The organism is Bacillus sp. J14TS2, from assembly GCF_018333015.1.
Classification (GTDB): domain Bacteria; phylum Bacillota; class Bacilli; order Bacillales; family Bacillaceae_C; genus Lederbergia.
Genome location: NZ_BORE01000002.1, coordinates 346030 through 461372 on the forward strand (window position 1 = coordinate 346030; position 115343 = coordinate 461372).

At 38.0% G+C, this 115343-nt stretch carries 108 protein-coding genes and 2 pseudogenes (1 of these 110 running past the window's edge); all 110 read right to left on the minus strand.

Going from position 1 to position 115343, the window contains the following annotated elements:
• The gene (locus KI375_RS04230; protein WP_244852262.1) for an IS3 family transposase occupies positions 1-221 on the minus strand; it reaches 1137 nt to the left of the window's first position. Within the gene, positions 1-221 belong to an annotated coding region that runs on past the window's edge; the region does not span the whole gene.
• Positions 222-674: 453 nt separating this feature from the next.
• Positions 675-2015 carry a type I glutamate--ammonia ligase gene (glnA, locus tag KI375_RS04235; protein WP_212972294.1) on the minus strand — a complete coding sequence of 447 codons (1341 nt, stop codon included), beginning with the start codon at positions 2013-2015 and terminating at the stop codon, positions 675-677.
• A gap of 132 nt (positions 2016-2147) precedes the next feature.
• Positions 2148-3380 carry a methionine gamma-lyase family protein gene (locus KI375_RS04240; RefSeq protein ID WP_374706801.1) on the minus strand — a complete coding sequence of 411 codons (1233 nt, stop codon included), beginning with the start codon at positions 3378-3380 and terminating at the stop codon, positions 2148-2150.
• A gap of 38 nt (positions 3381-3418) precedes the next feature.
• The gene (gene hflX, locus KI375_RS04245) at positions 3419-4669 is read right to left on the minus strand and encodes a GTPase HflX (protein ID WP_244852264.1); all 1251 of its coding nucleotides are present in this window, start codon (positions 4667-4669) and stop codon (positions 3419-3421) included.
• 172 nt (positions 4670-4841) lie between these two features.
• The gene (gene spoVK / locus KI375_RS04250) at positions 4842-5777 is read right to left on the minus strand and encodes a stage V sporulation protein K (protein ID WP_212972297.1); all 936 of its coding nucleotides are present in this window, start codon (positions 5775-5777) and stop codon (positions 4842-4844) included.
• A 670-nt stretch (positions 5778-6447) separates the two neighbouring features.
• Positions 6448-6675: an RNA chaperone Hfq gene (hfq, locus tag KI375_RS04255; protein ID WP_207449803.1), complete on the minus strand. Its 228-nt coding sequence runs from the start codon at positions 6673-6675 to the stop codon at positions 6448-6450.
• A 28-nt stretch (positions 6676-6703) separates the two neighbouring features.
• Entirely contained in the window at positions 6704-7672 is a 969-nt protein-coding gene (miaA, locus tag KI375_RS04260) for a tRNA (adenosine(37)-N6)-dimethylallyltransferase MiaA (protein ID WP_212972298.1), read from the minus strand.
• A 154-nt stretch (positions 7673-7826) separates the two neighbouring features.
• Positions 7827-8084, minus strand: coding sequence for a hypothetical protein (locus tag KI375_RS04265; RefSeq protein WP_212972299.1), 258 nt, complete (start codon positions 8082-8084; stop codon positions 7827-7829).
• 439 nt (positions 8085-8523) lie between these two features.
• On the minus strand, positions 8524-10371 hold the full coding sequence (mutL, locus tag KI375_RS04270) for a DNA mismatch repair endonuclease MutL (protein ID WP_212972300.1): 1848 nt from the start codon (positions 10369-10371) through the stop codon (positions 8524-8526).
• A 284-nt stretch (positions 10372-10655) separates the two neighbouring features.
• Positions 10656-13244: a DNA mismatch repair protein MutS gene (gene mutS / locus KI375_RS04275; protein ID WP_212972301.1), complete on the minus strand. Its 2589-nt coding sequence runs from the start codon at positions 13242-13244 to the stop codon at positions 10656-10658.
• 139 nt (positions 13245-13383) lie between these two features.
• The gene (cotE, locus tag KI375_RS04280) at positions 13384-13938 is read right to left on the minus strand and encodes an outer spore coat protein CotE (RefSeq protein ID WP_212972302.1); all 555 of its coding nucleotides are present in this window, start codon (positions 13936-13938) and stop codon (positions 13384-13386) included.
• Positions 13939-14237: 299 nt separating this feature from the next.
• Positions 14238-14663: a YlbF/YmcA family competence regulator gene (locus KI375_RS04285; protein ID WP_207449811.1), complete on the minus strand. Its 426-nt coding sequence runs from the start codon at positions 14661-14663 to the stop codon at positions 14238-14240.
• Positions 14664-16199: a tRNA (N6-isopentenyl adenosine(37)-C2)-methylthiotransferase MiaB gene (gene miaB / locus KI375_RS04290; protein ID WP_212972303.1), complete on the minus strand. Its 1536-nt coding sequence runs from the start codon at positions 16197-16199 to the stop codon at positions 14664-14666.
• Between the two features lie 535 nt (positions 16200-16734).
• On the minus strand, positions 16735-16995 hold the full coding sequence (spoVS, locus tag KI375_RS04295; protein ID WP_207449813.1) for a stage V sporulation protein S: 261 nt from the start codon (positions 16993-16995) through the stop codon (positions 16735-16737).
• A 139-nt stretch (positions 16996-17134) separates the two neighbouring features.
• On the minus strand, positions 17135-17935 hold the full coding sequence (locus KI375_RS04300) for a TIGR00282 family metallophosphoesterase (protein WP_212972304.1): 801 nt from the start codon (positions 17933-17935) through the stop codon (positions 17135-17137).
• A gap of 100 nt (positions 17936-18035) precedes the next feature.
• Positions 18036-19598, minus strand: a complete 1563-nt coding sequence (rny, locus tag KI375_RS04305; RefSeq protein ID WP_207449815.1) for a ribonuclease Y — start codon at positions 19596-19598, stop codon at positions 18036-18038.
• Between the two features lie 235 nt (positions 19599-19833).
• A pseudogene (locus tag KI375_RS04310) lies at positions 19834-20277 on the minus strand (recombinase RecA family protein); the annotation flags it as partial.
• 265 nt (positions 20278-20542) lie between these two features.
• Positions 20543-21166 carry a PDDEXK family nuclease gene (locus KI375_RS04315; RefSeq protein ID WP_212972305.1) on the minus strand — a complete coding sequence of 208 codons (624 nt, stop codon included), beginning with the start codon at positions 21164-21166 and terminating at the stop codon, positions 20543-20545.
• Positions 21167-21243: 77 nt separating this feature from the next.
• Positions 21244-21852 (minus strand): annotated as a pseudogene (gene recA / locus KI375_RS04320) (recombinase RecA); the annotation flags it as partial.
• A gap of 404 nt (positions 21853-22256) precedes the next feature.
• Positions 22257-23501, minus strand: coding sequence for a competence/damage-inducible protein A (locus KI375_RS04325; RefSeq protein ID WP_212972306.1), 1245 nt, complete (start codon positions 23499-23501; stop codon positions 22257-22259).
• Between the two features lie 29 nt (positions 23502-23530).
• Positions 23531-24109, minus strand: coding sequence for a CDP-diacylglycerol--glycerol-3-phosphate 3-phosphatidyltransferase (gene pgsA, locus KI375_RS04330; RefSeq protein ID WP_212972307.1), 579 nt, complete (start codon positions 24107-24109; stop codon positions 23531-23533).
• A 78-nt stretch (positions 24110-24187) separates the two neighbouring features.
• Positions 24188-25087 carry a helix-turn-helix domain-containing protein gene (locus KI375_RS04335; protein ID WP_212972308.1) on the minus strand — a complete coding sequence of 300 codons (900 nt, stop codon included), beginning with the start codon at positions 25085-25087 and terminating at the stop codon, positions 24188-24190.
• An 18-nt stretch (positions 25088-25105) separates the two neighbouring features.
• Positions 25106-25894 (minus strand): DUF3388 domain-containing protein, encoded by a 789-nt coding sequence (locus KI375_RS04340; RefSeq protein WP_207449822.1) that lies wholly within the window; start codon positions 25892-25894, stop codon positions 25106-25108.
• Between the two features lie 187 nt (positions 25895-26081).
• Positions 26082-26339, minus strand: coding sequence for a DUF3243 domain-containing protein (locus tag KI375_RS04345; RefSeq protein ID WP_212972309.1), 258 nt, complete (start codon positions 26337-26339; stop codon positions 26082-26084).
• Between the two features lie 72 nt (positions 26340-26411).
• Positions 26412-27134: an elongation factor P 5-aminopentanone reductase gene (gene ymfI / locus KI375_RS04350; protein ID WP_212972310.1), complete on the minus strand. Its 723-nt coding sequence runs from the start codon at positions 27132-27134 to the stop codon at positions 26412-26414.
• Positions 27135-27360: 226 nt separating this feature from the next.
• Complete coding sequence (yfmH, locus tag KI375_RS04355) at positions 27361-28650, minus strand: EF-P 5-aminopentanol modification-associated protein YfmH (protein ID WP_212972311.1); 1290 nt, start codon at positions 28648-28650, stop codon at positions 27361-27363.
• 4 nt (positions 28651-28654) lie between these two features.
• On the minus strand, positions 28655-29929 hold the full coding sequence (yfmF, locus tag KI375_RS04360; protein ID WP_212972312.1) for an EF-P 5-aminopentanol modification-associated protein YfmF: 1275 nt from the start codon (positions 29927-29929) through the stop codon (positions 28655-28657).
• Between the two features lie 273 nt (positions 29930-30202).
• Entirely contained in the window at positions 30203-32536 is a 2334-nt protein-coding gene (locus tag KI375_RS04365; protein ID WP_212972313.1) for an FtsK/SpoIIIE family DNA translocase, read from the minus strand.
• Between the two features lie 170 nt (positions 32537-32706).
• Positions 32707-32922, minus strand: coding sequence for a YlzJ-like family protein (locus tag KI375_RS04370; protein ID WP_212972314.1), 216 nt, complete (start codon positions 32920-32922; stop codon positions 32707-32709).
• Positions 32919-33674 carry a ClpP family protease gene (locus KI375_RS04375; protein ID WP_212972315.1) on the minus strand — a complete coding sequence of 252 codons (756 nt, stop codon included), beginning with the start codon at positions 33672-33674 and terminating at the stop codon, positions 32919-32921. Before KI375_RS04375 ends, KI375_RS04370 begins: the two co-directional genes overlap by 4 nt.
• 168 nt (positions 33675-33842) lie before the next feature.
• Positions 33843-35513 (minus strand): ribonuclease J, encoded by a 1671-nt coding sequence (locus tag KI375_RS04380; protein WP_212972316.1) that lies wholly within the window; start codon positions 35511-35513, stop codon positions 33843-33845.
• Positions 35514-35943: 430 nt separating this feature from the next.
• Positions 35944-36819 carry a 4-hydroxy-tetrahydrodipicolinate synthase gene (gene dapA / locus KI375_RS04385; protein ID WP_212972317.1) on the minus strand — a complete coding sequence of 292 codons (876 nt, stop codon included), beginning with the start codon at positions 36817-36819 and terminating at the stop codon, positions 35944-35946.
• A gap of 16 nt (positions 36820-36835) precedes the next feature.
• A complete protein-coding gene (gene dapG, locus KI375_RS04390; protein WP_212972318.1) occupies positions 36836-38071 on the minus strand; it encodes an aspartate kinase in 1236 nt (411 codons plus the stop codon).
• A 40-nt stretch (positions 38072-38111) separates the two neighbouring features.
• Positions 38112-39164, minus strand: a complete 1053-nt coding sequence (asd, locus tag KI375_RS04395; protein WP_212972319.1) for an aspartate-semialdehyde dehydrogenase — start codon at positions 39162-39164, stop codon at positions 38112-38114.
• A 502-nt stretch (positions 39165-39666) separates the two neighbouring features.
• The gene (dpaB, locus tag KI375_RS04400) at positions 39667-40254 is read right to left on the minus strand and encodes a dipicolinate synthase subunit B (protein WP_212972320.1); all 588 of its coding nucleotides are present in this window, start codon (positions 40252-40254) and stop codon (positions 39667-39669) included.
• On the minus strand, positions 40254-41153 hold the full coding sequence (gene dpaA / locus KI375_RS04405; RefSeq protein ID WP_212972321.1) for a dipicolinic acid synthetase subunit A: 900 nt from the start codon (positions 41151-41153) through the stop codon (positions 40254-40256). Before dpaA ends, dpaB begins: the two co-directional genes overlap by 1 nt.
• Positions 41154-41301: 148 nt before the next feature.
• Positions 41302-41544 carry a YlmC/YmxH family sporulation protein gene (locus KI375_RS04410; RefSeq protein WP_207449848.1) on the minus strand — a complete coding sequence of 81 codons (243 nt, stop codon included), beginning with the start codon at positions 41542-41544 and terminating at the stop codon, positions 41302-41304.
• A gap of 429 nt (positions 41545-41973) precedes the next feature.
• Positions 41974-43215 carry a M16 family metallopeptidase gene (locus KI375_RS04415; RefSeq protein WP_212972322.1) on the minus strand — a complete coding sequence of 414 codons (1242 nt, stop codon included), beginning with the start codon at positions 43213-43215 and terminating at the stop codon, positions 41974-41976.
• 34 nt (positions 43216-43249) lie between these two features.
• Positions 43250-44245, minus strand: coding sequence for a polysaccharide deacetylase family protein (locus tag KI375_RS04420; RefSeq protein ID WP_212972323.1), 996 nt, complete (start codon positions 44243-44245; stop codon positions 43250-43252).
• 460 nt (positions 44246-44705) lie between these two features.
• Positions 44706-46823: a polyribonucleotide nucleotidyltransferase gene (gene pnp, locus KI375_RS04425; protein ID WP_212972324.1), complete on the minus strand. Its 2118-nt coding sequence runs from the start codon at positions 46821-46823 to the stop codon at positions 44706-44708.
• Between the two features lie 405 nt (positions 46824-47228).
• Complete coding sequence (gene rpsO / locus KI375_RS04430; protein ID WP_207449856.1) at positions 47229-47498, minus strand: 30S ribosomal protein S15; 270 nt, start codon at positions 47496-47498, stop codon at positions 47229-47231.
• A 125-nt stretch (positions 47499-47623) separates the two neighbouring features.
• Positions 47624-48571, minus strand: coding sequence for a bifunctional riboflavin kinase/FAD synthetase (gene ribF, locus KI375_RS04435; RefSeq protein ID WP_212972325.1), 948 nt, complete (start codon positions 48569-48571; stop codon positions 47624-47626).
• A 20-nt stretch (positions 48572-48591) separates the two neighbouring features.
• Entirely contained in the window at positions 48592-49506 is a 915-nt protein-coding gene (gene truB, locus KI375_RS04440; protein WP_212972326.1) for a tRNA pseudouridine(55) synthase TruB, read from the minus strand.
• 312 nt (positions 49507-49818) lie between these two features.
• Positions 49819-50160: a 30S ribosome-binding factor RbfA gene (gene rbfA / locus KI375_RS04445; protein WP_207449862.1), complete on the minus strand. Its 342-nt coding sequence runs from the start codon at positions 50158-50160 to the stop codon at positions 49819-49821.
• Positions 50161-50284: 124 nt separating this feature from the next.
• Entirely contained in the window at positions 50285-50563 is a 279-nt protein-coding gene (locus KI375_RS04450) for a DUF503 domain-containing protein (protein WP_212972327.1), read from the minus strand.
• Positions 50560-52869 (minus strand): translation initiation factor IF-2, encoded by a 2310-nt coding sequence (gene infB / locus KI375_RS04455; RefSeq protein WP_212972328.1) that lies wholly within the window; start codon positions 52867-52869, stop codon positions 50560-50562. The genes KI375_RS04450 and infB overlap by 4 nt, the downstream gene beginning before the upstream one ends.
• Positions 52870-52884: 15 nt before the next feature.
• Positions 52885-53193, minus strand: coding sequence for a YlxQ family RNA-binding protein (locus KI375_RS04460; RefSeq protein WP_212972329.1), 309 nt, complete (start codon positions 53191-53193; stop codon positions 52885-52887).
• Positions 53190-53465 carry an RNase P modulator RnpM gene (rnpM, locus tag KI375_RS04465; protein ID WP_207449871.1) on the minus strand — a complete coding sequence of 92 codons (276 nt, stop codon included), beginning with the start codon at positions 53463-53465 and terminating at the stop codon, positions 53190-53192. The genes KI375_RS04460 and rnpM overlap by 4 nt, the downstream gene beginning before the upstream one ends.
• 12 nt (positions 53466-53477) lie before the next feature.
• Complete coding sequence (gene nusA / locus KI375_RS04470; RefSeq protein ID WP_207449873.1) at positions 53478-54605, minus strand: transcription termination factor NusA; 1128 nt, start codon at positions 54603-54605, stop codon at positions 53478-53480.
• 15 nt (positions 54606-54620) lie between these two features.
• Entirely contained in the window at positions 54621-55088 is a 468-nt protein-coding gene (gene rimP / locus KI375_RS04475) for a ribosome maturation factor RimP (RefSeq protein ID WP_212972330.1), read from the minus strand.
• Positions 55089-55645: 557 nt separating this feature from the next.
• Positions 55646-59965 (minus strand): PolC-type DNA polymerase III, encoded by a 4320-nt coding sequence (locus KI375_RS04480; protein ID WP_212972331.1) that lies wholly within the window; start codon positions 59963-59965, stop codon positions 55646-55648.
• A 248-nt stretch (positions 59966-60213) separates the two neighbouring features.
• Entirely contained in the window at positions 60214-61920 is a 1707-nt protein-coding gene (locus tag KI375_RS04485; protein WP_212972332.1) for a proline--tRNA ligase, read from the minus strand.
• Positions 61921-61944: 24 nt separating this feature from the next.
• Positions 61945-63210, minus strand: coding sequence for an RIP metalloprotease RseP (gene rseP, locus KI375_RS04490; RefSeq protein WP_212972333.1), 1266 nt, complete (start codon positions 63208-63210; stop codon positions 61945-61947).
• Between the two features lie 18 nt (positions 63211-63228).
• Positions 63229-64374, minus strand: coding sequence for a 1-deoxy-D-xylulose-5-phosphate reductoisomerase (gene dxr, locus KI375_RS04495; protein WP_212972334.1), 1146 nt, complete (start codon positions 64372-64374; stop codon positions 63229-63231).
• 314 nt (positions 64375-64688) lie between these two features.
• The gene (locus tag KI375_RS04500) at positions 64689-65483 is read right to left on the minus strand and encodes a phosphatidate cytidylyltransferase (RefSeq protein WP_212972335.1); all 795 of its coding nucleotides are present in this window, start codon (positions 65481-65483) and stop codon (positions 64689-64691) included.
• On the minus strand, positions 65480-66277 hold the full coding sequence (locus tag KI375_RS04505; protein ID WP_212972336.1) for an undecaprenyl pyrophosphate synthase: 798 nt from the start codon (positions 66275-66277) through the stop codon (positions 65480-65482). The genes KI375_RS04500 and KI375_RS04505 overlap by 4 nt, the downstream gene beginning before the upstream one ends.
• A 245-nt stretch (positions 66278-66522) precedes the next feature.
• On the minus strand, positions 66523-67080 hold the full coding sequence (frr, locus tag KI375_RS04510; RefSeq protein WP_212972337.1) for a ribosome recycling factor: 558 nt from the start codon (positions 67078-67080) through the stop codon (positions 66523-66525).
• Complete coding sequence (gene pyrH, locus KI375_RS04515; protein WP_212972338.1) at positions 67080-67805, minus strand: UMP kinase; 726 nt, start codon at positions 67803-67805, stop codon at positions 67080-67082. The genes frr and pyrH overlap by 1 nt, the downstream gene beginning before the upstream one ends.
• Positions 67806-68181: 376 nt before the next feature.
• A complete protein-coding gene (gene tsf, locus KI375_RS04520; RefSeq protein ID WP_212972339.1) occupies positions 68182-69063 on the minus strand; it encodes a translation elongation factor Ts in 882 nt (293 codons plus the stop codon).
• Positions 69064-69299: 236 nt separating this feature from the next.
• Positions 69300-70028 carry a 30S ribosomal protein S2 gene (gene rpsB, locus KI375_RS04525; protein ID WP_212972340.1) on the minus strand — a complete coding sequence of 243 codons (729 nt, stop codon included), beginning with the start codon at positions 70026-70028 and terminating at the stop codon, positions 69300-69302.
• A gap of 156 nt (positions 70029-70184) precedes the next feature.
• Positions 70185-70730, minus strand: coding sequence for a hypothetical protein (locus KI375_RS04530; protein ID WP_212972341.1), 546 nt, complete (start codon positions 70728-70730; stop codon positions 70185-70187).
• An 8-nt stretch (positions 70731-70738) separates the two neighbouring features.
• Positions 70739-71059 carry a hypothetical protein gene (locus KI375_RS04535; RefSeq protein WP_212972342.1) on the minus strand — a complete coding sequence of 107 codons (321 nt, stop codon included), beginning with the start codon at positions 71057-71059 and terminating at the stop codon, positions 70739-70741.
• Positions 71060-71071: 12 nt separating this feature from the next.
• Positions 71072-71836, minus strand: a complete 765-nt coding sequence (locus KI375_RS04540) for a FliA/WhiG family RNA polymerase sigma factor (RefSeq protein ID WP_212972343.1) — start codon at positions 71834-71836, stop codon at positions 71072-71074.
• 43 nt (positions 71837-71879) lie between these two features.
• Positions 71880-72374 (minus strand): chemotaxis protein CheD, encoded by a 495-nt coding sequence (locus KI375_RS04545; RefSeq protein WP_212972344.1) that lies wholly within the window; start codon positions 72372-72374, stop codon positions 71880-71882.
• On the minus strand, positions 72367-73011 hold the full coding sequence (locus tag KI375_RS04550; RefSeq protein WP_212972345.1) for a chemotaxis protein CheC: 645 nt from the start codon (positions 73009-73011) through the stop codon (positions 72367-72369). Before KI375_RS04550 ends, KI375_RS04545 begins: the two co-directional genes overlap by 8 nt.
• Positions 73001-73471: a chemotaxis protein CheW gene (locus tag KI375_RS04555; protein ID WP_212972346.1), complete on the minus strand. Its 471-nt coding sequence runs from the start codon at positions 73469-73471 to the stop codon at positions 73001-73003. Before KI375_RS04555 ends, KI375_RS04550 begins: the two co-directional genes overlap by 11 nt.
• Before the next feature lie 226 nt (positions 73472-73697).
• Positions 73698-75731, minus strand: coding sequence for a chemotaxis protein CheA (locus KI375_RS04560; RefSeq protein WP_212972347.1), 2034 nt, complete (start codon positions 75729-75731; stop codon positions 73698-73700).
• A gap of 12 nt (positions 75732-75743) precedes the next feature.
• Positions 75744-76334 carry a CheB methylesterase domain-containing protein gene (locus KI375_RS04565; RefSeq protein ID WP_244852267.1) on the minus strand — a complete coding sequence of 197 codons (591 nt, stop codon included), beginning with the start codon at positions 76332-76334 and terminating at the stop codon, positions 75744-75746.
• 39 nt (positions 76335-76373) lie between these two features.
• Positions 76374-77243, minus strand: a complete 870-nt coding sequence (locus KI375_RS04570; protein ID WP_212972349.1) for a MinD/ParA family protein — start codon at positions 77241-77243, stop codon at positions 76374-76376.
• Positions 77236-78378, minus strand: a complete 1143-nt coding sequence (flhF, locus tag KI375_RS04575; protein WP_212972350.1) for a flagellar biosynthesis GTPase FlhF — start codon at positions 78376-78378, stop codon at positions 77236-77238. The genes KI375_RS04570 and flhF overlap by 8 nt, the downstream gene beginning before the upstream one ends.
• Positions 78375-80411 (minus strand): flagellar biosynthesis protein FlhA, encoded by a 2037-nt coding sequence (gene flhA / locus KI375_RS04580; RefSeq protein ID WP_212972351.1) that lies wholly within the window; start codon positions 80409-80411, stop codon positions 78375-78377. The genes flhF and flhA overlap by 4 nt, the downstream gene beginning before the upstream one ends.
• 350 nt (positions 80412-80761) lie before the next feature.
• Positions 80762-81841 carry a flagellar biosynthesis protein FlhB gene (gene flhB / locus KI375_RS04585; RefSeq protein WP_374706798.1) on the minus strand — a complete coding sequence of 360 codons (1080 nt, stop codon included), beginning with the start codon at positions 81839-81841 and terminating at the stop codon, positions 80762-80764.
• Positions 81841-82620, minus strand: a complete 780-nt coding sequence (gene fliR / locus KI375_RS04590; protein ID WP_212972352.1) for a flagellar biosynthetic protein FliR — start codon at positions 82618-82620, stop codon at positions 81841-81843. The genes flhB and fliR overlap by 1 nt, the downstream gene beginning before the upstream one ends.
• Before the next feature lie 4 nt (positions 82621-82624).
• A complete protein-coding gene (fliQ, locus tag KI375_RS04595) occupies positions 82625-82894 on the minus strand; it encodes a flagellar biosynthesis protein FliQ (protein WP_158323418.1) in 270 nt (89 codons plus the stop codon).
• 120 nt (positions 82895-83014) lie between these two features.
• Complete coding sequence (gene fliP, locus KI375_RS04600) at positions 83015-83683, minus strand: flagellar type III secretion system pore protein FliP (RefSeq protein ID WP_212972353.1); 669 nt, start codon at positions 83681-83683, stop codon at positions 83015-83017.
• Positions 83676-84362, minus strand: a complete 687-nt coding sequence (locus KI375_RS04605) for a flagellar biosynthetic protein FliO (protein WP_212972354.1) — start codon at positions 84360-84362, stop codon at positions 83676-83678. The genes fliP and KI375_RS04605 overlap by 8 nt, the downstream gene beginning before the upstream one ends.
• A gap of 5 nt (positions 84363-84367) precedes the next feature.
• Positions 84368-84730: a response regulator gene (locus KI375_RS04610; protein ID WP_207452924.1), complete on the minus strand. Its 363-nt coding sequence runs from the start codon at positions 84728-84730 to the stop codon at positions 84368-84370.
• Positions 84731-84749: 19 nt separating this feature from the next.
• Positions 84750-85928: a flagellar motor switch phosphatase FliY gene (fliY, locus tag KI375_RS04615; protein WP_212972355.1), complete on the minus strand. Its 1179-nt coding sequence runs from the start codon at positions 85926-85928 to the stop codon at positions 84750-84752.
• Complete coding sequence (gene fliM, locus KI375_RS04620) at positions 85918-86919, minus strand: flagellar motor switch protein FliM (protein WP_212972356.1); 1002 nt, start codon at positions 86917-86919, stop codon at positions 85918-85920. The genes fliY and fliM overlap by 11 nt, the downstream gene beginning before the upstream one ends.
• A 173-nt stretch (positions 86920-87092) precedes the next feature.
• Positions 87093-87518, minus strand: a complete 426-nt coding sequence (gene fliL, locus KI375_RS04625) for a flagellar basal body-associated protein FliL (protein ID WP_207452927.1) — start codon at positions 87516-87518, stop codon at positions 87093-87095.
• A gap of 1 nt (position 87519) precedes the next feature.
• Entirely contained in the window at positions 87520-87729 is a 210-nt protein-coding gene (locus tag KI375_RS04630) for a flagellar FlbD family protein (RefSeq protein ID WP_212972357.1), read from the minus strand.
• A 41-nt stretch (positions 87730-87770) separates the two neighbouring features.
• Positions 87771-89141 carry a flagellar hook-basal body complex protein gene (locus KI375_RS04635; protein WP_212972358.1) on the minus strand — a complete coding sequence of 457 codons (1371 nt, stop codon included), beginning with the start codon at positions 89139-89141 and terminating at the stop codon, positions 87771-87773.
• 79 nt (positions 89142-89220) lie between these two features.
• Positions 89221-89844, minus strand: coding sequence for a flagellar hook assembly protein FlgD (gene flgD, locus KI375_RS04640; protein WP_212972359.1), 624 nt, complete (start codon positions 89842-89844; stop codon positions 89221-89223).
• Positions 89845-89851: 7 nt separating this feature from the next.
• Positions 89852-91105 (minus strand): flagellar hook-length control protein FliK, encoded by a 1254-nt coding sequence (locus tag KI375_RS04645; protein ID WP_212972360.1) that lies wholly within the window; start codon positions 91103-91105, stop codon positions 89852-89854.
• 172 nt (positions 91106-91277) lie between these two features.
• Positions 91278-91862 carry a MotE family protein gene (locus KI375_RS04650; protein ID WP_212972361.1) on the minus strand — a complete coding sequence of 195 codons (585 nt, stop codon included), beginning with the start codon at positions 91860-91862 and terminating at the stop codon, positions 91278-91280.
• 20 nt (positions 91863-91882) lie between these two features.
• A complete protein-coding gene (gene fliJ, locus KI375_RS04655) occupies positions 91883-92329 on the minus strand; it encodes a flagellar export protein FliJ (protein WP_212972362.1) in 447 nt (148 codons plus the stop codon).
• Positions 92326-93651 carry a flagellar protein export ATPase FliI gene (gene fliI, locus KI375_RS04660; protein ID WP_212972363.1) on the minus strand — a complete coding sequence of 442 codons (1326 nt, stop codon included), beginning with the start codon at positions 93649-93651 and terminating at the stop codon, positions 92326-92328. Before fliI ends, fliJ begins: the two co-directional genes overlap by 4 nt.
• Complete coding sequence (gene fliH / locus KI375_RS04665; RefSeq protein WP_212972364.1) at positions 93648-94418, minus strand: flagellar assembly protein FliH; 771 nt, start codon at positions 94416-94418, stop codon at positions 93648-93650. The genes fliI and fliH overlap by 4 nt, the downstream gene beginning before the upstream one ends.
• Positions 94411-95418: a flagellar motor switch protein FliG gene (gene fliG, locus KI375_RS04670; protein ID WP_207452936.1), complete on the minus strand. Its 1008-nt coding sequence runs from the start codon at positions 95416-95418 to the stop codon at positions 94411-94413. Before fliG ends, fliH begins: the two co-directional genes overlap by 8 nt.
• A gap of 12 nt (positions 95419-95430) precedes the next feature.
• Positions 95431-97026, minus strand: a complete 1596-nt coding sequence (gene fliF / locus KI375_RS04675; RefSeq protein WP_212972365.1) for a flagellar basal-body MS-ring/collar protein FliF — start codon at positions 97024-97026, stop codon at positions 95431-95433.
• 317 nt (positions 97027-97343) lie between these two features.
• On the minus strand, positions 97344-97586 hold the full coding sequence (gene fliE, locus KI375_RS04680; protein WP_483861594.1) for a flagellar hook-basal body complex protein FliE: 243 nt from the start codon (positions 97584-97586) through the stop codon (positions 97344-97346).
• A gap of 78 nt (positions 97587-97664) precedes the next feature.
• Entirely contained in the window at positions 97665-98117 is a 453-nt protein-coding gene (flgC, locus tag KI375_RS04685) for a flagellar basal body rod protein FlgC (protein ID WP_207452938.1), read from the minus strand.
• Position 98118: 1 nt separating this feature from the next.
• Positions 98119-98502 (minus strand): flagellar basal body rod protein FlgB, encoded by a 384-nt coding sequence (gene flgB / locus KI375_RS04690; RefSeq protein ID WP_207452939.1) that lies wholly within the window; start codon positions 98500-98502, stop codon positions 98119-98121.
• 711 nt (positions 98503-99213) lie between these two features.
• Positions 99214-99993 (minus strand): GTP-sensing pleiotropic transcriptional regulator CodY, encoded by a 780-nt coding sequence (gene codY / locus KI375_RS04695; protein WP_212972366.1) that lies wholly within the window; start codon positions 99991-99993, stop codon positions 99214-99216.
• A 121-nt stretch (positions 99994-100114) separates the two neighbouring features.
• Complete coding sequence (gene hslU / locus KI375_RS04700) at positions 100115-101518, minus strand: ATP-dependent protease ATPase subunit HslU (protein ID WP_212972436.1); 1404 nt, start codon at positions 101516-101518, stop codon at positions 100115-100117.
• 40 nt (positions 101519-101558) lie between these two features.
• Positions 101559-102101: an ATP-dependent protease subunit HslV gene (hslV, locus tag KI375_RS04705; RefSeq protein ID WP_207452941.1), complete on the minus strand. Its 543-nt coding sequence runs from the start codon at positions 102099-102101 to the stop codon at positions 101559-101561.
• Positions 102102-102122: 21 nt separating this feature from the next.
• The gene (gene xerC / locus KI375_RS04710; RefSeq protein ID WP_212972367.1) at positions 102123-103025 is read right to left on the minus strand and encodes a tyrosine recombinase XerC; all 903 of its coding nucleotides are present in this window, start codon (positions 103023-103025) and stop codon (positions 102123-102125) included.
• Positions 103026-103393: 368 nt separating this feature from the next.
• Positions 103394-105469 (minus strand): type I DNA topoisomerase, encoded by a 2076-nt coding sequence (topA, locus tag KI375_RS04715; RefSeq protein ID WP_212972368.1) that lies wholly within the window; start codon positions 105467-105469, stop codon positions 103394-103396.
• A 365-nt stretch (positions 105470-105834) separates the two neighbouring features.
• A complete protein-coding gene (dprA, locus tag KI375_RS04720; RefSeq protein WP_244852269.1) occupies positions 105835-106569 on the minus strand; it encodes a DNA-processing protein DprA in 735 nt (244 codons plus the stop codon).
• A gap of 224 nt (positions 106570-106793) precedes the next feature.
• Positions 106794-107696 carry a succinate--CoA ligase subunit alpha gene (sucD, locus tag KI375_RS04725; protein WP_207452945.1) on the minus strand — a complete coding sequence of 301 codons (903 nt, stop codon included), beginning with the start codon at positions 107694-107696 and terminating at the stop codon, positions 106794-106796.
• A gap of 68 nt (positions 107697-107764) precedes the next feature.
• A complete protein-coding gene (gene sucC / locus KI375_RS04730) occupies positions 107765-108925 on the minus strand; it encodes an ADP-forming succinate--CoA ligase subunit beta (protein ID WP_212972370.1) in 1161 nt (386 codons plus the stop codon).
• A 220-nt stretch (positions 108926-109145) separates the two neighbouring features.
• Positions 109146-109433, minus strand: coding sequence for an EscU/YscU/HrcU family type III secretion system export apparatus switch protein (locus tag KI375_RS04735; protein ID WP_207452947.1), 288 nt, complete (start codon positions 109431-109433; stop codon positions 109146-109148).
• Positions 109430-110722 (minus strand): hypothetical protein, encoded by a 1293-nt coding sequence (locus tag KI375_RS04740; RefSeq protein WP_212972371.1) that lies wholly within the window; start codon positions 110720-110722, stop codon positions 109430-109432. The genes KI375_RS04735 and KI375_RS04740 overlap by 4 nt, the downstream gene beginning before the upstream one ends.
• A 6-nt stretch (positions 110723-110728) precedes the next feature.
• Positions 110729-111508, minus strand: coding sequence for a ribonuclease HII (locus KI375_RS04745; RefSeq protein ID WP_212972437.1), 780 nt, complete (start codon positions 111506-111508; stop codon positions 110729-110731).
• A gap of 11 nt (positions 111509-111519) precedes the next feature.
• Complete coding sequence (gene ylqF, locus KI375_RS04750; protein WP_212972372.1) at positions 111520-112377, minus strand: ribosome biogenesis GTPase YlqF; 858 nt, start codon at positions 112375-112377, stop codon at positions 111520-111522.
• 17 nt (positions 112378-112394) lie between these two features.
• On the minus strand, positions 112395-112952 hold the full coding sequence (gene lepB / locus KI375_RS04755; RefSeq protein WP_212972373.1) for a signal peptidase I: 558 nt from the start codon (positions 112950-112952) through the stop codon (positions 112395-112397).
• 151 nt (positions 112953-113103) lie between these two features.
• A complete protein-coding gene (gene rplS, locus KI375_RS04760) occupies positions 113104-113448 on the minus strand; it encodes a 50S ribosomal protein L19 (RefSeq protein WP_212972374.1) in 345 nt (114 codons plus the stop codon).
• A 295-nt stretch (positions 113449-113743) separates the two neighbouring features.
• On the minus strand, positions 113744-114421 hold the full coding sequence (gene trmD / locus KI375_RS04765) for a tRNA (guanosine(37)-N1)-methyltransferase TrmD (protein ID WP_212972375.1): 678 nt from the start codon (positions 114419-114421) through the stop codon (positions 113744-113746).
• A complete protein-coding gene (gene rimM / locus KI375_RS04770) occupies positions 114418-114939 on the minus strand; it encodes a ribosome maturation factor RimM (RefSeq protein WP_212972376.1) in 522 nt (173 codons plus the stop codon). Before rimM ends, trmD begins: the two co-directional genes overlap by 4 nt.
• 4 nt (positions 114940-114943) lie before the next feature.
• Positions 114944-115336 (minus strand): YlqD family protein, encoded by a 393-nt coding sequence (locus tag KI375_RS04775; RefSeq protein WP_212972377.1) that lies wholly within the window; start codon positions 115334-115336, stop codon positions 114944-114946.
• Positions 115337-115343 lie beyond the last annotated feature (7 nt).

The following is a 115343-nucleotide window of genomic DNA, read 5'->3' on the forward strand; positions in this document are numbered from 1 at the left end:
GTTTCGTTCATGAATTGAATTACCCTTAGTTTAAAGGCTGCCGGATAATTTGTATAGGGAAAATCAAACGCTTGGTCTCCATGATGCCGAAATAACAATACCCAATAACGGATTGCCGATTCGTCAATGCCGGATTGCTTTGCCAGGTCACGATAACTAATGATTTCATTTTCATACCGTTGGGCTACTAGTAGCTTAAACTCATTACTATACTTGGACATTTTCAAGACCTCCTAATGTTGGATGGAGTGTCCAACATTAGGGGAGCAGCCCAGGAGTGAACGAGGAGGCTCAGCGCACGCCCCCCGGAAAGCGTCCGCCTGCAACGGAAATCAACGGTGTATAGTCTCTCACATTGTATTTACAGGCTTTATTACAATTTATATTGAACAGAATGGTTTTACAAAAGGAATTATGAAATTGATTGATTCAATTAGTAATCGAGGAGTTAAAAATCTCACAAAGAAACCGTCAAAGCCAGCTGGCCTTAACGGTTTACTTCTAGCTCCAGCCCAACGACTAGCAAACTTTCAGCTGCTGTTTGCGTAAGTCAACGTCCTGTCTAGCTACAGACGACAGGGGCTTGAACCCTGAACTATAAAGGGGAAAAGCCCCTTCCTAGGTTCAGGAACATTTGCTTGCCGCCGATAGGCGGGCGCCTTGCGTTTTTCTTTTTAATATTGCTTCAAATACTGTTCTCTCTCCCATGGATGGACTTGAGTTCGGAACATATCCCATTCGATCTCTTTTGCTTCGATGAAATTTTCATAAATGTGACTGCCTAAGCCAGCTTTTATGATTTCATTCTGTTTTAGTTGATCCAAGGCCTCTGATAAATTAGCTGGTAAATCAACGACCCCTTCTTCTCTTCTTTCTTTTTTATTCATGACATAAATGTTTTTATCTACAGCATGAGGTGGTGTTAATTTGGCCTCAATGCCACTTAAACCAGCTTTAAGAAGAACAGCCATGGCTAGATATGGATTCGCACTTGGGTCTACGCTTCTTACCTCAATTCGCGTGCTAAGACCACGAGAGGAAGGGATGCGAACAAGCGGACTCCTATTTTGCGCTGACCAAGCAATATAGCAAGGTGCTTCAAACCCAGGGACTAAGCGTTTATAAGAATTGATCGTTGGATTCGTAATCGCCGTAAAGCCTGGTGCATGTTTAATAATTCCTGCCAAGAAATGATAGGCTGTTTCACTCATTTCTAGTTCCCCATTTTTATTATAAAAAACATTTTCCCCATCATTAAATAATGATAAATTAAAATGCATTCCCGATCCTGCAACCCCATAAAGTGGCTTTGGCATGAAAGTCGCGTGAAGTCCATGCTTTCTTGCCATTGTTTTGACAACCAGTTTAAAAGTTTGAATTTGGTCACAAGCAGTGACAGCATCAGCATACTTAAAATCAATTTCATGCTGCCCAGGTGCTTCTTCATGATGAGAGGCCTCAATTTCAAACCCTAATTCTTCTAATTCTAACACGATGTCGCGGCGACAATTCTCACCAAGATCAGTAGGTGCTAAATCAAAATAACCGCCATGGTCATTTAATTCTAGTGTTGGCTCCCCATTGTCATCTAATTTAAATAGGAAAAATTCAGGCTCAGGTCCTAAATTGAAATTAGTAAATCCATACTGTTCCATTTCTTTTAATACTCTTTTTAAATTACTTCGTGGATCCCCGGCAAAAGGCTCCAGATTGGAATTGTACACATCACAAATTAATCGAGCAACTTTGCCTTTACTTGCAGACCATGGGAATACAACCCAAGTATCTAAGTCGGGATATAAATACATATCTGACTCCTCAATTCTGACAAACCCTTCAATCGAGGAACCGTCGAACATCATTTTATTATCCAACGCCTTCTCCAATTGAGTAATTGGAATTTCAACATTTTTTACCGTGCCGAGAATATCCGTAAATTGCAACCTTACAAATGTAACATTTTGTTCTTTTGCTAACCGCGCAATGTCTTCTTTGGTATATCTACATCTACCCATATTAATCTAAATATCCTCCCGTAATTTCAAAGTTGCATATTCCTATTCTCTTATTTACTTATATGCACCTAAGATTTTATAAAATTTCCCCTAAAAAATAAAGGATAAATTTATCTACCTATTTATATTCACTTATCTTATATCGATTAAACCTTTTTCTAGTAAACAATTTAACGCTTTTGTTACAGCTATTTTTACATGGGCATATGTTAATCCCCCTTGAATATACGCTGTGTAAGGGGGCCTAATAGGGCCATCAGCAGATAGCTCGATACTTGCCCCTTGAATAAAGGTCCCAGCAGCCATGATCACTTCATGCTCATAACCAGGCATTGAACTTGGGTAAGGTGTTACAAAGGAATCGACAGGAGAGGCCGCCTGGATTTCTTGACAAAATGCGATCATCATTTCTTTATGATTAAATTGGACAGATTGGATTAAATCTGTTCGCTCGGCATTCCATTTCGGTGATGTTTGTAGGCCAACTTTTTCCAGTAGAGCTGATGTAAAAACAGCTCCCTTTAACGCTTGACCTGTAATATGAGGAGCCAAAAAGAAACCCTGATACATTTCAAGTAAACTATAGAGAGAAGCCCCTGCTTCTAGTCCAATGCCCGGTGAGGTCATTCGATAAGCACACATCTCAACAAATTGTGTCTTTCCCACTATATAACCGCCCGTTTTTACAATGCCGCCTCCGGGATTCTTGATTAAGGAACCTGCCATTAAATCTGCCCCAATATGACAAGGCTCTAATTCTTCAACAAATTCACCATAACAATTATCCACAAATACAATCAAGTCTGATTTTATTTCTTTTACAAACTCAATCATCGCCTTCATTTCCGATATGGTAAATGAAGGTCGATCACCATATCCTTTAGAACGCTGAATGCCAATCATCTTTGTATTTGGTTTAATCGCGTTTTGTATCGCCTCATAATCAGCAGAACCATCTTCACATAAATCTACACAATTATAGCTAATATTATATTCTTTTAACGAGCCATTGTCATGCCCTCTTAAACCAACTACCTCTTCCAGGGTATCATACGGCTTTCCAGTTATATATAATAATTCATCACCTGGTCTGAGCATCGCAAATAGCGAAATAGAAATAGCATGTGTTCCAGAAATAATCTGCGGACGAACCAATCCCGCTTCTCCGCCAAACACATCAGCATACACAGCTTCTAACACTTCTCGCCCCATATCACCATACCCGTATCCAGTAGAAGGAGTAAAATGTATTTCGCTGACCCGATGTTTCTGAAAGCTTTCCAACACTCGTTGTTGGTTTACCTCAATCACCTGATCAATTTTTCTATGGATTGGTAAAATTTGTTCTTCAATATTTTCAATCATCTGCTTCAGTACTACATTCATTCTCTTTCTAACTCCCTTTAATCTCCGTATAATTCCAACGCCGCCTTAACGGGATGATCTTCCAGCACATATCCTTTACATTTATAGGATTGTTCCTCTTCTAAAAACTTAAATTCTCGTAATATGGTGTCGTTTTTCAAAACGGACAAAAGTCTTCCTTCATTTGATGGAACGATGACTTGATAATAATCCATATTTTCGGTGGCCATTTTTTCAATGATTTGTTTTAATTTTTGACGGTCGCTATCATTCAAAGCACTCATAATTAAATGCTCACCTGTTTGAGGGACAAACTCTTGGGTAATTTGATCCGATTTATTATAAACGGTTAATTGGGGCAAATGATCCATTTCTAACTCTTTTAATAAATGTTGGACAGTATGCTCATGATTTTCATAATCAGGGTTTGAACTGTCTACTACATGAAGTAAAAGATCAGCATCTCGCACTTCCTCCAAGGTTGAACGAAACGCAGCAATTAACGTTGTGGGAAGATCTTGGATAAATCCCACTGTGTCCGTAAGGATTGCGCTATATCCACTAGGCAGGACCAATTTTCTTGTTAAGGGATCAAGGGTTGCAAATAATTGATTTTCTTCAAATGCCTGTGCAGTGGATAATCTATTGAATAACGTGGATTTTCCAGCATTTGTATAGCCAACAAGGGCAATTTGAAAGGCTCGATTACGTCGTCTTCTCTCACGATAACGTTCACGATGATGAACGACAACTTGTAATTGCTTTTTTATCTCATCAATTCTACGACGAATATGCCGTCTGTCTGACTCTAGCTTTGTTTCACCTGGTCCTCTTGTTCCAATCCCGCCACCTAAGCGTGAGAGAAGAACACCCTGTCCAGCTAATCTTGGTAAAAGATATTGAAGTTGGGCAAGCTCAACTTGTAATTTCCCTTCTTTCGATCGGGCTCGTTGTGCAAAGATATCCAATATTAATTGGGGACGATCTAGCACTTTTGCCATAAGTTTTTCTTGGAGATTTCGTTGCTGACTTGGAGAAAGCTCATCATTAAAAATAATTAAATCTGGTTCAAGTTCTTCCTCTAAATGCTGCAGTTCTTCCAATTTTCCCTTTCCAATATAAGTAGAAGGATGGATTTTTTCCTGTTTCTGAGTCAATGAAGCAATGGTATTCCCCCGCGCAGTCGAAACTAGTGACTCAAGCTCAGACATGGAGTAGTGAAAATGTAAATTGGAATCAATCGTCTGGCTTCCAACGATAATAACCTTCTCTTTATCGGGTATCTGCAAATGTTTCCCTCTTTTCCTCATATGCCATATTTTTATCATAACAAAAAGCGATTTTAAAGACGAATTTAGCGTTTTCCAAATAACGTCTTATTAGTGTATGTATACTTGTACATAACAAATTTCTAAACTGTCTTATAGCCAAGTGCTGGCCATAAGGACAGTATTTTCAACCCTATTTAGAGAAATTAAAATCTTCGCTCATCAAGGTTGCTAATCTATTTTTATCTAAATGTGATTCACTTAAAAGTCGCATCGCTTGTGAGCGAATTGCTTTTTCGATTTGGTTGCGAACATAACGCCCATTTGAAAAATGCTCCCCCTTTATGCCTTTCACATAAAGCAAGTGGTCCTTCAATTTTGCCTCTGCTTCTTTGCTTAAAATATATTCCTTCTCTCCCACCATCCGACGCCCGATATCCATTAATTCATTAGCCGTATAGTCTGGAAAATGAAAAACGAGCGGAAAGCGAGAATGGAGGCCAGGATTCAAACTAAGAAAATAATCCATTTCTTGGGAGTATCCCGCTAAAATAAGAATAAATTCATTTTGCTTATCTTCCATATGCTTCACTAATGTATCAATCGCTTCTTTTCCGAAATCTTTTTCTCCGCCACGTCCTAATGAATAAGCTTCATCAATAAATAAAACTCCTCCTGTTGCTTTCTTGATTAAATCACGTGTTTTTTGAGCAGTATGACCAATATATTCTCCCACTAAATCGGCTCTTTCAGCTTCAATCAGATGTCCCTTAGGCAAAATATCCATTTTTTGAAATAGCTTTCCGATCAATCGGGCAACAGTTGTTTTCCCTGTACCTGGATTACCTTTAAACATCATGTGCAAAACTTGCTGCCCGGGTTTTAATCCTGCTTCTTCTCGTCTTTTATTTATATAGATCCAGGCATATACTTCTTTCATCATTTTTTTTATTTGTGTCATTCCAACAAGGGTATTCATTTCTTTTTCAATCTCTTTCAGGATCGCATGTTCTTGTGATAAAGGTTTTGGTGATATGCTCTTTTGCAAATCAGGTTTCTTTTCTCTATTATTCACATTCAGCATAATACTGATCTGTCCATTATTTTTCATTCTAATCGGTTCACTCATCCTCATCACCTCACATTAAAAACAGTATACGCCCAAAGCTGCAATTTTGTGCCCAGTTCAGTCAAGAAAAGCGCAAGGCGCCCGCCTATCGGCGACAAGCAAATGTTCTGAGACAAAGAAAGGCGTTCTTTGCCTTTCATTGGCTCAGGTTATTTGACCTCGAGCCGATGGCGCCTGGAGCTAGACACCAACCACAAGGTAAGCAGTTATCCACAAGCCAAGAATTTTATAGTTTCCTTAACAAGAACAAAAGCGCAAGCGCCTTGATGTAAGAACATCGGCTAAGTTCGTGACGTCCCGGCGGCAGACTCAAACAGAGATGTCCTAGCACCTTCGTCTGCACTAGTTATCCTGCAAGGGTAAGGACATCCTGTGAGCTTCTCGGGGCTAAGAGCTGGGGCTATATCCAGCATTAGCTAAAATTTATAAGTTTTTATCTTTTTAAAAAGGATTATTTCAGTATATTCAACCTTAATCGCAGCCATTACTGTGGAAAACGGGAAATGCTAAAATACGTACGAATGAATTCTTATGTGTGTGAGATATTCAGTACACTTGACCTACTAAGTGAGAACTTTACTGGTCGATAATGCAGGATAAAAAGAAAGCCGTTTATAACAGAATCCTTATTTTATAAGGAACCTATTGCAAACAGCTTTCTTTAAACAGTTTATTCTTCTAATTTAATTTGAATATTACGTTGGGGTGAAAAAGTTGAGATAGCATGTTTAAACACCAATTGTTGCTTTCCTTCTGATTCAAATAGTACTGTAAAATTATCAAATCCCTTAACATTTCCGCGAAGTTGAAATCCATTTAGTAGAAATAAAGTAACTGGGATTGCTTCCTTTCGAAGTTGATTCAAAAATTGATCTTGAATATTGACTGATGATTTCATTAAATGGCCTCCTAATTTATCTCTATATTTAATTATTCGATTTTAATTCAAGCTTTCCTGCTATAAAATCGATAATTTCGGCTATTTTTTTCCAGTCTTCCCTTTGATCTGTTAAATCAAACCATTCTGCCTCCATTTTATTTCTAAACCATGTTAATTGACGCTTAGCGTAATGACGGGAATTCTTTTTAAGTAAAGTAAGAGCTTCTTCATAAGAAGTTCTTTTTTCAAGATAATCAGCGATTTCTTTATAGCCGATTGCCTTCATGGATTGGTGTTCACGATGAAGGCCATTGTTCATCAGATCGCTTACCTCTTGAACAAGTCCTTCCTCCATCATTATATCAACTCTGTGATCAATTCGTTGATATAATGTTTCTCTATCCATTGTTAATCCAATTACTACATCTTGATATAAAGGAATATTTTGTTGCTTTTTTTGGAATTCAGTCATTGTTTTTCCTGTACAATGAAAGATTTCCAACGCTCTTATGACGCGGCGATGATTATTTGGATGGATTTTGTCTGCAGCATCAGGGTCAACAGCTTCTAACTGATTATATAAATTCATTGCTTCTCCTGACTGAACTTTTTCCTCCATCCTCTCCCTAAAGGATGGATCAGCAGGTGCATCGGAAAATTGATAGTCATATAAGACGGATTGAATATATAGTCCCGTTCCTCCAACAAGAATAGGTAAATGCCCTCTACTCTGTACCTCTTTAATTTTTTCTCTGACAACTTTTTGATATTCTGCTACCGAAAATGTCTCTCGTGGATCTTTAAAACTTAAAAGATGATGAGGCACTCCTTGCATTTCGCTAGGTTTAATTTTTGCTGTTCCAATATCCATCCCTTTATAAATTTGCATTGAATCGCCACTAATAATTTCCCCATTAAATCTTTTAGCAATTTGTAGACTTAATTCTGTTTTCCCTACAGCGGTTGGTCCAATGACGGAAACAACCTTTTCCTTCTGTCTGCTTGACAATTTCATTCACTGCTTTCTCAAAACATCATTTTTTAAATAATACCATATCTTGCTAACGGGCTTATAGTATTATGGTCATTTCTGTTTTTAAGTTTACATAATAATATTATGATACACTATAAAATAAAACCATCTGGAGGTATAGTCCAGATGGTTTTATTTAAAACGAAATTATAATGCCAATCGCAGTCGCTATTACAAGCACTGTTAAGCCGATATAAATCCATGTTAATGATTTTATATTTGTTTTTAATGACTTTGTCTCATATTCATGAGATCTAGCAATCTCTTCTTTGAGTGAATCGCCTTCTACTTCGTATTGTTTTTGCTTGGTACTTACTTCTTTGCCAACTAATAAAGTACCAACGAGAGCAATTATGAATACAACAATAACAGCAATAATCAGGAATGTATACACTTTTATCATTACTCCTATCTGTTAACCTGAATGTTATTTCTATTGTATCGTACTCTATATTTTTAATCCGTGTAACATTTGACAATTATCTTACAGTGCGTGTTCAAGAAGGAGGATAAAAAGACCAAGTCGGCTAAAGGCGCTGACGTCCTGTCAGCAACACCGACACTAGTACATCCTGTACGTCGAAAGTTCGAGGCGACATAGTTTCGAGCAGTGGACTTGTACAGGATGTACTGACTTCCGTGTTGCCCACAGGACGTGGGCGGTTTTAACGGAAGATCCTTATCACATCACCTGATACATGAGCAGCGGAAAAACAAGCCAACGAGCTTCCACACGAAGTGGGACTTCGACGTTCGACACAGGACATGTCGGTACTTAGTCGAAGATCTTGTATCTCGCAGTGTCATTTTTACCGGACTTTTTGAACATCCTCTTACATAATTCTTTTAAACATTTTTTCTATTTCGTACGTTGAAAAATGAACGATAATCGGCCTGCCATGTGGGCATGTGAAAGGATCTTCGGTGTGACGCAATTCCTGAAGTAAAGCTTGAATTTCATCTTGTCTTAAAAAACGATTTGCTTTTATTGATCCTTTACAACTCATCATAATCGCTGCTTCCTCTAATAAGGTCTTAATATTCATCTTTTTCATCGCAAGAAGTTGCTCAATGAGATCCTCAATCGTTTCTTTTTCATAGCCCTTCGGAAACCAGTTCGGGTGCGAGCGAACAATAAAACTATTCGTCCCAAAATCTTCTAAAAAAATCCCGACTGTTTCTAGTTCATTCTTATATTCTTCTATTTTAATATATTCATCTGTCGAAAATTCCAATGTTAAAGGAACGAGCATTTCTTGGAGTTCATTAGTCACTTCTCCCACCTTTTCACGGAAATACTCATATTTTATACGCTCTTGGGCTGCGTGTTGATCGATCATATAAAAACCTCGATCATTTTGCGCTAAAATATAGGTACCATGCAATTGGCCAATCGCATATAAAGGTGGGATTCGATCAGATGCTACCTCTCTTTTCTTTTCAATATTCGGATCCATTATTGTAACAGCTTCTTTAGCGACAAAGCCTGTCGGCTGTTCTTCAATCTCCGGCTTATATTCGTTTGCTGTTTCATCTGGCACTAATGTATCCGTATGTGGGATAGGCGGCTCGCTTATCGAATGCTCCTCACTCTTTGAAAATAGTGGTTTAGCTGGTTTATTTTCTTCAAGATACAGATAAGTTTGCTCCGATTTCTGTTCACTTCTTTTTGCTATATTTCCTTCTGGAATTAACTCTTGTTGTTGGAATGCTTGCTTGATCGTGGTTGAAATTAACTGTTCAAGCTCAGCTTCTTTACTAAGGCGAACAGTCATTTTAGCCGGGTGAACATTGACATCTACTAATATCGGATCCATCTCTATAGATAATAAAACAATAGGATGACGATTGATTGGTAATAAAGTATGGTATCCATTCATAATCGCATTCACTAACGAATAATTCTTGATAAACCGGCCATTGACCATCGTTGAAATATAATTTCGAGAGGCCCGCGTGATTTCTGGTAATGCTATCCAACCACTCAGTGTAAAATCAAGCGATTGTGCTGTAATTGGAATCATTTTTCTGGCGATATTCATTCCATAAATAGCCGCTAACACTTGCCGAATATCACCATTTCCATTTGTTCTTAATAACTCTCTATCATTATGGCGAAGTCGGAAGGAAATTTCCGGATGAGCAAGGGCTAAGCGATTGACAATATCAGAAATATGACCAATTTCCGTATGAATGGACTTCATATATTTTAAACGAGCAGGTGTGTTAAAAAACAATCCAGAAACCGTTAGCTCTGTCCCAACACGAGCGGATGACTTTTCTTGACGAAGTAATTTCCCCGCCTCTAAACAGACTTTTGTACCAGGTTTTCCGGCTTTAGCCGAGGTTAGTTCAACCATGGAAACTGAAGCGATACTTGGGAGAGCCTCTCCCCTAAATCCTAATGTGCGAATTCGAAACAGATCATTTTCATCTTTAATCTTACTTGTGGCATGTCGTTTAAATGCTCTTAGGACATCTTCTTCATCAATGCCTTCACCATTATCTAAAACCCGAATTTTCCCCAGGCCTGCTTCTTCCACATCAATTTCAATGATCGTACTACGGGCATCAATCGCATTTTCTATCAATTCTTTTACAACAGAGGCAGGACGTTCTACTACCTCTCCTGCAGCAATTTTATTCGAAAGGTAATCATCTAATTCAATAATTTCAGACACCATGATTCCCACCTTTCATTCTTTATAATTAAGTGTATGTTCAAAAAGGCGATAAAAAGGCACAAGTCGGATGTCAATCGCAAACGTCCGACACTACTACATCCTGTAGGTCAGAAAGTTTAAGTCGGACTTTCGCATATTGTGCTGACTTCGACATAGGACGTATCGGAAGTTAGTCAAATATCCTCAGTGTCATTTTTATCGGAGGCCTGCAAGACGCAGGTCACAAAGGCGTTGCGACAGAATGTCGCGAATTTAGCCTTTGATCCTTATTTTTGAACTTCCTATTTAACTTGTTTTTTAAGCTCATAGAGTAAATTCATCGCTTGCATCGGGTTTAATTCTAAAATATCGATGTTGCGGATTTTCTCTAACACTTTGTGATCTGAAGTACGAGTTTGATTTGGTTTTGGTGGTTCAAACAATGTGAGCTGTTCTTGAACTTTGTCATTTTCTTCATCCATTGATACGGCTGTTTCAAGCCGGGAATCTCTAGCTGATTTTTCCAATTCAGCTAATACTTCATTCGCTCGTTTAATAAGGCTTGCCGGAAGTTCCGCTAATTCTGCAACATGAATACCATAGCTTTTATCCGCTGCCCCTTTCTTTACTTTATGAAGAAAAACAAGTTTTCCTTGTTGCTCAATGGCACTAACATGTACATTACTTAATTTGGCTAACGCTTCTTCCAAGACCGTTAATTCATGATAATGGGTTGAAAAAAGTGTTTTAGCTCCGATGTTTTCATGGATATATTCAATAATTGCTTGTGCCAAAGCCATTCCATCATAGGTAGACGTTCCACGTCCTATTTCATCGAACAGGATTAAACTATCATTTGTCGCATGCATGAGAGCATTTTTCGCTTCAAGCATCTCAACCATAAACGTACTTTGTCCTGAGATTAAGTCATCCGCCGCTCCAATCCGCGTAAATATCTGATCAAAGATTGGTAACTCAACGGATTTAGCTGGAACAAAACAACCAATTTGAGCCATTAGAGCAATCAAGGCAACTTGTCGCATATATGTACTCTTACCCGACATATTCGGCCCTGTGATTAAAAACATCTCATTCTGCTCATTCATATAACAATCATTTGGTACATAATGATTGGAATCCATCACCTTCTCAACAACTGGATGTCGTCCTTCTTCTATAGCAATGTTTCGATTTGAGTTGAAAAGGGGACGTGTATAATGGCGCTTTTCACTGAGTGTTGCAAAACATTGAAAAACATCTAACATACTAACGATTTTGGCTGTTTGTTGAATCCTTTTTATATAAGATTGTACCGTTTCCCTTATGTTTAGAAATAATTCGTATTCTAAATCGACACTTTTTTCCTCTGCTTGGAGAATAAGTGCTTCTTTTTCTTTTAATTCAGGCGTTATATATCTCTCTGAATTGGCTAATGTTTGTTTCCGTTCATAGCGTGAATCTTCAAGGAGATGGGTATTCGCTCGTGTCACTTCAATATAATAACCGAATACTCGATTAAACCCTACTTTTAAAGATTTTATTCCTGTTTTTTCTCTTTCTTCTTTTTCTAACTGAGCAAGCCATTGTTTTCCATTTCGGCTGGCATCTCGATACTTGTCCAGTTCTTGATGGAAACCGTCTTTAATAAGTCCTCCCTCTTTAATTGTTAACGGGGGTTGATCAATAATCGCATTTTCTAACAAGGTGACTAAATCTTCACATGGATCTAACTGATTTGCTAAATCCTCCGCCCACTCTTGCTCTAACTGTTCCGTTAACTGTTTGATAGCTGGGATTTGCATTAAAGACTTTTTCAATTGAATAAAATCGCGGGCATTTGCATTTCCAAAGGCAACGCGACCAGATAGACGCTCTAAATCATACACGCCGGTTAATTTATCTCGCAGGTCTTCTCTTTCAAAATAATGTTCCAATAGTGTTTCAACCATATCAAGCCGTTGTTTAATCTTCATTTCGTTAATAAGAGGACGATCCATCCATTGTCGCAATAGACGACCGCCCATAGCTGTGACCGTTTCATCTAATAGCCATAATAATGTGCCTTTATTATTATTTCCACGGATTGACTCTGAGATTTCGAGATTCCGTTTTGAAAAATAATCAATTTTCATATATTGATTTAATTCATATTCAGTAAATGCCTGTAAATGGTGGAGACTTCTTTTTTGTGATCTTTTTAGATAGTGTAATAGTCGGTGCGCAACCATTTTTAATGGTTGATGATGAAGCTGATTCACTAATTCATGAAATTCTTCAGTCTCTGTTCCTTGATCTTCAAAAGAAATAACCACATGACAGCGTGTCTGTATGAAGGAAATCTCTTCTTGATCAAAATTCGGATCAACTACGATTTCTTTCGCCCCAATTGAAGCTATTTCATGCGATAATCGTTCTAAGGAATCCTCCAATAATAAGGCTTTGCATTCTCCTGTTGACAAATCTGTATAGGCAAGCGCATATTTTCCAGACTGATCACAATGAATCGACGCAATGTAGTTATTTTCCTTATCATTTAACCCTTTCTCATCCATAACAGTACCAGGGGTAATTAATTGAATCACTTCACGTCGTACAACACCTTTTGCTTGCTTCGGATCTTCTGTTTGCTCACAAATGGCTACTTTATAGCCTTTATCAATTAATTGTTCTATATAACCTGTAGCAGCATGATATGGAACCCCACACATCGGTATTTTTTCTTCTGCTCCGCCATCTCTACTTGTTAATGTGATTTCTAAAACCTGAGACGCTTTTAACGCATCTTCAAAAAACATTTCATAAAAATCTCCTAAACGAAAAAACAAAAAGGCATCTTGATATTCAGCCTTTATTTTTAAATACTGTTGTATCATCGGAGTATATTGAGCCATTATGTACCGATTTCCTTTCTTCTTAAAACTATGTACAAACAAGTATAACATACCAAGGTTTATTCAATCACTAATGGAAATTTTCAATTCATCAAAGAATATTTACCCAAAAAAGAAAAACCGGAAAATTTTTCCCGGTTTACTCTTTTCCTTCATCAGCTGTGAGAAAATCCGTGTTGATGTCTTCCAGTTCACTATCAGATAATTCTTCATGCAAATCATAGTCATCATCATCTGAGCATTTGTCATAATGAACTTCAACACAAACTTTCGTTTCACCAATGACATCGACTTGAAATTCCCGTTCGGTTGTGACGAGAATTTTATTGCCTTTTTTAGAAATAACCGCTTCGACGCAATTAGGCTGTTGTAAAACATTTGCTAAAACTTGTCGGTCATCCATGCAATCAGGATCTTTGTAATGCAACTTGAGTATATCTCTGTATTCTACCCTTTCAGTTGCAACAGATGTCTTTGTATTATCATGATGGGAATACCAAACATTCATATCAAAAGAGCCGCTTACTTCGACTTCTTTTTTGCCGACTTTCCGTGCTTCATATTTATGATTGATAATCCAACAGCCTAAAATGCTCGAAGGATGATGCGGTGGGCTAATCGTATAATTGGCTTTCGTAAATTTACGCCCTTTCGCAACTACTGCTTTTGTTATAATTTCTCTGTAATCTGCCATTCGAGCGAACCTCCTCATTCATTTTCCCTTCATCATATGCATTTACCTAGATGATTGTGCTCATTTCCTAGAACCAAAACTTTTTGTGCCTGTGATATTGTATGTTGGGAAGGAAGAATGTTGAGGAAAACGCGGAGAAATCTCCAAAAAGTAAAAGAGGCAAGGACATAAGTATTTCCACCAAAGAAAACCGAACTACTAGGGTGCATATATCCCCGCTGCAGAAAATGCATTGTTCGTCTTTGGTTTTTAACACTTAATTATGTTCCTGCCTCTTTTAGACCGTTCTATTTTACAGATTAACAGCTTGATGGACTATTCTTTATTTTAGATCCAGTTTCCCCTGTCAGTAAATCACCCTCAGTGGAAAGTAGAATTTCATCTGTCACTTTATTCGATATTGCGGATGATACCATCTGCAATAAATCATTTACATCTGTTTGCGATTGCTTAAATTCTTGAACAATCGGAATTTCATCTAATTCGGCTTCTAATTTCTCCAATTTCTCTTCCACTAAATGAAGGGCTTTTTCTTTACCATAATGTTGAAAGTTAACAGCCTGTTTTTGGAGACTTTTGATCCCAGCTATCATTTCACGGACTTTTTGATTCTCATTTATTTGTGCTTCCGCTCGCTTAAAGAAATCAACCTCTTCTGTGTTTGCAATCATTGTTGCTAATTCATGTGCTCGAATTAAAATATCATCTTTTGTATATTTTTCCACTTAAATCACCTCAATCGATTCCTTTACATCAACCATTTCTCCGTTTAAGGACCATGTTTTAGCATCAGTAATTTTCACTTGAACCAGATTTCCAATTGCTGATTTTGGTCCTTTAAAATTCACTAACTTACTTTTCCTTGTGTAACCAGAAAGAATCTCTGGGTTATTTTTACTTTCCCCTTCAACTAATACTTCAACAATTTGTCCTTTATGAGCTTCCATTGCTTTTCTTGAAAAGTCATTTACTAAAGCATTTAAGCGTTGAAGTCGCTCTTTCTTTACTTCCATTGAAACATTGTCTTTCATTTTTGCTGCTGGAGTACCTTCTCTTGCTGAATAGATAAATGTGTAGGCTGTTTCAAAGCCGACTTCACGATAAAGTGACATGGTTTCTTCGAATTGCTCATCCGTTTCATTTGGAAACCCGACAATAATATCAGTTGAGAGAGAAACATCTGGTATGGCTTGCTTGATCTTTCTAACAAGCTCTAAAAATTGCTCTCTTGTGTACTTACGTCCCATAATTTTTAGCATTGCACTTGAGCCTGATTGAACAGGTAAATGAATATGCTCAACAAGATTTCCCTGATTAGCTAGCACTTCAATTAAATGATCATCAAAATCACGAGGATGACTTGTTGTGAAACGAACACGGGGGATATCGACTTTTCTCAAATCGTCCATTAAATCACCAAAGCGATAATCGATATCTTCAAAATCCTTCCCGTACGCATTTACGTTTTGGCCAAGCACAGTAATTTCCTGATACCCATGTGCCGCTAGTTGACGTACTTCTTGGATAATATCCTCTGGTCTCCTACTTCTCTCTTTACCCCTTGTATAAGGAACGATACAGTAGGTGCAGAATTTATCACAGCCATACATGATATTTACCCAAGCTTTTATTTTACCTGCCCTAACTTTAGGAAGATTTTCAATAACATCTCCTTCTTTAGACCAAACTTCAACAACCATTTCCTTCGACATATATGCCTCATTTAAAATTTCAGGAAGACGGTGGATGTTATGCGTTCCAAAGATCATATCCACAAAGGGATGTTTTTCTAATATTCGATTGACGACAGATTCTTGCTGGGCCATACAACCACATACACCTAATAGAAGATCTGGTTTCTCCATTTTTAAATGTTTTAAATGTCCTAATTCACCAAACACTTTGTTTTCAGCATTTTCTCTGATTGCACAAGTATTCATTAAAATCACATCAGCATCTTCTACGGTCTCAGTTACTTGATAACCGAGATTCATAAAGATTCCTGCCATGACTTCTGTATCATGTTCATTCATTTGACAACCATAAGTTCGGATATAAAATTTACGACCATTTCCCATTCCTTTAAAACGTTCATCTATATCAAAATCATCATGATACTTTATTTCTTCTTTTCCTCTTCTGCGAGCATCTTTTAAAGATGGTGGCATATAGACTGTTTGAAAATACTTGCTATAATCTTTTTCTTCACTACTTTTTGGACTTTGAACTTGCTGACTTTCTAAACGCTGTTTCTCGTTCATGAAAATCCCCTTTCTAACTTTATGTAAAAAATACTCATAAAACTTACATTTATTCTAATAGCGTGTTCAAAAAGGATCAAAGAGTTCGAGGCGACGTAGTTTCGATTGCGGACTTGTACAGGATGTACTGACTTCCGTGTTATCCACAAGACGTGGATGGTTTTAACGGAAGAGCTTTTTCTGGCACAAAAACAAGCCAACGAACTTCCACAGGACGTATCGTTACTTAGTAGGAGATCCATCATCCTGAAGTATAATTTTTATCGGACTTTTTGAACATCCCCTACTAGTATATAGTCTTTTATTTTCGAATACAACATTAGCCTATTTCAAATCAATTTTGAAAATAAAAAAGATCCGCAGGCTAGATCGCAAACGAATCTTTTTATTCCATACAAACATCCGTAAATCTTCACTACAGCCCATAAATTTGAATAGGAATAGCGAACACTAACGAGTCCCACTGCCCAGCAATGGGGATGAAAACCTCCCACTGCTGGCAGTCTCACTTTATCTGTAAAAAATGAATGTTGTATTATCTCGGTTCTACTATTAACTTAATCGCTGTTCTTTCTTCTCCGTCAATCAGGATATCCGTAAATGCGGGTATACAAATTAAATCGACACCTCCAGGGGCGACAAAACCTCTTGCAATTGCTACTGCCTTCACTGCCTGATTTATTGCCCCGGCTCCAATCGCTTGGATTTCCGCTCCTCCTCTTTCCCTGAGAACGCCAGCTAGCGCACCCGCTACGGAATTAGGACTGGATTTAGCTGAAACTTTTAATATTTCCATTTCTTGTTCCTCCTTGTCATTTCCCCATACAATTGTACAAATCAAAGGTCGCAGTAACCCTTTATCACTGTTACTATATTCAGGGAATTTACGAACTATTCCAGATTGTCCAAAAGAGAGAACAAGAGAATGAAGAAAATTATTCATCTAAAAATGGATGGTCGTCATTAATAAGAATAGGACGGAGCTTTAAAGCTTTTCCAGTCTCTTGATTGAGACTAACTACACAAGCGCTTAACTGAGTTCGTCCATTCTTAGGCACTTCAAACCTTACCGGTAAAGCAGTACGAAATTTTTGTAAAACTGCCGCTTTTTCCATCCCAAGGATACCATCATAGGGTCCTGTCATGCCCACATCTGTTAAATAGGCTGTTCCATTAGGCAAAATGCGTTGGTCAGCGGTTTGCACATGGGTATGGGTACCAATTACAGCTGTCACCTTTCCATCGAGAAACCAGCCCATTGCTTGTTTTTCACTGGTTGTCTCAGCATGGAAATCAACAAAGATGATATTTGTGCGTTTTTTAGCGATATTAATTAATTCTTCCGCTTTGTCAAATGGACAATCGAGCGGAGTCATAAATGTTCTTCCTTGAAGATTGATAATGGCTACTTCAATTGAATTAATTTTAACAAACACCAGTCCTTTTCCAGGTGTCTTATCTGGGAAATTTGCTGGTCTCACTAAATATTTTGCGCTGTCAATAAACTCAAATATATTCTTATTGTCCCAGGCATGATTCCCTAAAGTAACAGCATTTGCTCCTGCCTCAAGAAACTGTTTATAAATTTGCTCTGTAATCCCTCGTCCACCTGCGGCATTTTCGCCATTAATAATGGTTACATGGGGACGATATTTCCTTTTCAACTTTGATAAATAGTCTTGAATCATCGCTCTTCCAAGTGAGCCAACGACATCACCAATAAATAGAATTTCCATACAAATCCCTTTCTTCTTTAAACATGTATAACATGTTCCAGTTTATCACAGTATAAATTATACGCATAAGAAAAGCGGAGTGATCACACCCCGCTTTGTTTCATTTCGCATATTCGACTGCTCGTGTTTCTCGAATGACAGTTACTTTAATATGCCCTGGATAATCGAGATCATGTTCAATTCGCTTCCGGATATCACGTGCTAGTTTATGTGACTCTAGATCATTGATTTGTTCGGGTTTCACAATAATGCGAACTTCTCTTCCGGCTTGTATGGCATATGACTTTTCAACACCATCATAAGACTCGGAAATTTCTTCTAACTTCTCCAAACGACGAATATAATTTTCGAGAGTCTCACTTCTAGCCCCAGGTCTAGCGGCTGATAAAGCATCTGCTGCTGCGACTAATACGGAAATTGTCGAAGTTGGTTCTGTATCCCCATGATGGGATGCAATACTATTGATCACAACTGGATGTTCTTTATACTTTGTAGCCAACTCAACACCAATTTCCACATGGCTACCTTCCACCTCATGGTCAATTGCTTTTCCAATGTCATGCAATAATCCTGCCCGACGAGCAAGGGTTACGTCTTCTCCTAATTCTGCTGCAAGCAATCCTGATAGAAAAGCAACCTCTATTGAATGCTTAAGAACATTTTGTCCATAACTAGTGCGGTATTTCAAACGTCCAAGTATTTTGATTAGATCAGGATGCAAACCGTGAACACTGACCTCAAATGTTGTCTGTTCACCGATTTCACGAATATGCTCATCTACTTCACGTCTAGCCTTGTCCACCATTTCTTCAATTCGCGCTGGGTGAATTCGTCCATCCTGAACTAGTTTTTCAAGTGCTATTCGCGCAATTTCTCGTCTAATCGGGTCAAACCCTGATAAAATTACGGCTTCAGGTGTATCATCGATAATTAAATCAATACCGGTCAATGTCTCAAGAGTCCTGATATTTCGGCCTTCTCTACCAATAATTCGCCCTTTCATTTCATCATTTGGTAGATTAACAACAGAAACAGTTGTTTCAGCCACATGTTCAGCTGAACAACGTTGAATGGCAAGTGAAAGAATATTTTTAGCTTTTTTATCAGCCTCTTCTTTTGCTTGCATTTCGCTCTCCTTGATCATAACAGCCGTCTCATGAGCCAATTCTTTTTCTACATCTGACAAAATAATGTTTTTGGCTTCTTCACGAGTTAAGCCTGAAATCCGTTCTATTTCAGCCTCTTGTTTACGGACCAATTCATCCACTTTGCTTTCCATCTCTTCAATATGTTGTTGTCTTTCATTAAGAGACTCCTCTTTCCTTTCAAGCGTATTTTCCCGCTTATCAAGAGTTTCGTCTTTTCGGTCGAGGTTCTCCTCCTTTTGCAATAATCGTTTTTCTTGTTTTTGCAATTCGGTTCTTCTATCTCGAAGTTCAAGTTCCGCTTCGGTACGAAGACGGTGATTTTCATCCTTCGCTTCTAACAAGGCTTCCTTCTTTAATGCTTCCGCATCTCGCTTAGCATCTACTAAAATCTGCTCAGCAGAACTTTTAGCACCTGTTATTTTAGCCTCTGTAATCAATTTAAAAATGAAATAGCCAACAACTAAACCGACGATAAGGGCAAGCAAAATGGAGATGATGATAATAGGTGTATCCATACTTTCACCTCCTCTTGCTATTAAATTAAAATAATTTTTTTCATGTCGGCTGGTACATTGCTACATAGGTTTCAATATACTGAGCCAAGCTCAAATTCATGCATGCGAAAAAAATGTAAAATATACATGTTAATTTTATAGTTGTGACGTTTTAATGTCAAGTAATGTTCAGCTCTATATAGAAGAAAAAAACAAAGTCACTCATGTTATGGACTTTGTTTTCTCCCTTTTAAACTTATTCTTCTAAAAGACTAAACTCGTTCTGTTCTTCTTCCTCTACTTCTGGAGGGGGTGTTTTTTCCTCATCCAATTGATGATGGTCACGAACTTTATGCATGATTTCAGTTCTCAATTCTGCATTTTCTTTCAGGAATTGTTTGGCATTTTCGCGACCTTGCCCAAGTCTCTCATCATTATAAGAATACCAAGATCCACTTTTTTGGACGATATCGAGCTCTGAACCCATATCGATAATTTCACCTTCACGAGAAATCCCTTCTCCATACATGATATCTACTTCGGCGGTCCGGAATGGAGGAGCAACTTTATTTTTCACAACTTTTACTTTCGTTCTATTTCCGACAATGTCTTGTCCTTGCTTTAGTTGTTCTGCACGGCGAACTTCCAGACGAACGGATGAATAGAATTTAAGTGCTCTACCACCTGGAGTTGTTTCTGGCATAATCTATAGATTTACCATTTCTATAGTGTGGACTATCTCTTCATCTCTATGTTAGAGAGCCTTGCACTTCCGACAGTAGCCTATCCTCTGACGTACCCTACTCAGTTAACCAATCGGTCCTTTTCGGTAGTCTCTACACCTTCCTTACTAAGTTGGTAAGGCTTGGCACGGTATTACCCAATAATGGGGGGCTTCACCGTTAGCAGTTTTAGCAACTACACCCCTAGGCAATAGGGTTCACAAGGTTTTTTTCATGCTATCACTAACATGGGAAACCCAGAGTAAACTGCTTTATTCTATTTATTACTTTTTTCGGCTGTAGTAATTCTTTTTCTTCAATGACCAAATAATTAATAGAGTGTGCTTCAAAATAGGTTTTTTTGCGTTTATCTCTTTCGATAATTTTTCGCTTGGAATGTGACCATTCTCCATGAACGTCTATACAATATTTTCTCCCAAGGTAAAAATCTACCGACCATCTTCCAAAACGCTTTTGTTTTAAAAATGCTAGATCAAGGATAAGAAGAATTTCTTCAACTTGTTTTTCAATCAGGGTATCATAGTTTTTCCTTCTTGAATTTACTCCAAGTTCTTTTCTTCTTTTTGCAACACAAGCTTCTGACACTTTATACTTATAAGCTATCTCCACATGAGAAAGATAAGGGTTTTTTAATTCTTCTTCCACTTCTTTCGTCTTGGGTAAATAAATCTTCCAATGTCTTTCTCTTGGAATACCAAGTAATTTGATAATTTCCCCAACCCGTCTTTCATCAAGATTTATAGCCCCACCAATCTCTTTGAGCTTTTTCTCCGAGTGTCTCTTAATATAGTCTACTTGCCACGAATCTACATTTTTAAAAAGTCTATTTCCTATTTTTACAGCCACGGAACTTTTCTCTCCCATCAATTTTCAATGGTCATTTGTTTCACAACAGCTTTGAAAGTCTAGGCAGTTTGAAGTTGATTTCCGAACATGACTCCTACTTTTTCACGGATTTGGTTAATAAAAATAGCAATTGTATTTGATTTATTAATCGCACCTGATAATTTTCTAAGTGCCTGAGACATTAATCGGGCTTGAAGACCTACGTGAGCATCTCCCATTTCTCCTTCAATCTCAGCCTTTGGAACTAATGCAGCTACCGAATCAATGACGATCACTTCAATAGCTCCACTTCTAACGAGAGCCTCTGCAATTTCTAAGCCCTGTTCACCTGTATCAGGTTGTGAGAGAAGTAATTCATCAATATTTACACCCAATTTTTCGGCATACACAGGGTCAAGGGCATGCTCAGCATCTATAAATGCCGCTTGACCACCGTTTGCTTGTACTTCAGCAATCGCATGGAGCGCAACGGTCGTTTTACCGGAACTCTCAGGACCATAAATTTCTATTACCCGTCCTCTTGGATATCCTCCAACTCCTAGCGCAATATCAAGAGCAAGAGAGCCACTCGATATAGTAGAAATTTTTCGGTTTGTTTGTTCTCCTAGTTTCATAACCGAACCTTTTCCAAATTGTTTCTCGATCTGTTTTAATGCCAAGTCTAATGCTTTTTGGCGATCACTCATAAAATATCCTCCCTATATTTATATTCTCTTAAATAAATTTGCTATATTATTTAAAGCTAACTCTAGTATAAAGCTTTTCATCTGATTTGCCAAGTAAAAAACGAACATTTATTCGTCAATTTTAAAGAAAAGAAGAGCCTGAAAAAGTATTTTTCAATAGGGGAAAACCCCCTTTTTCTCCTATTTTCTAGCGCAAAACAATATTTTTACAAATATAAAAAGCGCCCACGCGCTTTTTATTTTTTATGATGGTCTTGGTCCAGCGCCTAGCCCCTCGAGGTCAACAGGATGTTGTCAGAAAGGCGTTGCGACGTACAGGAAGTACTAGTGTAGACGAAGTGAGTCTGCCGTCAGGACGGCGCGAATTTAGCCTTTCTTCTTACATCAAGGCGCTTCCGCATTTCTTATAAAGACTCTTCCAATTCCTTTAACAGATAATAACAGCCATATCTAACTGTCCTTTTTTGATTTCCAATTCTTGAACCAGAGAGATTTAATAGATAGGTTTTAGTGGGACGATCATCAAAAGAAATCCCTATCCATACTGTACCTGCTGGATGCCCTTCTAAAGAATCAGGCCCTGCTACTCCTGTAAAGCTTATTCCAATATTAGTACCTAAGATGGTACGAATATTTTCCGCTAATTCAATCGCACATTGTTCACTTACGACCCCATGCTTTTCAATCGTTTCAGCTTTTACTTGGCATAGCTTTATTTTAGACTGGTTAGAGTAACAAACTACTCCTCCAATTAACATTGTGCTTACACCTGTCACACCGGTCATTTCAGATTGAAACATGCCACCTGTTAAACTTTCTGCTGCTGCAATCGTTAAATCTTTTTTATCTAAAATGGTAAGTAATTCTTTCATGATCGTCGTTTGATCATATCCATAAAAGAATTGTCCCACTCTAGCATTAATTTTCTTTTCCATCTGCTCAATCATTTGCAGCGCTTTTTCCTCGGATTGACCACGTGCAGTTATACGAATTGTGACTTCATTATCGCCCGCAAGCGGAGCAATGGTTGGATTGGTCTGCGCATCAATAAGATCTTCAATCTCGGTCTCTAATTGTGATTCGCCAATGCCAAAATAACGCAATACTCTTGATTCAATTCGTTCACGTGATTCTAATTGATCTATAATAGCGGGTGCCCCATATTTTCTGAGCATTGGTTGCATTTCATGCGGTGGGCCAGGTAATAACATATAAAGATGTTGAGCTTTTTTCACAAACATTCCTGGAGCCATTCCATGTTCGTTAGGCAGTACAGCAGCTCCCTCAAGGACGAGCGCTTGCTTTTTATTGTTCTCAGACATTTCTCTACCTGTTTTTTTAAAGTAAGAAAGGATATTTTCCATCGCCATAGGATCTGCAACAAGCTGCTTTCCAGTATGATTGGCAATTACTTCTTTCGTTAAATCGTCTTTAGTTGGTCCTAATCCACCTGTAAAAATAATAAGATCGGCTCTTTCTTCAGCTATCGAAATGGCGTTTTCTAATCTTTTCGGATTATCTCCAACGACAGTATGATAGTAGACATGAACTCCCAGCTCTGCTAGTTCACGTGAGATAAACTGTGCATTCGAATTCACAATTTGCCCTAATAAAAGTTCTGTTCCTACTCCAATAATCTCAGCATTCATTCAGCAAAATCCTTCCTACATCATAATCATTATTTTGATTGTAAAAGAGCTGTTCTATTTTTGTGAAAATATTCATATCCAGACCATATTGTAAAGAACATCGAAATCCATAAAGCGATTAAAGCAAAAGGAAATCCGATTGCTTCAAAAAAGATATTATTAAGAAGTAAAGCTGAAATAGCAATAATTTGCGTCCACATTTTTATTTTTCCCAGCATTTTCGCTGCAACGACCTCACCTGAACCAGCTAATACAAGTCGCAGCCCTGTAACCGCAAATTCCCGACTAATAATAATAATGACGATCCAAGAAGGAGCAAGTTGCATCTCAGCCAAAATAATAAGTGCTGCAGACACCAGCAGTTTATCGGCAAGCGGATCTAAAAACTTACCCAAGGTTGTCACCAAATCGTATTTTCGGGCAAAATAACCATCCACCCAATCTGTTACGGCTGCAATAATAAAAATCAATGCACCGATCAGATGGGCCATTTCAATTTCTGTCCCAGGAAGCTGTACAACCCCCCAAGGAAATGGGACAAGCATAAAAACCATAAAAATTGGAATCAGAAAGATTCTAGAAATCGTAATTTTATTTGGTAAATTCATGAACAAAGTTCCTCCCAATCAAAAGCTTAATTCATATTAAGCTCGGTAAAAATAACCGCCGACAAGCGGCGGGAAAAGTTATGATTCTTTATTGAATTTTATAACAATATTTTGGACGGTCGCATCGCTTTCCAATTCTAGTTTCTCATCATTTATATAAATTTCAGTCTCCGCTGCTCTTCCCGTCCGGATGTATGCCTCCGACTCATCTGAGAAATCATATGTTTCGCTTTCCCCATTGGCTATTTTTTTAGATGCAAACTGTTTTTCGCCATTATTCGTCACTTCAATCCACGCTTCTCCAGAATCCGTTGCTTTCACCATCACTTCATACTTATCAGCATTGGTAACCTCATAAGTTGTTGTGCTTCCAGACACTCCTTCCATCGTGATTTTTTGTTCTTCCTCTTCTTCACTTTCCTCTGATTGCTTATCCGTATCCTCTGAATCATCTTGCTCATCCGAACCTGACTGATCTCCCTCATCATCATCTTCACTGGAATCGGGTGGAGAGACATCATCTGATTCGGTAATATTAACCCCTGCATTTTGATTATCTACTGGATCTTTATCATTAGAAATAAGAAAATTAGTTACCAAATACCAAATTAAAACCACAATGGCGATAAAGAAAATGGCCATTAGAATTTTAGGAAAAAACTCCATAATCTTTGACGTTTTACGTGAGACTGAATCCCTCGATTGTACGCGTGTTAAGTTTTCAGGTACATTATCATCATAAGCGACTGGGATCTCATTTTTATATTCATCAAACAGCACCTCAGGCTCAAGATCAACCGCCTCAGCATATTGCTTAATAAATGCTCGGGTATAAAACTTCCCAGGCATCACTTTAAAATTCCCTTCTTCAATCGCAGACAAATACCGTTTCTGTATTCTTGTAATAGCTTGCAGTTCATCCAATGTGAGACTTTTTTCTTCTCGCGCCATTCGCAGTCTGTTACCTAAATCTGACAATGCCAACACCTGCCTATCCTAGAAATCAAATCCAAACTCAGGTTCACTAAAAAGACTGTTTTTCGCTACTACTTCGTATGTAATTTTTTCTTCATGTGTATTTCTAAGCTCAATAATATAATCAAAATCTTCAATCGAATACTCAGAATGCTGTACAAAAATATCAGGATGTTCGATTACTTTAACAGCAGGGAGGCACATAATTTCTCGGACAAGCTGCAAATGTCTTTCATCTGCCCGCTTTCTAGAAACAATCCCATCGATAATAAAGATATTATCGGCATCGTATTCATCCTTGATTAATTCTTTACGTATCGTCTGTTTTAATAAAGTAGATGAAACAAAAAGCCACTTTTTATTTGCACAAACACTCGAGGCTACCACTGATTCTGTTTTTCCTACCCGTGGCATTCCTCTAATCCCAATTAGTTTATGTCCATCTTGTTTAAATAATTCAGCCATAAAATCAACAAGGAGACCCAATTCATCCCGAACAAAGCGAAAAGTCTTTTTATCATCCATATCTCTTTGAATATAACGACCATGCCTAACAGCTAGACGATCACGAAGCTTTGGTTCTCTCATCTTCGTCACTTTAATTGTATCAACTGTATCTAAAATTGATTCTAATCGTTTTATTTGCACTTCATTACTAGCACGTATTAAAAGGCCGCGTCTTCCACTATCTACCCCATTAATGCTAACGATATTAATCGAGAGCATCCCTAATAAAGAAGAGATATCTCCTAATAGACCAGGTCGATCAATTGCAATTTCATATTCAAAGTACCATTCTTTCCGATCCACTTCGACCCACTCCTCAGTCAAACTAAGTTCGTAAAGATATCTAGTATATATAATAGCGGATTATCATGTAATTTGAAAGAGAAACATATTGTGAATTAAATGAAAAAAGACTGCGCCTAGAGAGATTTCATTTCCTTTTTTCGGAAAATAAACCTCTTTAGAACGCAGTCAATTTGTTGTTCACCTTTTATTTAGAGCTGTTATTTTCTACAAGCTTTACCATTACACTAGCAATAGCATCCTGTTCTTCCTCTGAAGCCACAGACCAAAGATCAGATAAAACTCTTTGTTGTTCATTTTTTGGGTCGACATGATTGGCTAAATAATCTCCGACATGATGGGCCATTTTATCAATAACTTTCCCGGTCATACCTTGTTCTTGTGCACCATCAAGCTGATCACCCAAAAAGTTTTTCCATTGATCCCAATTATTAAGAACTGACATAGCATATCCTCCTTTAATTGAACAGCTTCACATTTATTATGTACAAGTGAAAATCACATTATTCTATGGAGATCACGTATACCATCCGCCATTTACTGCTAAAACCTGTCCAGTTATATAGGAGGCTCTTTCCGATAATAAGAAAGAAACGGCGCCAGAAATATCCTTAGGTTCAGCTATATATCCAAGCGGAATAGCGGATTCAAGTTCTTCTAATTCTTGTGCATCAAATTGTGCTAACATATTGGTTTTGACCGCTCCGGGAGCTACACAATTAATACGCAGACTAGAACTCGCTGTTTCTTTGCTTAACGATTTAACGAACGCGATTTGTGCCCCTTTAACGGTCGAGTATAGAACTTCACAAGCTGCTCCTGTTTGTCCCCATATGGAACTAATAAGTACAATTCGAGCAGATTGCCGCTGCCTTAAACTTGGTAATAAAGATTGAACCAGCATCATTGGACTTTTTATATGAAGCTGTAACATTTTGTCCATTTCCATTTCAGCTAAATCAGAAAAAAGACCGTACGGAGCACTGCCAGAGGAGTAAATCAAAGCATCAATCTGAAAAATATGGTCAATAAGATGGTTCGTTCCTTCTCTTGTTGATAAATCGGCACAAATTGGAATACATTCTATTCCATATGGGCTTAACTGATGAATTAATTGAAATAGAATTTCTTTATTTTTATGATAATGTAAATAAAGATTCCAACCTTCACTAGCAAGTTCCTCTGCTATCGCTGAACCAATCCCGCCACTCGCACCAGTGATTAAAGCATATTTCTTCATTCTACTTCCCCTCACATTTTTTAAATAAAAATGCCCGGCACCAATTCGTCCGGGCAAAAACAAAAGCGCAAGGCGCCCGCCTATCGGCGACAAGCAAATGTTCTGAGCCAATGAAAGGTGTTCTTTGCCTTTCATTGGCTCAGGTTATTTCGTGGAACACCGGCCAAGACCGCCACGTCCTGTAGCAACGCCGATGGCTCCTGGAGCTGGATGTAAAAATCCACACTTATTGTTTTGGCACAACCTGGCAAACCGTCATCCGGTTTTCCTCAATCAAATCCTTCGCGGCTGTTAAAACATCTTGAATCGTCAATGTCTCAAGTACGGGCACAACGTCGAATAAATTCATTTCATTAAAAATAAATCTTGTGAATTGATTCGCAATGTACTCTTGTGAATTTAATGAGCGAAGAAATCGGCCAATTCGTTTTTTCTTCGTTCTTTCTAACGCTTCTTCAGTAATATATTTCCCTGTTTTTGCCTCTAATAAAATGCTATTTATCTTATTTGCGAGCTCTTCAGGTTTTTTTGTATTTCCTCCAATCACCGCAAAACCATAGCTCTGTTCTTGTGAATATTCATATTGAAAAGTATCATCAATTAATTCGCTTGTATATAATTCTTCATACAAATCAGAGCTTTTGCTAAACAATATATCCATAAAAAGGGATAAGGATAATTCATTCCTTAACATTTCTTCACCAGATTGACCAATTTTTGTTGCTTTTACTCCGACAAAGCATTTAGGTGTCTGTACATTCATTTCTAGTACTTGCATTTTTTGCGCGACCGTTTCTGGTTCTTCTTCAAAAATCCGCTCAATTTCTGGTGCTGCTTGGTATTGCTTTGCCGCTTGATCGTCGCGGATGAATGTCATGATGTCTGTTGGATCAAGTGGTCCCGTAATGAATAACATCATATTACTCGGATGATAAAAAGTCTCATAACAGTTATAGAGCAACTCAGCCGTGATCGGCGCAATCGATTCAATCGTGCCAGCAATATCTATTTTCACAGGATGATGATGGTACATATTCTCAATTGTTCCGAAATACGCCCTCCAATCAGGATTATCATCATACATCATAATTTCTTGGCCAATAATCCCTTTTTCCTTTTCGACCGTCTTTTCAGTGAAATATGGTTTTTGTACCATATCTAATAATGTCTTTAAATTAAGTTTGACATGATCTGTACTAGAAAATAAGTAGGCAGTTCGATCAAAGGATGTAAAGGCATTGGCTGATGCCCCTTGTTTACTAAATGTTTGAAAAGTGTCTCCGTCCTCCTTCTCAAACATCTTATGCTCGAGAAAATGAGCGATCCCATCGGGAACACGTTTAAATTCACTTTGATTCAGCGGTTTGAAATGATCATCAATGGAACCATATTTTGTCGTGAATGTCACATAGGTTTTATTAAATCCAGGCTTAGGCAGTATATAAACATCCAAGCCATTCTCCAATTTTTCATGGTACAATGTCTCATTTATTTGAGTAAATTCAACTTTATTCATTTTTTTACTCACCTTCCGTTCCAGCCAAAAAGTAAATGGTATCCATTTCAATCTTCTTGGCAATTTCAATGATTTCTTCTTTCGAAACAGCTTGGATTCTTTCAAGCCAATTTGCTAACGTAATCTTTTCATCTCCAACATAATTATTATAAAGAACTTCTATAAAACCTTTAGCTGAATCAAGTGTTTCTAAAAGTTCATTTCTAATAACCGCCTTTGTTTGATCAATTTCATTTTCTGTAAATTCTCCTAATCGCATCAAGTCCAGCTGCTCCTTAATGATGGAAACGGCTTTATCATAATTTTGGTTTTCAATTCCGGACATGATCATTAATAAACCTTTATGACTTTCAATTCGACTTGCAGCATAATAAGCAAGGCTTTCTTTTTCTCGCACATTAATAAATAGCTTAGAGTGAGCAAATCCACCAAAAATACCATTAAACATCTGTAAAGCATAGTATTCTTGATCTCCAAGCAGAATGTTTGTGCGGCAGCCTATATTTAATTTACCTTGATTTAAGTCCTGATGTTCTTTAACAACTGTTAGTTCATCGACTTCCTTTGTAGCCGGTCTATTTTTTTGTTTCATAACCCGATCAGAAAGGGACAAAACTGAAAATAGATTCTGGACTTCAGATACCTCAATATCGCCAATAATATATAAATCAATTTGATCCTCATTAAAAGCTCGCTGATAGTATTCGTAAAGGCTTTCCCCGGTGATTGCATCGATTTCATCAAGCTCACCAGTTGGTTGAATTGCATAAGGCTCATTTTTACACATTTCTTCTACCAAGCGGACTGTTGCATAACGCATTTTATCATCGTAAAGAGAATGAATCCTTTCTTTCAATCCTCTTTTTTCCTTCTTCATTGTTTTTTCATCGAATCGATCATTCGCGACATTAGGATGAAGTAACACTTCAGTTAAAAAATCAACGCCTTTATGCAAAAGAGGATTTTTATCTTGCAAATACTTCTCATTGGCGATCTCTAATGTAAAACTAATGATATTTTCTTCTCCTTTTTTACTCGTATCTGCATAAAAGGATGCCCCATAAAGTTCATCCAAATAGGAGCGTAACGCACCAGAAGTAGCATATTTCTTTGTACTGCTTTGCATGACTAATGGTAATAACGCTCTTAACGTCGCTGTTTCTTTTTGAAGAGGGGCCTTCATTTTCCAAACAATCGTATTTGTTTTATATTTCTCTGTCTGTATCATATGTAGAGTAAAACCATTCATTTTTACAATATGTTCTTTTTCAAATTCCATTGCTAAACCTCCATTTATAGATAATTAACTTTACATAATATTTTTATGGTAAAATACATCAAAGAACTAGAATGCTGCACTCTATTTTATGTTATTGAACATGAAATATGCGAATAAGCAGCTAATCCGGCAGATGATTTTTTGTCTAATAATAGGCAGTAGAGCAAAAGACTCGTAAAATGCGAGTCCATCGTTGTTGCGACAGAGCGTCGCAACAACCGATGGACTGCTAAATAGCCTTTTCGTATCTAGACGACATCGCCTTTCACTTTTCTAAGAGGAATGCTCTTCCATATTGCCTTTAGGAATTAGCACTGTCCGTGGTTTACTCCCCTCATAAGGACCTACAATTCCTCGCATCTCCATTTCATCGATTAATCTTGCCGCCCTCGTATAACCAATTCTAAATCGGCGTTGAAGCATAGATACAGAGGCTGTTTGCATGTCCGCTATTAATTGCACCGCTTCCTCATAAAGATCATCTGCTACATCTTCGACAATTTCAGGGGTGTCATCTGGGATCATTTCTTCTTGATATTGAGCCTTTTGTTGTCCGATCACATATTCAACCACTTCTTCAACTTCTTGATCTGACAAAAAGGCTCCTTGAATTCTCACTGGTTTGCTAGCTCCTACTGGTAAGAACAGCATATCTCCTCGCCCTAATAATTTCTCCGCTCCTCCTGAATCTAGAATGGTACGGGAATCTGTTGCCGATGATACTGCAAATGCAATTCTAGACGGAATATTAGCTTTTATCACACCTGTAATGACATCAACGGATGGTCTTTGAGTCGCAATAATAAGATGGATTCCAGCAGCCCTAGCCATTTGCGCAAGTCTAGTGATCGCATCTTCTACATCATTCGATGCTACCATCATTAAATCTGCTAATTCATCGACAATAACAACGATATAAGGTAATAATGGTTGTTTTTCATCATTTTCCGCATTTGCTTTGACGATATAGTCATTATAGCCACCGATATTTCTTGTCCCTGTGTGTGAAAATAGCTCATACCTTCTTTCCATCTCATTTACCACTTTCATAAGTGCCTGGGCTGCTTTTTTAGGATCCGTTACCACAGGAGCGAGTAAATGAGGGACACCATTATAAACATTTAACTCAACCATTTTCGGGTCAATCATCATCATTTTCACTTCATGAGGTTTCGCCCTCATTAAAATACTTGTAATAATGCCATTAATACAAACACTCTTCCCGCTTCCAGTAGCACCAGCAACAAGCATATGAGGCATTTTATTTAATTCGGCCACTACCGCTTGTCCTGTAATATCTCGTCCTAAACCAATTTGCAGTTTCGCTTCTGGCCGCTCATTCTCTTTGGATTCCAATACCTCACGGAGAGATACCATTGCAACTTCTGAGTTAGGAACTTCAATCCCAATCGCTGATTTTCCAGGAATAGGGGCTTCCATCCGAATATCCTTAGCAGCTAAAGCTAGGGCAATATCATCACTAAGACTAACAATTCGGCTTACTTTTACACCGGACTCAGGATGAACTTCATATTTCGTTACAGCTGGACCAAGATGAACCTGTGCTACTCTTGCTTTTACCCCGAAGCTTTGAAACGTTTTTTCTAGCTTTGATGCATTGGCATGAATTAGTTGATATTCATTGGTTTGATCTGTTGCTTTTGGTCTTCTTAACAGCTGAATAGATGGAAGTTGATAATCCATATTTTCAAGCTCTGTAAAAGCCATTGGCGGGACTACTTCTTCATCTGCTATCCCTTCGGTTTCTTCTTCAGTCTGCTCTTCCTCTAACGGATCTATTTCCTGATATGCCCGTTCCGTAAAACTTGAGATAATTGGTTCTGGATTACCATCAAGTTCATCATGTGCTTGGACCATTACACTTTCTTTTTGGTCTACCTTTGTAATATTCTCTTCGTTCTTATTCAAATCCTCCATTTGTTTTTCTTCTTTCTTCTTTCTCTGCTCTTCCCTCCATTCTTTCACATCTAATTTAAATTGTTCCCACTGTTTTTTGGTAAACTCTACTAATTTTTGCCCGATCTTAGCAACGACTTCACCGATTGATTTCCCCGTAATTAACATAAGACCGATAATCATAAGGAAGAAGCTTAAAATTTTTGTTCCTAAAGATCCAAACACAAAGTATGTAACAGAAGTTACTATAGCTCCAAGCATTCCCCCGCCAAATTCCTTAGTTGAAGTATTTCCTTTTACGATCTGAAAAAAATCATGAAATGTATTGGCAATCACACTAACTCCTTGAATTTTTCCACTCTCAATTTTTAAATCAAAGAATTTAATGTGCGATAAAAGTAAAAAGCAGGCAATGATAATATACATACCAAAGAGACGATAGTTAATAAGGGGAGGTCTTTCCCTCTTAATAATCATATAACCTGCAATCCCAATAATTCCTAGCGGCCCTACAATATGCCATTCTCCAAATAGAAAATAAAAGGGGTAATTCATAGGAAAAAGCTTGTCACCTGTTACGATAATAATCAAACTTAATGCAAGCAATATAATTCCTGTAATTTCAAACTTTAAAATCTCTTGCATCTTTTTTTTCGAGCGTTTCCGGTTTTTACGTTTATTTTTTGCCATACCATCACCTTGCCCAATATAATAAAAATAGTCTGTTGATCAATTCACTGCAGTATTAGCGACTCCATTTACAATGTGTATATTATACCATATTTGGATAATCTCCCCTATTTTTAAAGGGATGAAAAAGAGGAGCTTCCAAACAACGTTTTGGACAGCTCCTACGACAATCAATTATCATAAAGTGAAATGAGGGCACCAGGGTACAAATCATTTCTTAAATAATCATCAGGATTACTACTCATTATACGCACTACTTTGTACATCTTATCATCCTGCTCTACGAGTAATGGAATGCCATTTCTTGTTATCATTTGTTGATCTGCGAACTCTTGCTCTGATCCTTGAAAAATAAGTTCCAGTGGGACAATTGTATGAATAATCATTGGATCAAATCTCCATCAGGTGCGGTATTTTGTTTAGATGTTATAAGTTCGCGAAGCTTTTGAATAGCATTCCCAATCCCTCCAACATCATCAATTAAACCTGTTTGAACAGCATCTTCCCCGATTACATTTGTTCCAATATCTCTTGTAAGATTCCCTTTTGCAAACATTAAATCTTTGAACACGTCTTCTGAAATCTCGGAATGCTTTGTGACGAATTTAACGACGCGTTCTTGCATTTTATCCATATATTCAAATGATTGAGGCACACCAATAACAAGTCCGGTTAAACGAATGGGATGAATGGTCATTGTTGCACTTTCTGCAATATACGAGTAGTCACATGAAACAGCAATAGGCACTCCGATTGAATGCCCCCCGCCTAATACAATCGAAACAGTTGGTTTCGAAATCGTCGCAATCATTTCTGAGATTGCAAGTCCTGCCTCTACATCGCCACCTACTGTATTTAAAACAACAAGCAGCCCTTCGATTTTCGGATTTTGTTCAATGGCGACTAATTGCGGAATGATGTGTTCATATTTTGTCGTTTTATTTTGCGGTGGCAACTGCATATGCCCCTCAATTTGACCAATAATCGTTAAACAATGGATGTTACTGTCTTGAGACAATTCAGGGACTTTTGTTTGTCCTAGTTGCTGAATCTTCTCAATAACTCCTTCTTCCTTTTCCTCATTTTGACGATTTGGCTCTTGTTCAGATTGTGCATTGGCTCTATAGGATTGGCTCATAATATCCTCCCTTACTCGAACAATTAATATCTATAGTATAAACGGAGAAGATTTTTTCATTCAGAGAGAAAAGGGAAGAAAAACAATTGTCAAAAAAAAAGCCACCCCTATTTTTCAGGAGTAGCTTTCGTTCTCTTATATTACTAGACGGGCGTTTGCGCTTTTGTTCTATACCTCCATAATAATTGGGAGGATCATTGGTCTACGTTTCGTGTGTTCGTAGAGAAAATGGTTTAAGCGGTCTCTAATGTCTTGTTTGAAGCTCGCCCAATCAAATGTATTTTCTGCAATGGCTTCTTCCGCAATTCCTCGGACGATTTTTGAAGCTTCATCAAGCAATTTTTCAGATTCACGTACGTATACAAAGCCTCTTGAGATAATTTCCGGGCCTGATGCTATTTTCTTATTTTTCTTATTAACGGTAACGACAATGATAAAAATACCATCCTGGGACAATAGTTTTCGATCCCGCAATACAATATTTCCGACATCCCCTACGCCAATTCCATCAATTAAGACATTCCCTGATTGAACGCGTTTACCTGCAGACATTTTCCCGTTTTTATATTCAATTACATCCCCTTTTCCAGGGATGAAAATGTGATCTTTCGGTATAGCGACCTCTTCAGCCAATTTGGCATGGGAATATAGCATTCGATATTCACCCTGAATAGGAATAAAATATTTCGGCTTCATTAAATTCAGCATCAGCTTTAAGTCTTCTTGACTTCCATGCCCGGAAACATAGCTCTTTCGATTCGATGAGCCTACCGTTGCTCCGGCCCGACTTAGCATATCAATTGTTTTAAACATACTAGTCTCAAGTGCCGGTGATGGAGTAGCTGTAATGAGCACTGTGTCGCCCTTTTTTACATTAATTTTCTTATGGTTTTGTCGTGCCATTTTTTGTAATGCTTCAATAGGTTCACCCATGACACCAGTAAAAATAATCGCCACTTCATGATCTTTGAATTTCTCTATATCTTGAATAGGGATAATATTTTCAGGATTTTTCACCGAAATATACCCCATTTTTAATGCAAGTTCAAAACTTTTTTCTATACTTTTTCCAACTACTGCGACTTTACGATTGTTTTCAAATGCCGCGTCAAGGGCTTGCTGAATTCTAATAAAATTTGATGCGAAGCAAGCTACTATCACTCTTCCTTTAGCTCCATGGAAAGCATCGGAAATTTCTCTACCTGTAACCGATTCTGAAATAGCAAATCCAGGTCGCTCAGCTTCTGTACTATCCGATAATAGACATAAGACACCTGATTCTCCAATATTTGCCATTTTCCCCATTTCCGAACGATATAATTCAGTGGCTGCTTGATCAAATTTAAAATCCCCTGTATGAACGATTTTTCCTTCAGAGGTATGAATGCAAACTCCAAGGGAGTCCGGAATACTGTGAGTTGTATGGAAGAAAGTAACGTTCACACCATCAAATCTTAAGCGAGAGCTTGATTTGATCGTATGAAAATAGCCTTCTGTTTTCACATTTTGTTCTTTCATTTTTTCTTTTGCTAACGCAATCGTTAATTTTGCTCCATAAACGGGAACTTTTAATTTCTGAAAAACATATGGTAATGCCCCGATCGCATCTTCATGACCATGTGTTAAAAATATCGCCTTAATCCGTTCCTTCTGTTCAACAAGCCATGTAATATCAGGTATGACAATATCGATCCCTAACATTTCATTTTCAGGGAACATAAGACCGGCATCAATAATAAAGATGTCTGCATCTATTTCGATGGCATACATATTTTTGCCGACCTCTCCTACTCCCCCCAATGGTATGACTTTGATGACTTCATTTTTTGTTTTTACCAAAATCTTTTCCTCCTACCATTTATTTCCGATCTTCATCAGTAGCTTCATTATACTTGAATGTCCATAGCCTGTACAACCTTATTGATTTTTTGAAATAGGATATCGCAAACACTTGTCCATTTTTTAAGATGCGAAGGCGAATGAATAAAGTCGGATTTATATTGGTAATGTTTTTTATTCTAGCTTCGACTATAGTACGGTATTTAATCCTTTTCATCATAGCAAAGGACTGTCTCCAAGAGTTTAGCCCTTTGCTGAAGAACACTTTATAGATTAGAGACAATTCTCTATCCTACATATAAGAAGGGCTAAATTCTATTATGGAAACAGTCCTCGATTTTACTATGTTGAAATTTATAACATTCTAGCTTGTAAATAAATAGTAGATAATGTCATTGTTTGCCGATAGGACGTCTTATACTATTATTGATTATTTAATCGTTAGTAATAATTCATTTAATGAAACGCGCTCATCACCTGTTAAGGGAACAAGTGGAAGGCGAACTGACCCGACATCAAATCCTAGTAATTGTAGAGCGGTTTTAACCGGAACAGGACTTGGGGCTGCAAATAATCCTCGCATGATTGGTAAGAGGTCTCTATGAAGCTGAGCTGCCTCGGCAACTTCTCCTCGTTCATACGATTGAATCATCTGTTGCATCTCTGAACCAATGACATGACTGGCAACCGAGACAACTCCACAGCCGCCAATGGACATAACTGGTAAGGTTAAACTATCATCTCCGCTATATAAAAGAAAATCTTCTTTTGTTTTAGCAATAATCTGAGCCATCGCCTCAAGATTACCACTCGCTTCTTTCGCAGCAATAACATTATCAATTTTTGCTAATTCAATAATTGTATCAGGCTCAATATTCACAACAGATCGCCCTGGAATATTGTAGATCATGATCGGCAAATGAGTAGAACGGGCAATGGTTGAAAAATGCTCATATAGCCCTCTTTGATTGGTTTTATTATAATATGGAGCCACTAGCATAATCGCGTCAACGCCGATTTCTTCTGCCTTTTTTGTTAACTCTATAGAAGCATACGTATTATTACTACCTGTTCCAGCAATGACAGGAACTCTCCCATCAACCGTTTTTACTATATATTCGAATAAGGCCAATTTTTCCTCTGTTGTTAGTGTCGGCGATTCGCCAGTAGTACCAGCAACTAAAAGAGAATCACTACCATGGTTAAGCAAATGTTCAATTAACATCGACGTTTTTGGAAAGTCGATGTTCCCTTTGCTGTCAAAGGGGGTGACCATCGCTGTTGACACTCGGCCGAAATGAACCATAAAAACACCTCTATCCTTATTGTTCGTATTTCACTTCTTCATTTTGTAGTTCAAATGCATCGTGTAAAGCATTTACTGCATTAACTAAATCATTCCCATTTACGAGCACCCAAATTGTGGTATGACTATCTGCTGATTGCAGGATTCCGATTTCCTCTTCCGATAATGCAGCAACGATCTTCGCTGTTACACCAGGAACACCTGTAATTCCCGCCCCAACAACCGAGACCTTCGCACAATTGTCTTCAACAGTAGGGATATATCCGATTTTTTCTAATGCAGCCACAGCCTTTTGTAATACAGTAGAAGGAACGGTATATATGACATTATTAGGAGAAATATTAATAAAATCTATACTGATCCCTTCATTCGCCATTGCTTTAAACACATCAGATTGAAGATTATATTCACCGTCATTTGCTCTCACCTTTATCTGAGAAACATTTGGGACATAGGCAATTCCCGTTACAAGTCGTTCTTTCACATCGTATTGTTGAGCCTGAGCACTTAAAGATGTTACAAGTGTTCCGGGTGTATCTGTGTAGGTTGACTTGATTCTAATCGGAATTTTCGCGTGCATAGCAATTTCTACAGCCCTAGGATGAATTACCTTTGCTCCCTCATAGGCCATATTGGATACTTCATTATACGTAACTGATGAGAGGGAACGTGCTTTTTTAACTAATCTAGGATCAGCTGTCATCATTCCATCGACATCTGTATAAATGTCAATCCATTCAGCGTTTAAGGCCGCGCCTAAAGCTGCCGCAGATGTATCGCTGCCTCCCCTTCCAATCGTTGTCACGTCTCCTTCTTTCGTTGCTCCTTGGAAACCAGCAACAACAACTACATCCATTGTCTCTAAATGGTTTAAAAGCCTTTTACAATCCATTTTATTAATTTTTGCGTTTGTATGATCATTTGTTGTGATGAAACCTGCTTGAGCCCCAGTCAAAGCTGTGGCTTTCAAACCTTTCTCTAGTAATTCATTCGTAAACACAACACTTGAGATTGTTTCACCGCATGAAAGCAATAGATCTTGCTCCCTTTGGTTCAAAAAGGTTGTAGAACCACCTACGAGTGATAATAATGTATCGGTCGCATATGGCGCTCCGCTTCTCCCCATGGCGGAAACAACGACGACTACCTTATACCCTTGTTTAATGGCATTCTGAACATGTTTATGAGCATATTGTCTTGTCTCATTATTTTGAACAGATGTTCCGCCAAATTTTTGGATGATTATTTTCATGATGACACCTCTATATGAAGTCCTCTATATTGAACAATTCCTACTTCGTTACTAGCCCTAATTTAATTAGACTTTCTGCAATTTGGATTGTATTTAAAGCTGCACCCTTTAACAAATTATCTGAGACAATCCACATATGAAAACCAGATTTTTCATCAAGGTCTCGTCTGATTCTTCCTACGAAGACATCATCTTTCCCAACAGCCGCTGCAGGCATTGGGTAAATTTGCTCTTCTGGTTGATCTTGGAGTGTGATGCCAGGTGCTTTTGAAAGAACTTCCCATAAATCCTCTACCCTAAGATCTTCCCTATCTAATTCAACATATACAGATTCAGAATGACTTGTTTCAATTGGCAGGCGCACACAAGTGGCTGCTACTTTCAGCTCTGGCATTTCCATAATTTTCTTCGTTTCATTGATCATTTTCATTTCTTCAAATGTGAAACCATTATCTGTAAATACATCGATTTGCGGGATAGCATTAAAAGCAATTTGGTAATGCTTTTCTCCACTAGCCACTGGTAAAACAGAAGGCTGATATTCTTGATTTTTTAGAATCGCATCCGTCTCTTCGTTTAATTCTTGAATCGCTTCAGCTCCTGCACCTGAAACAGCTTGATAAGTTGAAACAATTACTTTCTTTAGTCCAAATGCTTTTTGAATTGGCTCTAGAGTCGCTACCATCTGAATCGTAGAACAATTTGGGTTCGCAATAATTCCTTTATGATCTCGAAGTTTATCTTCGTTCACCTCTGGAACCACAAGCGGAACCTCAGGATCCATACGAAAGGCGCTTGTATTATCCACTACAATTGCTCCACGTTGTACAGCTTCCGAAGCAAATTTCTGGGATATACTGCCACCAGCACTAAATAAAGCAATATCAACACCTTCAAAAGACTCTGGAACGGCCTCTTGAACAGTAATTGTCTCTTCTTTAAATTTCAATTTTGTACCAGCTGAACGAGCTGAAGACAATAAGGTTAATTGAGATATAGGAAAATTTCTTTTTTCTAATGTTTGAATAATCTGCTTGCCAACTGCCCCGGTAGCCCCCATTACAGCAATATGAAAGCCTTGTTTCTTTACCATCTGAATTCCCCTTCCACTCCAACAAACTATAAGACGATGTTCAAAAAGATCAAAGGCTAAATTCGCAACATCCTGTGGGTAATACGGAAGTCAGTACATCCTGTACAAGTCCGCTGCTCGAAAACGGCGTCGCCCCGAACTTTCGACGTACAGGATGTACTAGTGTCGGTGTTGCTGACAGGACGTCAGCGCCTTTAGCCGACTTGGTCCTTTTTATCCTTCTTTTTGAACTCACACTATAAATATCGTTGTTTTATATTCATTAATATTAATATATTATCATATTTAATGCAGTGAACGATAATTTTTTGATAAAAAGCTGTCGAATATCGAAGTACAAGTAAAACATACGTGGGAATAAAGGCTCCGCTATCATAAACTAGGCTTATTTTATTTTTGCTTTTACGATCAACTTTTCACTAAAATTAATTCTTTGAATAATACAAGATTATTTTCTAACAATTTGCCAACCACCATTATATGGAGGTTGACAAATTTCACATTATCGATATTCTTGAACAACTGGTTGTAGTTGGTTTCCCTCTAATGCAGCCATAATTGTTTCAGGAAGCAACTCCATTTTTGATACCATGGAAGTGGGTTTGTTGATGGGATCATCTTGCCCAAAAGGGACAAAATAGATATTTTTAGCTGAGATTAGTCGCATTAAGTTGACTCCATTTAGCCCTAATGCATCATTCGTCGATATCCCTAATACAACTGGATGGCGATTTCTTAAAGTTGCTTTTGCTGCCATTAATACTGGGGAATCAGTCAAGGCATTTGCAAATTTACTCATTGAATTTCCTGTCAATGGAGAAATAACCATGCAATCCAGTGGTTCTTTTGGTCCTAACGGCTCCGCTGCTACCATTGAGTCAATGACTTTCCTACCTGTAATTTCTTCTACTTTTGCTACCCAATCGGCTCCATTCCCGAATTTTGTATTCGTATTTTGGACAGTAAAAGTAACGACTGGTACAACTTCAGCACCGAAATCCACCAACTTTTCTATTTGGGGAACAACTTGATCATACGTACAATGAGATCCTGTGATCCCGAAGCCAATTCGTTTATTTTGCAAATCCATTATTCATTCTCCTCTCTAATCTGAAAATCCTCTGATAATAATTGGGCAAGAATATTGGCTAAAATTTGTCCAGCCGTTTTAGGTGCAACAATGCCTGGCAAGCTTGGAGCTAACAGAGCTTTTACACCACGTTTTTCCGCATAACGAAAATCCGTTCCACCAGGTTTTGAAGCTAGATCAATGATTAATGTGTTAGTTGGCATACCTGCAATGATTCCAGCTGTTAAAACTGGATGAGGAATGGTATTAATACAAATATCTAAATCCTTTACCTCAGCTTTCAAAGTATCTAAATGAAAGGGCTTCATCCCCATTTCAGTGATTCTAGCTAAATGAGCAAGATCTCTAGCCCCAACTTTTACTTTTGCTCCTAATAGCGAAAACGTCCGAGCTACACTCATTCCAACTCTTCCAAACCCTAATACTGAAACGGAAGATTGATGTATTGTTATATCAGTATTTTGAATCGCCATCATAATCGTCCCCTCAACTGTCGGAATCGAATTATAAATAGCCACATCATCACGTTTAAATAATTGAATAAGTTCTCGATTCGCATTATTCGTGATTTTATCGAGATATGCATTGCTAATACCGGAGTAAATTTTACAATGGGATGGTGTTGCTCGAAGTATTTTTTCTGTTAAAGTAATTTTTTCATTGGAGAATATTGTATCTACTTCACCTGCTAAATTTGTACCTGGCACTGGCAAAATGAGGGCATCAATTTTAGAAAAATCAACATCATTGATTTTTTCTTTTACTGCTCCAGAAAAGGCCTGCGCCAATTGTTCAAATCCAATTAAATATAATTTAGCATCTAGTTCTGTTAATTTTTTAACAATTTCTAGCTGCCTCGCATCACCACCTAAAACAGCGATTTGCATTTCTGTCAACATCAATGGTGTTCACCTTCTTTACACATCATAAATAACACTGCAAGATTATTGTATGTATGCGCCCTTTTGCTGTGCTTGATTACCAATAAATAAAAAAGAAGAGGAGGGACCCTCTTCTTTTGATCATGCATTCCATTTTTCAACATTGTTATGACTTACTTTCTGGTACTTCCAAAATAATCATATCTGTACCAATAGTTCGGATATAGTGCCAAGGCACTTTTATTTCATTACCTGTTTTTTTCCCCATCCATTTACTTGTCGGAATAATTAAGCCATTAATTTCACCTGTCCTTGGATCAATTTCTAGGTCTGTTTGTCCGAGAACTCCTAATCTTTTCGCTTTTCGATAATCAACAATTTCTTTCCCACCAAGTTCACTAAGTCGCATCCAGTTTCTCCCCTTTTTTGCATTCCTTATATCATATATAGTGCGTATCCATTCATTTTAGAAGCAAAATTCCCTTATTGACTGATAAGGGAATTTTGCTTCTTGCATAAAGTTCGACGCTATTCTTGACCTATATCCTGTAGGCCTGAGATAAAGAGAGAAAGATGGCTGATGAGGTGCGACAAGCAAATAAGCCTGAAACGAAGAAGGGTGAATTCCCCCTCAACGGTTCAGGCTTATTTTGCGGGGCATCGGTTAAAGGTTCGACGTCCTGTCGAAACACCGATAGACTCGCCCGCTGCGTGTCTATAGCTAGACAATACAGTGAAGCATGAGCTGATGATTAACTTACGCAAGCACAAAAACCCTAAATGGTAGTGTATCCCTCACTTACGCTTCTCCACACTCTCTTAGGGGTATTACTACCCGTTAATGCGAGCTAACTTTTGAACTTGGTTGATGAGGGCTGATAAGAGCAGAAGTGAAATGATCCGTAAAAATTTCACTTGTTAGCTGATAAACAGAGTCCACTGTCACACGATCTATATCCCTGATAATATCATCTAATGAGCGGTGCTTTTTTAATAACAATTCGTTTTTCCCAATTCTGCCCATTCGACTATTGGTACTTTCTAAGCTAAGCATTAAGTTTCCTTTTAACTGCTCTTTACTATTTTGCAATTCTTTTTGTGAAATACCATTATTTTTAAAGTGTGCCAGAGTAGAGAATATTGTATCTTGAAGTTCATCTAATTGGTTCGCAGCGGTCCCTCCATAGATCACCAACATCCCTGTATCTTTATAGGAAGAGTGATAGGAGAAGACTGAATAGGCTAACCCTCTTTCTTCACGAACTTCCTGAAACAGACGTGAGGACATTCCACCACCAAAAATAATATTCATGACAATTAGATCATAAATTCTTTCTGAACCAATCGGCAACCCTTCATATCCTAGACAAAGGTGTGCTTGTTCAGTCTCTTTCTGTTTTATCACCTGTTCTGCATAAAACGCTGGTTTGTCATTTAAAAACTTATTTTTTCCTCTTTCAAATGCCCCGAAAAGTTTTTCAATCTGATAAATAAAATTCTCATCCGTATTCCCCGCTACCGAAATAACAATGTTTTCTGGTCTATACATATCGTAAATATATTGACGTAGCATATCACCTGTAAATGTATTTAATGTTTCCTCCGATCCTAAAATCGGAAAACCTAGTGGATGTTGGTGATAAGCGGCTTTACTTAACATATCATGGACAATATCATCTGGAGTATCTTCATACATTTTAATTTCTTCTAACACAACATTTTTTTCTTTCTTTAATTCTCCTTCATCAAAAGTCGAATGAAAAAACATATCAGCAAGCACATCCAACGCATATGTTGCGTGGTTATCTAATACTTTCGCATAAATACAAGTATATTCTTTTGCTGTAAAGGCATTTACCTGACCTCCAATGGAGTCAAAGGCTTCCGCTATTTCCCTTGCAGTTCTTGTTTTTGTTCCTTTAAAAAACATATGTTCTAAAAAGTGAGAAATTCCATTATTTTTTTCATTTTCATCACGGGAACCCACACCAATCCAAATACCAATTGTAACAGAACGCACTGTAGGAATTGATTCAAGTACAACTCTTACTCCATTTTGGCATGTATGTTTCTTCATCATTTACAATTCCTCCTATTCTAGGTGCAAAAACGACTTATTGGTCTTGAGTTTCCTCCTGCTTTAAATCTTGCTTATCCAGTTTAATGATTCTCTCTTCATCCATTAATTTTGTAACGGTGCCAATTTTTAAATCTTGAGCATGTATTTCCGAAATTAATGTATCTAACGATTTGGCAGTAGCGTCAGTTGGATGCATAAGAATCATGGCGCCAGGATGAACATTTGACATGACTCTTTGAACTAAGACCTGAGGAGAGGGTTTTCTCCAATCAATCGTGTCAACCGTCCACATTATCGTTTTTAACCCTTGTGCATCGGCGATTTTTACTGTTTCATCACGATAGGCTCCACTTGGTGGTCCAAACCATGTTGGGGTAATCTTAGTAGTTGCTTCAATAATCTCATTTGTCTGTGATAGCTCTTGTTTCATTTGTGTTGCACTAATATGTGCCATATTCGGATGGCTATAAGAATGATTTCCTATTTCATGACCACTGTCCGCAATCATCTTTGCTAATTCGGGGTTTTCTTTTACCCAACGGCCCTCTAAAAAAAATGTAGCATAAGTCTTATGTTCTTTTAAAGTTTCAAGAATGGAAGGGATATACTCATTTCCCCAAGCAACATTGATCAAAAAACTTACCATAGGCTTATCTGGATGCCCTCGATAGATAGGAGCAGGCGATAAATCCGTTAAATGAACTTTCGGCTTAACTTGAATAAAGACTAATTTACGTTCATCAAACACTTTATTCTTTTTCATTTTTTGATAAGAAGCTTTTTCATCAACCCGAATGCCATTATACCCAGGCATGGCTTTCCATACTCGATCGATTTTCGCATCTTGGGAATCCGCCTGATAATTTTGCGCTGCTTCTATAATTTGGTTATATAGTTCATCTTGCCCTTTGCTTGCGGGTACATACCCATTTTTCAATTGTCCTAAATACTGTTTTGTATATGGATTAAAAATGGCAGATATTGATAGAATAGCAATCAGTGTAAAGGCTATCAAGTTTTTTGCACTCAATCAGTTCTACCTCCTTCATCATAAAATATGAAAAAGGCGGACAAGTTAGAACTAAACAAAAAAAGCGCAAGGGGCCCGCCTATCGGCGACAAGCAAATGTTCTGAGACAAAGAAAGGCGTTCTTTGCCTTTCATTGGCTCAGGTTATTTGACCTCGAGCCGATGGCGCCTGGAGCTAGACACCAACCGCAAGGTAAACAGTTATCCACAAGCTGCAATTTTATAAATTCCTAAACCATAAGAAAAGCGCAAGGCGCCGGCAAATGTTCTGAGACAAAGAAAGGCTTTCATTAGCTTAAGTTATTTCGTGGAACATCGGCTAAGGACACTACTTCCTATGAGCCTCTCGGGGATAGGCGCGCTAGGAAAAACGCCAGGCTTTTGACCAGTTGCTAGGTATAAGACAGCTATAAACACAGTTGTAAAAATACTCATAAAAAAAACGGGGAATCTCCCCGTTTTTATTCATCCGTTTTCTGATTTTCTTTTTGGTCTTTTAAAACCACTTTCCTGGATGCATTTGCTCGTCCGTGATTATCAATTTCAATCACTTTTACAAGGATTTCATCTCCAATGGAAACAACATCCTCCACTTTATTAACTCTTTGCTCATCTAATTGTGAAATATGGACAAGTGCATCTTTCCCAGGGAACAGTTCAACAAACGCACCAAATTTTTCAATTCGTTTTACTTTTCCCAAATACATTTGTCCTGCTTCAACTTCTCGGACAAGATCTTCAATGATTTTCTTTGCTTTTGCGTTCATTGCTTGATCAGCAGAAGAGATAAATACTCTACCATCTTGCTCTATATCAATTTTCACACCGGTTTCTTCAATAATTTTGTTAATTTGCTTACCGCTAGGTCCAATAACATCCCTAATTTTATCAGGATTAATATCCATTGTTAAAATCTTAGGCGCATATGTTGATAATTGTTCATTCGGTGTAGAAATCGTAGATAGCATCGAATTAAGAATATGCATACGGCCTTCTTTTGCTTGTTGTAATGCTTCTTCAAGAATTTCCCTAGAAAGTCCATCTATCTTAATATCCATTTGAAGAGCTGTAACACCCTTGTCTGTACCAGCCACTTTAAAGTCCATATCTCCAAGATGGTCTTCCATTCCCTGGATATCTGTTAAGATCGTGTAATGATCTCCAGACTTCACAAGCCCCATAGCAATCCCTGCAACTGGCGCTTTAATCGGAACACCAGCAGCCATCATTGCTAATGTACTTGCACAAATACTAGCCTGCGAAGTAGACCCATTTGATTCAAGCACCTCTGAAACAAGTCGAATAGTGTATGGAAAATCTGTTTCGTTTGGAATAACAGGTTCTAAAGCTCGTTCACCTAAGGCCCCATGACCAATTTCTCGTCGACCAGGTGCCCGAATAGGTCCAGTTTCCCCTACACTGAAATGCGGAAAATTATAATGATGCATAAACCGTTTTGATTCTTCAATTCCTAATCCGTCTAAAATTTGGGCTTCTCCCAGTGAACCCAAGGTACAAATACTTAAAGCCTGGGTTTGTCCACGAGTAAACAAACCGGAACCATGAGTTCGCGGCAGGATATCAATTTCTGACGCCAAAGGTCGAATTTCATGTGGTTTCCGACCATCGGGCCGAATTTTCTCAACGGTAATTAAACGGCGAACTTCTTCTTTCACAAGATCATCTAAAACGCGTTTCACCTGTTTAATTGTTTCTTCATTGGCTTCTTTTTCTTCATAATGAGATATAACTTGGTCTTTTACCTTCTGAATGGCCATTTCACGTGCATGTTTCTCCTCAACCTGAATCGCTTCAATAAGGGATTTTTCACACATTCCGCGAACCTCGGTATTCAATTCAGAATCTACTTCATACAAAGCAATTTCTCTTTTTTCTTTCCCGATTTTCCTTACAATTTCTTCCTGAAATTGAATTAATTTTTTAATTTCTTCATGCCCAAACATGATCGCTTCAAGCATCGTTTCCTCAGGGACTTCTAAAGCACCCGCTTCCACCATATTGATAGCATCTTTCGTACCAGCCACACTTAAATTAATATCGCTTTTTCCCATTTGTTCCACAGTAGGATTCACAATAAACTGTCCGTCAACTCTACCAACCACTACTCCAGCAATTGGTCCTTCGAACGGAATATCGGAAATACTAAGAGCAAGTGATGATCCGAACATCGCTGCCATTTCTGATGAACAATCTTGATCGACACTCATAACTAAATTAATAACTTGTACTTCATTGCGAAAACCGTTCGCAAAAAGTGGACGAATCGGTCGGTCAATCAATCGACTTGCAAGTATGGCCTTTTCACTAGGTCTACCTTCACGCTTAGGAAAGCCCCCAGGAATTTTCCCCACTGCATACAGTCTTTCTTCATAATTTACAGTTAAAGGGAAAAAATCAACGGCTTTTGCTTCCTTTGATGCAGTCGACGTACTTAAAACAGCTGTATCACCGTAGCGAATGAATGCAGAGCCGCTTGCCTGTTTAGCTAATTGTCCTATTTCGACAGTTAGAGTTCGGCCAGCCCAGTCCATACTAAAAATTTCTTTCTTCTGTTCCATGCAATAATTTCCTCTCTTTCAGTTTGCAATTTAGTCGCCTGTTATTATTTTGGACAACTGTAGTAAATAAGTGAATGTAACTTGTTGGAATCTGGATAGCTAGCTGAACCACTGAACATTAGACATAAATATGAAAAGGTTGAAAGAGGCTGTGGCATAACTAAAATGCTAAGCCCCAAAGATGATCAATACATTACAGAAGCAGGGTATATGCACCATAGTAGTTCGGCTTTTTCTTTTTGACCCCACTTAAAAACGTCTTAACTTCATATTCATGTCCAATGTTCAGTTCTGCCATGCTCTGCATGACAGTCCTTCTATAAATTGCCTCAGACAGCATATCACAGAATTTTCCATCATTACCTAACAAAAAAGCGGGAAATCTCCCGCTTTCTTCTCTCTTTATTATCTACGCAATCCAAGTCTGTTAATTAGTTCACGATAGCGCTGCACATCTTTATTACGAAGATAAGTTAAAAGATTGCGGCGACGGCCAACCATTTTCATCAATCCGCGTCTTGAATGATGATCTTTTTTGTGCACGCGAAGATGATCGTTCAATTTGTTAATGTCTTCTGTTAAAACAGCAATTTGAACTTCTGGAGAACCAGTATCAGTATCATGAATTTTAAAATCATTAATGATTTCATTTTTACGTTCTTGAGAAATCGCCAATGGATTCACCTCCTAATTTTTGCAAATCCCCTATTACCGAGCAATCGTTGGTGAGTCGAGTTGCCAAGCAAAGGTTCTTGATACTGTACTAGAATACAACTTTATCAGCAAAAAATCAAGTTTCTTTATTTAGAGGAAGAAAAATATTCTCTTGTTACATCTGTATCTTTTTTTATCTGTGCAATCAGCTGCTCAGTTCCAGCAAATTTTTGTTCATCTCTAATTTTTTTATGCCATTCTATTGTAACGGTCTCACCGTAAATTTCCTGGTTAAAATCGAGTATATAAACTTCTAGTGATAATTGTTTTCCTTCTGGATTATGAAATGTCGGGTTATATCCTACACTGCACACTCCCTGTTCCCAATTACCATCCACGAATACCTTGACAATATATATGCCTATTTGAGGTAGGAAGTATTCGCGATCCGTACTTATATTCGCAGTTGGAAAACCAATCGTCCTTCCTCGTTTTTTCCCATGAATAACAGTACCTTTAATTGTAAAATAACGACCAAGTAATTGATTAGCTTGAACGATTTCTCCATTCTGAATCGACTGTCGAATAGAGGTAGAACTAATTTTTTGATTATTTACTTCTAGCTTAGGTACAATGGTAACATCAAAACTGCCTTCTGAATGTACAGGCAAAGTCTCCATATTTCCTTTCCCAAATTTTCCATATGTAAAATCAAAGCCAGCAACAGCATGTTTTACATTTAATTGGACCAAATAATTTTCAACAAATTCCTCTGGTAATAACTGAGAAAATTCTTTTGTAAAATGGACGATAAATAAATAGTCGACATTTAAATCTTCCATTAATTTAATCTTATCTTCCACAGGTGTGATGTATTGGACCGCCTCTTGGCCTTTCCCAAGCACAACAGATGGATGCGGATCAAATGTCATGACTGCAGACTGTTGATTATGAAGAGAAGCGATCTCATTTGCTTGATGGATTACTTTTTGATGACCTAAATGAACGCCATCAAAAAAGCCTAAGGCCATAACCAATGGAGGAAAGTCGCTATTAGTATAAGAATGTGGATGATCAAGCTGTATTACTTTCAAGATTTTTCCTTCTTTCTATTTCAAAGTTTAACGTTACGGATGACTTTAACCGGCTTAATTAGATTAGGCTTATTGGGATGGAGATCATAAATGGCATAGGCTAAATGCTGATAGCTCATTATTGCTGGGCTTTGAGGCCAATTTTCTGGTATGGGAAGCACAGCCCCATTAAGCACACGCTCAAGCAATAATTCATCCATCTCAATCATCGGTATATGAGAGAGGGCTTTTTCTAAAGGAAAAAGAAAAGCGGCGATAGAACGATTCTCTTTCACCAATTTCTCAAGCTCCTCTAAAGGTATACATTCATTACGTGTAAAGGAAGCGGAAGCTGTTCTTGTTAAATCTGACATATATGCAGGGTATCCTAATTTCTCTCCTATCATAACAGCAAGTGTTCGAATATACGTTCCTTTGCTACAATGAACACGGAAGGAAAAGCTCACTTCGCCTTCTTTCCATTTTATTTCATCATCCAACAGACACAAATCGTAAATATGTATCTTCCTTTTTGGCCTTTCAACAGGAATACCAGCCCTAGCATATTCATATAATTTCTTTCCATTTACTTTAACTGCTGAATACATGGGAGGTGTTTGTTCAATGGTACCTGTTAACTCTTGAAGTACATGGTTAATTTGCTGAATTGTAATTGAACTCTCTACTTTTTTCTCTTCTACGGTTTCTCCCTCAGCATCTTCCGTTGTAGTAGATCTTCCAATAGTCACTTCCCCTTCGTAGACTTTACCAGCATTCGTTATGTATTCAGCTATTTTAGTGCCTTTACCTAAACAAATAGGCAGAACACCCTCTACCTCCGGATCTAATGTCCCTGTATGACCAACTTTCTTCATTTTTAATAATTTCCTTATTTTAAAAACACAATCATGAGATGTCAACCCTTTTGGTTTCCATAATGGGATGATTCCGTCCAATCTCTTCACTCCCTTTTAGAGATTGTTCAAAAAGTCCGGTAAAAATGACACTGTGAGAAAATGATCTTCAACTAAATACCGACATGTCCTATGGACAATGCAAAAGTCAGTACATCCTTGTAAAGAGTCCGCTTCGAACTTTCGCTGACAGGGCGTGAGTGCCTTTAACCACTTGGTCTTTTTTATCTTCCTTTTTGAACACACAATTTCACATAAAAATAGACTGTCTCAAAATGAAAGTAGACTGTTCTATTGCCATAGCAATTTCTAGAAGAGTCTTACATTTCATGAGACAGCCATCAGCAAAAGCTGCTATTCATCTTTCAATTCTTTAAGAATGGATTCAATTTTGTTTCCATAGCCAATGGATTCATCAAATTCAAATGTAATTTCGGGAGTTTTACGCAAGCGTATTCGCTTCCCTATTTCAGACCTTATAAATCCTTTTGCTTTTGAAAGGCCTTTAAGGGTAGCCTCCATTTGATCTTCATCTCCTAAAACAGAAATAAAGATGGTAGCTTGCTGTAAATCACCCGTTACCTGTACATCTGTTACAGTAACGAATCCCACCCGAGGGTCTTTAAGTTTTCTACCAATGATCTCGCCGAGTTCTTTTTTCATTTGTTCTCCAACTCGATTGGCACGAACATTCATTTTTAACACCTCGCCTTATACTAACATACTCATAAAAGCTAAAAACAACCGTGTCGGCTGCTTTTTGCCAAGAAGTGAAAAGCGAGCCTTATCAGTTTGTTTGGCCTTTTCCGGTTTCACCCAGTTATAGCCACTCATATTCCGTTTTTACTCTTTCCCACTCAGGAAAGGTATCTAGAAATTTTATTGCCCGCTCTAATTCACGCTCAGCAGCTTGATGTGAATTAGAGACAGTCACTAGGGAGATGTTTGACAGCTGCCAGACATCTTGATGGCCAGTTTCTGCTGCAGAAAGATTGAATTTTTGTCGTACCCTCGTTAAAGTTCGTTGCAAAACAGCTCTCTTATCTTTTAGGGAGTGTGCATCATGAATTCTAAATTCCAGTTCGACAAAACCAATCAAGCTCGTTCAATTTCCTTCATGACAAAGGCTTCAATGACATCCTCTTCTTTAACATCATTGAAATTCTTAATGGTAATTCCACATTCATACCCTTGGCTTACTTCCTTTACATCGTCTTTGAAGCGTTTCAAATCATCGATTTCCCCTTCATAGATGACGATGCCATTTCTAATGATACGCACACTACTATCTCGTGTGATTTTTCCATCTGTTACATAAGAACCAGCAATTGTCCCAATTTTAGATACTTTGAAAGTTTGGCGGATCTCTGCTTGGCCAATGACTTCTTCTTTAAATTCAGGATCCAGCATTCCTTTCATCGCTGATTCAATTTCTTCAATCGCTTTATAAATCACTCTGTGCAAACGTACGTCTACTTTCTCAGAATCAGCAGCACGTTTGGCATTCACATCAGGGCGTACATTAAAGCCAATTACAATAGCATTGGAAGCTGCTGCTAAGGTAATGTCGGATTCGTTTATTGCACCCACAGCTGTGTGGATGATTTTAACATTAACTCCTGCAACTTCTATTTGTCTAAGAGCAGCGGCAAGAGCTTCTACAGAACCTTGAACATCGGCCTTCACAATGACATTCAAATCCTTCATTTCCCCTTGCTTCATCTGATCAAATAATGTGTCCAAGCTTACGCGCGAACTTTCGCCTCTTGAAGCAAGTAAAGCTTGCTGAGCTCTTGTTTCTCCAATTTGACGCGCCGTCTTTTCATCTTCAAACACTACAAAGCGGTCCCCGGCTTGTGGGACATCATTTAAACCTGTGATTTCAACCGGTGTCGAAGGAGAGGCTTTCTTCACTCTTCTACCAATATCATTCACCATAGCGCGAACACGGCCAAATGTATCGCCTGCCACAATAGGATCCCCTACATTTAACGTTCCATTCTGCACTAAAAGTGTGGCAACAGACCCTCGGCCTTTATCAAGTTGCGCTTCAATCACGGTACCTATTGCTTTACGGCTCGGATTGGCTTTTAATTCTTCTACTTCACTGACTAACAGAATCATTTCTAATAGATTATCTATTCCTTCTCCCTTTAAAGCAGAAATGGGAACAAAGATTGTGTCTCCTCCCCAATCTTCCGGTACAAGAGCATGTTCTGTTAATTCTTGCATCACCCGATCTGGATTTGCTGATGGCTTATCCATCTTGTTCACTGCAACAATGATTGGTACCTCTGCCGCTTTTGCATGGTTAATCGCTTCAATCGTTTGTGGCATAACTCCATCATCTGCTGCAACAACAAGAATCGTAATATCCGTTATTTTTGCACCTCTTGCTCTCATTGTTGTAAAAGCAGCGTGTCCAGGCGTATCGAGGAATGTAATCTTTTTGCCATTTTCTTCAATTTGATAAGCACCAATATGCTGAGTAATTCCCCCAGCTTCCCCAGCCGTAACCTTCGTATGACGTAAGGAGTCTAAAAGCGTTGTTTTTCCGTGGTCAACATGCCCCATGATGGTGACAACAGCAGGTCGTTCTTGCAATTTCTCAGTTTCATCATCAGTAAAATAGACTTCAAGATCTGTTGTATCCACAAGTATTTCTTCTTCTACATTTACCCCATACTCACTGCAAATTAATTCGATGGCATCCCGATCCAATTCTTGATTGATCGTTGCCATAACTCCAAGTAAGAAGAGTTTCTTAATAATTTCAGATGGCTCTCTATGCAGCTTTTTAGCTAATTCTCCAACAGATAAGGACTCCGTGAAAACAATCTTTTCAGGCAGCTCCTTTTGTTTCTTTGGTGCTGGTTGTGGAACTGGTGTGTTCGCTTTATTTCTATGGTTGTTTCTGTTCTGATTGCCTTTTCTATTTTTGTTAAAACCTTTATTTCCACTTTTTGAAGCTGTTTGCGGTCCTTTATTATTCATATGTGGTTTATTTTGCTCCATTTTCTGTTTTTTACCTGCCTGTTGTTGACCAGAAGATTGGTTAACAGGCTGGTTTGATTTGTTTTGCTGATTATTGTTCTTTGTTTGTGGATTTTTTTCATCGCGCTTTTGAAATGGCGGCTTTTGTTGGCCACTTTGCTGGCGATTTTTCTGGTTTGATTGCGCTGGCCTGTTCTGTTCATTCTTTTTTGGAAAGTTCTTTTTTGCATTCGCTTTATCTGGCGTTTTTTCGTTCTTTTGATAAGCAGCATCGAGACGACTGACCGTTTCCGGCTCAATCATCGACATATGGTTTCCTACTTCGACATTCATTTCTTTCAATTTATTAATAATTTCTTTACTTGTCTTATTTTGCTTTTTTGCATATTCATAAACTCGTACCTTACTCATCGGTTCACCCCCGTTTTATTGATCGAGCATTGAAATAAGTTTCTTTGCGAAACCCTCTTCCAGGACAGCCACAACCACTCTTTCATCCTTTCCTATAGAGTGGCCGAGTTTTTCTCTGGATTCTACAAAGCGGAAAGGAACATGGTAAAAAGTACATTTATCCTGTATTTTTTTTGAAGTATTCTTGGATGCATCATTCGAAATTAAAATCAATTTTGCCTTTTGTAATTTAATTTCCTTTAGCACCAATTCTTCCCCTGAAATTATTTTTCTAGCTCGATTCGCCAAACCAAGCAGGCTCATCCAAGGGTCCTGCTTTCTCATTTTGACTCATCTTTCTGGACTAAAGTAAGTAATTCATCATAAAGTGAGTCCTCCACTTTAGCATTCAATTGATTTGCAAACACATTATGCTTTTTCGCGTTTACGATTGCTTCCTGACTTAAAGAAACATAAGCTCCCCTTCCAGGTTTTTTACCAGTTGGGTCGATCGAAACTTCTCCTTCTTTGGAACGAACAATTCGGATCATTTCTTTCTTAGGCTTCATTTCTCCAGTTGCTAGACATTTTCTTAATGGCACTTTTTTTCGGGCCATTTTTTCTCCCCCCTATTCGATTTCATCCTCACTTAAATCGAATGTGCTCTCTGAGGTATCCTCTTCTTCGAAGAACAGATCATCATTTAGTGGATAGATCCCGGCATCGCGAGCATCTGTTTCACTTTTGATATCAATTTTCCAACCTGTTAGTTTAGCTGCAAGTCTCGCATTCTGTCCTCTTTTTCCAATCGCAAGAGAAAGCTGGTAGTCCGGTACAATGACCGTTGTTGCTTTATCCTCTTCATCTATTATCACTTCTAAAACTTTAGAAGGACTCAAGGCATTGGCAACGAAAACCTTCGGATCAGTAGACCATTCCACTATATCTATTTTTTCCCCTTTTAGTTCATCTACTATTGCTTGAACTCTCGTACCTTTGGGGCCAACGCATGAACCTACAGGGTCTACCTCAGGATATTCAGTGCTAACTGAAATTTTCGAACGATCCCCAGCTTCACGCGCCACAGATCTTAACTCTACAGTACCATCATAGATTTCTGGAACTTCAATTTCAAAAAGTCTTTTCAATAGACCTGGATGAGTACGGGAAACATAGATTTGTGGACCTTTTGTTGTTTTTTCTACTTTTGTGATGTAAACCTTAATTCGATCATGCGGTTTATAGACTTCATTCGGCATTTGTTCACTTTGTGGTAAAATAGCCTCTATTTTACCTAGACTGACATAGATAAATTTGGAATCATAGCGTTGAACAATTCCTGTCATAATATCATCTTCACGATCGATAAACTCAGAATAAATAATGCCTCGTTCTGCTTCACGGACCCGTTGAGTGACAACTTGCTTAGCGGTTTGGGCAGCAATACGTCCAAAATCCTTTGGTGTGACTTCCAATTCAACAACGTCTTCAATTTCATAGGCAGGATTAATTTTCTTAGCTTCGTCGATAGAAATTTCTAGTCTTGAATCAAAGACTTCTTCAACAACATCTTTTCTAGCGAAAACTCGCATGGTTCCCGATCCTAAATTCAGATCAACACGAACATTTTGCGCTTGATTGAAATTTCTTTTATATGCTGATACGAGTGCAGCCTCAATAGCTTCGATCAAGACCTCTCTGCTGATTCCCTTTTCCTTTTCTAAAATAATGAGAGCATCCAATAATTCCGAGCTCATTAAATGTCATCCCCTTTAAAATTCTACAGCTAATCTTGCTTTCGATACTTTATTTAATGGCAGTTCAATCTTTTTCATTCGTGTCTTTTCTTTCATTTCAAGTGTAAGGATCTCATTGTCAAAGGCAGCTAGACGGCCTTCAAAGGATTTTTCTCCATCAATCGGTTCATACGTATTTACTTGTATCATTTTACCGATTGCCTGCATATAATCTTTCTCTTTTTTCAACGGACGTTCTGCTCCAGGTGAAGATACTTCTAAAAAATAATTATGAGGAATTGGATCAATCTCATCTAGTTGTTCGCTTAGTCGCTCACTAACAAGACCGCATTCTTCAATATCAACACCATTTTCTTTGTCAATAAATAGGCGTAGAAACCAGTTTTTTCCTTCTTTTACATATTCAACATCAACTAATTCTAGTCCCATATCATCAAGAATCGGCTTTGCGAGCTTTTCAACGAGGTCTGTAACTTTGCTCATAATTACCTCCAGAATTTCAAAGTTATAATCAATTTTGTTATGACAATACGAAAGAGTGGGGGGCGCCCACTCTTTTTAACAGAGAGTTATTCATAGTATATCCATAAAAAATATACCACAATCAAAGCCTAGTTGCAAACAGAAAAGCGTAAGCGCCTTGCTCAGCCCCGACAAGCAAATGTTCTGAGACAAGAAAAGTCCGGTTTTGACTTTTATTGGCTCAGGTTATTTGACCTCGAGGGGCTAGGCGCTGGAGCTGGACAACAGAAAAGCGTAAGCGCCTGTTTAGTGACGTACAAACTTTCATGGTAAGGATGAACAGCTAAAAACGCGCCGTCCTGGCGGCAGACTCAAACGCGACGTCCTGTCGCTTCGTCTGCACTAGTACATCCTGTACGTCGCAACACTGTTCTGACCTACATCCTGTAGCCCTGAGATAATGGAAACACCATGAGCTTGAAAAGCGAATGGATGTTGACTTACGCAAGCAGAAACCGAAAGTTTGCTAGTCAACAACCAAAAATCCCAAGCTCCGCTCTTAACAACATCTTGTAGCTCTAAAATAGAGAAAGCTGGTTCTGGTCAGGGAGCCCCTGCAGTATACCTTGTTGATCCAAGTACTCAATAATTGTTTTGGATACTTTCCCACGTTTTTGTAAATCCTCTTTTGAAAGAAAATCTCCTTCCTTGCGAGCCTGGACAATATTTAAGGCCGCATTTGTCCCAAGTCCAGGAACAGCATTAAAAGGGGGAATTAAAGCATCTTCATCAATGATAAAATCAGTTGCACTAGAACGATAGAGATCAACCTGTTTAAATTTAAATCCTCTTTCACACATTTCTAGTGCAAGTTCTAATACAGTTAAAACACTTTTTTCCTTTGGAGCTGCATCTAACCCTTTAGCATTTATTTCTTGTATTCGAGTACGAATCGCATGAGAGCCGCGATTCATTGCAATGAGATCGAAATCCTCTGCCCTAACAGTGAAATAGGCTGCATAATAATAGAGAGGATGATGAACTTTAAAATAAGCAATTCTTACAGCCATTAATACATATGCAGCTGCGTGGGCTTTAGGGAACATATATTTAATCTTCTTACATGAATCAATATACCAATCAGGTACATTGTTTTTTTTCATTTCTTCTTCCCATTCTGGAGGTAAACCTTTCCCCTTACGTACAGATTCCATAATTTTAAACGCTAAAGAAGAATCTAACCCCTGATAAATTAAATATACCATAATATCATCCCGACAGCCGATTACCTCTGGTAGCGTACATGTTTTATTATGGATTAATTCCTGTGCGTTTCCGAGCCATACATCCGTTCCATGGGATAGCCCTGAAATTTGTACTAGTTCTGAAAAAGTGGTTGGCTTCGTATCCTCTAACATTTGTCTAACAAAGCGTGTTCCAAATTCCGGGATACCTAGGGTACCTGTTTTACACATGATCTGCTCTTCCGTCACACCGAGGGATTCCGTACCGGTAAATAGTTTCATCACTTCAGAATCATCTGTAGGAATGGTTTTTGGATCAATTCCACTCAGATCTTGTAGCATCCTGATAACGGTTGGATCATCATGACCGAGTATATCTAATTTTAATAAATTGCTATCGATCGAGTGGAAATCATAATGAGTTGTCCGCCATTCCGAGCCGCTATCATCTGCTGGAAACTGGATAGGAGTGAAATCATAAATCTCCATATCATCAGGGACAACAATAATTCCGCCTGGATGCTGTCCTGTCGTTCGTTTAACACCTGTACACCCTTGAACAAGTCGGTCTACTTCTGCCCCTCTTTGCTGAAGATTATTGTCTTGAGCATAGCCTTTTACATATCCATAGGCAGTTTTTTCTGCAACGGTTCCGATTGTTCCTGCTCTGTAGACATAATCTTCTCCAAAAAGAACCTTCGTATAATTATGCGCCTGTGGCTGATATTCTCCCGAAAAGTTCAAGTCAATATCCGGAACCTTGTCCCCTTTAAAACCAAGGAATGTTTCAAAAGGTATATCGTGTCCATCTTTTTGATAAGGCGTACCACATTTTTCACACTCTTTATCAGGTAAATCAAATCCTGATCCGACTGATCCATCGTCAAAAAATATGGAGTGTTTACATTCGGGACATACGTAATGCGGCGGCAATGGATTTACCTCTGTAATTTCTGTCATTGTTGCCACTAATGATGATCCAACTGATCCTCTTGAACCAACTAGATATCCATCATCCAATGATTTTTTAACTAATTTATGGGAGATTAGATAGATAACAGCGAATCCATGCCCAATGATACTTTTTAATTCTTTTTCCAGTCTCGCTTCAATAATTTCTGGTAACTCGTCTCCATAAATGCTCTTCGCCCGACCATAGCTCATGGAACGAATTTCTTCTTCTGCCCCTTCAATCTTCGGGGTATACAAGTCATCCTTAATTGGTTTAACTGACTCAAGTGAATCGACAATTGCGTTAGAATTCTCTACCACAATTTTACGCGCTTTATCTTTACCGAGAAAAGAAAATTCAGCCAACATTTCATCTGTTGTTCGAAAATGAACAGATGGAAGGCGATGGCGATTTAATGGATTCGCCCCACCTTGAGAATTAATTAAAATTTGCCGATTGATTTTATTTTCTTCATGCAAATAATGCACATTTCCTGTTGCTACTACAGGAATATCCATTTTTTCGCCCATGTCAATAATATTGGTAATAATGTCTTCAAGATCCTTTTGATCTCTTACAAGCTCCATCTCTATTAGAGGCGCATACACAGACTTAGGATGAATTTCAAAATAATCATAAAAGCTTGCTACTTTTTCCGCCTCTTGGCGTCCTTTTTGCATCATGGCTTCAAAGACTTCTCCCTTGTCACAACCTGAACCAATCAATAAGCCTTCTCGATATTTTTCTAGAAGCGATCTAGGAATACGGGGAACTCGAAAGAAGTACTGAAGATGTGAAATAGAAACCAATTTATATAGATTTTTTAATCCAATATCATTTTTAACTAAAATCGTACAATGATTAGGACGAGCACGTTTATAGGCTTCTCCTTCTCCCAGATAGTCATTGAATTGATCATGATATTCAATTCCTTTTTCAGATGCATCCTTCAACATTTTTAAAAATAGGTAGCCCGTTGCCTCAGCATCATAGATAGCACGGTGATGCTGCGTGAGATCAATATCGAACTTTTTCGCCAATGTATTTAATCGATGGTTTTTCATTTGCGGGTACAGTAATCTCGCCAGCTCCAATGTGTCGATCACCGGATTCGTCGATTTCCCAAGTTCGTATTTTTGATAACCTGTATTTAGGAAGCCCATATCAAATGATGCATTATGAGCGACATAAATAGCATTGCCCGTCCATTGATGGAATCGATGTAAAACAGCGTCGATGTCAGGTGCGTTTTGGACCATCTCATCAGTGATTCCTGTCAAATCAATAGTCGTAGTTGAAAGTGGATGATGAGGATTAGCAAAGCTTTCGAAAGTATCAATAATCTCTCCTCCACGTATCTTAACAGCGGCTAATTCAATAATTGTGTCATATATAGCAGAAAGGCCCGTTGTTTCTACATCAAAAACAACAAACTCTGAATCTTCTAATTTCAGATGTGTACTATTATAGGCAATCGGTACGCCGTCATCGACAAGATTGGCCTCCAAACCATAAATAATTTTTACATCATTTTTTTTGCCAGCATTATAAGCTTCTGGAAAGGATTGAACAACAGCATGATCTGTTACCGCGATCGCTTTGTGTCCCCATTTTTTAGCCTGAGCCACATAATTAGACATAGATGTGAGACCATCCATTTGACTCATGGTCGTGTGAAGATGAAGCTCAACTCTTTTTTCTTTAGCTTGATCAAAGCGTTCTTTCGGCTTGACTTCATTTATATCATTCGCAATCATGACTAGATCACGCACAAATGTATCATTCTGGATGCTGCCTCGCGCTTTTACCCACTTACCCTTTGTGACCTGTTGCAGCGTTTCTGCATCCTCTTTATCCCTAGAAAACATTTTAACAAGAATGGAATCCGTATAATCTGTTATTTTAAAGGTTAGAAGAGTACGGCCACTACGGAGCTCCCTTGTTTGTGCATCAAAAATATAGCCTTCTACAGTGATTCTTCTTTCTTCATCTACTATATTTTTCAAACTTACGATCTCTTCTGTTGGATTAATCGAAATTCCAATCGTAAGAGGACCACTTGGCGTTCCTTTCTTACCTTCTTTTTCAGTTTCTTGTTTCTGCATCTCAATCATTGCTTGTTTGGCTTTTTCTGCATCCTCTTTTTGCTTTGCTTCAAGAAATTTTTGATAATCATCATTCGTGTCTTCCTGAGCCATTACTTGTCCATCCAATTGCAAAGGAGGAAAACCATATTGTATGAAAATGTCCTGAATAAGTTGGCTGTATTTTCGCTTTAAGGTTTGTATCTCTGTATCATTTCGAGCAGTAATGGACAGGACATTCCCGCTTACTTGAGGAATTTGATTGTTTAATAAGGACAACAGGACTGGGGATATACCATCCAGTTCTTTGATGCAATGTGTCCAATATGCTTGCACCAACTCCTCCGTAATTGTGGAATCTGCGGTTGAAACCTCAAAACGAATAGATGCAATATGTTGAAAAGCTTGCTGAAGTTTTTCGGCGAATTGAATAAACAAATTATAAGGAAGCACTTTTTCAAATTGAAAAGAAAAATGCCACACCTTTTGTGTGCGATCTACAACTAATTTCGTAATTTCAGCATGCTGAAAAAAGGGGACGCTCGCATCGGCAGTTAGTCCAATTTGTTGTAATAGTACTTGAAACCTTTCTCTTCTAGAGGCGGGATCATTTGCCATTTTTCTCTCACCCATCCTTTTATATTGCCTGTTCAAAAAGTCGATAAAAAAGACTAAGTCGGTGACTATGCTGACTTCGATGTTCGACACAGGACGTGTCGGTACCTAGTTGAAGATCATTATCTTGATGCGTCATTTTTGTTGAGCTTTTTGAACAACCTTTTATAATGTTATTTTAACAGACTAAGGCACCCTTTTAGGGAAGTTCAAAAGTTCTTTTTGAACACGCACCATAAGGGTACCTTGAGTTATTCCCCGCTTTTTAATAATTGTGCAATTGTTGCTAGGAGTTCCGCTTTATGAATCTCCAACACTTCACCCGAATGTCTTAATTTGACTTCTAAAATACCCTCTGCAGCCTTTTTACCAATTGTTACTCTTATAGGGAGCCCCATTAAATCAGCATCTTTAAATTTAACGCCAGGCCGTTCTAGACGATCATCGAATAACACTTCGTAGTCTTGCTGGAGCTCTTGATATAAGCTTTCGGCAAGCTCCTTTTGGTCTTCATTCTTCATATTGATTGGAATTAAATGAACCTGATAAGGGGCAATATTTATTGGCCATTTCAAGCCATTTTCATCATTGTATTGTTCAGTAATAGCGGAAAGAGTACGAGAAACACCAATCCCATAACAACCCATGATGATGCTTTGCGACTTCCCATTCTCATCTAAATATTTTGCTTCAAGTGCATCACTATACTTTGTCCCTAATTTAAAAATATGCCCTACCTCAATTCCTTGGGCGAAGCGGATTGTGCCGTTCCCATCTGGTGAAGGATCTCCCTCTTTTATGAAACGTAGATCTGCATATTCCTCTACCTTAAAATCTCTTTCAGGTACAACTCCTGTAAAATGATATCCTTCTTCATTCGCTCCACAAACAGCATTTACCATTGATTGAATGGCAAGATCTGCATAAATTTTAATTTCTGAAGGTAACTGAACCGGTCCAATCGAGCCAACTGAACACCCTAAAAGTTGTTCAATCTCCACATGCTCTGCCAATTCTACAGTATCAGCTTGTAATATATTCTTCAGTTTAATGTCATTGATTTCATGATCTCCTCGCACTAAAATCAACATAAACTTTCCATCAACATTAAAAACAAGTGATTTTATGCATTTCTCTGCATTAACTTCCAGAAAAGAAGAAATATCTTCAATTGTTTTTTGATTTGGTGTTTCGATCTTAGTTAAAGCTTGTTTGGGCTCAGATGATTTTTCATAGGTTCGTTTTACCTCTGCCATTTCAATATTCGCAGCATAGGAGGAGGAATCAGAATAAGCGATCGTATCTTCACCAATCTCAGATAAAACCATAAATTCTTGTGTATCTTTTCCACCAATTGCGCCTGAATCGGCTAGGACAGCGCGAAAATCCAGACCACATCTAGTGAATATATTGTGATAAGCTTGATAGATTTTATCATATACTTCATCAAGGCTTTCTTGATTCGCATGGAAGGAATAGGCATCCTTCATAATAAATTCTCGTCCACGTAATAGGCCAAATCTTGGACGTTTCTCATCACGAAATTTTGTTTGAATTTGGTATAAAGTAAGCGGAAGACGTTTATAGGATTTCAACTCATCCTTAACAATAGACGTAATCACTTCCTCATGGGTAGGTCCTAATGCGAATTCACGTCCATGTCTGTCCGTTATTCGCATTAATTCTGCTCCATATCCTTCCCAGCGTCCAGATTCCTGCCATAATTCAGCTGGTTGCAATGTAGGCATTAATATTTCCGCTGCTCCTGCATTTTCCAATTCTTCTCTAATAATCGTTTCGATTTTATTTAACACGCGTTTTGCAAGTGGCATATACGTATATACGCCACTTGCCGTTTGTCTAATAAACCCTGCACGAAGAAGGAGCTGATGGCTTTTTACTTCTGCATCAGCAGGAACTTCACGAAGCGTAGGGATTAATGTCATACTTTGTCTCATATTGGCACCCCGACTTTAATTATATTAATGAATGAAAAATCTTTGAATATCATTCCATGTGACAACGATCATTAACAGCATCAGCAATGCAAAGCCGATAAAATGAACAACACCTTCCATTTGACGATCAACTGGTTTTCCTCTTAATGCTTCCACTCCAAAAAACAGAAGTCGTCCACCATCAAGGGCAGGAATAGGCAACAGATTCATAATACCTAAATTAATGCTGAGTAGACCGGTCCAACGAAGAAGATTTAATAACCCTGTTTTCACAACAGTTTCAGTCGTTTTATAAATCCCAACTGGTCCAGAGAGCATATCAATGGAAAAATTCCCAGTCACTAGTTGTCCTAGCAACTTAAAGATTTCAATTGTCATAAGATACGTTTCTTGAAAACCGCTTAAAGCAATTTTGCTAAACGATTTATCTAATTCTGCTTGTACTCCTATTAAACCGATCGCTTCACTTTCTTCCATCTCTTGCTTTTCAGGAACAACTGGAATTTCCAAAGTTTGTTGATCTCTTTCAATCGTAAAGACTAATTCTTCATTTGGATGTGCACGCACAATGGTTGTCATATCGGTAAACGTCTTAACCTCGGAACCGTCAATACTTAAGACGGTATCACCTTCCTGAAATCCCGCTTCCTTTGCCGGACTATCTGGTAAGATCGTTCCAAAAACGGCTTCTTTTACAGGTACTCCCTGGATCATTGATATGATTGTGAACACAACAACCGCTAAAATAAAATTAAAAAGCGGGCCTGCGAAAATCGTCATCGCTCTTTGACTAAGCTTTTTAGAAGCAAATTGCCGGTTCCATGGAGCGATTTGAGTCTCTGTTTGATTCTCGACTATGACTGCTTCCCGAGAAAGTTGGAATGTTTGTAGTACATCATCTTCCATATCCTCGTAGCCACTAATAAACAATTGATGTTCTAAATCGGCTTTCTCCACTTCTATGGTGCGAGCATTTGGAAAGCGATCACGACCATTGAGAATAATTTTCGTGACAATCCCATTTTCATCAAGCAGGAGGCCGATCCGATGACCTGGTTTAATTTCTGCTATTTCTGGGTCTTCGCCAGCCATTCTGACATACCCACCAATAGGAAGTAAACGGATTGTATAAATGGTCTCATTTTTTTTATAGGAAAAGACTTTCGGCCCAAAGCCGATGGCAAATTCTCTCACCAAAATCCCTGATCTTTTTGCGAAAATAAAATGCCCGAACTCATGAAAAAATACAAGAGCTCCGAAAATGATAATAAATGAAATAATCGTGTTCAACCGGCATAACCACCTTTTTTATAAAGAGAGTGAATGAACATAATTTCTAGTTTCGGAATCTACTTCCCGAATGGTTGCTAAATCAGGATGCTTAATATTCTGGTGATGTGTGAGTGCTTTTTCAATTAGGTTTTCAATCATTAAAAAGGAAATTTTTCCATTTAGAAACTGGTTCACTGCTACTTCATTAGCTGCATTTAGAACGGTTGGCATTGAACCACCTAGTTTTCCCGCCTCATAGGCAAACCGTAAGCATGGGAACCGATCTGTATCCATTTCTTCAAATTGAAGTTTCCCTATTTTTACAAGATCAAGTGGCTCTCCAGACTGGAAAGGTAATCGTTCCGGATAGCTAAGTGCATATTGAATCGGAACTCTCATGTCTGGACTCCCTAATTGTGCAATCACACTACTATCATGATACTCCACCATTGAGTGAATAATACTTTCTCTATGTAAAACGACATTAATTTGCTCATAAGCAATTCCGAACAACCAATAAGCTTCAATAACTTCTAATCCTTTATTCATCATTGTAGCAGAATCAATGGTTATTTTCGATCCCATCGACCAATTAGGGTGGGCAAGTGCCTGTTGAAGTGTCACCTTTTCAAGCTCTTTTCTCGTAAGATCTCTGAAGCTTCCCCCTGAAGCAGTAAGAATCAAGCGTGACACATTTCTCGTTTTTTCCCCATTTAAGCATTGAAAAATCGCCGAATGTTCACTATCAACTGGAAGAATGGAGACTTGCTTCCGCTTTGCTGCCTCCATAACTATATGACCAGCCGTTACAAGAGTTTCCTTATTCGCTAGCGCAATCGTTTTTCCCGCTTCAATTGCCATTAAGGTCGGCTCCAAACCAACACTTCCCATGACAGCATTTAAAACAATTTGCACTTTATGATGAACAGCTGCTTCAATAAGCCCCTCGTTCCCATATGCAAATGAAACACGAGGAAATTCACTTTGCAAGAGCTCACAATCTGCTTGCTCTTGTACAGAAACAAATTGTGGTGCAAATTCCACAATGATTTTTCTAGTTAATTCTATATTTTTCCCTGTGGTCATCGCCACTAATTTATATTGCTCTGGATTTTTTCGTATAATATCAAGGGCTTGTGTACCAATGGAACCTGTAGCTCCTAATAAACTGATTAACTTCATCATTTTCTCTCCTTATAGGGGGTGTTCATAAAGTTCGGTAAAAAGGGCAGTGCCAGATAAATGATCTTCAACTGAGTAGCTACATGACCTATATATTTACACGGAAGTCAGTACATTCTACAAGTCCGCTCAAATCACTACGATGAGGATTCGGGAAAGCTTTCCTCATGCCCGCTCGCACTTTCGACACTAGTGTCGATCGGTTATGATTGATGTCAACGTAGTCGCCAGCTTGGTCCTTTTAACCTTCCTTTGAACATCTCTTATACATAAAACACGCCAATCTGAAGTTTACATTCCTAGGTAAACTCCGATTAGGGGAGCTTTGTTAATAAAAAATAAAGTAGTGGTAATACAAATAACCAACTATCACATCGATCTAACATCCCACCATGTCCCGGGAAAATCCTGCCTGAATCTTTCACTGCAAAATGACGTTTCAAAGCTGATTCAGCTAGATCACCTAGTTGTCCAAATATTGATAAGACGACTGTAATCATTAATAACTTAACAGTAGGCACGGGAATATTTGTAAAAATAGCAAAGATCAGCGCAACGATAAGGGCTGAAAGAATTCCTCCAATAAAGCCACCTATGGTTTTATTAGGGCTGATTTCAGGCCAGAGTTTGCGTTTTCCAAAGTATTTTCCTACAAAATAGGCTCCAGAATCTGTCATCCAGACGACAAGTAAAGCAAAAAACAATAGAATTAGTCCTTCTTCTCGAATCTGGACCATATAATAAAAACCAATTCCGATATAAAATATCGATAAAAAAGTAAAGCCGGCTTGATCAAAATGAAACTTGTTTTTTACGATAACAGTATAAGATAGTAAAATTAAAACGAAAACATATGAAAGCTCCATTTTTGACAAATTAAAAATAGATAGTGTTTCATACAGCTCCGGAGGCAAAAGAAAAACCCATAAAAACAAAGTCGCCAAGCCGCCATGAACTGAAAAAATAGATAGTTTCCTCATTTGTAATAGTTCATAAAGAGCGATGGTTGCCATCACATAAGTTAATAATAAAAATGGTATGCCGCCAACTATAACCATCGGTAAAAAAATGGCTATAAGTATAGCAGCGGTAATGATTCGTTGCTTCATCTCTTGGACTCCTCTTCATTTAATCCACCATATCGTCTTGTTCGCTGTTGAAAGGCTTCAACGGCTTCGATAAGCTGTATCTCAGAAAAATCCGGCCATAATACATCGGTAAACCATAATTCAGTATAGGCGATTTGCCAAAGCATAAAATTACTTAATCGCAGCTCTCCACTAGTTCGTATTAATAAATCCGGATCAGATAGGGATTGAGTCATTAAATAACGTGAAAAACATGAGTCAGTTATGTCATCCAGTGCTAATTTATCCTGTTTTACATCATTCGCTAAATTTTTGACAGCATCAATGATCTCAGCTCTTCCACCATAGTTTAATGCAAAATGTAAATTCAATCCTGTATTTCCCGCTGTTCTCTTTATGGCATCATCTACCGCTCGTTTTGTTTTTTCAGGGAGCTGACTTCTATCTCCCATCATTGTAACTCTCACATTCTCTTCAATTAATTCCGGTAAAAAACTGCCTAAAAATTCCTCTGGCAGTCCCATTAAATAATCGACCTCGAATTTTGGCCGTTTCCAATTTTCAGTTGAAAATGCATATAAAGTTAAAGTATTGATATTTAGTTGATTCGCCAGCTTCGTAATTTTTCTGACCGTTCTCATCCCCTCATGATGGCCAGCAACACGAGGTAATGCTCGTTTTTTCGCCCATCTCCCATTACCATCCATAATAATTGCTACATGTCTTGGAATGGGTTGGTCTAAAATTCGCGTTACCCTCTCGTTCATTGTGGTTTGTTTTTCGGGGGTATTCCATAATTTTATTTTTTTAAACATGAAAGGGTCCTCCATCAGCGTTGCATCCTATTTGACCTTAATCCATATCTTACCATAGGACGGAAGGCGTATCACACACTTTCTAATTATTTATGCAATAACCATGGATTCTATTATAAAGAAAAAAATACTTTTTGGATAGTCACTCATGTAAGAAGTACAAAAACATTGGAGCAGAATATAAAGTTCTTTACAGTTTAAAAAAGCTCCCAATATAGATAAATTGGGAGCTAGTCATGTAAATGTCACACTTCAAGAACCTCTTGTTCTTTTTCCTTTGTAGTTGTTTCAATTTGGCTAATATGCTCATCAGTTAGGTTCTGAATATCCTCTGTGTAACTGCGAAGCTCATCCTCAGTAATATCTCCTGATTTTTCCAGTTTCTTGAGATCTTCATTCGCATCACGTCTAATATTTCGTACCACTACTTTAGCATTTTCAGCTTCTTTTTTTACGACCTTGACTAGCTCTTTTCTTCGCTCTTCTGTAAGTTGCGGAATGGTTAGTCTGATTAAAGAACCATCATTAGCTGGATTTAAACCAAGATCTGATTTTAAAATAGCTTTTTCAATATCACCGATAATCGTCTTATCATATGGTTGAACAACCAACATTCTTGCTTCTGGCACAGAAATAGATGCCATTTGATTAATTGGTGTTGGTGCACCATAATAATCTACCGATATTTTATCTAAAAGTGAGGCATTGGCACGTCCAGCCCGTATACTTGAAAGCTCTCTTTTATAAGCTTGAAGCGATTTTTCCATTTTGTCTTTAGTACTCGAAATAACTTGTTTTGCCATTATTCCTTCCCCCTAACTAAAGTTCCAATTTGTTCTCCCATGACAGCTCTCTTCACATTTCCGTTCTCTGTAAAAGAGAAAACGATAAGTGGAATATCATTATCCATACATAAAGATGAAGCGGTGGAATCCATTACACCCAAACCTTCTTTTAAGACGTCTAAATAGGAAAGCTGCTCATATTTCTGTGCATCTTTATCAAGCTTAGGATCAGCATTGTATACGCCATCCACGTTATTTTTCGCCATTAGAATAACTTCAGCTTCTATCTCAGCTGCCCTCAAGGCTGCAGTCGTATCTGTAGTGAAATAAGGATTTCCAGTACCAGCTGCAAAAATAACCACTCGTTTTTTTTCAAGATGGCGAATTGCTCTTCTTCTAATATACGGCTCTGCTACTTGACGCATATCGATAGATGTTTGTACACGTGTTTCAATTCCCATCTGTTCAAGGCTGTCTTGCAGGGCTAATGAATTCATTACGGTTGCCAACATCCCCATGTAATCGGCGTTAGCCCGATCCATACCCATTTCACTGCCTACTTTCCCACGCCAAATATTTCCAGCGCCCACAACAACAGCCACTTCAACACCTAGTTCAGCGACCTCTTTAATTTGACCGGCAATTGACTTAATGACGGACGGATTAATTCCAAACCCTTCTGTCCCCGCCAAAGCCTCGCCACTGAGTTTAAGAACCACTCTCTTGTATTTTGGCTTGTCCATATGAACCTCCATTGTCATCTCTTATGTATCTTTTTAAGAAAAGCGCAAGGCGCCCGCCTATCGGCGACAAGCAAATGTTCCTGAACCTAGAAAGGTGCATTTCCCCTTTCTAGGTTCAGGGTTATTTGACCTCGAGCCGATGGCGCCTGGAGCTGGACAACAACTGCCCAACCTTAAGGTAATCTTAGGAAAAACTATATACTTTCTTATCTTTTTCAAAAATAGGGAACACAATGTGTTCCCTATTTTGAAAAGCGCAAACACCCATTTAGCGATATCAAAGCTATAAGATTACAACGTCCATCGTCTGCGCTCAAAAAGCTTGTGTTCACTAAGTGTTGAGTGCTAGCGTTGATCCAGTTGTTTTTTGTGCAAATTATTTTTTGATTTGGCTCATAACTTCTTCAGCGAAGTTTTCTTGACGTTTTTCAAGACCTTCACCGACTTCATAACGTACGAAATCTTGGACAGTTGCTCCTTTGGACTCTACAAATTTACGGACTTTTTGATCAGGATCTTTTACAAAAGATTGGTCAAGAAGGCAAATTTGTTCAAAGAATTTTCCTAGACGACCTTCAACCATTTTTTCAACGATTTTTTCAGGTTTTCCTTCATTTAAAGCTTGTTGTGTCAAAACTTGGCGTTCACTGTCCACTTCTTCTGCTGAAACTTGATCACGAGAAATGTATTTAGGATTGATCGCCGCAATATGCATTGCTACATCTTTTGCTACCTCTTGATCAGTTGTTCCTTCAAGAACAGTTAACACACCAATTCTTCCACCCATGTGCAAATATTCACCAAATGCACCTTGATCAGATTTTGTTTTCACCGCAAAACGGCGTAGCGTAATCTTTTCACCAATTTTTGCAATTGCGCCGTTAATATATTCACTCATCACTTGGCCGTTTGTCATTTTTTGTTGAAGAGCTGTTTCAACAGAATCAGCGTTATTTTCAAGCAAATGCTGAGCAAGTTCTTTAACAAGAGCTTGGAAAGTTTCGTTTTTAGCAACAAAGTCTGTTTCAGCATTCACTTCAAGAATCACTGCTTTATTTCCTTCACTTAAAATGAAAGTTGTGCCTTCAGCTGCAATACGATCCGCTTTTTTAGCAGCGGAAGCAATCCCTTTTTCGCGAAGAAAATTAATTGCTTCTTCCATATTTCCATCGGTTTCAGTTAAAGCCTTTTTACAGTCTAACATCCCTGCGCCTGTTTTTTCACGCAGTTCCTTTACCATTTGTGCATTAATTGCCATATTATAAGTCCTCCCTATCCTGCTTTCAATTTTAAGTATTAAGAGGATGTTCAAAAAGTCGGGTAAAAATGACACTGCTAGTACAGGACGTCAGCGTCTTTAGCCGACTTGATCCTTTTTATCCTTCTTTTTGAACATGTGCTCTAAAGAAATCCTATTTGATAAAAAAGGTGATAAGTGTTTACCACTTCATCACCTTTTTTTGTCACGATTATGAATTGGCCTGTCTCACAGCATTAAACGTTAGCTGTATCTGTTGCTTCCTCTGCTTCTTCCTCTTCAACCTCTTTTTGGGCTTCAAGCAAAGCATCAGCCATTTTAGAAGTTAATAGTTTAACGGCACGGATTGCGTCGTCATTCGCTGGGATCACATAATCAATTTCATCTGGATCACAGTTTGTATCAACAATACCAACGATTGGAATATTTAGTTTGCGTGCTTCAGCAACAGCAATTCTTTCCTTACGTGGGTCAATAATGAAGAGAGCATCTGGAAGAACTTTCATATCTTTAATTCCACCTAAGAAACGTACAAGTCGATCATATTCTTTATTTAACATAACAACTTCTTTTTTAGGTAGAACTTCAAAGGTTCCATCTTCTTCCATCTTTTCAATCGCTTTTAAACGCTCAATTCTTGATTGAATGGTTTCAAAGTTCGTTAGAGTTCCGCCAAGCCAACGATGGTTTACATAATAATGTCCAGCACGTTCTGCTTCGTCTTTGACAGATTCTTGAGCTTGTTTTTTAGTTCCTACGAAAAGAACTTTTCCATTGTTTTCGGCAAGCTCTCTCATAAAGCTATAAGCTGCCTCAACCTTCTTAACTGTTTTTTGAAGGTCAATAATATAAATACCGTTACGCTCCGTAAAAATATACTTCTTCATTTTTGGGTTCCAACGGCGTGTTTGGTGTCCAAAGTGAACACCAGCTTCTAATAATTGTTTCATTGAAATGACTGACATTTCTACTTCCTCCTCGGTTTTTATCCTCCGTTCTGGTCATATCTTGCACAAACTGTTCATAGCTTGAGCTACAGACAGCACCTTGCCACAAAATCACAGAACGTGTGTATTAACACCATCAATGAATATAGCATAAACCAAACGTCATATCAAGTATTAAGAATGCATATTTTTAAATTTCAGGGCAAGACTGACTTCAGTTTTTCCTTTGTTTAATCGTTGAGCTATTTCCTCAATAGTTAATCCCTCTGACTGAAGAGATTGAACTTGATCAGCAAATAGACGGGTGTCGGACAAAATATCCAACTCCCCTTCACTCTCTTTCATTCCTGTTTGCTCAACAGCATTTACATGATATGCTTTTTCTGCTTGCATTCTCGTATAGTTCTTTGCCTTCACACTAGGTTGTTGTTCCTCAAGTTGATGTTCGCTCTTGACAGTTCCCTCACTGTTCATTTCATGCGAGTCTTCGGCCTTGTTTTGTTGTGATGTGTGGAAATTAGCTGCTTTCGACATAAACAGTTGATTTTCTTCCTTCATTTCTACTAAAAAGCTCGTCAGAAATTCTTCTGTTTCTGCTTGCATTTTTTGCTGAGCCTTTTCTATTTCCATTAACCGATTTTGTCGCATGTACAATAATACAACAGCAAAAATTAAAATTGCGTTTAAAATGAACAATAGGAAGATTAATGCGCTTGTCAATTATATCCCTACCCACTATAATCTATTCTTTTTCCTTTATACGGATGTTGCTCATTTACTGGCTTGTTCTCCACTGTTTTCTCTTTTTTATTTTGATTAGAGTGACGCTCTTTTTGATCCTTAGCAGAAGGATCTTCTTTTTTTAAGCGAACCTCATCATTCTCATCCAATTGATTGACTCGCTGTCGCTCTTGTTCAATCTTGTCCTTTGTTTCTTCCTTAGCTTGTTCAGTCATAGCTTGCCCTCTTTGTTGCAATTGTTCTGCTATTTTCCCTGCTTCCGTTGTTCTCGGGAGTGCCACCTGCAATTCAATTAATTTTAAACTCATGGATTTCCCCCATTATCGTTTTTTTAACAGAATTACTTTCAACTTCGCCAAGGTTTTTGAATGAATTTGCGATATTCTCGAGGTTGACAGTTGCATCACCTCGCCAATCTCCGTAAATGTAAGTTCTTCCTTATAAAACAAGCTTAACACTAGCTGTTCTTTTTCCGTTAAATCCGTAATCGCTTCTCCCAGTTCACTAAGCCACTCTTTTTTTATAAGTTGCTCTTCAGGTCCCACCGATTCCTGATCTCTAATTGAATGAACCGATTGATCCCCGTCCTCATTCGTAGCTATTTTTTCATCCATAGAAAGTACACTGGAAAAAACATGCTCATTTAAGACACGGCATACCTCGTCTTCCGTATAGCCACAGTTTTTAGCAATCTCACTTACAGATGGTTTGCGCATCAGATGCTGTTCCAACTCATTTGTAGTCGCTTCAATCTTTTTTACTTTTTCCCGTGTGCTTCTTGGAAGCCAATCCTCTTTTCTTAATCCATCAATCACAGCACCTCTAATCCTAAAGGATGCATATGTATCGAATTTTAAATCTCGTGAAATATCAAACTTATGCAGGGCATCTAATAATCCCGTCATCCCTAAACTTCTTAATTCTTCTCTACTCACATTTTTGGGAAGTCCAACGGAAATACGCTGAACATGATATGAAACTAAGGGCATATATTTCTCAATCAACTGATTTCCTGCATCTGCATCCCGAGAATGAATCCATAAATCCCAACATATTTGCTCATCAAGCAGTGGTGAGTGCGACATCCTATCTTCTCCTCACATGTATAAGCTTTTTTTATACTGATATCTATATCTCGAGGGCTTCATGATAAGCCTTTCTAATATATAAAATAGATGATTCTGGAACAAATTCAATCGTTCTTCCACTATTCCCACCTGTATCTTCTCCGACAACAGGGATATTCAAATCTTTCAACTCTCGCTTCACTGCTTCCACATTTCTCGGTCCAATTCTCATCTGCTCCGTTTGTTTTTCAAAATTAAACATTTGAGCGCCACCAGCAATTTTAGCTTTTAATTGATGACGGATTGCTCCTATTGCCAATAAATCCACCACTAATTTCTTAATAGAAGTATCAGCAAACTTGGCCTCATTTAATGGTTGACGTCCTTTAGCAAGTGATGATTCTGGCAGCATAATATGGGCGAGCCCAGCTATTTGTGATTGCTGATCATAGATCACAACACCCACACAAGAACCAAGCCCCGCCGTTCTAATTGTATGTGGTGCCTTCACTATATTCATATCAGCTATTCCGACACGAACTACTGTATCAATCATCAATTCTAACCCCAAGCTTTTGAAAGATTGTTGCAAAAGAGCTTGGATCTGGCAGTAGAAAAAAATGTCCCTTCACACTCTTTGAATCATCACTTGTCTCCTCATCATTTAAAGCTGTATCAATTACAATTACATAGTCCTGTGATTGAGATAGCTCGATCAAACCATAACTAATAACAGCACCCGCCATATCGATGCTAATAGAAGGAACAGAGGCGTGTAATCGTAATCCTGTAAAATCAGATAGGGACGTTAAATAGGAGCCTGTGAGAATATTCCCTAACTCTTGCATTGCTGATAAAGCCATTTCTGAATAGGGCGGCTGTGATAAAGAGAAAGTATTGTCTTGTGTTACCTTCTGTACCAACCTTGTTGCTTGTTCGAGAGGTAAAATAAAAAACATACTCCCAGAAGCATCTCCCTCAACCCTTAGAAATACTGCTGTGACAACAGTATCATGGCCACCAGCTAGCTCTAGCATTTGATCAAATGTGATAATCCGTGCTGTCGGTACTTTCATTTCAATATTTTTCCCTGTTAAAACCGATAACGCAGTAGCAGCATTTCCAGCACCGATATTCCCAATCTCTTTCAAAATATCAAGGTGAAATGGCGTGATTTCTGTTTCAAACTCCATTGTTTATTTTCCTTAATTCAGGCGGTTTAATCGTTAATTCTAAATCAAGAAGAATGAATAGCCGATGATCTATATTGGCCACTCCGGAAATATATTCTTCTGCAATCGAACCAGCTACATTAGGACATGGTTCAATTGCTTCGATAGGAATATCTAAGACATCATTTGCTTCATCTACGATCATGCCTACTGTAATCTCATCCCATGTGACAATGATAATTCGTGTACTATCTAGATGATCGGAATCCCCTATTCCAAACCGTTGTTTTAAATCAATAATTGGAATAATGATTCCTCGTAAATTTATGACACCTTTTATAAATGCAGGCATATTGGGGACTCTTGTGATATGGAGCATTTTTTCTATTGCTGTTACATATTCTGCCGAAAGACAGTATTCTTTCTGATTCAGTTTAAAGACGATCACTTTTTGCTTAGAATCAATCACTGCTTCACTCATCATCGTTCACTCCCTTTTTTCACTTTATCTCGAATTAACTGGCAGTATGACCACCATCAAGAATTCGAGGAAAACAAAATTATAAGTGGGGATCAACTGCCAGTAAACCCCCGATTCGTTCAGGCCTTGTGACGTACAGAATGTACTAGGGCAGACGAAGCGACAAGACGTCGCGGCCTTACCTTTGAGCTTTCCTAGTCATTGTAAAAAGACACTGAATGAAGTTTTATTTTATCAAGGCGTTACAATCGATGATTAAGGCTACCTGCCCGTCACCTAAAATCGTTGCACCTGAAACCGCAAAAACCTCTGCTAAATAATTTCCTAAAGATTTCAGAACAATTTCTTGCTGGCCAATGAAAGATTCAACAGCTAAAGCAGCCATTTTTTCACCTTTCCGTACAATGACAATCGATACAAATTCAGATTCACTAGGAGTGCTATTCTCTACATGGAAAACATCCTGTAAGGAAAGTAACGGCACAACACTTCCTCGGAAATCAATAACAGGCTGATTATGGGCAGTCATAATCTCAGACTTTTTGATAATTGCTGTTTCAATAATCGATGAAAGTGGAACAGCATATTTTTCTGCTCCTACCTCTACAAGTAAAGCTGAAATAATCGATAATGTTAAAGGTAATTGGATGGAAAATTTTGAGCCCTTCCCTTCGGAAGATTCAATCGAGATCGAACCTCCCAATGACTGGATAGTCGACTTGACGACATCTAAACCAACTCCTCGACCTGATACATCTGAAATCGTCTCAGCTGTAGAGAAGCCTGGAGCCATAATTAATTCAAAAGCCGCTTCATCTGATAACAAATCTGCTTCATTTTGCGAAACAATGCCTTTCGATATCGCTTTATCAATCACCTTATGTCTATTAATTCCTGCTCCATCGTCAGTAATTTCAATGAAAACATGATTACCACTATGATAGGCTTTTAGATTAATTGTTCCACTTTCTGCCTTTCCATTTGCTCTTCGAACATCAGGACTTTCAATACCATGGTCAATAGCATTTCTTAATAAATGGACAATCGGATCACCGATCTCGTCAATAACAGTACGGTCCAATTCAGTTTCAGCACCAACAATATGTAACTCCAACTGTTTATTTAAATCTTTTGCCAATTGTCTAACCATTTTAGGAAAACGATTAAAGACGGTTTCAACAGGTACCATGCGCATGTTCAGAATAATATTCTGTAAATCACTAGAAATTCTTGACATTCTCTCAACCGTTTCATGAAGATCTGGATGGTTAATATCTTGAGAGATTTGTTCTAGTCTACCTTTATCAATCACAAGCTCCTCAAATAGATTCATCAAAATATCGAGGCGATCAATATTGACTCTAATTGTCTTAGATGGTTTCTTTCCTTTTCTTTCTTTTGCATTCTTTGCTACTGAATTCTCGTTTTCACCTGATTCTACCGTTTCTTGCTTTACGTTTGTTGATGGATTCTTTTCCCGCTGAATCTGAGTTAAATCAACAGCCTGGACTTGGACAGATTCAATCTCAGATATTTTCATAATCTTATTGACTAGTTCATCTTCTGACTCTTTCGTAATGATCGTTGTGATGAATTGCGATTCAAATTGTTCTTCCTCTAGTTGCTCAACAGACGGCAATGATTTAATGACATCCCCCGATTTTTCTAAAACCTCAAACACCATGAAAACACGAGCCATTTTTAATAAGCAATCCGGCATTAAATTCACTTTGATTTCGAAACACTCATGCCCTTGTTCGCGTGACTGCTCAATCACCGTCTTTTCGTATTGATCATATTTGAGCTGATAATCAGGAGAAGTTTTCTCATCAGTAACCGTAGTAGCTATCTCTTGAATGGCTTTATCTTGCTCTGGGTTTAAGCCTTTTTCTAATAATTGTAATTTGGCTATTACTTCCGTGACATCTTTCTTCCCGTCACCCCCAGACTCAATTGAATCGACCATTGTCTCTAAATCATCGACTGCAAGAAAAACAACATCTAATAAAACAGAAGTGACGTCAATTTGTTCATTGCGAATACCATCAAGAACATTTTCCATTATATGAGTAAGATTAGCCAAATCGCTATAGCCCATTGTGGCTGACATTCCCTTTAATGTATGAGCAGCTCGGAATATCTCATTTACAACTTCTAAATCTTTCGGATTGTTCTCTAATGTTAAAAGATTTTGGTTTAACACCTGTAAATGTTCTTTACTTTCATCGATAAAAACTTCCAAATAATGATTCACATCCATACGCCCACATCCTTATTCTATTAGTTTCATAATATTCATAGCAATATCATCCAATTTGGAAACGGAATCGACTAATCCCGTTTCAATTGCTGCTCGCGGCATTCCGTATACGATGCAACTTTCCGAGGATTCGACCATTACGATGGTTTGGCCATTCTCCTTTAAGTGTATAATCCCTTTTTTTCCATCTGAGCCCATCCCAGTCATAATGACAGCAATCTTTTTGTGCGTTTTTAATTGACTTACTGATTGAAATAGCACATCAACCGATGGGCGATGTCCATTAACAGGCTCAGTCTCAGCAATCTTTATTCTTACTTCTCGCCCTTGTGATATAAGCAACATATGTTTCCCGCCTGGCGCAATATAAGCCGTCCCTTTTTGCAAAATTTCTCCATCTTCAGCTTCCTTTACCTCAATTTCGGAAAGGTTATTTAAGCGATTAGCTAAAGACTTTGTAAAATTGGGTGGCATATGTTGAACAATTAAAACAGGAACTTGCAAAGTTCTCGGCAATGCTGATAAAACAGCCTGTAATGCTCTTGGTCCTCCAGTGGATGTTCCTATACAGACGATCGTGTGATATTGGTCTTCTGAAAGCATTCCCTTTGTCTCCTCAATATTTTTGCGCAACATCCTCTACTAATCTTTTTGAGAAAATAATTTGCGTAATTTCCCAATAAAGGAACTTGGCATATGCGGTTGGGTTATCGGCTTGTTTTGATCGTTCAAGTAGCGATCAAGGATTAGATCTAATTTAATGGATATAGACGACCTTGGAAATTTAGTAGAAAAAGCTACCTGGCTGATGACTGCTTTTCGAACATGTGAATCTTCTGGTAAGACACCTAGTAGGTTCACTTCTTTATGAAGAAATTTACGGGAAGTTTTCTGTAATCGCTCTAGTGTTTCTCTTCCCTGTCTTTCATTGTCTGCACGGTTACAAATTAGAAAAAATTCACTTTCTGATCCTTCCATGCAAATAAACTTCATCATCGAATAGGCATCCGTCATGGCTGTTGGTTCAGGTGTTGAAATTACAAAGATATCCTCAGCTGCAAGTAGAATTTTCAATGTTGCTGTAGTTGCTCCCGCTGCCATATCAAAAATAATATAGTCATATTGCAGTTGTAAGTCCTTTAATCCTGTCAATAGTTTGTTTATCATAGCTGCAGTTAATTCAATCGTTTCATTTAACCCATTCCCAGCAGAAATATAAGAAATCCCTGCTGGCATTCGATAAATAATATTTTCGATTGCCAAATCTTTATGCAAAAAGTCAAATAAGGTATAAGCGGGAGCATGACCAAGGATAATATTGACGTTTCCCATTCCAAGATCCAGATCAAATAAAAGAACTTTATAGCCCCGCTCATTTAACTGTGTCGCTACATTAATGGAAATATTTGATTTACCAACACCGCCTTTTCCACTCACCACGGCTAGTGTCCTTGCTTGATTATCCATATTGTTTTCAATCATTCTTCTCAATTCTTGGGCTTGATCATTCATTGTTTTCATTCCCAACCAAGTAATGAGCAATGCTTTCTGGCGTTGCTTTTATAATGTCATCGGGGACATCTTGTCCAGTCGTAATATATGAAACACCAGTCTGATAATGACTGATCATATTGTATATAACTCCATATGAATTGGTTTCATCCGCTTTTGTAAAAATAAATTGATTAAATTCCATTTCAAGAAAATTATCTGCTATCTTGTGCATATCTTTTTCCTTCATAGAAATGGATAATACAAGATAAGTAAAGATATTTCTTTCAATCCCAAATATCTTGTTTAATTCTTCTATATAGCGTTTTTCGCGATAATTTCGTCCAGCTGTATCAATAAAAATAAGATCATAATCTGAATATTTATCAATGGCCGCTATAAAATTCTTTTCCTCATAAATTACTTCTAAGGGAACCTGAAGAAGCTCAGCATATGTTTTTAGTTGTTCAATAGCCGCTATCCGGTACGTATCCATCGTCATAAAAGCGACCTTCTTTTTTTCCTTCAGAACTGCATTTGCTGCTAGTTTCGCAATTGTCGTTGTTTTCCCTACTCCTGTTGGACCAACAAAATTAATGATTTTCACGTGCTCGGGAATCCCCTCAAATGAAATATCCTGCAAGTCCTGCAAAATTGCTTGAAAGCACCAATCTTCAATATCAGATTCAGTTGGTTTTTCACGATGTATTCTCCATCTTTCTAGCAACTGATCCCCAAGTTTTTTTATAAGTCTGTGCTCTAGATCAACAGCCAGTAATTTCAATAAACATGACTGGATTTCTTCTGGATAATGATTTAACGGTATTGAACTCGTCTGTTTTAAATGTGAAAGTTCTTTTTTTACATCAGCAAGCTGCTTACTGACATTTTGTTGCTCATTGTTTTGTTTTGTCTGAATAGGAGACGATAGCGACTCTTTCGTCCTTCTCTCTCTATTTATTTTAGTAGAAGCGACCGCGAGCGGCTTATCATCAATGGCAGCCACAACTTCGATCATTTTCTTGCGAAACAGCCCCATAAAGCCACCTTTATAGACAATTTTGGAATTTAAAATCACCGCATGATCGCCTAATTCTAGCTTTACCTTCTTCATAACCTCTGGCATTGTCGCAGCTCTTATTTTTTTCATATTCATCCGATGCTCACCACCCCACTACTTTGTACTTCGACATCTGCCTCTAACTCGTTATAGGATAAGACAGGGACATTGGGAAAATATCGCTCTGTTAATTGTCTGAAATACATTCTAACTGCTGGTGAACAGAGAAGTATCGGTGTTTGCTGTCTTAATGATTGCTGTTCAATTTGATTCGCTGTTGATTCAAGAATAGCTTGAGAATCGGTTGGTTCTATGGACAAATAATTGCCATGCTCTGTTTGTTGGACACTGTCTGCAATTATCTTTTCAATCTTTGCTGAAACGGTAATAACATGCAAAGTTTCATTTTCATTAACATATTGCTTTGTAATTTGTCTAGCTAATGCCTGTCGGACGTATTCCGCTAAAAGATCTGGATCAGACGTCATCTTAGCGTAATCAGCTAAAGCCTCAAAGATAATCGTCATATTACGAATCGAAACATTTTCTTTTAAAAGTTTCGCTAATACCTTCTGCACCTCACCAATTGTTAAAGGATTCGGTGTCACTTCTTCAACAAGAATCGGATATGTTTCTTGTAAATGATCAATTAACTGTTTTGTTTCTTGTCTGCCTAATAATTCATAAGCATTTGCCTTTAATACTTCGGTAATATGTGTGGATACGACAGATGGTGGATCAACCACGGTATAGCCCAATATTTCAGCTTGCTCCTTTACTTCCTCTGTTATCCATTTTGCTGGCAATCCAAAAGACGGTTCAATCGTATCAATTCCTTCAAGAGTATCCTCACCACCTGGACTCATAGCCAAGTAATGATCTAGCAGTAATTCTCCTTTTGCCATTTCATTGCCTTTAATCTTAATCCTGTAGGCATTTGGTTCTAATTGAATATTATCGCGAATCCGCACAACAGGAATGACAATCCCTAACTCCAAAGCAAGCTGCCTACGAATCATCACTACTCGATCAAGCAGGTCTCCCCCTTGATTCACATCAGCTAGTGGGATTAATCCATAACCAAATTCAAATTCAATGGCATCAACATGAAGTAAATTCACTACACTCTCAGGACTTTTTAAATCCTCTGCTTCTGCCTCTTCAGTTTGCTGATCAAGTAAATCCGCTTCAGAAATGGCTGGTGCACGAGAGATCATCATACCGCCAATGGCTAAAGTAGCTGCTATAGGGATCGTTAATAGATTATTAATGGTTGTAAATAATCCTAATAAGAAAATCGTTACAGCGGCTATATATAGCATCTTGGAATCTGAGAAAAGCTGCTTCATAATGTCACTGCCTAAATTTCCTTCAGATGCAGCCCTTGTCACAACAATTCCCGTTGCAGTGGAAATAAGTAATGCTGGAATTTGGCTCACAATTCCATCGCCTACAGTAAGCATGGAGTACTTTACAGCTGCTTCTCCGATAGGTAAGCCCTGTTGAACCATCCCGATGATAATACCAAACAATAAATTAATGAAAACAATGATAATACCGGCAATGGCATCTCCTTTAACAAACTTACTTGCCCCATCCATAGCTCCGTAAAAGTCCGATTCTCTTGAGACCTTCTCTCGGCGATCTCGTGCCTCATGTTCTGAAATCACTCCAGCATTCAAGTCAGCATCAATACTCATTTGCTTTCCTGGCATCGCGTCTAGGGTAAACCTCGCTGCAACTTCTGAAACTCGTTCTGCGCCTTTTGTAATGACAATAAATTGAATAACAATTAAAATGGCGAAAACAACAAGACCAACAAGAATATTACCTCCAGTTACAAATGTTCCAAATGTCTCAACAACCCCGCCGGCATCCCCTTTTGACAATATCGACCTTGTTGTCGAGACATTGAGACCTAGACGGAACAAAGTAAGTAATAATAATAACGACGGAAATATAGAAAATTGCAAAGCTTCATTCATATTCATCGAAGTAAGTAATACTAGGAGTGCAAGAGAAATATTGGTGATAATCAATAAACTTAATAACCATGGCGGAAATGGAATAACCAACATGGCCACAATTAAAATCACACTAGATAATACAGCTATATCTTTAAACTTCATAACATTTCTCTCCCTATATTGAAAAGCGCAAGCGCCGGGTTAGCGGCGTACAAACTTTCATAGTAAAGATGAACAGCTAAAACGCGCCGTCCTGGCGCAACGCTGTTCTACCCTACATCCTGTAGGCCTGAGATAAAGGAAACACGATGAACCCGAAGGGTGAATCGATGTTGACTTTATCGTAGGAAGAAACCGAAAGTTTGCTAGGCGCTAGGCGCTGGAGCTAGATCCAGCATTAACCGAAATATATACTTATCTTATATTGAAAAGCGCAAGTGCCCGCCTAAAGGATGAACGGCTAAGGGCGCGCCGTCCTGGCGCAACGCCGTTCTCACCAACGTCCTGTTGACCTAAACCTTGTTCTGAATTCGATATACATAAGCTAGAACTTCCGCAACTGCTTTAAAAAATTCATCAGGTATTTTATCTCCAATATCAAGTTGATCATATAACGAGCGAGCTAACGGTCGATTCTCGACCATGATGATCTTGTTTTCTTTAGCGATTAATTTAATTTTTTGCGCTAAAAAATCGGCGCCCTTCGCAATGACTACTGGAGCATCTGCTTCCTTTTCATCATATTTTAATGCAATGGCATAATGGGTTGGATTTGTAATAATCACATCTGCCTTCGGTACTTCTTGCATCATGCGCGACATTGCCATTTCCCGTTGTTTTTGCTTTATTTTTGATTTAATTAATGGGTCACCTTCAGAATTCTTAAACTCGTCTTTTATGTCCTGTTTAGACATCCGAATATTTTTCTCAAAATCATATTTTTGATATAACCAATCAAAAATAGAAAGAAACAATAAAGAGATCGATGCGGCTATTCCCATTTGAATCGTTAACTTTCCCACTGTTTTTAAAGCAGCTCCAACCGATTGTTGAGAGAGCTGTAAAACATCCTCAATATGAAGATATAAAATAAAAAAAGTTACTCCACCAACAAAGCCGATTTTTAAAATTGATTTTAATAACTCAACGATCGCCCTAATGGAAAAAATTCGTTTAAATCCTTTAATAGGATCTAATTTTTCTAGTTTTGGTTGAATGGATTCAGTCGAAAACATAAAACCAACCTGCATTAAATTAGAAGCGACACCTGCGACTAAAGCAAGTAGAAAAACAGGGCCTAATAATAAAGCTACTTCTTTTAAGACAGCCAACATAATCGCATGGATATTTTCTTCCGTTAAATCCATTAGCATGAATTCATTAAAGGAGTGGCGGAAAGTCTGGAGTGCAATTTCTCCCATATTCGATGAATAAAATTGCAAAAACATAAAGACAGCTAACAATCCGATCGCTGTATTGACATCCTGACTTTTAGCTGATTGACCTTTTTTTCGCGTATCTAGCCGTTTTTTCGGTGTTGCTTTTTCCGTTTTTTCACCGGCAAAAAATTGAAGATCCAATTTAAGATGCATCAGCCAGTGCCTCCCATATAGCTCATCACATCTCTTAATACAACGAGCATTTCCTCAAACAGATTGTGTACAGCGGCGAATAATAAGGCCATAACGATAAAGATCACAATAAAACTTACAGCTATTTTGATCGGAAACCCGACAACAAATATATTTAATTGCGGCACCGTTCTTGCCACAATGCCAAGGGCAACATCAACTAAAAATAATGATGCAACGATAGGAATCGCCATTTGAAAAGCAATCATAAACATCATTCCAAAAGATTTCATCACGTATAAAATAAAACCTTCTTCTCCAAAAGCCACCACAAATTGATCGATAGGTATAAAATGATAGCTATTAAAAATACCATCTATAATTAAATGATGTCCATTTACCGCTAAGAGAAAAAGCAGAGAGAAAGTATATAAATATTGACCCATTAAAGGACTTTGCGCCCCTGTTTGAGGGTCAATCACATTCGCAATTGCGAACCCCATCTGAAAATCGATAAATCCCCCAGCAATTTGAATAGCGGATAGCATCATATAAGCAATAAATCCTAATAATAGCCCGATAACAGCTTCTTTTAAAATTAATAGTAAGTATGTGCCATCGATTGGAATTGGTGACACATCTAAGGTGTAGTAGATCATCACAGCTAAAATAAATGAAAAGCCTATTTTGAAGATTGTTGGGATCGTTCTATATGAAAACAATGGAACAGACACAAAAAAAGCAGATATTCTCATAAAAACAAGCAATACGATTGAAAATTGTGGAATTATTGTATCCATTGTATCATCCTATAAATCTAGTTAAGTTCTGAAATATATCTGCTGTATAAGATAATAATTTACTTATCATCCACGGTCCCAAAACAACTACTCCTACTAAAACAGCAATGATTTTCGGAATAAAAGCTAATGTTTGTTCTTGAATTTGCGTGGTTGCTTGAAATATACTGACCGCTAGCCCCACCGCTAGCGCAATCAATAACAGCGGGCCCGCTACTATCAAGATCGTATACACGCCATTTTTGGCTAAGGCAATGACGGCTTCTGCGCTCACTATGATCACTCCAAATACTTTAAATTTGTTATTTTGTTATAAAGGCATATTCAAAAAACAAGTTGGTGACTACACTGACGCCCTGTCAACCGGACTTTTTGAACACCCTCTAAAAATGGTTTAGCCAAAACTTTGTAATAAAGACTGAACGACTAAATACCAACCATCCACTAACACAAACAATAAAATTTTAAAAGGCAGTGAAATCATAACAGGTGGAAGCATCATCATCCCCATCGACATTAAAATACTCGCTACAACCATATCAATCACTAAAAATGGGATAAAAATCATAAAGCCAATTTGAAAAGCAGTTTTCATTTCGCTAAGTGCAAATGCTGGTACCATAGCAGTCAATGGAATATCTTCAATTGTTTCCGGCTGCTCTGCTTGAGAATAGTTTAAAAACAGTTGCAAATCTTTCTGTCTTGTGTGCTTACTCATAAATTCCTTAAATGGTACAGCTGCCCGTTCATAAGCCTCTTCTAAGTTAATTTCATCATTAAATAAAGGTGTTAAGGCCTGGTCATTTATCTCATGTAAAGTAGGAGCCATCACAAAAAACGTCAAAAATAAGGCAAGTCCTACTAAAACTTGGTTGGGCGGCATTTGCTGTGTTGCAAGCGATGTTCTGACAAATGACAAAACGATAATGATTCTCGTAAAAGAGGTCATCAAGATCAGTATCGCAGGCGCTATAGATAAAACGGTAAGCAATAAAAATAGCTTAACGGAAGTGGAAACAGCATCAGATGAACTACTATTAAAAAACTCCATGAATTCATTCATCTTGCGAATCCTTCCTTTCAAACTGTTCCATTGCTTTTTGCCGCTGTTTCTTAACCAAATTCAACTCATCTTTGAGTTGTTCCTGGAAAGAAGAAGGAGGTGTTCGCCCATCTCCCTCAGGCTTCTGTTTAACTGGCTTTTTGACGAATAACTTTGAGATTAGATCCGTCGGTTCTAACTTTTGCTCAAGTTGTTTATTATGTTGATGCAGAAACTCATTCATTTCCTTCTCATCTGTAATTTCCTGCAATAATTGAATATCTTCCCCCACACCGAGAATGAGAATTCGCCTTCCCACTTTCACAAGCTGAACAGATCGATTTCCTCCTAGTGTAGTTCCTCCGATACTTTGGATAAGTTTATTTTGTTGATAAGATTGGCTCTTCTTTTGAATAAATTTCAATAGAAAGTATAGGATAGCTAAAACCAAAACAAGAGAAGCCAACATTTTTAATACATCCAGAAAATTTATTCCTACTTTTTCTGTTGATTGATTTTCTTCAGTTTTTCTATCAGTTTGATTTGATGTATTTTCTTCTTGACATTCATCTTTATTTTCGCCAAAACAATCTGCAACACTCCCATCAAACGATGCGGCGTCTGCATGACTATTGACATATATATTTCCTATTAAAATAATCCCAAAAAAGATCAATAGCCATTTTTTATTTCGTTTCATTTTCATTATCCCAACGTTTTTTGAATGGCCTCAATCACGCGATCTGCTTGGAACGGTTTAACAATAAAATCCTTCGCTCCAGCTTGAATCGCGTCAATCACCATGGCCTGTTGCCCCATTGCTGAACACATAATAATTTTCGCTGCAGGATCTGCTGCTTTTATCTGTTTAAGAGCTGTTACACCATCTACTTCTGGCATCGTAATATCCATGGTCACAAGATCAGGCTTTAGTTCATTGTACTTCTCAATCGCTTGTTGCCCATCAGAAGCCTCTCCCACTACTTCAAATCCATTTTTCACTAGAATATCTTTAATCATCATCCGCATAAAAGCTGCATCATCTACAATTAAAATTCTTTTTCCCATATTATTCCCCTCCAAATAACTAATTCAGTTTCTTTAATCGATCTGACTGACTGACAATATCTGTTACCCGCACACCAAAGTTTTCATCAATGACAACCACTTCTCCTTTGGCAATAAGGCGACTATTTACTAAAATATCAACAGGTTCCCCAGCAAGCTTGTCCAATTCAATCACAGAACCAGCACCTAACTCTAGAATGTCTTTCACCGAGCGATTGGTTCTGCCCAGCTCTACCGTAACTTGTAGTGGAATATCTAAGAGCATATCTAAATTTTTCGTTTCATAACTAGGTGTTTCCATTTCATTGAAGTCTGCAAATGTCGCCGGTTGGACATTGGGCTGTACGTGAGAATGACTTGCATATAAAGTTTCTTTTGTGTCTAGAGCCTGGTTACTATGATCTGACTCCGTATCCGTATGTTTTGAATTATTTTCAACAACCTCTGAATTATTTGTAGTCAATTGTTGCGGGTCGTCATTTTGCAGTTTTTGATCTGCTTCTTCGCCTCCTGCTAAAAGATCCCTGACAAGATTACGAGCAAATTCAATCGGTAAAACTTGCATGATTTCCGAATCAATTAATGTCCCTATTTTCAATTGAAAAGCTACCTTTACAAGTAGATTATTCTGCGGAATATTGGACGTTCCTTCTCCTTCAGAAATATTCATTAAATCAACTGTTGGAGGAGAAATATCTACACGCTTATTAAAAACCGATGACATAGAGGTAGCTGCTGAACCCATCATTTGGTTCATCGCTTCCTGAATGGCACTCAAATGAATCTCATCCATTTCTTCAGATGGATTTGTGCCATCTCCCCCAAGCATCAAATCAGCAATAATCGTTGCATCACTTTGCTTTATGACCAAAATGTTGACTCCGGAAAATCCTTCTGTATATTTGACTCGAATAGCAGCACAAGGATGCGGAAATTCCTCTTCTAATTTAGCATGATCAATGATCGAAACGGATGGCGTTGTAATCTCTACTTTTTGATTAAGTAATGTAGATAATGCCGTAGCTGAACTCCCAAAAGATATATTTCCTAATTCACCAATGGCATCTCTCTGTACTTCATCTAAATAATCTTCTACAGAATGTACGACATCCTCTGTTTTTGTTGGTTCTTCAGAAGTTGACTGACCACCATTCAATAAGGCATCGATCTCCTCCTGTGAAAGCATATCACCACTCATATTCTTGATCTCCCTCCTTCATTGTTTCTAAGATTTGGATGGCAACTTTTTTATTTCTTTTTCCAGGTTGACCGATGAATTTCGGTTTCCCTCCCGTTTTTATTAGAAGAGGGGTATCAATTCTATTATTTAGCTCAATGACATCTCCACGGTCTAATGAAAGAAAATCTTCAATCATAATAGTTGCTGAGCCAAGTTCTGCTGAAACAGATATAATTGAATCTTTCACCTTTCTTTCAAGTAATAATGCCTCTTCCGGTTTCGTTACTTTCTTTTCACTCGCCATCCAATAATGAGCTGAGAGCTTCGGAATAATGGGTTCAAGCATGACATGGGGAATACAAATATTAATCATCCCACTTGTTTCACCAACGTTTGCGTTCATAGAAATCACCACAACTGTTTCATTCGGTGATACAACCTGTAAAAATTGTGGATTTACTTCCACGTCTGATAATATTGGGTCGATTTCCACCATACCTGACCAAGCCTCTTGTAGTTGATCTAATGAGCGTTCAAATAAATTAGTCATCAGCTTCATTTCAATCTCGGTAAGATTATCAATCTTATTAAAGCCATTCCCTTTTCCACCCAACACACGATCAATCATGGAATAAGCAATTACCGGGTGAATTTCCATAATCATTCTACCGTCTAATGGAGGAATCTCAATTACATTCATCACCGTCATATTGGGGACTGATCGAATATATTCTTCGTAAGGTATTTGGTCAGCCGATGCAACTGAAATATCAACGAACGTTCGTAATTGAGCTGAAAAATATGTTGTGAGTAAACGAGCAAAATTTTCATAGATTCTCGTCACGCTTCTAACCTGATCTTTTGAAAAGCGCAATGCCCGTTTAAAATCATAGTTCTTTACCCTTTGTTTCTCTTCTTCTTTTTTAAAATCATCCGCAGTCATTTCTCCAGTGGAAATGGCCGATAATAGAGCATCTATTTCGCCTTGGGATAATATTTCATCAGACATAACGACACCTCCGTTCCTGATATAGAAATTGACTTATGTCCAGTTTAGCTCAGTGCCACAAATTGGTTGTTTATGTTTTTCATATGTATCCATAATGACCAATTTGTATAAGGGTCTACAGGAATACGAGTCAGTAGCCATTCACCTGTGACCAATGGCCTTTGCTTTACTTATTAAGAGATGATGTAGGAGGTGATGTACACTTTTACTACTTTCCCTTGCTGCATTAAATCATTAATTTGTTTTCTAAAAGCTTCACTAAATTCTTGCTTTTCTTCCTTACCCTCTAGGTCTGATTCATCCATTTCAGAAAGTTCATCAATTAATAAATTCTGTACTTGGAAATCCCGTTTAACAAATTCTTCTTTCGCTTTCTTACTATCCGTTTGGACCTTCAGTGATAACTTAATATATTTACCGCTAGCTAGATTGGTTGTGATTTCTGGTACATCGACCGAAACCTTTAATATTTCATCAATGGTTGGCTCTTTATTTGAATCTTTATGGTCCATTTTCATGATGATAATGAGCGCCAAAGCAGCAAGCAGTAAAATGGCCATTAATAGTACAATCATTGTTGATGCCAATTTTTTATTCATTTTATTCATCCTTCCATCCTGGTTGGCCCATTAAATGGATAGATTGATAAAAATCAATCATTTTTTCTTTTACTTGGTCCTCCGACTCGGCAACAATATACTTTTGACCATTTGTTAAAGTAATTGTTGTATCTGGAAATGCCTCAAGCTTCTCAATATAAAGGGCATTTAAGTGAAACTTTTTTCCATTTAGTTTAGTAATCTCAATCACTTGTTGGTTGGGCTAATCGTCAAGCCCCTATCCTCCTTGTATTAACGTTTTAGATTGACAAGTTCTTGTAAGATTTCATCAGAGGTTGTGATAATTCTAGTGTTTGCTTGAAAGCCACGCTGTGCGACAATCATTTCCGTAAATTCTTCAGAAAGATCCACATTAGACATTTCTAAAGACCCGGAGACCAATTTTCCAGCACCAACATCAGCGGGAGCCAAATAGGTTGCTTCTCCTGTATTAGCTGAGCTAACGTATAAATTTTCGCCAACCTTTTCCAAGCCACCTGGATTTGCAAAGCGAGCAAGGGCAATAGAAGCGTGAGTTGTATATAATTCTCCCTCTTTTTCAAGCCCTAATTTGTCTGCTTGAATATAATCAATTGCATCCATTGTAGCTGTCACACCATCAGATGTAATGCCGGTGAGTGATGACATATTGTTACCATTTGTCAACGCTGTTTTAGCTGCATTGACAATCGCATCTTCATTTGCCTGACTAGGCTCTCCTTTATATGTTTGGTATGCATTGTATACTTCTTCAGCAGCCTGGCGTAAATCCGCAAAACTATTAATCGCATTCTGTGCACTCTCAACCGCGGCTGCAGCCTTTTGCGCAGCGTCATTAGCTGCTGCAATGGCTTTGGGATCCCCAGATTCATTTGCGTCAGTCTGCAATGATGCTGCTTCAATTTCTAGGAGACTAGCCTCTTTTTCAGCTTGAATCGTTAACTCTTCCAATTCATTGGTCAGCTTATCTAATAGGTCTACATATTTTTGTGATGAAGGGTTTTCCACTAAATTTTTAGCAGCAGCGGCCACCTTGCCGGCAATTTCTTGTGCCTTTTCTGCTGTGGTCATACCTGTCTTTTTAATAAAACTAATCCTTCCATCTTCGGAAATACTTAGACTTTCAACCTCATCTACATTGCCGCCGTTCATATGAACAGGCTCTAGGTTCCCATTTTCTGCATTTAAGGCCATGACATAATGCCCTGCTCCTGTAATAAGATAACCATCTGTATTCAAATATAAGTTACCAGCTCTTGTATAATAAGTGGATGTCGGGAAGAATGTATCACCAGCAGGTGTCCCTTCTGCTACAACAAAATAGCCATCCCCTTGAATACCGAGATCAAGCACTCTCCCAGTCGATTGCATGGAGCCTTGAGTATCGATTGTATCAATCGCAGCAAGCTGGGACCCTAATCCAACCTGTACAGGATTTTTCCCACCTTTATCCTGGGCTGGTCCACTTGCTCCTGACACGGTTTGGTTCACCATGTCCTTAAAGGTGACACGACCTTTTTTAAACCCATATGTATTCACATTTGCTATATTATTTCCAATCACATCTAATTTTGTTTGAAAGTTCTTCATCCCGCTAATACCTGAATACATTGAACGGATCATAATTCATTTTCCCCTTTCGTATTATGCCACTTCAATCATCAAGCGGCATGTGGCTTCTTTAAAAGCACTCGGAATTCTATTAATTTTGGATTTTAATTAGTTGATTTAGTTTAACTTGCTGATCGTCGTTCATCTGAAGAAATAGTTGTCCTTCTTTTTGGATAATCGATTGGACTATATCCTCAAATTCAATCCCCTCTTCTTCCCATGTAATCGTCTTTCCAATCAAGCTACTTGCTTGAACTAATGGGGATTCTTCGGATGGTTGATTGACTTGAGAAATATTTGCTGGAAATAACTCCGTACCATCCTCCAAAATGAATTTAACAGTTTCTCCCACAAATTGAACCGATGCGACAATTCCTTTTCCTTCTGTTACAGCCGCTTCATCTTCATCTGTCACATTATGCCAACTTACCTCTTTCCCAACAAAGTGACTATATTCAATTAAGCTTGATTGGATTTCTAATTGCACAAGCTTTTCGATGGAGTTACTCATATTCGTCATTTGTTCTAAAGAAGAAAATGTTGCCATCTGTGAGATAAATTCATTATCTTCCATCGGATTCATCGGATCTTGGTTCTGTAATTGAGCCATTAACAACTTTAAAAAATCATCTTTTCCCAATCGATCATTCTCTGTTTTTACTTCTGCATTCTGTGTCGGTGAATAAAATAAAGTAGGATCTAATGAGGTTGTCAATTTCTCATTACACCTCCTTTTCGAATAGAATATGATTCATTGTTTCCTGAAAATTCGACTCACCATCCGCTTGTTTATTATCCTCTTGAAATGCTTGTCGATTTTCTCGCCCTTGCTCATTTTGACCATGTTGATGATTCGTATATTTCAATTGACTAGAATCCCCATACGAGACTTCTATGCGCTCAACCTGGATATTCTGTTGTGAAAAAGCCTGCCTTAAACTGTGCATCTGAACATCCAACATTTCCTTTGCCGTCGAAGAAGAAGCTAGAAACCTCGCTGTCATAATTCCATCCTTTTGAAGCAATTCTACTCTTAATGATCCCAATTCTTCTGGATAAAGCCTGATCGTCAGTCTAGCTGTATGTGCAGTTTGATTGAAGTTTGAGCGTCCCATTATATTGCTTAACTCTCTTACAAAATTTCGAAAAGCAGGCTGTTGTTCAAGCGGCTTTTGCAAATTCAATTGATCTGTCACCATGCGTACGAAACGATCTTGACTTCCTGCTAGTTCCTGTGACAAAGATGAATCCAAATTCTGTTCAACCGTATTTGCCATATTGATTTGATTCTTTGTAAAATGACTGCCTTGTCTAGTAAAAAAAGGTGATTGCTCAGTTGGTTCATTCGTTTTAGTAAAAGCTTTAGGGATTGCCTCTTTAAAAAACTCTAACTTTGACAATTGCTCGATTTTTTCTTTTAACGTTTGTGATAAATCAGCTAACTCGATCAGCTGTCCCATTTCTTCTGCTGGGACAGGCAATTGTTTTGCTAATGATTGCAGACTTTTTTCCATTTTGAGTAAAGTGAAAATTGGTTCTTGGGGAAACACGTCCCAATCTGTTGGCTTCAAATCATGTAGAGCTTGAAAAATTTGTTTGCTCATTGCCACTATCGTATTTTGTTGATCTTCAGAAAGCTGAAAATCGAGATTCTCTTTTAACCAACCTGCTATTTGCGAAAAAGAGGTCTCCCATTCCGGAAATTGTTCCATTATAATAAAGTCTAAATCAAGATCATCGATTTTTTCATCCTCACTCGACACTTTCAAATGAGTAACTTCTTCCGTCATCCATTCCAGTAGTTTTTCAAGTGGGGATTTTGCTTCTTCCGATTGCTTTAAAGAGTTTTCTTTCAATGCGGATTGATTTTCTTTGAGCAAACTCCCCAACAGCATTGTAAAATCTGTATCTGATTCAGTTTCTACCAGCGAAGAGCCTAACATTGTAGGACTCATTTCAACCATATTAATTTTCATGATTCTCACCTCCCTTTCCATTTAAGAGATTTTCAAAAAGTCTCGTAAAAATGTCACTGCAGGATAAAGGGTCTTTGACTAAGTGCCAATATGTTCTGTATCGAACGTTAGCAATTGACATCAACATCTTTAATCGACTTGGTCCTTTTTATCCTTCTTTTTGAACACATGTCTAGTTAGCATTAATAGATAATTGCTCTGTATACTTGGCCGCTTTATCAGCCGGCATATTTTCCAAAATCTTCGCTAAAGATTCTGTTGGCAAATTGGTAAGGATCTTAACTGCCTCATCATTATTCATTTCTAGCACAATTGGAGCAGCTTTCTTTGGAGACATGGATGCATAGGTTGAAACAACATCCTTGAAGGCCCGTTTATTTTGCTCTTGTTGTTCTTTTAATTCATCTATCGTCTCTTCTAATCTCTTTTGCTCAATTTTATAACGTTCTTGCTCAGCATCTTTATCTTCTATCTTTTTCTGGAGCTGTTCGATTTCCGCATTCTTATTTTGAATTTCAGCATCCAATTGAATCATTTTTTCTTTGTATTCATCGATATTTTCTTTATCTTCTTGAACGGCTACTTGTGAAATAAAAGGGATTTTCTCTCCAAGTTCCTTTGCATGTTGAAAAACATTTATCCCTGCAATAGAAGCGATGATGAGCCCCGAAAATAGTGCAAACAAAAGCAGAATCAATCCCCAATAAATAAAGCGTCGAAAAAAGGGTGTTTTTTTTTCAACCGGCTGTTTTTTCAAGGCCTTTCCCACTTTCTCACCTAACTTCCTCCTCGAAAAAAGTACTGCCTTGAGGAAAATTCATCGAGTTGTAAATTTTCTGTTTGATTAAGTACTTCCCTATAGGCTTGATAACTTTTCTCTTTTAATTTTTCATACTTTTTCACTTCAATATTACTTTCCTTCAGTTTTTCTTCATGCCAATTCATCGTGTTCCGTGCATGGATCACAAGCCCTTGGGCGTGTTCAATCGACTTCTCTAAATTGGCAATAAAATGTTGGTAATGCCTGATTTTATCAACAGCCAACCCATTTGCTAGTTCTTTTGATTGAAACTGTTCAAGGTCTTCTTTTTTCTTTAGCAAATCATAAAGATGCTCTGCTGCTGCAGTAAACTTTTTTACAGATTCTTGATAGATATGTAACGATTCTTCCTTCTCTCGCTCTCTTAAGGTTAAGATTTTTTGGAATTTATATTGAAAACTCAATTTTCATCACCTGTTCCTACTAATTGGATCAGCTCATTCATACTTTGTTCCATCGAAATTTTCTCGTCTGTCCTCTGCTTTAAAAAGGACAAAATACGCGGATAAAATTCAATTGCTTGATCAATTTCTTTTGAAGAACCTCGTTTATAGGCACCAATATTAATAAGGTCTTCAGAATTTAAATAGGTGCTAAGCATCTCACGCAATTTTTCTGCGCTGCTTTGGTGTTTTTGAGAAACGAGTTCATTCATAAGTCTACTTACGCTTTTAAGGATATTGATAGCAGGGAATTGACCTTTATTCGCAAGCGCCCGATCAAGAACAATATGGCCATCCAGGATTCCCCTTACGGCATCAGCTATCGGTTCATTCATGTCATCACCATCTACCAATACGGTATAAAAAGCAGTGATCGAACCATATTCATTCGTCCCTGTCCGCTCAAGCAATTGTGGGAGGATCGAAAAGACAGAGGGCGTATACCCCTTAGTTGCTGGCGGTTCACCAACTGCCAACCCAACTTCTCGTTGCCCCATTGCTACCCGAGTGACAGAGTCCATCATAAACATTACATCTTGCCCCTTATCACGAAAATATTCCGCAATCGCTGTTGCCGTAAAAGCTCCCTTTATTCTCATTAAAGCAGGCATATCAGAAGTAGCCGCTATAATAATTGATTTCCTTAACCCTTCTGGTCCTAAATCCCTTTCGATGAATTCCCTAACTTCTCTACCCCGCTCACCAATCAACGCTATGACGTTAATATCTGCCTTTGTATTTCGCGCAATCATACCGAGTAAAGTACTTTTCCCAACACCACTACCAGCAAAAATACCAAGTCTTTGTCCTTTTCCCACAGTTAATAAGCTATCGATCGACCGAACCCCTACCTCTAATTGTTCTGAAATGGGGGGTCTGCTTAAAGGATTAGGCGGCGCTTTGTCTGTATTCGTTGACGTCATTCCCTTGGGAATCTCAAATCCATCCATTGGTCTTCCTAGAGAATCTACGACTCTGCCAATTAACTCAGGTCCAACTTTTATTTGTAATGGCTTTGCAGAAGCTTCCACTAAACTACCGGGAGCAATCTCTCGAATATCTGTATAAGGCATTAGAATAATATGCTGTTCTTTAAAACCAACCACTTCAGCCATAATTTTTCTTTTAGTCGTCCCGTTTCCTACATGGATATAACAAACGTCCCCAATGGAACTTTCTGGACCTTGGGACTCAATCATAAGACCTACAACTTTGCTCACTTTTCCGTAGCGTTTATACGTATTAATCGTTTTGATCATCGGCAATAACTCTTTCGCCATCATGACTCTTCACCTATCAAGATTTCTAGTAACTTTTCCTTTAATTCAACAAGTTGACTTGAAATGTTTGCATCAACCCTGCCGTGCTCTGATTCGATTTGACATGCGTATTCCTCCAAATCTACATCTGGATAAATAAAACAATCCACATCTTTTGGAAAAATAGTTTCAAGTTCTTGTTTTTCTGATATGAGTAATTCATATTGTGATGGATGTACATGAATTTGAATTTCTTTACTATTTCGAACCTCTTTCAGAGCCGTTTGAACAAGTGGTATAAAACGTTCAGGTTCCACCTCAAAAGTACTACGCATAATTCTTTCAGCAACAGCAATTGCTAAGTCCAAAATAACGACTTCCGAACTATGAACATACTGCTCATATTCTACTTTGGATTGGTCGGTAATATGTTTTGCCTGTTCAATTTTTAAAGTATATTCGTCCAATCCTTGTTGCCTACCCTCATTTGCTCCAATTTGGAAGCCTTCTTCATAAGCCTTCTGAACCAAATCTTTTTTCTCCAGCTCCCATTGACTCTGTTGTTGCTTTATATCCTCTAATAATAAATTTGCTTGTTCTTTAGCCTGGTGAATCAGAGTTTCGGCTGTAAGTTTGGCTTCAGAAATGATACGTTGCTCTTCATGATCAAGATATTGTCTATCGATTGAGCTAGTCTGGTTCTGCTGATCCAGCTTTATTGATTTAATCTGTATCATTTTTGGAGTTTCGTTTTGGTCTGTACCCAAATGACTTTTAAAAAGCCTAGACAATAATATCATCTCCTCCACCACGAGCGACGATTATTTCACCAGAATCCTCTAATCTACGAATAATACCAACAATTTTCGATTGTGATTCTTCTACATCACGCAACCGAACAGGTCCCATAAATTCCATTTCTTCTTTAATCGTTTCAACCATTCTAGTAGACATATTGCGATAAATGATTTCTTTCACTTCTTCACTAGAAATCTTCAATGCCAATAATAAATCTTCATTCTCACACTCACGTATAACCCGTTGGATGGAGCGATTATCAAGTGTGACGATATCTTCAAAAACAAACATCCGTTTTTTGATTTCTTCCGCCAAATCAGGATCTTCAACAGATAAGGCATCCAGTATTGTTTTTTCAGTGGATCGATCTACCCCATTTAATACATCTACTACAGCTTCTATCCCGCCAGTTTGTGTATAATCCTGCGTAACCGTTGTTGACAATTTTCTTTCGAGAATCGATTCTACCTCACTAATCACTTCAGGTGAGGTTCGATCCATAACAGCAATCCGTTTTGCTATATCCATCTGTACATTTTGTGGAAGTTCAGAAAGTATTTGTCCTGCTTTTTCTGGATCCAAATAAGATAAGATCAGCGCAATTGTTTGTGGATGTTCGTTTTGAATAAAATTTAATATTTGAGCAGCATCGGCTTTGCGGGCAAAATCAAATGGTCGCACCTGCAAGGAAGAAGTCAGCCGATTGATGATAGCAAGAGCCTGTTCTTCGCCTAGCGCTTTCTCTAAAACCGTTTTGGCATACCCAATTCCACCCTGCGAGATATAATCTTGCGCGATGGCAATTTGGTGGAATTCATCTAGAACGCCCTCTTTAGCTTCCGCCTCAACTTTTCTTACATTTGATATTTCCAAGGTAAGTTTCTCAATTTCTTCTTCAGATAAATGTTTATATACCGATGAAGCAACATCTGGTCCCATAGAAATTAGGAGTATTGCTGCTTTTTGTTTGCCTGATAAACTTTTTTTAGACAATCTATAACCCTCCTAATCCTCAGCCAGCCATGTTCGCAAAAGCTTTGCAAATTCATCAGGTTTTTCCTTAGCTAATTTTTCTAATTGTTTTCTTCTCATTGAACCTTCAGACGCTATTTCTTCTGGAATATCTGGTATTTCAACTTGAGGTTCCGGCGATTCCTCTAACCATTCCTCTTCTTCCTCTATTTCTTCATCTTTCTTACGAGATCTTAGTAAAAATACAAGTAAAATTGCAATGATGACTAATAACAAACCACCAGCCACATAGACCCACCACGGAATCGTATTTCCAGGCTCTTCCATTTCAACTTTTCCATTAAATGGTTGTACTGATACATTGATCTTACTTGCAATTTCATCATCTGAAAGATCAGTTCCAGCATCTTTATCAATGGAGGTTTTCACGATTGTTGACAGCAACTCTTGAATATCCTGTCTACGATCTTCAGGAAATGTGTTGACCTTTTGCGGATCTGGAGGTTCAACCATGACTTGGATCCCAAGGTCGCGAACCTTATAGGGGCTTTCAACGATTTCTTTACGAATTCGATTAATTTCGTTATTAATGGTTTCTTCTGTTTTTTCATAGTCCCCATTACCGCCTGCACCTTCTAAGTATTCAGTCCCACCTGCATCCTCGGCATCACCTGTTGGCGGAACTCCACCGGCTTGCTCGCCATTTCCTGTATATGCTTCTGTTATTTTGTGAGCACTAATCGCTATACCTTCCATATTTTCTTCATCAACGGGTGCAACTAAATTTTCTTCGCGGTTTTCCTGAGTAAAGTCAATATCAGCAGTGACAGATGTGACAACTTTATCAAAGCCCATCAGAGTTCCTAACATGTTTTGTACTTGTCTTTGAATATCACGTTCAACCTGTTTTTTTACTTGCATTTGTTGCGTCACACCATTTTCAGCATATTGATCTTGATTTAAGTCAAAATATTCAAGATACTGATTGCGGATTACGACGTTTTCTACAGGTAAATTTGGGATCGTTTTGGATACGAGGTGATAAAGTGATTTAATCTGTTTCTCATTAAATTCATAACCCGGTACTGTTTGTAAAACAATAGATGCAGAAGCTTCTTCAGTAGAATCATTGAGAAATACTCCTTTATTTGGTAAATTAATCATGACCTTCGCTTGATCAATTCCCTCAATAGTTTTCATAAGCTCTGCTAATTCTGTTTGCATCGCACTAAGTTTTAAAACATTAAACTCATTATCTGTCATACCAAAACCAGCATTTTCACCAAAGAACGAATAATCTATTTGTCCAGATTTAGGTATTCCCTCTGAAGCTAGCTCGACCATAAGTGATTCAGCCTGATCTTCTGGCACTTTAATCGTAGAGCCACCATTAACGATTTCTGACTTAATTCCCTTTTCGTCAAGACTCTCTTTAATGGATCCAGTTTCATTCGGAGTCAAGTTTGTATACAATGGAACGAAAGTCGTTTTTGTTGAAAAATAAATGATGATAAAAATAATAAATAGAAATGCAAGAAGAGATCCACTGATCATAAATCGTTGTGTTTTTGTTCTATTAATCCAATATTCTTTTAAACGATCAAATTGCTTGTTTACTGTCTCTTTCATTTATAAGCCCCTTACTAAATCCTGCAAAATGATTATCTTATTTAGAAAAGCGCAAGCGCCTTGCTATAGGAAGAAAGATATATTTCCCACAATCCTGACAGCAGACTCAAACCGTGACATCCTATCGCTTCGTCTGCACTAGTACATCCTGCACTTTGCAGCGCCTTTCTGACCAACATTCTGTTGCCCTTCGACAAGCAAATATTCTGAGCCAAAGTGAAAGGAGCTTTTTTACCTTTCATTGTCTCAGATTATGTATGAAGCATAACATTAACAAAAGCACGCCTTACGAAAATGAGATTTCATTGAGCCTCTAATCAGACCTGCATTCTCATCATCTCTTGGTAAGCTTCAACCGCTTTATTTCTAATTTCCAAAGCTGTTTGCATTGTAATAGATGCTTTCTGTGCTGTAATCATTACATCATGTAATTCTATATTCTGCCCGTTTACTAGTTTTTGGGTCGCTTCAGCAGATTGAAGTTGGGCATTATTTACCTCGTCCATCGCATTTTTGAGATAAGTTCCAAAATCGTTACCTGTCCCTTGAGACAATGACAGATTTTGACTATGTTCAGGCAGTGTTAAACCTTTTACTACATTAGTATTAATCAACACTGTAAGATTCCTCCTTACGAATTACTTGCCAATTTGCAAAGCTTTTAAATACATCGATTTACTAGCATCAAACACCGTCACATTCGCTTCATAGGAGCGTGTAGCACTAATCAAGTCAACCATTTCCTTTAATGGATCAACATTTGGAAGCTGCACATAACCATCTTGATTGGCATCAGGGTGATCAGGATTATATTCTAGGCGATAAGGAGCATCATCCTCTATAATTCTGGTTGCTTTTACGCCGTTTAGTTGTTGATTCTGTTGCCCTACTGCATTATTCAAATAAGAACTAAATGATGAAGTTTGCGGCTGCATCACAACCATTTTTCGTGTATAAGGTCTCCATTCACCGTTTATGTATTGGCCACGTGTTGTATCGATATTTGCCATATTAGAAGAAATTGTATCCATTCTCAGGCGCTGGGTAGTAAGCGCTGAAGATGTTATGCCCATATTTTGAAATACTGTCATATTACTTCCCTCCCCTTAGAACATTTGTCAGCATGGAAAAGTTCCCATTTAATCTTTCAATAAGAGTTTGGTAGTATAGTTGGTTTTCGGCCATATCGGCCATTTCTTGATCAAGATCAACATTATTCCCATTACTATGATATTGATAATTCCGTTTTGTGTAGATAGATGGCGTCTGCTTCGCTTGATCAAACGGAAGATGACGAGAGTTTGTACGTCTTAGTTCCAGTTTTGTATTTTCTAAAACATCCCCGAAACTCACATTTTTCGACTTATAGTTTGGAACATCTGCGTTGGCAATATTGTTAGCTATTACTTTTTGCTTAAGAGCCGAATGGCCTAAACCTCTTTCTAACGAGGTAATAGTGCTGGAAAATAATTCCATTACTGTCACCACTTTCTAAATTAATCTATATTTCGACATGTTTCTATTTCTTATTGTATTACTATTGTCATACCGCGTCCATATCTGTTTAGATAATTATATGTCTTTTTTTAAAATTTAATGACAAAATAGTACTTACGACTTATAAAAATTAGAATACTTTGTCGGCACACGGAATACACATATTAATCAACATTCTTTTAAGGTTAAAAAAGGCCTACTGGGTGTGTCAAATATACATGAGTTTAGTAATAAAAATGACAAACAAAACAAGAAGCTGCCATTTCCAGAAATGGCAGCTTCTTGTCAATTCTTATATTAGTTTGTGCGCTTTTGTTTTATCCTAGGCGCCATCGGCTCTATGGCCCCGATGAAAGGCAAAGAACGCCTTTCTTTGTCTCAGAACATTTGCTTGTCGCCGATAGGCGGGCGCCTTGCGCTTTTGTTCTTGTTAAGGAAACTATAAAATTCTTGGCTTGTGGATAAGTTGTTTTTGAGTTTTGTCATCTAGCTCCAGCGCCCAGCGACTAGCAAACTTTCAGCTTCTTCCTACGATAAGTCAACATCGGCTCATGCTTCGCCGTGTATCCTTTATCTCAGGCCTACAGGATGTAGGTCAGAACAGCGTTGCACCAGGACGGCGCGTTTTTAGCTGTTCATCCTTACTATGAAAGTTTGTACGTCGCTAAACGGGCGCTTGCGCTTTTGTTCTTAATTGGATTTGAGTTGTTCAAGTTCTTTTAGGAACTTCGAATTCAATACTTTGATATATGTTCCTTTCATTCCTAAAGATCTTGATTCAATTACTCCGGCACTTTCAAGTTTTCTCAAAGCATTAACGATGACAGAGCGAGTAATCCCCACACGATCTGCGATCTTAGAAGCAACTAAGAGACCCTCGTTTCCATTCAGTTCTTCAAAGATATGTTCAATTGCTTCTAATTCACTATACGATAATGAACCAATCGCCATTTGGACAACCGCTTTACTTCTTGCCTCTTCTTCGATCTCTTCCGCTTTTTCGCGAAGAATCTCCATTCCTACAACTGTAGCACCATACTCAGCCAATAATAGATCGTCATCATTAAATTCAGTCTCTAAGCGAGCAAGAATTAATGTGCCAAGACGCTCTCCACCACCAATAATTGGGACAATCGTCGTAAGGCCTTCCGCAAACAAATCTTTATTTTCAACAGGAAAGGCTGTGTAATCACTGCTCATTCCAAGATTAGATGACGTTTCGGAAACGCGAAGTAAGTTATTTGTATACTCTTCCGGAAACTGACGATCTGCAAGTATTTTTTTCATTCTATCGTTTTCAATTTGCATATTAATAGCAAAACCGAGCAATTTTCCCCTTCTGCTTAATACAAAAATATTTGCTTGAATCACGTCACTTAAAGTTTCAGACATCTCTTTAAAATTTACTGGTTTCCCTGCAGCCTTTTGGAGCATTGCGTTAATTGTTCTTGTTTTTGATAATAAATCCATTGTTTGTTCCTCCTAATTACGATCCATATTCTAAATTTTTCTTCGTTGTAATATTGTGTTTTATATAAATGTTAAGCTATTTACAAAAATAAAGAGATGCTCATTTGAAGTAAAACATTACTTAAAGTATAAATTGGCTCAGATCTTTGTTTTGTGAAATAGCAGCTAACTTATCATCTACATAATTTTTCGTGATTTTTACCTTATCTAACGTTACTTCAGGTGCTTCAAAAGAAAGATCTTCCAAAAGTTTTTCTAAGATCGTTTGTAATCTCCTAGCACCGATGTTATCCGTTTCCTGATTTACGTTAAAGGCAATTTCAGCTAGTCGGTATACAGCATCGTCTGTAAATTCAATTTGTATACCTTCTGTTTCCAATAAAGCAATATATTGTTTGACAATGGCATTGTCTGGCTCTGTAAGTATACTAACAAAGTCTTGTATCGATAATTTCTCTAGTTCAACTCTAATCGGAAATCTCCCTTGTAATTCCGGGATAAGATCCGATGGTTTGGAGATATGAAAGGCTCCAGCTCCAATAAACAGGATATGATCTGTCTTGATAGGACCGTATTTCGTGACAATCGTTGATCCTTCCACAATCGGGAGAATATCCCTTTGCACTCCTTCTCTAGAGACATCTGCAGATGCTGAACCACTGTTTTTACTAGCGACTTTGTCTATTTCATCAATAAAAATGATCCCCGTTTGTTCAGCTCGATAAATGGCCGTCTGTGTGACATCATCCATATCAATTAATTTTTGAGCTTCATCATTTGTTAAAATAATTCTTGCTTCTCTGACTGGAAGCTTCCGCTTTTTCTTTTTCTTAGGCATTAGGTTTCCAAGTGCATCTTGCATAGACATCCCCATTTGTTCCATTCCCGATCCTTGCAGCATGTCAAACATGGATGGTTGTTGTTCTTCCACTTCTACTTGAACAAGATAATCTTCTAATTCACCTAATGCTAATTTTTTAGCAATAGCATCCCGTTTTTCTTTTGTACTCATTTCTTCCTGTGTATCCGTTGTTTCATCTGTTTCATCACTTTGATTGCCAAAAATCATTTCAAATGGATTTTTAAAATTCTCTGTCTTCTTTTTACTTGGCACAAGTAACTCGACAAGGCGTTGATTTGCTAATTTTTCCGCTTGGCCCTTTACTTCATTCATTTTTTCTTCTTTCACAACACGAATGGAGGTTTCCATTAGATCCCGAATCATAGATTCCACATCACGGCCAACATAACCGACTTCCGTAAATTTTGTTGCCTCTACCTTTATGAAAGGAGCCCCAACTAATTTCGCCAATCTTCGTGCAATTTCCGTCTTCCCAACACCTGTAGGTCCAATCATCAAAATATTTTTAGGGATAATCTCATCTTTCATATCATCATTTAATTTTTCACGACGAAATCGATTACGAAGTGCTACGGCTACAGCCCTTTTGGCCTCTTTTTGTCCAATAATATATTGATCGAGCTTTTCAACAATCTGACGTGGAGTCATGTTTAAGCCTTTCATTTCTGTTTCCAAACAATCTCCTCCTTCATAGCCACCATCATTATAACTCTTCGACAATAATATTTCGATTTGTATAAACACAAATGTCTGCTGCAATTTCTAAAGACGCACGTGCAATTTCTTTAGCCGATAAAGCTTCCGAAGCATAGTTCTTAAGGGCGCGACCAGCTGATAAAGCATAATTCCCACCAGAACCTATAGCTAAGATACCGTCATCCGGCTCAATCACTTCTCCAGTCCCAGAAACAAGTAATAAATTATGCTTATCCATAACAATCAGCATTGCTTCAAGCTTTCTTAATACTTTATCACTGCGCCATTCTTTAGCTAATTCCACAGCTGCTCTTTGTAGATTTCCGTTATACTCTTGTAGTTTACTCTCGAATTTTTCAAACAATGTAAAAGCGTCTGCAACTGAACCTGCAAAACCAGCTACAACACGATCATTAAAGAGCTTTCGTACTTTTTTCGCTGTATGTTTCATTACAACAGCATTTCCAAAGGTAACCTGCCCATCACCGGCCATAGCACATTCTCCGTTATGTTGAACAGCAAATATAGTTGTTGCATGAAATTCTCCCATTTTCTGGGCCTCCTTCACTCATTATGCTCGAGGATGATGATTCATATATGTTTTTCTTAAATGATCTTTGGTTACATGTGTATAAACTTGAGTCGTAGCCAATTGGGAATGTCCAAGTAATTCTTGAACCGTTCGCATATCTGCGCCATTATTAAGTAAGTGTGTAGCAAAGGTATGACGAAGCATATGGGGGTGAATTTTCCTAGTCATCGATGCTGTTTCGATTATTTTGGATAAAATATATCTTACACCTCTTGATGTAAGTGGTCCCCCACGGGAATTGATAAATAAAAATGGATGTTCATCTTTGCTATTCATTAATTGATTTCTTACATTATGAATATAATTCTGTAAGGCTTCAGAAGCAAAATGACCAAAAGGAATATATCGTTCCTTTCCTCCTTTTCCTCTTACCAAGACTGTTTCCATATCAAAGTCAATATCTTTCAATCGAATACCTGTACATTCACTAACTCTTATTCCTGTAGCATATAACAATTCAAGAAGGGCTATATTTCTTTTCCCCAGGAGGGTTGTTTGATCGCACGCTTTAAAAAGCAAAGAAATCTCTTCTTCATAGAAAAAGCTAGGAATCCTTTTCTTTGCTTTAGGCTGTACAACATATGTGAAAGGATTCTCTGTTATAAGCTTTTCTCGCATCAAAAACTTATAGAAGCTTCTTAAACAAGAGATTTTTCTTGCTGCCGACGATCTAGCTAGTTTCCTTTGATAAAGTTCTGTTACATATAAACGTGCATCCGAATATTCTACTTCCTGAACGGAATCAATTCCTTGTGATTTCATGAACAAAAAGAATTGCTCCAAATCCTTTTTATAAAATTCAATTGTGTAGGAAGAATAATTTTTTTCAATTTGCAAGTATTCAATAAAAGAAAAAAACAACTCGTCTAAAGTTTCTTTCATCCCCTCACCTCATAAGGCTATTAAATAGTATCATAATTTATTTGCCATAGCAATAAATGTTACATATTTTTCACAAAGTTTTGAATTATTGTATTCAAAAGCCACTCGAGCGATTTACTCTTATTTATTTTACCTCATTCATGCTCATATTAAAAATTTAGCGACTTAAAAAACTATTCCGGTTGATGGCTGGAATAGCTTTTACATACTTATAAATTGCTTACAATCAATAATGCAGGGCAGGACGTGTTCATTCTTTTTGTCCAGCTCCAGCGCCTAGCCCCTCGAGGTCAAATTACCCTTAACCTTGGAAGGGAAAAGCACCCTCCCTAGGTTAGTCGGGGCTGAACAGGCGCCTTCGCTTTTCTTTATTGCACGGGTTTTTCTTTGTAGTCGCAATCTTTACATTGTACTTGAATGCCTTTTTTGATTTTCTTTTCTACGAGTACGCCATTGCATTTTGGGCAGGGACGCGCTAAAGGTTTATCCCAGGAAACAAAGTCGCATTTTGGATAACGGTCACAGCCATAGAACAAACGTTTTTTCTTGCTTTTTCTTTCAATTATATTTCCTTCTTTACATTTAGGGCACTGGACACCGATTTGTTTAACAATTGGTTTCGTGTTTCGACAGTCGGGAAAATTACTACATGCCATAAACTTGCCATAACGGCCCATTTTAATAACCATTGGATTCCCACATTTTTCACAATCTTCTCCTGCGGGTTCATCCTTTACTTCTATTTCTTCCATTTCTTCTTCTGCTTTTTCAAGATCCTTTTCAAAGTCTTGATAAAATTCATCTATAATCGCAACCCATTTTACTTTTCCTTCTTCGATTTCGTCCAACTCGGATTCCATTTTCGCTGTAAAAGCAACATTAATGATTTCCGGGAAAAATTCCATCATAAGTTCATGGACCAGTTCACCTAATTCAGTGGGTACAAATCTTTTATTATCTAGTGCTACATATCCACGTCTTTGGATGGTATCTAAAGTTGGCGCATAAGTGGAAGGACGACCAATCCCTAGTTCTTCCATCGTTTTTACAAGTCTTGCCTCGGTATAGCGGGGAGGTGGTTGTGTAAAATGTTGCTTAGGCAACAATTTTTCCGCCATCACTTTATCTCCCTCTTGAAGATCTGGAAGCATATTTTCTTTTTCTTCTTGCTGATCATCCGTACCTTCCACATATACTTTCATAAATCCAGGAAACTTCACCTTTGAGCCATTCGCGCGAAATATTACAGAACCGTTCAACATATTAACCGTCATCGTATCCATAATCGCCGATGCCATTTGACTAGCAACAAATCTTTCCCAAATTAACTTATATAGACGCAATTGATCTCTGGATAAATAAGTCTTTACTGAGCTTGGCTGTCTATTAACACTTGTTGGACGAACAGCTTCGTGAGCATCTTGGGTATTTCCTTTCTTGGCAGTTTTGGATTGTCCTGCCTTGTTGAATTCCTTACCATATTGAGTCGTAATATACTCAGTTGCTTCCTTCTGCGCAACTTCAGAAATTCTCGTCGAGTCTGTCCTCATATAAGTAATTAATCCAACGGTTCCTTCTTTCCCAATTTCAATTCCTTCATAGAGTTGTTGAGCAAGCATCATTGTCTTTTTCGCTCTAAAGTTTAATTTCCGAGCTGCTTCCTGTTGTAAAGAAGAAGTAGTAAAAGGTAATGCTGGATGCCTTTTCCTTTCTTTTTTCACCACAGAATCGACTAGAAATTCTTTTCCCTTTAACAATTTCATAATGTCATCTACATCTTCTTTGGAACTTAATTTCTTTTTCTTGCCATTCAGGCCAAAATAATCTGCTTGAAAAGCCTTTTTCCCTTTTTTAAAATCGCCAGTAATCGACCAGTATTCTTCTGGAGTAAATTGCTTTATTTCATTTTCCCGATCAATTATAATTCTTACCGCTACAGATTGTACTCTCCCAGCACTTAATCCCTTTTTGACCTTTTTCCAAAGAAGAGGACTTATATTGTAGCCTACCAATCTGTCTAAAATTCGTCTTGCCTGTTGAGAGTCGACGAGATCCATATTAATGGCTCTTGGATGCTTAAAGGAGTCCTTGATGGCATCCTTGGTAATTTCATTAAAAACAACTCGGCAATCTGATTGAATATCGACCCCTAAACTATTTGCTAAATGCCAAGCAATTGCCTCCCCTTCACGATCCGGGTCAGCCGCTAAATAAACTTTTTTTGCCTTTTTCGCAGCTGTTTTTAATTCTTTTAAGATCGGTCCTTTCCCTCTTATGGTGATATATTTAGGTTGAAATTGATTTTCAACATCGATTCCCGTCTGACTTTTCGGCAAATCGATTACATGTCCCATAGAGGCTTTTACTTTATATTTTTTTCCTAAATATCGTTCAATGGTTTTCGCCTTTGCTGGCGATTCCACTATCACTAGATAATCAGACATAAAAAAATCCTCCCTAAAGCTCTAATAACCATAAACATCTTTTTTTATCCTAGTGCAAGTGTCTGTATGACCATCCCTCAAAACGTTGAAGTCTGAGTGAAGGGAAACGGACACTAACATCTCAATAAATCTCGCTAATCATCAGTGAAGGATGAAGCTCCCACTGATGGCAGTCTCATTTTATTTTGCTTCATCGTTAGGTATATTTGTTAACACGTTAAATCAGAGTAAATACTATATGGCTCCCTACAATTTGTCAATCATAAGCACGTAGGCACTATGTTACATGGCACTTCTCTTTAATTAGAAAAAAGATTTCTCTAAATGAGAAGTTTTTTTATTTATAACTTGTTTGTGAAAGAAAGTCAATTTTTGAAATATAATTCTTCAAAAATATCTTCACTTGAACTAACGAGCTTAGCACCTTGTTGAATAAGATGATTGGTGCCTTCGGATAGCTTATGATGAATCGGTCCAGGAAATGCAAAAACCTCTCTTCCTGCATCTAACGCCATGTCAGCGGTAATTAATGAACCACTTCGTTTTTTAGCTTGAATAACCAGTGTTCCGGCAGACAAACCAGCAATAATTCGATTTCTCATTGGAAAATGCCATTTTTCAGGTTTTCTTATAGGTGGGTATTCCGAGAGGATTAGATGTTCTTTTGTCATGAAATCTGCAAGTTTTCTATTTTCACGAGGATATACATGAAAAAGCCCGCCACCTAAGACACCAATTGTCTTGCCTCCATATTCAATTGCTTGTTTATGGGCGATCGTATCCGCCCCCTTAGCCAATCCGCTAACAATCGTCAATTTCTCACGTATTAAATCTGGCATCACGGTTCGAAGAGAATTTTCAGCAAAATGATCTGAATCACGAGCTCCAACAATGGCGAATAATCTCCTTTGCATCAAATTAAGGTTTCCTTGAGAAAATAACACCAATGGTGGATCGTGAATCTCTTTTAATAGGGAAGGATAATCAGCATCCATAATGGTCATAAAATGAATATTCCGAGATTGATAGAGTCGAAATAATTGATCAGGATTAATTGAATGAAACTCTTTTAAAAAAGGTTGTAGCTTTTGATTATTCAAACGGAAAATTTGTTGGAGTCTCGCTGGAGACATTGTATAAAGATGGGTTAAGGATGGGTCTAATTGAAGGAGTTTTCTAATGGAGTGATTACTTAGGAAGTTAGAATGGACTAAGTGAAATAATTTGTCTCTAAATATTTTAACCAACCCTTTCTATTTATTATCATACATAGATAGCCCCTCGTCTTAGCGAAAAGGGGCTATCTACACAAATTTCATTGATATTAATGTGTTTTACATTTCTCGTATAGACCTTTGTTCTTAAGTTCTTTAATCATGGTTTCACCAATAACAGAAGGTGTTTCTGCTACTTCTATCCCACAATCATTCATCACGCGGATTTTCTCATCAGCTGTTCCTTTTCCGCCAGAAATGATGGCCCCTGCATGTCCCATTCTTTTTCCTGGAGGTGCTGTACGTCCACCAATAAATCCGACGACTGGCTTTTTCATATTTTCTTTGATCCAATGAGCAGCTTCTTCTTCCGCAGTCCCGCCAATTTCACCAATCATAATAACTGCTTCTGTTTCAGGATCTTCATTAAAAGCTTTTAAAGTATCGATGAAATTTGTGCCATTCACCGGGTCGCCACCAATACCAACAGCTGTTGATTGACCGACACCTTCTTGTGATAATTGATGAACCGCTTCATATGTTAGAGTTCCTGATCGGGAAACAACGCCTACATGACCTTTTTTATGAATGTATCCAGGCATAATGCCGATTTTACATTCATCTGGAGTAATAACTCCCGGGCAGTTCGGCCCAACTAATCTTGTTTTCTTTCCTTCCATATAACGGACAACTTTGACCATATCTAATACTGGAATATGTTCAGTAATACAGATGACGAGATCCATTTCGGCGTCAACGGCTTCTAAGATCGCATCCGCTGCAAAAGGAGCTGGAACATAAATGACAGACGCATTGGCCCCAGTCTCATTTACTGCATCTTCTACCGTATTGAAAACAGGAACTCCCTCTACCTCGGTTCCACCTTTACCTGGAGTAACGCCACCAACAATTTTGGTTCCGTATTCAAGCATTTGTTTTGTATGGAATTGTGCTGTAGAACCAGTGATTCCTTGCACAATGACTTTTGTATTTTTATCAACAAAAACACTCATGATTTTCCCTGCCTTTCCTATTTCGAATGGTGCGCATCAACTTATTTAAATGTTTTCATAAATCGAGATTAACCAACTAGTTCAACGATTTTTTGTGCTCCATCAGCCATTGAATCAGCTGCAACAATTTCAATCCCTGATTCATTCAAAATTTTCTTTCCTAACTCAACATTTGTTCCTTCTAATCGAACAACAAGTGGAACCTCAAGCCCTACTTCCTTAGCAGCTTGTATAACACCCGTAGCAATGACATCACATTTCATAATTCCACCGAAAATATTAACAAAAATTCCTTTTACATGTTGATCCGAAAGAATAATTTTGAAAGCCTCTGTCACTTTCTCTGCCGTTGCACCGCCCCCAACATCAAGGAAGTTAGCTGGATCACCGCCATAATGCTTAATAATATCCATTGTAGACATTGCGAGTCCTGCTCCATTGACCATACAGCCAATATTTCCATCAAGCGCTACATAGCTAAGATCATATTTCGATGCTTCGATCTCTTTTGGATCCTCTTCATCCAAATCACGGTATTCAAGGATATCCTTATGTTTAAATAATGCATTATCATCGAAATTAAGTTTTGCATCCAATGCCATAACATTTCCATCACCTGTTACAACAAGGGGATTAATTTCAGCTATCGAGCAATCATTATCAATAAATGCATTGTATAGGCTCAGCATGAATTTCGCAGCTTTTCCAATTAGTTCTTTTGGTATATTGATATGAAAGGCCAATCTACGCGCTTGGAATCCTGTCAAACCAACAACTGGATCAATTGTTTCGTAGAAAATCTTATCAGGTGTATTTGCCGCAACCTCTTCGATCTCGGTACCACCCTCTTCAGATGCCATCATTACCACTCGATCTGTGGCACGGTCCACTACAACTCCAACATAATATTCTTTTTTGATATCGCACCCTTCTTCAATAAGAAGACGTTTTACTTCTTTTCCTTCAGGGCCTGTCTGATGGGTTACAAGTGTTTTTCCTAATATTTCATTCGCATATGTACGAACTTCTTCTAATCCTTTTGCTACTTTTACCCCGCCAGCTTTTCCTCTTCCACCAGCGTGAATTTGTGCTTTTACGACACAAACATCAGTGCCAAGTTCTTGTGCTGCTTCTACTGCCTCATCAATATTAAAAGCGACTTTTCCGTTAGGGACAGTCACTCCATATTTTCTGAGGATTTCTTTACCTTGATACTCATGGATATTCATTTTCCATCCTCCTGTCATACAGTAAAAAATTGAGTTGCCGTTTCTATTGTATTAAACTGGCAACTTTATGTCCACTATTTGAGCGGTTACTAATGTTTATCTTGGTACGACCATCAACTCAACTACATAGAACGAGATCGCAATCTCCATAACAACTTAAGAGCTAGCAACCGTTGATTACCGATCCAAGCGGGCTTGCGATGAGTCTATAAAACTCACTTTAGGAATCATCAGCCTTTTCTTGATCCAACCGATAGACAAAAGCAAATACTTCTGCAACAGCCTGGTATAATTCTTCAGGTATTGCTTCATTTATGTTCAGTTGTCCTAATAATTCAAGTAAGGCAGGGTCTTGTTGGATAGGAATTTCATTGTCTTTAGCCTTTTCCAAAATATTCTCTGCTATTAATCCTTTTCCTTTCGCCAATACGATCGGTGCCTCATGTTTTTCCCTTTGGTAACCAAGCGCAATTGCTTCTTTTCGATTTTGTTCTTTCTGATTCTTCATACTCTAATATCAACCCCAGTATCAAAGCTTGTATGATTCGAAAATGGGTGCCTGCTCATTTGCTTGTTTCGATTATCACCTGTCTTAAAGTGAACGCCAGACAAACTATAGTTAAGCTCTTCTAAACCTGCTTGCAAAATTGGGATAAATGATTGAGCCTGTGCTTTTATTTCATGCCAATCATTGATGATAAGAACATGGACAATCCGGTTTTGAACTTGCATATTCACAATCGTCGAATTTAGATTTTCTAAATCTAAATAAAACATAATATGACAATAATCAGGATCAAATTGCCCATTATCTGTTTTTCTCCCTGTCCACTGAATTGTAAAATCTTTCAAAAGAGAACCCAGTTGAATAGGAATTTCATAAAGATGTGTCTGGAAAGTATGATTGCTAATCGAAAGAAGATGCTGACCGTTCATTCTTAATAATAAATTTTCTGCAGCTTCCTGAATGCTTGCATTCATCAGGGCTGAATTTTCTTGTACCAGTTTTACGATTAGGGGTTTGAATAATGTACCGATTGTCTCTTTATTTACTTGATTATGAAATAGCTCTGCTTCATAATTCAGTCCTAGCATTGATAGAGATTGCTTCATTTTAGCTAAAAATACTTCTCTTCCAAAACTGTCGGCTCCGCCTTTTTCTAGCAAATTCACAGTCATATCCCAATTTTCCAGTAGATTTAACAAGGATTTTGCTGTCTCACTATGAGTTTCTTGAGCTAACAGCAGTTGCCTTAACTGACCAATGGAAGAAGATAATGGCGTTGTTTCTTTCGTTATAGCGTACAAAGATTTAAAAATACTATCAGTAACAGGTAACTGTTTTTTACTGACCATCTTTAAAACCTGCATGGCTGCCTCAGCATCATCCACAGTAGATAGGAAACGAGCTCCCTTCTGAACTTCCTCCTTCGTAAAACGAAGTTGTTCATCCATTAAAAATTCTGTGAATTTATGGTTTAGCTTTGTATCGCGAAGTCCTAGCAACTGAGGAGAAAGAGGGGATTTCATTGTATTGAAAGATTTATGTTCTTTATCAAGGACTTTTAAGGTCATTTCTCCTGATTGATAAGAAACTTGAAACCAATAACCTTTACCACTTACTAGAGGAGCTTCCAATTTCGCCATTAGCTTGTGGCTTCCCAGACGGATTTCCGCATATTGACCTGAAAAAAGCTTACCCAATTTCCCATAAAAAATTTGTCCTGATTTAAAGGCTGCACCTTTTCCTTCGCTTACAGTTTGTAAAAAGGAACGAATGATCGATTCAAATTGCATTTTTTGCTAATCCCTTTCTTCATATAGAGATTTAATCGGTGCAAATGAAGTACGATGAATCGGGCATGACCCCAATTGCCTAATTGCTTCTAAATGTCTTTTCGTTCCATAACCCTTATGCTCTTGGAATCCATATCCAGGATATTGAGTTTCATAATCATTCATTAATTGATCCCTTGTTACCTTCGCAATAATCGAAGCTGCTGCAATGCTTACACTATTCATATCGCCTTTCACAATGGAGGATTCAGGATAAATACTATTTAATTGAACGGCATCAATCAATAAAAAGTCTGGTCTCACCTGTAAATTCTGTAAAGCAATAAGCATCGACTTTTTGGTTGCTTGTAAAATATTCACTTCATCTATTTCTTTTGCAGAAATCATCCCGATTCCAACAGCAACAGCCTTATCCATAATTTGCTCGTAAAGTTGATTGCGTCTATTAATCGTTAATTTTTTTGAATCATTTAATCCTAATATGTAATAATTTTCAGGCAAAATGACAGCTGCAGAAACAACTGGCCCTGCAAGTGGGCCGCGTCCTACTTCATCTATTCCTGCAATGAAATGGTACCCCATTTGCCGAGCCTTTCTTTCATGATGAGACATCGCCTCATATTGCATGAAACGGCTTTTCTCTAAATCCTTTTGTTTGTACCAACGCTGTAAAAGCGTTTGTACTCCTTTTCGTGAATCCATTTTTAATTGCATTAAGAATGGGTCATCCCCGTTATTTATTTCTAAAAGGATTGCTTCAATTTCACGGATGGATAATGTATTTATACTGGATTCTGTCATATTTCTACGCTTTCTGGATCATCCAATGAGAGGTTACCAAATTTTTGCATCCTAATGTCTCTAACTATTTTTTCAGCTGTTTTCTCATAATCTGGTTCATCTTCATCCGCTATGTACCGTAAGGAAACAGCAATCTCTTTAAACAAAGATAAATGATCCTTTGGTAACTCATTAAGTTTATATTGTTCCATAAGCCTGTCAGGATAACGAGAATGAAGAAACTGCAAACCAAATTCAGCAATATCTTGCATATTTAATAATGTATCCTTTATTGCTCCTGTCAAAGCAAGTTTATATCCCGTCACGGGATCTTCAAACTTTGGCCATAATATCCCAGGAGTATCCAAAAGTTCAAGCTCTTTGCCGACCTTGATCCACTGTTGTGATCTAGTCACCCCTGGTGTATTTCCGGTTTTCGCTATATTTCGTTTTGCTAATCGGTTAATCAAGGTGGACTTACCAACATTGGGAATGCCAATAATCATTGCCTTGATGGCTCTTGGACGCAGGCCTTTTGCTTTATCCCTCAGCCTTTTTTCTTTTAGAATCTCTTCGGATGCCTTCATAATTCGATTCATCCCTTTACCAGCCTGAGAGTTAACCGCTACTGCCATTAAGCCTTGATTTGCATATTGAGCAATCCATTCTTCCGTTACTTGTCGATCCGCCATATCCGCTTTGTTTAATAGAATTAATCTTGGTTTTTGTTGGATGATTTCTTTTAACATTGGATTGGATGATGACACAGGTATACGTGCATCAACAAGTTCAAAAATTATATCGACTAATTTTAATTTCTCTGTTACTTCCCGTCTTGCTTTAGCCATATGGCCTGGAAACCATTGTATCGTCATAGCACTCACTCCACTCGTTACTTCACCATTCGAATATCCTGTAATGGCCAAAATACAACACTGGTGTCACCAATGATTTCATTCATAGAAATTGTTCCAATATGGCGACTGTCTTTACTAGAACGACGATTATCCCCCATGACAAACACTTCTCCCTCTGGGACAGTTTCTGTACCTACAGGTGTTTCTTCTAGAGTAAAATCATCTGTTAACTTTCCATCAAAAAGTTCCTGCTTAGATTTTTTCAAATAAGGCTCCTCATAAGCCTCTCCATTGATATATAGCACATCATCCCGATACTCTACTGTATCCCCTGGCAATCCAATAACGCGCTTGATGTAATCCTTATGCTCTGGTGCATGAAATACGATGATGTCAAATCGATTTGGCTTACCAAGCTTGTTGACAATCATCTTATCTCCATCATGCAAAGTGGGCGTCATAGAATAACCATCTACCACTATAGGAGTAAAAAGAAAGAAACGAATAATAGCAGCTAATGCTACAGCAATTAATAGCGCTTTTGTCCATTCCCAAAGTTCATTTTTTTCCTTTACTGATTTTTCATCATCCATTCCAATCACTCCAGTACCAACCTGTTTTCCTTTCTATTGTACAGTAAAACAAGATAATAAAAAACTTCCTTTTGCTACTCTTTATATAAAAAGAGAGCTTGCATACACAAGCTCCTCCTTTTTGCATGTTACATATAAGGTTAGTACATAATTAGCGAACTTCTTTAATTCGCGCTGCTTTACCGCGTAATTTACGCATGTAGTAAAGTTTTGCTCGACGAACCTTACCACGACGCACGACTTCAAGCTTTGCAATTCTTGGAGTGTGTACAGGGAAAGTACGTTCAACCCCAACACCATAAGAGATTTTGCGAACAGTAAATGTTTCACTGATCCCACCACCACGGCGTCTAATCACAACACCTTCAAAAAGCTGGATTCTCTCACGAGTACCCTCAACAACTTTCACATGAACACGTACCGTATCACCAGCGCGAAACTTTGGTAGGTCTGTTTTAAGTTGCTCTTTTGTAATTTCTTCAATAATTTTGTGCATCGAATTCATCTCCTTCCAACCGAAGTTCATACAAACTTTCATCCTTGCAGCGGAACATCGTTGTTACGGCAAACAAGACTATCACAGCCTCTGCCACTAAACTATATTACCATATGGTATCATTCATTGCAATAACAAAAACAAAGAAGCACTGGAGCTGAATGGACTGTATCATCAAGCAAATGATCCGTAGATCGAAAATTTTTAGCGATTTAAGGAAAAGACTTGATAGAAGCTGATAGAGAGCGTATATGCTTATTTGATATCTTAAAGCGCTTCCTAATCCTCTTAAATACTATTCTAATAAATCCGGTCGCCGTTCCTTCGTTCTTTTCAGTGATTGTTCTTTTCTCCATTCGGCAATTTTGGCATGGTTTCCCGATAATAATACGTCAGGGACTTTCATTCCTCTAAAATCGGCCGGTCTTGTGTAATGAGGATGTTCTAGTAATCCTGTCGAGAACGAGTCGTGAATTGGAGAATCTTCATTTCCCAGAACACCAGGAAGTAAACGAACGACTGAGTCAATCACAACCATCGCCCCTAATTCTCCGCCTGTTAAGACATAGTCTCCGATTGAAATTTCATCTGTCACAAGATTCTCTCTTATTCTTTCATCGTAGCCCTCATAATGACCACAAATAAAAATCAAGTGTTCTTCCTGAGCCAATTCCTCTGCTTTACTCTGATCAAAACGATCTCCTTGAGGACATAGTAAAATGATTCTTGGTTTCGTGTCTGTGTTTTCTGTTAAGTGTGATACAGCATCAAAAATTGGTTGCGGCTTTAACACCATTCCAGCTCCGCCACCATATGGATAATCATCGACCGTATGATGTTTGTTATTGGAAAATCGCCGGAAATTTTCAAGTGAATAAGAGACAGCCTCTTTTTCTTCTGCTTTTTTTAGCATGGAGCTTCCTAATACACCTGCAAACATTTCGGGAAATAAGGTTAAGATGTCGATTTTCATAGGTCCAACAATCCCTCAATTGGGTGAATGAAAATTTCTTTATTGTCGATTGAAATCTCCTCTACCACGTCCTGGATATAGGGGATCAGATATTCCTTTCCTTCATCCGATTTTACAACCCATACATCATTGGCGCCAGGAGTGAGTATTTCTTTGACAATTCCAATTGGCTTGCGATTTTCATCTAGCACCGTGCATCCGATAATTTCATGAAAATAAAATTCACCTTCAGGAAGTGCAGCTAACTGGTCTTCAGAAACTTTGAGTATAGCATTTTTCCAATGTTCCACATCGTTTATATTGTTATACCCTGTAAATGAAAGTAAATCGAAGTTTTTATGTTTGCGATGACTTTTGATTGTGAGCTGCAAAGGAGATGGATTCTTTGGTAAGAAAAGATGAAGTTGTTGACCTATTGCAAATCGTTGCTCAGGAAAATCTGTCGTTGCGATCACCCTTACTTCTCCGCGAATGCCATGGGTATTTACGATTTTTCCAACATTAAACCATTTTTCCATCTAATCACCTCTCCCGTATCTCTGTTATGATTCCATCTTTGATTATGATTGTCTTACCACTAACCGTTTCTTCCCAATGATCACCAACACTAATGTCAACCATTGCGGAAACTTCTTGATCTTGTAATTCACTGCCAAGCGGAAGTATTTCAACTTGTTCTATTTGAAACTCAATCATTTTTATTTTTTCTTTACGAAGATCAATTTCCTTATCAAATTGGGTTTTTAACCCGCCTGCGGGATATTTACGATTCCGTTCAAGCTTTTTCATTTCGAAAAAAAGCTGGTCACACTCTTTCTCTAATTGCTGTTTATTTCGTTCATATTTTTTTAGTAATTGATCTTTACTTTGTTCTGTCAATACTTGTTTGACATTTACTTTCTGGAGAATCTTCATCTAATCA

Bases quoted from the DNA above. Each gene is read 5' to 3' on its own strand.
- KI375_RS04555 (WP_212972346.1), bottom strand. From the start codon at position 73,471: ATGAGTGAAGCAGTGATTGATTCTAAGCAAAAAGTGATCGTCTTTAAA.
- KI375_RS04610 (WP_207452924.1), bottom strand. From the start codon at position 84,730: ATGGGAAAAAGAATTTTAATTGTAGATGATGCAGCTTTTATGCGGATG.
- fliL (WP_207452927.1), bottom strand. From the start codon at position 87,518: ATGAATAAAAAATTGGCATCAACAATGATTGTACTATTAATGGCCATT.
- yfmH (WP_212972311.1), bottom strand. From the start codon at position 28,650: ATGAATAAAGTTGAATTTACTCAAATAAATGAGACATTGTACCATGAA.
- frr (WP_212972337.1), bottom strand. From the start codon at position 67,080: ATGGCAAAACAAGTTATTTCGAGTACTAAAGACAAAATGGAAAAATCG.
- KI375_RS04635 (WP_212972358.1), bottom strand. From the start codon at position 89,141: ATGATCCGTTCAATGTATTCAGGTATTAGCGGGATGAAGAACTTTCAA.
- KI375_RS04735 (WP_207452947.1), bottom strand. From the start codon at position 109,433: ATGAAGAATCAGAAAGAACAAAATCGAAAAGAAGCAATTGCGCTTGGT.
- dpaB (WP_212972320.1), bottom strand. From the start codon at position 40,254: ATGGATTTGCAAAATAAACGAATTGGCTTCGGGATCACAGGATCTCAT.
- rny (WP_207449815.1), bottom strand. From the start codon at position 19,598: ATGGATACACCTATTATCATCATCTCCATTTTGCTTGCCCTTATCGTC.
- rimP (WP_212972330.1), bottom strand. From the start codon at position 55,088: ATGAGCAAAGTTACAGACCTCGTTGAAAAGCTCGCAAAGCCGATTCTT.
- asd (WP_212972319.1), bottom strand. From the start codon at position 39,164: ATGGTAAAGAAACAAGGCTTTCATATTGCTGTAATGGGGGCTACCGGG.
- nusA (WP_207449873.1), bottom strand. From the start codon at position 54,605: ATGAGCTCGGAATTATTGGATGCTCTCATTATTTTAGAAAAGGAAAAG.
- rpsB (WP_212972340.1), bottom strand. From the start codon at position 70,028: ATGTCAGTCATTTCAATGAAACAATTATTAGAAGCTGGTGTTCACTTT.
- KI375_RS04560 (WP_212972347.1), bottom strand. From the start codon at position 75,731: ATGGATGTGAATCATTATTTGGAAGTTTTTATCGATGAAAGTAAAGAA.
- yfmF (WP_212972312.1), bottom strand. From the start codon at position 29,929: ATGGAATTTGAAAAAGAACATATTGTAAAAATGAATGGTTTTACTCTA.
- rnpM (WP_207449871.1), bottom strand. From the start codon at position 53,465: ATGGCCCGAAAAAAAGTGCCATTAAGAAAATGTCTAGCAACTGGAGAA.
- KI375_RS04565 (WP_244852267.1), bottom strand. From the start codon at position 76,334: ATGCTTTCAGAAGACCAATATCACACGATCGTCTGTATAGGAACATCC.
- rplS (WP_212972374.1), bottom strand. From the start codon at position 113,448: ATGCACAAAATTATTGAAGAAATTACAAAAGAGCAACTTAAAACAGAC.
- mutS (WP_212972301.1), bottom strand. From the start codon at position 13,244: ATGGCTCAATATACTCCGATGATACAACAGTATTTAAAAATAAAGGCT.
- dapA (WP_212972317.1), bottom strand. From the start codon at position 36,819: ATGGTTCATTTCGGCCGAGTGTCAACAGCGATGGTCACCCCCTTTGAC.
- dxr (WP_212972334.1), bottom strand. From the start codon at position 64,374: ATGAAGTTAATCAGTTTATTAGGAGCTACAGGTTCCATTGGTACACAA.
- KI375_RS04460 (WP_212972329.1), bottom strand. From the start codon at position 53,193: ATGAGAAAGCAGGACCCTTGGATGAGCCTGCTTGGTTTGGCGAATCGA.
- fliY (WP_212972355.1), bottom strand. From the start codon at position 85,928: ATGAGTGGTGATATGCTTTCACAGGAGGAGATCGATGCCTTATTGAAT.
- KI375_RS04550 (WP_212972345.1), bottom strand. From the start codon at position 73,011: ATGGAGTTTGAAACAGAAATCACGCCATTTCACCTTGATATTTTGAAA.
- trmD (WP_212972375.1), bottom strand. From the start codon at position 114,421: ATGAAAATCGACATCTTAACCTTATTTCCCGAAATGTTTGCAGGTGTA.
- ylqF (WP_212972372.1), bottom strand. From the start codon at position 112,377: ATGACGATACAATGGTTTCCAGGCCATATGGCTAAAGCAAGACGGGAA.
- codY (WP_212972366.1), bottom strand. From the start codon at position 99,993: ATGGATTTATTATCAAAAACAAGAACAATTAACGCAATGCTCCAAAAG.
- fliF (WP_212972365.1), bottom strand. From the start codon at position 97,026: ATGAAAGAGACAGTAAACAAGCAATTTGATCGTTTAAAAGAATATTGG.
- KI375_RS04345 (WP_212972309.1), bottom strand. From the start codon at position 26,339: ATGTCAGTTCTTAATAATTGGGATCAATGGAAAAACTTTTTGGGTGAT.
- rbfA (WP_207449862.1), bottom strand. From the start codon at position 50,160: ATGAATGTTCGTGCCAATCGAGTTGGAGAACAAATGAAAAAAGAACTC.
- spoVK (WP_212972297.1), bottom strand. From the start codon at position 5,777: ATGAGTGAACCGATTAGAATGAAAAATAATGGACAGATCAGTATTATG.
- hslV (WP_207452941.1), bottom strand. From the start codon at position 102,101: ATGGGAGAATTTCATGCAACAACTATATTTGCTGTTCAACATAACGGA.
- flhA (WP_212972351.1), bottom strand. From the start codon at position 80,411: ATGAAGTTTAAAGATATAGCTGTATTATCTAGTGTGATTTTAATTGTG.
- KI375_RS04370 (WP_212972314.1), bottom strand. From the start codon at position 32,922: ATGATTATTCATACAATTGTCCCACTGGAACTTATTTTTCAAGGATCA.
- glnA (WP_212972294.1), bottom strand. From the start codon at position 2,015: ATGGGTAGATGTAGATATACCAAAGAAGACATTGCGCGGTTAGCAAAA.
- KI375_RS04410 (WP_207449848.1), bottom strand. From the start codon at position 41,544: ATGCGACTTAGTGAACTTGGTGGGAAAGAAATTGTTGATTATCGAAAA.
- KI375_RS04570 (WP_212972349.1), bottom strand. From the start codon at position 77,243: ATGAATGATCAAGCCCAAGAATTGAGAAGAATGATTGAAAACAATATG.
- KI375_RS04775 (WP_212972377.1), bottom strand. From the start codon at position 115,336: ATGAAGATTCTCCAGAAAGTAAATGTCAAACAAGTATTGACAGAACAA.
- KI375_RS04740 (WP_212972371.1), bottom strand. From the start codon at position 110,722: ATGCAATTTGAATCGATCATTCGTTCCTTTTTACAAACTGTAAGCGAA.
- topA (WP_212972368.1), bottom strand. From the start codon at position 105,469: ATGTCTGATTATCTAGTGATAGTGGAATCGCCAGCAAAGGCGAAAACC.
- dapG (WP_212972318.1), bottom strand. From the start codon at position 38,071: ATGAAAATAATCATCCAAAAATTTGGCGGAACATCTGTTCAAAATAAT.
- fliP (WP_212972353.1), bottom strand. From the start codon at position 83,683: ATGAATGAATTCATGGAGTTTTTTAATAGTAGTTCATCTGATGCTGTT.
- hslU (WP_212972436.1), bottom strand. From the start codon at position 101,518: ATGAAAGGCTTAAACATGACTCCACGTCAGATTGTTGAAAAGCTCGAT.
- KI375_RS04540 (WP_212972343.1), bottom strand. From the start codon at position 71,836: ATGTCGCACTCACCACTGCTTGATGAGCAAATATGTTGGGATTTATGG.
- miaB (WP_212972303.1), bottom strand. From the start codon at position 16,199: ATGAACGAGAAACAGCGTTTAGAAAGTCAGCAAGTTCAAAGTCCAAAA.
- flgB (WP_207452939.1), bottom strand. From the start codon at position 98,502: ATGGAATTATTTTCCAGCACTATTACCTCGTTAGAAAGAGGTTTAGGC.
- flhB (WP_374706798.1), bottom strand. From the start codon at position 81,841: ATGCATCTTAAATTGGATCTTCAATTTTTTGCCGGTGAAAAAACGGAA.
- KI375_RS04375 (WP_212972315.1), bottom strand. From the start codon at position 33,674: ATGAGCCAATCCTATAGAGCCAATGCACAATCTGAACAAGAGCCAAAT.
- KI375_RS04645 (WP_212972360.1), bottom strand. From the start codon at position 91,105: ATGAAAATTAATATGGTTGAAATGAGTCCTACAATGTTAGGCTCTTCG.
- fliR (WP_212972352.1), bottom strand. From the start codon at position 82,620: ATGGATACAATAATTCCACAATTTTCAATCGTATTGCTTGTTTTTATG.
- pgsA (WP_212972307.1), bottom strand. From the start codon at position 24,109: ATGAATTTACCAAATAAAATTACGATTTCTAGAATCTTTCTGATTCCA.
- lepB (WP_212972373.1), bottom strand. From the start codon at position 112,952: ATGGATGATGAAAAATCAGTAAAGGAAAAAAATGAACTTTGGGAATGG.
- KI375_RS04605 (WP_212972354.1), bottom strand. From the start codon at position 84,362: ATGAAACGAAATAAAAAATGGCTATTGATCTTTTTTGGGATTATTTTA.
- KI375_RS04325 (WP_212972306.1), bottom strand. From the start codon at position 23,501: ATGAATGCTGAGATTATTGGAGTAGGAACAGAACTTTTATTAGGGCAA.
- sucD (WP_207452945.1), bottom strand. From the start codon at position 107,696: ATGAGTGTTTTTGTTGATAAAAATACAAAAGTCATTGTGCAAGGAATC.
- tsf (WP_212972339.1), bottom strand. From the start codon at position 69,063: ATGGCAATTAATGCACAAATGGTAAAGGAACTGCGTGAAAAAACAGGC.
- pyrH (WP_212972338.1), bottom strand. From the start codon at position 67,805: ATGGACAAGCCAAAATACAAGAGAGTGGTTCTTAAACTCAGTGGCGAG.
- KI375_RS04485 (WP_212972332.1), bottom strand. From the start codon at position 61,920: ATGAGACAAAGTATGACATTAATCCCTACGCTTCGTGAAGTTCCTGCT.
- fliM (WP_212972356.1), bottom strand. From the start codon at position 86,919: ATGTCTGATGAAATATTATCCCAAGGCGAAATAGATGCTCTATTATCG.
- KI375_RS04300 (WP_212972304.1), bottom strand. From the start codon at position 17,935: ATGGAAATTCTATTTATTGGTGATGTCGTTGGCTCACTTGGAAGAGCG.
- ymfI (WP_212972310.1), bottom strand. From the start codon at position 27,134: ATGAAGAAATATGCTTTAATCACTGGTGCGAGTGGCGGGATTGGTTCA.
- dpaA (WP_212972321.1), bottom strand. From the start codon at position 41,153: ATGTTGACAGAAATGCAAATCGCTGTTTTAGGTGGTGATGCGAGGCAG.
- KI375_RS04505 (WP_212972336.1), bottom strand. From the start codon at position 66,277: ATGTTTAAAAAAATAAAATTATGGAATACCCCCGAAAAACAAACCACA.
- flgC (WP_207452938.1), bottom strand. From the start codon at position 98,117: ATGACAGTATTTCAAAATATGGGCATAACATCTTCAGCGCTTACTACC.
- KI375_RS04535 (WP_212972342.1), bottom strand. From the start codon at position 71,059: ATGAGTTTAAAATTAATTGAATTGCAGGTGGCACTCCCGAGAACAACG.
- hfq (WP_207449803.1), bottom strand. From the start codon at position 6,675: ATGAAATCATCAGTCAATATTCAAGATCAATTTTTGAATCAACTTCGA.
- KI375_RS04500 (WP_212972335.1), bottom strand. From the start codon at position 65,483: ATGAAGCAACGAATCATTACCGCTGCTATACTTATAGCCATTTTTTTA.
- flhF (WP_212972350.1), bottom strand. From the start codon at position 78,378: ATGAATATGAAAAAAATAAGAGCTGCGACAATGCCAGAGGTTATGAAG.
- infB (WP_212972328.1), bottom strand. From the start codon at position 52,869: ATGAGTAAGGTACGAGTTTATGAATATGCAAAAAAGCAAAATAAGACA.
- cotE (WP_212972302.1), bottom strand. From the start codon at position 13,938: ATGGCAGATTACAGAGAAATTATAACAAAAGCAGTAGTTGCGAAAGGG.
- KI375_RS04240 (WP_374706801.1), bottom strand. From the start codon at position 3,380: ATGATTGAAAATATTGAAGAACAAATTTTACCAATCCATAGAAAAATT.
- KI375_RS04480 (WP_212972331.1), bottom strand. From the start codon at position 59,965: ATGGCAAATGATCCCGCCTCTAGAAGAGAAAGGTTTCAAGTACTATTA.
- spoVS (WP_207449813.1), bottom strand. From the start codon at position 16,995: ATGGAAATATTAAAAGTTTCAGCTAAATCCAGTCCTAATTCCGTAGCG.
- rimM (WP_212972376.1), bottom strand. From the start codon at position 114,939: ATGGAAAAATGGTTTAATGTTGGAAAAATCGTAAATACCCATGGCATT.
- fliI (WP_212972363.1), bottom strand. From the start codon at position 93,651: ATGATGGCGAAAGAGTTATTGCCGATGATCAAAACGATTAATACGTAT.
- xerC (WP_212972367.1), bottom strand. From the start codon at position 103,025: ATGAAAGAAACTTTAGACGAGTTGTTTTTTTCTTTTATTGAATACTTG.
- pnp (WP_212972324.1), bottom strand. From the start codon at position 46,823: ATGGAACAGAAGAAAGAAATTTTTAGTATGGACTGGGCTGGCCGAACT.
- KI375_RS04545 (WP_212972344.1), bottom strand. From the start codon at position 72,374: ATGATTGATACAGTAGTTCGTGTCGGAATAGCTGATATGAATATAGTG.
- KI375_RS04365 (WP_212972313.1), bottom strand. From the start codon at position 32,536: ATGGCAAAAAATAAACGTAAAAACCGGAAACGCTCGAAAAAAAAGATG.
- sucC (WP_212972370.1), bottom strand. From the start codon at position 108,925: ATGAATATCCATGAGTATCAAGGTAAAGAAATCCTCAGAAAATATGGA.
- miaA (WP_212972298.1), bottom strand. From the start codon at position 7,672: ATGAAATTGTCAAGCAGACAGAAGGAAAAGGTTGTTTCCGTCATTGGA.
- KI375_RS04415 (WP_212972322.1), bottom strand. From the start codon at position 43,215: ATGATGAAGAAACATACATGCCAAAATGGAGTAAGAGTTGTACTTGAA.